Annotated in this window: 87 protein-coding genes and 1 tRNA gene (1 of these 88 only partly in view); 40 read left to right on the plus strand and 48 right to left on the minus strand. The window is 45.0% G+C overall.

Annotation, left to right across the window (positions count from 1 at the left end; genetic code table 11):
* Window positions 1–71: 71 nt before the first annotated feature.
* From DXD68_RS08050 to DXD68_RS24655, 6 genes are all read right to left on the minus strand, one after another.
* Window positions 72–1598 (minus strand): lytic transglycosylase domain-containing protein, encoded by a 1527-nt coding sequence (locus DXD68_RS08050; RefSeq protein WP_122361144.1) that lies wholly within the window; start codon window positions 1596–1598, stop codon window positions 72–74.
* A 6-nt stretch (window positions 1599–1604) separates the two neighbouring features.
* Window positions 1605–2282, minus strand: a complete 678-nt coding sequence (locus DXD68_RS08055) for a DUF5683 domain-containing protein (RefSeq protein WP_317127510.1) — start codon at window positions 2280–2282, stop codon at window positions 1605–1607.
* Between the two features lie 60 nt (window positions 2283–2342).
* Window positions 2343–3227, minus strand: a complete 885-nt coding sequence (locus DXD68_RS08060) for a ParB/RepB/Spo0J family partition protein (protein ID WP_122361445.1) — start codon at window positions 3225–3227, stop codon at window positions 2343–2345.
* Window positions 3228–3316: 89 nt separating this feature from the next.
* A complete protein-coding gene (locus DXD68_RS08065; RefSeq protein WP_122361146.1) occupies window positions 3317–4081 on the minus strand; it encodes a ParA family protein in 765 nt (254 codons plus the stop codon).
* Between the two features lie 410 nt (window positions 4082–4491).
* Window positions 4492–7659, minus strand: a complete 3168-nt coding sequence (locus DXD68_RS08070; RefSeq protein ID WP_122361147.1) for a DUF6383 domain-containing protein — start codon at window positions 7657–7659, stop codon at window positions 4492–4494.
* A gap of 41 nt (window positions 7660–7700) precedes the next feature.
* Window positions 7701–7832 (minus strand): hypothetical protein, encoded by a 132-nt coding sequence (locus tag DXD68_RS24655; RefSeq protein ID WP_255419279.1) that lies wholly within the window; start codon window positions 7830–7832, stop codon window positions 7701–7703.
* Between the two features lie 881 nt (window positions 7833–8713).
* Here DXD68_RS24655 and surE point away from each other — a divergent pair.
* The 6 genes from surE (at window position 8714) to DXD68_RS08100 (ending at window position 13745) form a co-directional block, all read left to right on the plus strand.
* Entirely contained in the window at window positions 8714–9478 is a 765-nt protein-coding gene (gene surE, locus DXD68_RS08075) for a 5'/3'-nucleotidase SurE (protein ID WP_122361446.1), read from the plus strand.
* 4 nt (window positions 9479–9482) lie between these two features.
* On the plus strand, window positions 9483–10616 hold the full coding sequence (lpxB, locus tag DXD68_RS08080; protein ID WP_122361148.1) for a lipid-A-disaccharide synthase: 1134 nt from the start codon (window positions 9483–9485) through the stop codon (window positions 10614–10616).
* 85 nt (window positions 10617–10701) lie between these two features.
* Entirely contained in the window at window positions 10702–11445 is a 744-nt protein-coding gene (locus DXD68_RS08085) for a NigD-like protein (RefSeq protein ID WP_122361149.1), read from the plus strand.
* 93 nt (window positions 11446–11538) lie between these two features.
* Window positions 11539–12108: an RNA polymerase sigma factor gene (locus DXD68_RS08090; RefSeq protein ID WP_410510713.1), complete on the plus strand. Its 570-nt coding sequence runs from the start codon at window positions 11539–11541 to the stop codon at window positions 12106–12108.
* Between the two features lies 1 nt (window position 12109).
* The gene (locus DXD68_RS08095; protein WP_122361151.1) at window positions 12110–12655 is read left to right on the plus strand and encodes a hypothetical protein; all 546 of its coding nucleotides are present in this window, start codon (window positions 12110–12112) and stop codon (window positions 12653–12655) included.
* A gap of 13 nt (window positions 12656–12668) precedes the next feature.
* Window positions 12669–13745 carry a hypothetical protein gene (locus tag DXD68_RS08100; RefSeq protein ID WP_122361152.1) on the plus strand — a complete coding sequence of 359 codons (1077 nt, stop codon included), beginning with the start codon at window positions 12669–12671 and terminating at the stop codon, window positions 13743–13745.
* A gap of 7 nt (window positions 13746–13752) precedes the next feature.
* On the opposite strand, the gene DXD68_RS08105 is transcribed toward DXD68_RS08100, so the two are convergent.
* The 5 genes from DXD68_RS08105 to DXD68_RS08125 all read right to left on the minus strand — a co-directional run bounded on the left by DXD68_RS08105 (window position 13753) and on the right by DXD68_RS08125 (window position 17590).
* A complete protein-coding gene (locus DXD68_RS08105; RefSeq protein WP_122361153.1) occupies window positions 13753–14127 on the minus strand; it encodes a hypothetical protein in 375 nt (124 codons plus the stop codon).
* Window positions 14124–14687: an RNA polymerase sigma factor gene (locus DXD68_RS08110; protein ID WP_122361154.1), complete on the minus strand. Its 564-nt coding sequence runs from the start codon at window positions 14685–14687 to the stop codon at window positions 14124–14126. Before DXD68_RS08110 ends, DXD68_RS08105 begins: the two co-directional genes overlap by 4 nt.
* A gap of 10 nt (window positions 14688–14697) precedes the next feature.
* Window positions 14698–15063, minus strand: a complete 366-nt coding sequence (locus DXD68_RS08115) for a DUF6249 domain-containing protein (RefSeq protein WP_122361155.1) — start codon at window positions 15061–15063, stop codon at window positions 14698–14700.
* Between the two features lie 163 nt (window positions 15064–15226).
* Entirely contained in the window at window positions 15227–16078 is an 852-nt protein-coding gene (locus tag DXD68_RS08120; protein ID WP_122361156.1) for a DUF1080 domain-containing protein, read from the minus strand.
* Between the two features lie 21 nt (window positions 16079–16099).
* Window positions 16100–17590, minus strand: a complete 1491-nt coding sequence (locus DXD68_RS08125; RefSeq protein ID WP_122361157.1) for a Gfo/Idh/MocA family protein — start codon at window positions 17588–17590, stop codon at window positions 16100–16102.
* A gap of 288 nt (window positions 17591–17878) precedes the next feature.
* Here DXD68_RS08125 and DXD68_RS08130 point away from each other — a divergent pair, with 288 nt between their 5' ends.
* The 5 genes from DXD68_RS08130 to DXD68_RS08150 all read left to right on the plus strand — a co-directional run bounded on the left by DXD68_RS08130 (window position 17879) and on the right by DXD68_RS08150 (window position 22525).
* On the plus strand, window positions 17879–18106 hold the full coding sequence (locus DXD68_RS08130; RefSeq protein ID WP_122352010.1) for a DUF4492 domain-containing protein: 228 nt from the start codon (window positions 17879–17881) through the stop codon (window positions 18104–18106).
* A gap of 11 nt (window positions 18107–18117) precedes the next feature.
* Window positions 18118–19707: a cytochrome ubiquinol oxidase subunit I gene (locus DXD68_RS08135; RefSeq protein WP_122361158.1), complete on the plus strand. Its 1590-nt coding sequence runs from the start codon at window positions 18118–18120 to the stop codon at window positions 19705–19707.
* A 74-nt stretch (window positions 19708–19781) separates the two neighbouring features.
* Entirely contained in the window at window positions 19782–20936 is a 1155-nt protein-coding gene (locus DXD68_RS08140; RefSeq protein WP_122361159.1) for a cytochrome d ubiquinol oxidase subunit II, read from the plus strand.
* A 259-nt stretch (window positions 20937–21195) separates the two neighbouring features.
* Window positions 21196–22110 (plus strand): ribonuclease Z, encoded by a 915-nt coding sequence (locus DXD68_RS08145; protein ID WP_122361160.1) that lies wholly within the window; start codon window positions 21196–21198, stop codon window positions 22108–22110.
* Window positions 22111–22195: 85 nt separating this feature from the next.
* Entirely contained in the window at window positions 22196–22525 is a 330-nt protein-coding gene (locus tag DXD68_RS08150; RefSeq protein WP_122361161.1) for a T9SS type A sorting domain-containing protein, read from the plus strand.
* 272 nt (window positions 22526–22797) lie between these two features.
* Here DXD68_RS08150 and DXD68_RS08155 read toward each other — a convergent pair whose 3' ends face one another.
* Window positions 22798–24174 carry an OmpP1/FadL family transporter gene (locus DXD68_RS08155; RefSeq protein WP_122361162.1) on the minus strand — a complete coding sequence of 459 codons (1377 nt, stop codon included), beginning with the start codon at window positions 24172–24174 and terminating at the stop codon, window positions 22798–22800.
* A 235-nt stretch (window positions 24175–24409) separates the two neighbouring features.
* Between DXD68_RS08155 and queC the strand changes: the two genes are divergently transcribed.
* From queC to DXD68_RS08200, 9 genes are all read left to right on the plus strand, one after another.
* A complete protein-coding gene (gene queC, locus DXD68_RS08160) occupies window positions 24410–25072 on the plus strand; it encodes a 7-cyano-7-deazaguanine synthase QueC (RefSeq protein ID WP_122361163.1) in 663 nt (220 codons plus the stop codon).
* 4 nt (window positions 25073–25076) lie between these two features.
* Window positions 25077–25541, plus strand: coding sequence for a preQ(1) synthase (gene queF / locus DXD68_RS08165; protein ID WP_122361164.1), 465 nt, complete (start codon window positions 25077–25079; stop codon window positions 25539–25541).
* Window positions 25542–25630: 89 nt separating this feature from the next.
* Complete coding sequence (locus DXD68_RS08170) at window positions 25631–26416, plus strand: DUF1080 domain-containing protein (protein ID WP_122361165.1); 786 nt, start codon at window positions 25631–25633, stop codon at window positions 26414–26416.
* Between the two features lie 221 nt (window positions 26417–26637).
* Window positions 26638–27993 carry a TolC family protein gene (locus DXD68_RS08175; protein WP_122361166.1) on the plus strand — a complete coding sequence of 452 codons (1356 nt, stop codon included), beginning with the start codon at window positions 26638–26640 and terminating at the stop codon, window positions 27991–27993.
* Window positions 27994–28018: 25 nt separating this feature from the next.
* Window positions 28019–29239: an efflux RND transporter periplasmic adaptor subunit gene (locus DXD68_RS08180; RefSeq protein ID WP_122361167.1), complete on the plus strand. Its 1221-nt coding sequence runs from the start codon at window positions 28019–28021 to the stop codon at window positions 29237–29239.
* A 49-nt stretch (window positions 29240–29288) separates the two neighbouring features.
* Entirely contained in the window at window positions 29289–30029 is a 741-nt protein-coding gene (locus tag DXD68_RS08185) for an ABC transporter ATP-binding protein (protein WP_122351807.1), read from the plus strand.
* Between the two features lie 158 nt (window positions 30030–30187).
* Window positions 30188–31408, plus strand: coding sequence for an ABC transporter permease (locus DXD68_RS08190; protein ID WP_122361168.1), 1221 nt, complete (start codon window positions 30188–30190; stop codon window positions 31406–31408).
* A gap of 26 nt (window positions 31409–31434) precedes the next feature.
* Window positions 31435–32508: a sensor histidine kinase gene (locus DXD68_RS08195; RefSeq protein WP_122361169.1), complete on the plus strand. Its 1074-nt coding sequence runs from the start codon at window positions 31435–31437 to the stop codon at window positions 32506–32508.
* A 113-nt stretch (window positions 32509–32621) separates the two neighbouring features.
* Entirely contained in the window at window positions 32622–33392 is a 771-nt protein-coding gene (locus DXD68_RS08200; RefSeq protein WP_122361170.1) for a LytR/AlgR family response regulator transcription factor, read from the plus strand.
* On the opposite strand, the gene dacB is transcribed toward DXD68_RS08200, so the two are convergent.
* A complete protein-coding gene (dacB, locus tag DXD68_RS08205; RefSeq protein WP_122361171.1) occupies window positions 33389–34858 on the minus strand; it encodes a D-alanyl-D-alanine carboxypeptidase/D-alanyl-D-alanine-endopeptidase in 1470 nt (489 codons plus the stop codon). The two genes, DXD68_RS08200 and dacB, sit on opposite strands and share 4 nt — an antisense overlap.
* Before the next feature lie 59 nt (window positions 34859–34917).
* On the opposite strand from dacB, the gene DXD68_RS08210 reads away from it, so the two are divergent.
* A complete protein-coding gene (locus DXD68_RS08210) occupies window positions 34918–36054 on the plus strand; it encodes an AI-2E family transporter (RefSeq protein WP_122361172.1) in 1137 nt (378 codons plus the stop codon).
* A gap of 109 nt (window positions 36055–36163) precedes the next feature.
* Window positions 36164–36236: transfer RNA gene (locus DXD68_RS08215), tRNA-Lys, on the plus strand.
* 188 nt (window positions 36237–36424) lie between these two features.
* On the opposite strand, the gene rhuM is transcribed toward DXD68_RS08215, so the two are convergent.
* The 3 genes from rhuM to DXD68_RS24660 all read right to left on the minus strand — a co-directional run bounded on the left by rhuM (window position 36425) and on the right by DXD68_RS24660 (window position 37929).
* Window positions 36425–37366 carry a RhuM family protein gene (rhuM, locus tag DXD68_RS08220; protein ID WP_122361173.1) on the minus strand — a complete coding sequence of 314 codons (942 nt, stop codon included), beginning with the start codon at window positions 37364–37366 and terminating at the stop codon, window positions 36425–36427.
* A 117-nt stretch (window positions 37367–37483) separates the two neighbouring features.
* Window positions 37484–37804, minus strand: a complete 321-nt coding sequence (locus DXD68_RS08225) for a hypothetical protein (protein ID WP_288200714.1) — start codon at window positions 37802–37804, stop codon at window positions 37484–37486.
* Window positions 37801–37929 (minus strand): hypothetical protein, encoded by a 129-nt coding sequence (locus DXD68_RS24660; RefSeq protein ID WP_255419280.1) that lies wholly within the window; start codon window positions 37927–37929, stop codon window positions 37801–37803. The genes DXD68_RS08225 and DXD68_RS24660 overlap by 4 nt, the downstream gene beginning before the upstream one ends.
* Window positions 37930–38127: 198 nt before the next feature.
* On the opposite strand from DXD68_RS24660, the gene DXD68_RS08230 reads away from it, so the two are divergent.
* A complete protein-coding gene (locus tag DXD68_RS08230) occupies window positions 38128–38352 on the plus strand; it encodes a DUF4248 domain-containing protein (RefSeq protein WP_122361174.1) in 225 nt (74 codons plus the stop codon).
* Window positions 38353–38503: 151 nt separating this feature from the next.
* Window positions 38504–38800, plus strand: coding sequence for a helix-turn-helix domain-containing protein (locus DXD68_RS08235; RefSeq protein ID WP_122361175.1), 297 nt, complete (start codon window positions 38504–38506; stop codon window positions 38798–38800).
* A 245-nt stretch (window positions 38801–39045) separates the two neighbouring features.
* Here the strand turns inward: DXD68_RS08235 and DXD68_RS08240 are convergent, their stop codons facing one another.
* The 4 genes from DXD68_RS08240 to DXD68_RS08260 all read right to left on the minus strand — a co-directional run bounded on the left by DXD68_RS08240 (window position 39046) and on the right by DXD68_RS08260 (window position 47473).
* On the minus strand, window positions 39046–41196 hold the full coding sequence (locus DXD68_RS08240; protein ID WP_122361176.1) for a VapE domain-containing protein: 2151 nt from the start codon (window positions 41194–41196) through the stop codon (window positions 39046–39048).
* An 89-nt stretch (window positions 41197–41285) separates the two neighbouring features.
* Window positions 41286–41657 (minus strand): hypothetical protein, encoded by a 372-nt coding sequence (locus DXD68_RS08245; protein WP_122361177.1) that lies wholly within the window; start codon window positions 41655–41657, stop codon window positions 41286–41288.
* Window positions 41658–41921: 264 nt separating this feature from the next.
* Window positions 41922–45662: a DUF6383 domain-containing protein gene (locus tag DXD68_RS24735; protein WP_122361178.1), complete on the minus strand. Its 3741-nt coding sequence runs from the start codon at window positions 45660–45662 to the stop codon at window positions 41922–41924.
* A 458-nt stretch (window positions 45663–46120) separates the two neighbouring features.
* The gene (locus tag DXD68_RS08260; protein WP_122361447.1) at window positions 46121–47473 is read right to left on the minus strand and encodes an MATE family efflux transporter; all 1353 of its coding nucleotides are present in this window, start codon (window positions 47471–47473) and stop codon (window positions 46121–46123) included.
* 147 nt (window positions 47474–47620) lie between these two features.
* Between DXD68_RS08260 and DXD68_RS08265 the strand changes: the two genes are divergently transcribed.
* The 7 genes from DXD68_RS08265 to sprA all read left to right on the plus strand — a co-directional run bounded on the left by DXD68_RS08265 (window position 47621) and on the right by sprA (window position 62649).
* A complete protein-coding gene (locus DXD68_RS08265; RefSeq protein ID WP_122361180.1) occupies window positions 47621–48550 on the plus strand; it encodes a DMT family transporter in 930 nt (309 codons plus the stop codon).
* Between the two features lie 76 nt (window positions 48551–48626).
* The gene (gene dxs / locus DXD68_RS08270) at window positions 48627–50531 is read left to right on the plus strand and encodes a 1-deoxy-D-xylulose-5-phosphate synthase (protein WP_122361181.1); all 1905 of its coding nucleotides are present in this window, start codon (window positions 48627–48629) and stop codon (window positions 50529–50531) included.
* Between the two features lie 57 nt (window positions 50532–50588).
* Window positions 50589–51926 (plus strand): Trk system potassium transporter TrkA, encoded by a 1338-nt coding sequence (gene trkA, locus DXD68_RS08275; protein ID WP_122361182.1) that lies wholly within the window; start codon window positions 50589–50591, stop codon window positions 51924–51926.
* A 1-nt stretch (window position 51927) separates the two neighbouring features.
* Window positions 51928–53385 carry a TrkH family potassium uptake protein gene (locus DXD68_RS08280; protein ID WP_199715594.1) on the plus strand — a complete coding sequence of 486 codons (1458 nt, stop codon included), beginning with the start codon at window positions 51928–51930 and terminating at the stop codon, window positions 53383–53385.
* A 14-nt stretch (window positions 53386–53399) separates the two neighbouring features.
* Entirely contained in the window at window positions 53400–54287 is an 888-nt protein-coding gene (locus DXD68_RS08285) for an SMP-30/gluconolactonase/LRE family protein (RefSeq protein WP_122361183.1), read from the plus strand.
* A 228-nt stretch (window positions 54288–54515) separates the two neighbouring features.
* Window positions 54516–55106, plus strand: coding sequence for a Holliday junction branch migration protein RuvA (ruvA, locus tag DXD68_RS08290; protein WP_122361184.1), 591 nt, complete (start codon window positions 54516–54518; stop codon window positions 55104–55106).
* Between the two features lie 40 nt (window positions 55107–55146).
* Window positions 55147–62649: a cell surface protein SprA gene (sprA, locus tag DXD68_RS08295; protein ID WP_122361185.1), complete on the plus strand. Its 7503-nt coding sequence runs from the start codon at window positions 55147–55149 to the stop codon at window positions 62647–62649.
* Window positions 62650–62861: 212 nt separating this feature from the next.
* Here sprA and DXD68_RS08305 read toward each other — a convergent pair whose 3' ends face one another.
* The gene (locus DXD68_RS08305) at window positions 62862–63560 is read right to left on the minus strand and encodes a M48 family metallopeptidase (RefSeq protein WP_122361187.1); all 699 of its coding nucleotides are present in this window, start codon (window positions 63558–63560) and stop codon (window positions 62862–62864) included.
* Window positions 63561–63671: 111 nt separating this feature from the next.
* Here DXD68_RS08305 and gpmI point away from each other — a divergent pair, with 111 nt between their 5' ends.
* Both gpmI and DXD68_RS08315 read left to right on the plus strand, forming a co-directional pair.
* Window positions 63672–65195, plus strand: a complete 1524-nt coding sequence (gpmI, locus tag DXD68_RS08310) for a 2,3-bisphosphoglycerate-independent phosphoglycerate mutase (RefSeq protein ID WP_122361188.1) — start codon at window positions 63672–63674, stop codon at window positions 65193–65195.
* A 147-nt stretch (window positions 65196–65342) separates the two neighbouring features.
* Complete coding sequence (locus DXD68_RS08315; protein ID WP_122361189.1) at window positions 65343–65936, plus strand: DUF3109 family protein; 594 nt, start codon at window positions 65343–65345, stop codon at window positions 65934–65936.
* A gap of 274 nt (window positions 65937–66210) precedes the next feature.
* Here the strand turns inward: DXD68_RS08315 and DXD68_RS08320 are convergent, their stop codons facing one another.
* Together DXD68_RS08320 and DXD68_RS08325 are read right to left on the minus strand one after the other, a co-directional pair.
* The gene (locus tag DXD68_RS08320; RefSeq protein ID WP_122361190.1) at window positions 66211–67176 is read right to left on the minus strand and encodes a GNAT family N-acetyltransferase; all 966 of its coding nucleotides are present in this window, start codon (window positions 67174–67176) and stop codon (window positions 66211–66213) included.
* A gap of 11 nt (window positions 67177–67187) precedes the next feature.
* Window positions 67188–68015, minus strand: coding sequence for a 1-acyl-sn-glycerol-3-phosphate acyltransferase (locus DXD68_RS08325; RefSeq protein WP_122361191.1), 828 nt, complete (start codon window positions 68013–68015; stop codon window positions 67188–67190).
* Window positions 68016–68457: 442 nt separating this feature from the next.
* Here DXD68_RS08325 and DXD68_RS08330 point away from each other — a divergent pair, with 442 nt between their 5' ends.
* Window positions 68458–70011: a sensor histidine kinase gene (locus DXD68_RS08330; protein WP_122361192.1), complete on the plus strand. Its 1554-nt coding sequence runs from the start codon at window positions 68458–68460 to the stop codon at window positions 70009–70011.
* Window positions 70012–70013: 2 nt separating this feature from the next.
* A complete protein-coding gene (locus tag DXD68_RS08335) occupies window positions 70014–70745 on the plus strand; it encodes a response regulator transcription factor (protein WP_005861388.1) in 732 nt (243 codons plus the stop codon).
* Between the two features lie 59 nt (window positions 70746–70804).
* On the opposite strand, the gene DXD68_RS08340 is transcribed toward DXD68_RS08335, so the two are convergent.
* The 22 genes from DXD68_RS08340 to DXD68_RS24740 all read right to left on the minus strand — a co-directional run bounded on the left by DXD68_RS08340 (window position 70805) and on the right by DXD68_RS24740 (window position 103448).
* Entirely contained in the window at window positions 70805–72217 is a 1413-nt protein-coding gene (locus tag DXD68_RS08340) for a carbon starvation protein A (RefSeq protein ID WP_122361193.1), read from the minus strand.
* Window positions 72218–72333: 116 nt separating this feature from the next.
* A complete protein-coding gene (locus DXD68_RS08345) occupies window positions 72334–72786 on the minus strand; it encodes a GatB/YqeY domain-containing protein (protein WP_122361194.1) in 453 nt (150 codons plus the stop codon).
* 21 nt (window positions 72787–72807) lie between these two features.
* The gene (gene ftsZ, locus DXD68_RS08350) at window positions 72808–74175 is read right to left on the minus strand and encodes a cell division protein FtsZ (protein ID WP_122361195.1); all 1368 of its coding nucleotides are present in this window, start codon (window positions 74173–74175) and stop codon (window positions 72808–72810) included.
* A gap of 29 nt (window positions 74176–74204) precedes the next feature.
* A complete protein-coding gene (gene ftsA / locus DXD68_RS08355; RefSeq protein ID WP_122361196.1) occupies window positions 74205–75551 on the minus strand; it encodes a cell division protein FtsA in 1347 nt (448 codons plus the stop codon).
* Window positions 75552–75556: 5 nt separating this feature from the next.
* On the minus strand, window positions 75557–76285 hold the full coding sequence (locus tag DXD68_RS08360) for a cell division protein FtsQ/DivIB (protein ID WP_122361197.1): 729 nt from the start codon (window positions 76283–76285) through the stop codon (window positions 75557–75559).
* Window positions 76282–77703, minus strand: a complete 1422-nt coding sequence (gene murC, locus DXD68_RS08365; RefSeq protein WP_122361198.1) for a UDP-N-acetylmuramate--L-alanine ligase — start codon at window positions 77701–77703, stop codon at window positions 76282–76284. The genes DXD68_RS08360 and murC overlap by 4 nt, the downstream gene beginning before the upstream one ends.
* Before the next feature lie 6 nt (window positions 77704–77709).
* On the minus strand, window positions 77710–78810 hold the full coding sequence (gene murG, locus DXD68_RS08370; RefSeq protein WP_122361199.1) for an undecaprenyldiphospho-muramoylpentapeptide beta-N-acetylglucosaminyltransferase: 1101 nt from the start codon (window positions 78808–78810) through the stop codon (window positions 77710–77712).
* A gap of 3 nt (window positions 78811–78813) precedes the next feature.
* Window positions 78814–80106, minus strand: a complete 1293-nt coding sequence (locus DXD68_RS08375; RefSeq protein ID WP_122361200.1) for an FtsW/RodA/SpoVE family cell cycle protein — start codon at window positions 80104–80106, stop codon at window positions 78814–78816.
* A gap of 11 nt (window positions 80107–80117) precedes the next feature.
* Complete coding sequence (gene murD, locus DXD68_RS08380) at window positions 80118–81452, minus strand: UDP-N-acetylmuramoyl-L-alanine--D-glutamate ligase (protein ID WP_122361201.1); 1335 nt, start codon at window positions 81450–81452, stop codon at window positions 80118–80120.
* A 15-nt stretch (window positions 81453–81467) separates the two neighbouring features.
* Window positions 81468–82727, minus strand: a complete 1260-nt coding sequence (gene mraY / locus DXD68_RS08385) for a phospho-N-acetylmuramoyl-pentapeptide-transferase (RefSeq protein ID WP_075559219.1) — start codon at window positions 82725–82727, stop codon at window positions 81468–81470.
* A 6-nt stretch (window positions 82728–82733) separates the two neighbouring features.
* Entirely contained in the window at window positions 82734–84215 is a 1482-nt protein-coding gene (locus tag DXD68_RS08390; protein ID WP_122361202.1) for a UDP-N-acetylmuramoyl-L-alanyl-D-glutamate--2,6-diaminopimelate ligase, read from the minus strand.
* 43 nt (window positions 84216–84258) lie between these two features.
* Complete coding sequence (locus DXD68_RS08395; RefSeq protein WP_122361203.1) at window positions 84259–86427, minus strand: penicillin-binding protein; 2169 nt, start codon at window positions 86425–86427, stop codon at window positions 84259–84261.
* Between the two features lie 2 nt (window positions 86428–86429).
* Entirely contained in the window at window positions 86430–86783 is a 354-nt protein-coding gene (locus DXD68_RS08400; RefSeq protein ID WP_009859918.1) for an FtsL-like putative cell division protein, read from the minus strand.
* A 67-nt stretch (window positions 86784–86850) separates the two neighbouring features.
* Entirely contained in the window at window positions 86851–87780 is a 930-nt protein-coding gene (gene rsmH, locus DXD68_RS08405) for a 16S rRNA (cytosine(1402)-N(4))-methyltransferase RsmH (RefSeq protein WP_122361204.1), read from the minus strand.
* Between the two features lie 432 nt (window positions 87781–88212).
* Window positions 88213–90216 carry a hypothetical protein gene (locus tag DXD68_RS08410; RefSeq protein ID WP_122361205.1) on the minus strand — a complete coding sequence of 668 codons (2004 nt, stop codon included), beginning with the start codon at window positions 90214–90216 and terminating at the stop codon, window positions 88213–88215.
* A 61-nt stretch (window positions 90217–90277) separates the two neighbouring features.
* Window positions 90278–91966: a right-handed parallel beta-helix repeat-containing protein gene (locus tag DXD68_RS08415; RefSeq protein ID WP_122361206.1), complete on the minus strand. Its 1689-nt coding sequence runs from the start codon at window positions 91964–91966 to the stop codon at window positions 90278–90280.
* Window positions 91967–92075: 109 nt separating this feature from the next.
* Window positions 92076–92552 carry a DUF5018-related domain-containing protein gene (locus DXD68_RS08420; RefSeq protein WP_122361207.1) on the minus strand — a complete coding sequence of 159 codons (477 nt, stop codon included), beginning with the start codon at window positions 92550–92552 and terminating at the stop codon, window positions 92076–92078.
* Between the two features lie 33 nt (window positions 92553–92585).
* Complete coding sequence (locus DXD68_RS08425) at window positions 92586–94298, minus strand: RagB/SusD family nutrient uptake outer membrane protein (RefSeq protein WP_122361208.1); 1713 nt, start codon at window positions 94296–94298, stop codon at window positions 92586–92588.
* Between the two features lie 12 nt (window positions 94299–94310).
* Window positions 94311–97535, minus strand: coding sequence for a TonB-dependent receptor (locus DXD68_RS08430; RefSeq protein WP_233577050.1), 3225 nt, complete (start codon window positions 97533–97535; stop codon window positions 94311–94313).
* A 448-nt stretch (window positions 97536–97983) separates the two neighbouring features.
* Window positions 97984–99018 (minus strand): FecR domain-containing protein, encoded by a 1035-nt coding sequence (locus DXD68_RS08435; RefSeq protein ID WP_122361210.1) that lies wholly within the window; start codon window positions 99016–99018, stop codon window positions 97984–97986.
* Between the two features lie 63 nt (window positions 99019–99081).
* Entirely contained in the window at window positions 99082–99660 is a 579-nt protein-coding gene (locus tag DXD68_RS08440; RefSeq protein ID WP_122361211.1) for an RNA polymerase sigma-70 factor, read from the minus strand.
* Window positions 99661–99971: 311 nt separating this feature from the next.
* Complete coding sequence (locus DXD68_RS24740) at window positions 99972–103448, minus strand: DUF6383 domain-containing protein (RefSeq protein WP_122361212.1); 3477 nt, start codon at window positions 103446–103448, stop codon at window positions 99972–99974.
* A gap of 652 nt (window positions 103449–104100) precedes the next feature.
* Here DXD68_RS24740 and DXD68_RS08450 point away from each other — a divergent pair.
* From DXD68_RS08450 to DXD68_RS08470, 5 genes are all read left to right on the plus strand, one after another.
* Window positions 104101–104742 carry an HU family DNA-binding protein gene (locus DXD68_RS08450; protein ID WP_122361213.1) on the plus strand — a complete coding sequence of 214 codons (642 nt, stop codon included), beginning with the start codon at window positions 104101–104103 and terminating at the stop codon, window positions 104740–104742.
* 1 nt (window position 104743) lies between these two features.
* Window positions 104744–105730 (plus strand): GSCFA domain-containing protein, encoded by a 987-nt coding sequence (locus tag DXD68_RS08455; protein ID WP_122361214.1) that lies wholly within the window; start codon window positions 104744–104746, stop codon window positions 105728–105730.
* A gap of 3 nt (window positions 105731–105733) precedes the next feature.
* Window positions 105734–108199: a bifunctional UDP-N-acetylmuramoyl-tripeptide:D-alanyl-D-alanine ligase/alanine racemase gene (locus tag DXD68_RS08460; protein WP_122361215.1), complete on the plus strand. Its 2466-nt coding sequence runs from the start codon at window positions 105734–105736 to the stop codon at window positions 108197–108199.
* 57 nt (window positions 108200–108256) lie between these two features.
* A complete protein-coding gene (locus DXD68_RS08465; protein ID WP_122361449.1) occupies window positions 108257–109114 on the plus strand; it encodes an enoyl-ACP reductase in 858 nt (285 codons plus the stop codon).
* 100 nt (window positions 109115–109214) lie between these two features.
* Complete coding sequence (locus tag DXD68_RS08470; protein WP_122361216.1) at window positions 109215–109820, plus strand: L-threonylcarbamoyladenylate synthase; 606 nt, start codon at window positions 109215–109217, stop codon at window positions 109818–109820.
* Window positions 109821–110013: 193 nt separating this feature from the next.
* Here the strand turns inward: DXD68_RS08470 and DXD68_RS08475 are convergent, their stop codons facing one another.
* The 3 genes from DXD68_RS08475 to DXD68_RS08485 form a co-directional block, all read right to left on the minus strand.
* Window positions 110014–112218: a DUF4838 domain-containing protein gene (locus tag DXD68_RS08475; protein ID WP_122361217.1), complete on the minus strand. Its 2205-nt coding sequence runs from the start codon at window positions 112216–112218 to the stop codon at window positions 110014–110016.
* Window positions 112219–112364: 146 nt separating this feature from the next.
* Window positions 112365–114044: a SusD/RagB family nutrient-binding outer membrane lipoprotein gene (locus DXD68_RS08480; protein ID WP_122361218.1), complete on the minus strand. Its 1680-nt coding sequence runs from the start codon at window positions 114042–114044 to the stop codon at window positions 112365–112367.
* A gap of 12 nt (window positions 114045–114056) precedes the next feature.
* Window positions 114057–115343 carry the 3' end of a SusC/RagA family TonB-linked outer membrane protein gene (locus DXD68_RS08485; protein ID WP_122361219.1) on the minus strand. Its footprint extends 1719 nt past the window's final position, so 1287 of the gene's 3006 nt are visible here — the last part of the coding sequence; its start codon lies off the right edge, out of view; the stop codon is at window positions 114057–114059.

The following is a 115343-nucleotide window of genomic DNA, read 5'->3' on the forward strand; positions in this document are numbered from 1 at the left end:
ATAACGTCTGTACCCACAAATATACAAATATTCATGAAACATCAGCACGGAAGCCAAGAAAATAGCACGTTTTATCCCACAGGAATTTTCAGAACCTGTCCCGGACGAATATTAGCATTCGACAAACCGTTCGCCTTTTGTATCAAAGCAGCCGATACACCGGGATACTTTTTAGAGATCGTATACAACGAATCTCCCGATTTGACCTTATAAGAGACAAAGCCATTACTTTGTTTCTCAACAATTTCAGACGGTGAAGTTCTTTTCGGTACAGTTTTCGATTTCGTAGCGGAAGCGAAAGCCACTCCCCCGTTATCCACGTATAAGGTCAAGCGACGACCGCTAGCCAGTCGATTCGACTTCAAACCGTTCCACTGGCGAACTTCTTTCGGAGTAACCCCGTAGCGATCGGATATCGTATAGATGTTTTCACCGGAAGCCACGCGATGGGTAATCTTTTCACGGTTGGACGATTTACCTTCGTCCGCACCGTTCGGATTATAGGCGAGACAATTTTCCAGCAAATCTTCCGCACGATGCGTATAGATCGTATCTTCTTTATCGATAAAGGCATAGGTCTGATTCACAGGCAGTTTCAATACGCAAGGTGCTGCATTTCCGGGAATAATATCGCGTTTATATTGCGGATTCAAGGCACGCACCTGTTCCAAGTCCATCTGCAAAACCTCTGCCACCTGCTCCAGGTGCAGGGGCTTTGTAACCACAACCGTATCGGTAGCCAACGGCATACTGGTCTGCATCGGACAAATATTGTGATCACAATAAAAGTTCATGATATAATTAGCCGCGATGAACAACGGAACGTACGACCGGGTTTCTTTAGGCAGATAAGGGAATATCTCCCAAAAATCCGTCTTCCCTCCCGAACGGCGGATCGCTTTATTTACATTCCCCGGACCGCAGTTATAAGAAGCCAGCACAAGATTCCAGTCCCCATAGATGGCATACATATCTTTAAAATAACGGCAGGCTGCATGCGTAGCCTTTACCGGATCACGACGTTCGTCGACAAGGCTGTTGATCTCCAAACCGTAAATCTTTCCTGTCGGAAGCATGAACTGCCACAAGCCGCAGGCTCCTACACGGGACAGCGCAACAGGGTTCAACGCACTTTCCACCACAGCCAGATATTTCAGTTCGATAGGCAGGTCGTGTTCGTCGAGCACCTGCTCGATAATCGGGAAATAAAAATCCGCCATACCCAGCATATAGCGTACGAGGTTACGGCGGCGGTCGGCATATAAATCGATACAATCGCGTACTACCTTATTATAAGGTAAAGAAATAACACGCGGCAAGCTTTCCAGACGTTCCCGGTAGACGGAGTCAGGAAACCACACATTCGCTGCGTCATCATGACAATATTCATCCCGCTTGGAGAAGTATTGCACATGCCAGGAACGAAGCAGACTGTCCACATCTGCATCCAGACTTTCGGGTATCAGCCCCACATCGACAGACAGAGAGTCGGCAGAGAGGTCCGAATACCGAGGTTCTTCATTTTCAGTTATTGTTTCCTGTGCACCGGCAACAGTAACGAAACAGCAGAAACAGAGTAATGATAATAAATATTTCATGTGTTATTAGAATTTTATACTGCAATTCAGGCCATATATACGCTCACTGAAACTGGTCTTAGGCATCACCATCGGCTCCAGCCGCATACTCAGGTCGGGCGATATATCAAAGTCGAACAACTGAGCATCCACATAAGCATCGATCATGCAGATCGCATAAACGCCCGCCGTGATAATGATACTCAAATCCCTGTAACGACGGAAATAATCCTTACGGCGCTTGATGTTATCCTGCCACCGTGTGTCTGTAATGAACTTTTCGGGTTCATATCCATTCTTCTTGGCAATATCCTGCCAGGAATTACTCCATTTATCAGGATTATCCGGGTTATTCTTCACATCATACATCAAATCAAAATAAGCCGTCGAATAATCCTTATAGTTCTTATTGTTCCAGGTTATCGCATAGATACATCCCATAAAACCGCCGTAAACAATAGGCAGTTTCCAGTATGCCCTGTTATAGATCTGTCCCAGACCCGGCAAAATAGCCGAAAAGATAACCGCCTTTGTCGGATTAGGTTTGAACGGCTTCATATCGACAGCCTTCACCTTGACCTGGCTGGCAGAGTCGGCGGACTGAAGTACAGCCTGTACCGTAGAATCCGGCGATTCGACAATAACCGTATCGGCATCCAGTATAACACCTTGTGCTTTCGTATACAAGGAGATACCTGCCAGCATCACCAGTAAGCACAGTATCCTGCTTATTTTTAATTTCATCCTCACGAATCTACCGTCCACTTATTTCAATTTATCCAACAGACCGATCAGTCTTTCCAATTCTTCTTCCGAGGTAAAAGGGATTGTGATGCGTCCTTTTCCCTTCTCGTTGCATGCCAGTTGTACCTTCGTATTAAAGAACCGTGACAAATGGTCTTTCAGCAGATTGAACTCTTCGGGAAGCATCTGCTTGCGTCCGGCTGTTTTCTCCTTCTTCTCTGGAGTAACCGCCTCGGCTCCGTTGCGTACGATCTCTTCCACATTACGTACGGAAAGACCGTCTGATAATATCTGTTCATACAATGCCAGCTGCACTTCCGGATCTTCCACCGGCAGCAAGGCACGTGCATGTCCCATATCTATTTTCTTATCTTTCAACCCCATCTGTATCTCAGCCGGCAACTTCAGCAGACGCAGGTAATTGGCGATAGTCGCCCGTTTCTTTCCTACCCGTTCGCTGAGTTTCTCCTGGGTCAGACCGTAACTATCTATCAGCTTCTGATAAGCCAGTGCAATTTCTATCGAGTTAAGGTCTTCGCGCTGTATATTCTCGATCAGCGCCATTTCGACTACATTCTCGTCGGCGGCTGTCTTGATGTAGGCAGGGATTTGTTCCAGTCCAGCCATCAGGGAGGCGCGGTAACGACGTTCACCGGAGATGATCATGTACTTTTCCGTACCGATCTCTTTCAGGGTTATCGGTTGAATAACACCCAGTGAACGGATAGAAGTCGCCAGTTCCTCCAAAGCCTCTTCCTCAAATATAGAACGGGGTTGATCCGGATTGGGTTGGATCTTACTCAGTTCTATCTCGCTGATAGAAGACGAACCACCCGTCTTCAGGTCGTCCATCGTGATTAAAGCATCCAGTCCGCGGCCAAGTGCCGATCTTTTCATTACTGCCATAATATTAATTGACAATTGATAATTAACAATTGACAATTGATAAGGAGCATTGAATTGTCCATTGTCAATTGTCAATTGTCAATTTATTATTATTTGTTTTTATCTATCAATTCTTGTGCTAACTGCATATGATTAAGCGCTCCTTTCGATTCGGCATCGTAAAGAATTACGGGTTTGCCATAACTGGAGGCTTCGCTCAGCTTCACATTACGCTGAATAACGGTTGTAAAAACGAGATCGCGGAACGGACGTTTCACCTCTTCATATATCTGGTTAGCCAGGCGAAGACGCGAATCGTACATCGTCAGCAGGAATCCCTCAATTTCCAAAGCCGGATTCAGCTTCGACTTAATAATCTTTATCGTATTCAACAGTTTACTGATACCTTCCAGCGCAAAATACTCGCATTGAACGGGGATGATGACTGAATCGGCTGCAGTAAGGGCATTCACAGTGATCAGCCCCAGAGAGGGAGAACAGTCAATCAGGATAAAATCGTACATATCCTTCAGGGGGACGAGAATCTGTTTCAGGATTTGTTCCCTGTTCTCCATGTTCAGCATTTCAATCTCCGCGCCCACCAGGTCGATGTGCGACGGGATAATATTCAGCCCTTCCACCTCGGTAGGGATAATGGCTCCTTTCGAATCGTCTCCATTCACCAGGCATTCATAGATGGACAGTTCGACATTGCGAATATCCACGCCCAGTCCTGAAGAGGCATTTGCCTGCGGATCCGCATCAACAACAAGCACTTTCTTTTCGAGTGCAGCGAGGGATGCAGCCAGATTAATCGTGGTCGTCGTCTTACCAACCCCACCTTTCTGATTTGCTAAAGCGATAATCTTTCCCATACTTCGTCTATTAATTCAGCGGCAAAACTAAACATTAAAAACCTAACGAAATCAGGTTTAAGCAAAACAATGCTCGTTTTGTTGAAAAGTCGCCCTAACTGTTGATAACTTGCAAATATAAACAGAATATTTAATAACTTGTTCCAAATGAGGAATATGCATATACTTTTTTGGAAATGATAACTAAGTTTTAAAAAAACGAAGCCCGTCCGGTATATTCCGGACGGGCTTGTTTTTTATCTGTTTTCTTCCTTCGCAGGAATACTTGACAGAAGAACTTTATTTTATTACTTAATATGTATCACTCCACTTGTTCCGCCATCACGGCTTACTGAATGGCTCTCCCGAAGGAGAACCATTGCGCGGGTGATAAATTTTTGATTATAAATTTCTTTTATAAATAGTCGTTATTACTTAACGATTGCTTTTACTGCAGCTTCACCTTCAACAGCTACTACTACGATACCTGCCGGAACAGCGATTGTAGCTTCGCTAGAAGTGATTACAGTGTTAGCAACTGTCTGACCAAGTACATTGCTGATAGCAACTGTCTTACCTTCAGCTCCCTTGATAACAACAGCACCGTTAGTAGCGACTACAGAGATAGAAGATACTTCAGGAGCTTCTTCGTTAGCTGTCGGGTTACCTTCGAAACCTTCTTCGATTCTAAACAAGTCACCCTTATTATAACCATCTTCTACAACTACAGTACCATTGATCCATTTCAAGTAACCTTCGTTATTAGAAGCGACCTTAGAATCATCTTTTACAGCTTGTTCAGGATTATAAGCTTTCCACATATTCTGAATTTTGAATGTACCTTCAGCAGCATCTTCATAACGGAATGCAAACTTAGCTACATTGAAATCAGGAGTACCCAGTTCTACTTTTACAGTATCATCATTTGTGAACAAGAACAATGTATCCTTGATGTGCATACCCGGTACGAATGACAACTTAGCACGTTGTTCACCAGCTTCATTTGTATTTACATACGGATTTGTATGTAAGTGAGTTGCGCCATAGATATTAGCAGTATCAATCAAGTTCACCAAGAAACGACCTTTTACAACCGGAGTCTTTTCTGCATGAGGACATACACCATGTTCTTTAATCCATTCAGGATCGTTGTGTTTTGGATCATCCGGACAATAAGTCTTAACGCTGTTATCTACATTTACAGCCAACAGATACTGCCAGCAAGTATTATTTTCACGATTTACATAAGCAGTATCTACAAAGATAGCCGGATTCAATTTGAACTGAGGATCATAAACATTATCAATGTTCAAGAAACTCAAAGTGTCGTTTTCAACAATAGACTTGCTATCTCCCTTTTCGTAAAGAGCTTGATTTGCATTTTCATCACGATACAATTTAATAGTATCACCCCAAGCCAAAACATCACCATTTACCAAGTGATATTCAGGATCATCAGAAGGCTGTACCAACATCAAAGAGTTGTTATCCTTTGCGTACATAGCCATTTCTTCCCAAGAACCATTTTCCAAGCTATTGCCTAAGAACAGCTTGTCTCCAGCAAGAGTGAAAACAGATTTGCCTGTTGATACATTCACATAACCATTATCAGTTACATATGTATTTGCTCCACCTAACGTTACATAGTTGTAAGTATTACCCGGTTTCTTCTTCAAAGCAAACTTCTGAGCAGCACCGTTATCGGCAGCTTCATTATTATCCTTGTCACAGATATAATATTCCAGATTTGTGTATTTGTAGTTCTTAACAAACTCATTGTTTTCACGATTTTGGAATGTATACGGAAGGATAGCCAATGTACTCTTTACTTCTTCTACATCTTTAGCTGCTGCATTCCATTTGTGCAATGTGCTAACGATCAATACAGAGTCAATCTGGTTCTTGTAAGCTTTATCACCGCCTTTTACCTTGAATGCCAAATTCCACTTAGTTGCAGCATCTTTATTTACAGTAGCACCGATCTGGTGAGACATGCTATGGTTTTCAGCCCAATAAGCAGGAATATCCTGATCTGCATTCTGACGAGACTGAGCCAAATAGTAAGAAGTGTTACGCAACACGTTTTCATTTTCTACCATATAACCGTCAGTCATAGTAACCGTTGTCACCGGAGTGATGGTGATCAATTCTTCCGCTTTCAAATTAGTGGCTGAAGTTACAGCAACTTCATAAACACCTGTTTTATTAGTACCACGCAATTCAGAAAGAGTAACTTCTACGCTCGGATTTTCACGGTTAGTCAACTTAATAGTTGCACCTCTGTTTTCAGTAGTCACAGCCCAATGAGTTGCAGGGTCTTCTGCTACGAAGCTTTTAGCTTTAGCAAAGTCTTCTTTTGTTCCGTCTTCTGAAATTGTCAGAACACCGTCAATTTTGTATGTATTAGAAGCACCTTCTTCACCGTTGGCTACATAGTTTACTTTTACAAACTGACCAGTCAAGAACTGAGTCAAATCAACAGTATTTGAACTACCTAAAGAGGTAACAGCCCAGTTAGCACTAGCTACTGTACCATTCACATCAAAAGCAGTCAGACGACCTTCATTATTTGTATTATTGATATACAATCTTTTAGGAGCAGTTGCATCAATATTTACCTGAACAGCTTTAGAACCGTTATCAGCAGCGTAAATCGTAAAACGATAAGGATCATAATTCGCAGCTACTCCACTTTCAACAGCTTTTATAACATCAGCTTCTGATGCTAATTTGAAAGCTCCTGGCTTATCAGAATCCTTATTTGTTTCAGCATCCCAATAGATGTATTTACCATCTTTATTCTTCAACATATAAGGATTAGCATCACCTGCATTCATTACGTGCATAGCACCTGCATCATACTTCATTGCTGTCAATTTACCAGCAAATGCGTCCGCTCCAGTAACAGTCACACCATCTTTTGCAGAAGAAATAGTCAGTTCAAAACCATTTTTCAACTCTTTATTCAAAACACCACCATCTGTTGCAGTTGTTGCAAATGCAGTTTCTGCCGATGCAAATAACGCAGCCTTTGTAACATCATCCACAACAGTAATACTAGTACCAGAACTAAAGCCTCCAGTCATGTTAATATATACTGGTGTTGTTGCATCATACCAAGCTCTCAACACGAAAAAGCTAGAAGATTTTCCCTTAAAAGTAACAGGTACAATATCAAATTTTGAATAACCTGCCAAATTCAAAACTAAACCAGCTTTCGTTTCAAGTTGCTTGTTAGTGTAATTAAAGTAAAAAGCGTTAGAAGGTACTGAACTTACTGCCCCACCCTTGTAGTCAGCCAAATGAATACCATTGCCATCAAACATAAGAAAAGAGCTTGCCGAAGCTGGAGTCCAAGTATTTGCCCCTGTACTAGAAAACACAAGTAAACGGGAATTGTCTTTAAATCCTGACAACACTAAATCTTTTACAGCATCATCTGCAACAGGAGCCTCTGTATTAATGTCTAATACAGTTGCTGTAGCTCTGGTTTCGATTGCAGTAGGCACTGCTAATGTTGAAGCCGCCGTTCCTGCATAAGCACTAAAAGCTGAAGCAAATAACAAGCTGGCTACCAAAGTAGAAAACTTTTTGTTCATAATTCTAAAATTTAATATTAATACTAAAGTGTAATAAGTTCTTATTCAATACGATCGCTATCAAAAATACCTTCTAATCCTATGACTAATTTTATCGATCGTTTTTTCTCGTCAACAAAAGTAAGCATTTGTTTCATTTCGGCAATTCTTTTTCCATTATTTTTTTCAATCATATGTGCTTTCTTATCAACTGAATAGCATAGCTTGTATGAATTTATAGCTTTAAGGGACGAACCTTCAAAATCATGACGAGAAAAAACGATCCTTTTAGCTAGTCATTCACTTTCTCTTCTTTTAATCATTTTGCGCATTTTATCCGATAGTATATTTACATATATTAATGTACATACACGCGTACATTAATATAATATTACCTATATACCCTTTGATTTTCCAAACGAACATAGAACCTCCCTATGATGCTTCCATCCAAACAACCCCAAGAAAATATAGCCTTACCACAATATTTTTATAAAAAACAGCGTCATCACCCCAAAAACAGTCCTATAACCATTGTCTATCAAGTTCCACACTGGTGACGCCACGCTTAAAAACGGTGTCACCCATCCACCTCCTATAAAGCAAGAATCCACCTAAGGACACCTAATATCTTAATACCCTATAATTATACCCCAAACACCGCTGATTTATTTATGAAAGGTATACCTTACATTTATGTATACTATACATTACAAATACAAAATCTATGCCTTACATATTCGTAAATAAAATATCACATATATAATATTGCAGTGTTTATTGCTTAAAGTAAAGGTGTTATTCCTTTAGATATCCAAGAGTAAAAACTTAATCCATTCAAGACTACAGTTTGTCGGGAATCATACGCTCGATCTCCACAATACTAAAAAAACACACAGACATAATAAAAGCAGAGGTGACGCCGGAACTGAGCACGGCATCACCACAACAGCCATTGACTATCAATACACAAATCATCTTTTCCCTTTGATGACGCCAAATCTTAAAGAAAAAAAGCATCCTTCGTCAAAAGATTATAGTTACATTTGTAGGAGGAATTATAAAAATGTATGCGATGAACGATAGACCGCTTATTCTGATTACAAATGATGATGGCGTAGAAGCCAAAGGTATCAAAGAGTTGACAGAATGCCTGAGAGACTTGGGCGACTTGGTTGTATTTGCTCCCGACGGACCCCGTTCGGGCATGAGTAGTGCGATTACAGCTGAAAATCCGATCAGATACAGCCTGGTGAAGAAAGAAAACGGACTGACTGTATATAAATGTACAGGAACACCAGTCGACTGCGTAAAACTGTCCATCAACGAAGTACTCGACCGCAAGCCGGACCTGCTTGTCTCCGGTATCAATCACGGAGGAAATATGGCGATAGCCGTACTCTATTCAGGAACGCTGGGAGCTGCTGCAGAAGGTTGCGTATTCGGTGTACCTTCGATAGGCGTTTCATTGCTTGACCATGAACCGGATGCAGACTTTTCGGAATGCTGCCGCCTGGCACGTATGATGGCACGCCGCATACTGAAAGAAGGATTGCCTGCCGGAACATATCTGAATCTGAATGTGCCGAAAGTGGAGACAGTAAAAGGCATAAAAGTATGCCGCCAGGCTGCCGGAAAATGGGTGAAAGAATACAAACGGTCGGAAAACGGAGCCGGTAAACCTGTATTTTGGCTGACAGGCTCTTTTGAGAATGCCAAACCGATCCATCCGGACAATGACACGCTGGCACTCGACAGCGGATACGCTTCACTCGTGCCCTGCAAACTGGATGTTACAGACTATGAGTGGATAAAAAATCATTACAATATGCCAATGTGATAATATGAAATACTTTCTGATAGCAGGCGAAGCTTCGGGCGACTTACATGCGTCGAACCTGATGGCGGCATTAAAAGAGAAAGACCCCGAAGCGGATTTCCGTTTCTTCGGGGGAGACCTGATGCAGGCTGTGGGCGGCACATTGGTGAAACATTACAGGGAAATGGCATTTATGGGCTTTATCCCCGTACTGCTTAACCTGCGTACGATCCTGAATAACATGAAAACCTGCCAGGAAGATATTCGCCGATATCAGCCGGACGTAGTGATCCTGATCGATTACCCCGGATTCAATCTGAAGATAGCCAAATTCGTAAAGACCGTGCTGCACCTGCCTGTCTACTATTATATCTCGCCGAAGATATGGGCATGGAAGCAATACCGTATCAAAGACTTCCGCCGCTATGTGGACCGAATGTTCTGTATCCTGCCTTTCGAAACGGAGTTTTTCCGCAAACTTAATTATTCGGTCGACTATGTAGGCAATCCTTCCGTCGATTCGGTTGCCCAATACAAGGAAAAGCAGGTCTCCGGAGCCGATACTTTCATCGCGGACGAAGGACTGGCGGACAAACCGATCCTCGCCCTTCTTGCCGGAAGCCGTCGCCAGGAGATTAAAGACAATCTCCCGACGATGCTGGAGGTTGCCGCCGCTTATCCCGACTATCAGCCGGTCATAGCCGGAGCTCCCGGGCTGGAACCGGACTATTACAAACAATACATAGGCAACCATCCTGCCCGGATCGTTTTCGGCAAAACTTACGACCTGTTGCAACACAGCCGTGTCGCATTGGTCACATCCGGTACGGCAACCCTGGAGACTTCGCTCTTCCGCGTTCCCCAAGTAGTCTGCTATTACGTGGCTGCCGGTCGTTTGGCAAGTTTCATCTTCCGTAACTTCTTTCATACCAAATACATTTCGCTGGTCAACCTGATTGCCGGACGCGAAGTCGTACAGGAACTTTTCGGCGCGCGTTTCTCCTATCAGCAGATACGCGACGAACTGGGTAAAATACTACACGATACCGCCTATCGCCAACAGATGCTCGACGGGTACGACGAGATCATCTGCCTGCTCGGAAAACCGGGCGCTTCACAACGTACTGCCGAACTTATTTACCGGTCATTAGGACATTAACATCTTTTATCATCTTCTGTTGCAGCGTTTTCCGCATTTTCCACATCTACCCTAGTAGAATGGGAAATAGACAATTTTTAGTGATATGAATGTGATGAAGACGTTGAAAACTTTTATACTGGTTTTGGGAACTATTCTGCTCTCCACCTCCTTGTATTCTTGTTTGGATGATGACGATTATTCTCTTGACAAATACAGTGTTGGAGTAGCGACAATAAAGCCGTTGGGAGGTAATACATATTACCTGCAGTGGGATGACTCCACGACTTTCTGGCCGGCAGCCGGCGCAACTCCATATTTTGGAGTAGATAAGGAAAGACGTGTTTTTATAAACTTTACGCTACTGGGTGATTCTACCAGCGGCGGTATTAAGGGATACGATTACGCTATCCGTGTAAACAGAATCGACAGTGTGTTGACAAAATCGATCGTTGCCGACCTGGGTGAGAAGAATGATGAATATTACGGCAATGATCCGGTGTGGATGAAGTCTGTCTGGATTGAGGACGGTTATATTAATTTCCAGTTCGAATCATATTTCGACGGATATACCAAACACTTCCTCAACCTGGTAAAGATGGATAATACGGACACATACGAACTGGAGTTCCGTCATAATGCATACGATAATCTGTCAGGCGGAAAGGGATGGGGACTTGCCTCATTCAGACTGAACAACCTGCCGGAAACGAACGGTGAGACAGTGACAATGAAGATCAAGTACAAATCGTATGAAGGTGACAAGACGATTGAGCTCAAGTACAAATCCGGTTCTCCCGCAGGTAAGGCACCTATGATGGGAGAAGAGAATTTTCATTCGACAAATTAAACCTTCCCACATAACTTTTATTTTTATCATTTAGTTCAGGGAGAGAGGCATCGTGATGATGCCTTTCTTTTTTTGCATAAATTCGTAGCGTAGATGCAACGGTCGGCCGCTTGCTCTCGTTTATATAAACAAATGAACGAAACAACAGTACAACTGATAGAGGGTTGCCGCAAAGGAAAACGAGATGCGCAACTGGCCTTGTACAAACAATTCGCCCAGCGATTGTACATAGCTTGCCTGCGTATTGTCGGAAACAGCGGCGAAGCGGAAGAAGCCATGCAGGATGCCTTCCTGAAAATCTTCACCCGCATCGACCAATATAAGGACGACCAATGTTTCGAAGCATGGATCCACCGGATAGCCGTCCATACGGCGATCGATTACGTACGCCGTCAGAACCCTGAATGGGAAGAGTTGTCGGACAACTATGCCGCACCGGAATCGGACGGACCGGACGAGGAGGAAATACAATATTCGGTGAAGCTGGTCAAAGAGGCAACCCAAAAACTGCCCGCCGGTTATCGTGTGATCCTCTCGCTTTACCTCTTTGAGGGATATGATATGGAAGAGATTGCCTCTATCCTGCACATTCAGCCGCCAAGCGTACGCAGCCAGTATCTGCGGGCGAAGCGCAAATTGTTAGACATTATAGCAGTTAATTGACATGGACAAATTAAAGAATTTCATAGACACCAATAAAGAAGCTTTTGAAGATGACCTTCTGCCGGAAGGTCACTTCGATCGCTTCGAAAAGAAACTGCCGAACGCACCGCGCAAAGGGCATTTCAAGCTCTACAGCTTATGTGCTTTTGCTGCTGCAGCTTCTATCGCCCTGCTTTTCCTGTTCCGGATGCCGGGCGGGACACCGGTTCCGTCGAACGACCAAAAGGCCTCCGTACAAAAGCAGTGCAGCGAGCAAAAGGAGTTCAACGAACTGCAGATGTATTACAAGATGCAGATAAACGATATCATGGCACAAATGGAGACGTTATACAAACAGGATAAAACGACGGGAGCAGCCGACCTGCTGCAGGAGAGCAAAAGGATCCTGAAAGACAACTACATGTTCGAGGAGACGATCCTCCCGACCCTGCCCTGCTCCAGCGACGGTCTGTTTGCCATGAACCAGCATTACAGCGCGAGTGTGGAAAGTCTGAACATCATGTTGAAACAGATGGAACGAGTGACAAACGAGAATGATAACAAATAAATAGAAACAAATCATGAATACAAAACAAACAAAAAGCCGTTCTTTATTGCTTCTGGCCGTGTTGCTAATCGCAAGTACAGCCATCGGCTGGGCTGCCAAACCCGAGAGTATAAAAAAGAAAGAGATCAACCGTTCATATGACGTGAGCCTCAGCGATTTACTGACAACGGACAACCGTTACGGCAATACGACGATCACTCACTGGAACAAGAACGAGGTCTCTATCCGTGTCGAAATCGAAGCGAAAGCAGAAAGTGACGATGCCGCACAGGCTACGCTCGACCGTGTACAGGTAGAAATAAAGAAAAGCGGAAACACTGTTTCAGCCGTGACCTCTCTCAAAGAGCAGAAATGGAACGGGAACAGGAATGAACGTTTTACGATCAACTATTTTATCAGCATGCCGTCCAAGCTGGCTATCAATCTGGCTCAGAAATACGGGAACATCAATCTTCCGGAGAAGAACGAAGGGAACAGCACTATACAAGTGAAATACGGTAATCTGAATGCAGGTAGTTTTACAAAGTCGCTCGATCTGGAAGTTAAGTACGGGAATGTAGATATCAACGATATAACAAAGGCATACTTGTATTTGGGTTATTGCGGCAATGCATCTATAGGCAATGCCAGTCAGCTGGAAGTTGATAACAAGTATTCAAATCTGAGTATCAAAAAATGTACGCAGATCACTTTGGAAAACAAATATGGCAATGTGAAGATTGAAAGTCTTGACAAAGGAGATATGGGGATAAAATACAGCGAGGCAACAATCGGCTCGGTAAAAGACGAACTGGTAGTCGGCGAACTGGCTTACAGCACACTAACGATAAAAGAGCTTTCCTCTAATTTCAAAAAGCTGGATGTCGATGCCCGTTACGGCAATCTGAATGTGAACATTTCGTCGGGTGCCTCTTTCAAGGTGAGTGCTGAAAGCATGAAATATGGCAACCACAATGTCAGCGGTTTCAATGTCACCAATAAATCGACAGAAGATAAAGTAAACCATTATTACGAAATCAATGGCGGAAACAAGGGACGCATCTATTTCGATGGAAATAGCTACAGTAATATTCGGGTGAAGGCGTTATAAAACGCCTTCAATACCTCAACGTCAAGACCTTATCCAAAGTCGAATAAAATATTAACGATCCGGCAATCACTGCCATCGTCAGGATAAACGGCAGCTTCTCTTTCAGACCGCCCAGCATATGGCTAGCGTTTCCTGCGGGAAGCTGTCCGACAAACATCAATAATCCGGCGAATACCACGAGATAGGCAATAATTATGCCAACTATCATAAAAGGCGGCATCCCGGAATGTAACTTTACCTTTTTCACTTCAGGGACTTTCAACGGTTCCTCCTGCATGATCAGATCCATGATCTTCAGGCTCAAATCCGGAGACGGCTCGACCATACCCTCTTTCAGTATCTTTTTGGTCAGGCGGTTTATATCTTTATCCGATGTATTCATAACACATTCGCTGTTTCGTTCTGCATCATTAACTGCAATGTTTCGTAGAAGTGCTTACGTCCCCGAAACAATTTTACTTTAATATTGGAAGGAGTCATTTCTGTGATCTGAGCAATGTCAGCAATCGAACACTCTTCCAGATAAAAGAGATTAAGCACCAGGCTTTCATCGGCCGGCAGCTTTTTCAGTACGCGGGCAATTATTTCTTTCCGGTCTTCCCGCTCCAGGATAGCAGTCGCACTATCCACTTCGCTGGTAGTAAGATCGGTAGCAATAGCATCATCATAGCTCTCAAAAACCGATTGCTTCCTTTGCGTCGTTATCGCGGTATTGTAAACAATCTTATAAAACCAGGTAGAGAACTTACTGCCAAACTGGAAAGACGGAAGCGCACGATACATCTTCACAAAAGCATCCTGCACGACTTCTTCTGCCTCCTCGCGATTCTCCAGTATGCGGAAGGCAATCGTAAATGCCATCTGCTGGTACTTCGCAACGAGGCAGGAGAAACTCTTGGTATCCCCTGCCAAAATGCTTTTTATCCACTTTTGTTCGTCCATCAATCCGGTTTTATTGTTCTTTCTCTTTTTCCATCATTTTAAGAACAATAAAGAAGTATACCAAATAAGCTACTCCACCGCCGAGCACTGTATAAATAACGACAGAGAAACCTTCCCACTCGCTCGACATTGTTCCATCCATATAGACACCGAGTATAGCCCCAAAGGCAAGACCGACCATCAATAAGCCATTACGAAGTGCACCATACTTATTCGCTCTTCTTTCCGGTTCTTCAAGAACAATGCCTTTTTCAATCATAGCCATACGCTCTTCATGTCTTTGCCGGGTAGTTCTGACAACCACAACCATAAGCAATATAATAGGCAGACCAGCCCCACAAAGAATTGCAACCAAAGGAATTAACCAATCTTCCATAATTTCAATATTTAAAATGTTTCTAATTGTTTCGTTTACAGATAAGACTAACACTTCGGAGGAAAGGTTACAGGATAAAGAAACTTTTTTGAAAAAAATACCCGGAGTCGGGCATATTACCGATTCCGGGTATTAATAAGTTAGTTATCCGTAAATTACGAAATTAGTCTAATACTTTGATCTTGATGTTACGGAACCAAACGTCGTCGCCATGATCCTGCAAACCGATGAAACCTTCTTTGTTAGGTCCGCCACAGTTCAACAGCAGTTCGTAAGCCAACGGCCACTTGTCTTTGCTGAACTTACTTGCATCCAGCATTTCTTTCCACTGTTGAGTCCACAAGTGATATTCAACAACCGGTTCGTCATTCTGATAATGAACAACCGTACCTTTGTAACACATGATCTTAGACTTGTTCCATTCGCCGAACGGTTTAGAGTTCTGCGGTTTAGCCGGGATCATATCATACAGGGAAGCAGACTGGCGGTTACCGTCCTTACCCAATTTAGCATCCGGGTGGTTAGCATTGTCCAGAATCTGAAATTCAGGAGAAGAGATGTAAGAAGGCTGTCCTTCTACTTCCTGGATCAGGATAAACACACCAGAGTTAGCAGCTTTAGCCACTTTCCATTCCCATTCCAATTCGAAGTTTTTGAATTTATGAGCGAAAACCAGGTCGCCGCCGTCCTTAGCACCGGCTTCACCGGCTCCGGAACCTTTGATATGGATTGCACCGTCATTTACTTCCCAGGCATTAGGTACGTCCGTACGATCATACCCTCTCCAGCCATTCAGTGTCTTACCATCGAAGATAGTAATCCAACCGTCGGCATCTTTCGGGAATTTAGACAAGTCTACTGTCGGCAAATCCAATAATTTGTATTCGGGCACGGCAGCCTCAGTCTTTGTTTCAGCTGCATCGGCGGCAGCATCTTCTGTTTTCTTTCCGCCACCGCAGGAAGTGAAATAACACATCATCAATGCGGCACTGGCAAATAATACTGACTTCTTCATTTTTTATGTAGTTTAAAACTGTTATCTAGGCATATCAGGCAAGTTCCAACCATTACGGTAGTTATGCTTGATCAGTTCGTTAGCAAACTGTTTTGCATTGATAGGATCAGTCCAAATCTTATTGAATTTCGGGTCACCGTCAACGATCTTAAAGTCGTCCTTGATCAATATCTTGATCATTTCGTCATCCTTGATGTTTGTGAACTGCATGCTAGGACCATCCCACAGCAACTCTTTGTTCAGCGTCTGCAAACGGATAGCCAAAACCCCCATTACAACCATTTCGTTGAACGGACCTGCTTCAGAGAAATCAGATTTAGTCTTCACGCGGCTGGAAGCATTTTCCTTACAAGCGCGAACCCAATCCATTTCGTGACCACCGCTCATGGCATTCGGTACACGACGGCAAACTTTCGGAGCCGAAGCTGGTACACGACCGGACAATAACCAAGGCTGCTGTCCGTAGCAACCGCAGATCAACGTATCTTTTGTTCCGTGGAAAATACACAAACCGCCACCAGGACCCATCAGTTGTTTGCCTTCCGGGAAACCTTTCGGTCTATCCGGCATCATACCGCCGTCATACCAATGGATCTCAACTTCCGGCAAAGCTAATTTAGGCATATTGTCGCGAGCCGGGAATGTCAGTTTTACGTGTTGTGCCGTAGGAGCACAATCCTGCAGCAACAGTGTAGAAGAACCCTGAACTTTTGTAGGATAACCCAGTTTCAGGGCTTTGAACGGCTGATGCAGAATATGGCAAGCCATATCACCTAACGCACCTGTACCATATGCCCACCATCCGCGCCAGTTCCATGGATGATAAATTTTATTGTATGGACGAACTTCTGCGGGACCGGAGAACAGGTCCCAATTCAACGTAGAAGGAATCTTATCTACTTTTTCAGGAGCATTCAAACCCTGCGGCCAGATAGGACGGTCGGTAGCACATTCCACCTTTGTCACTTCGCCGATCTCACCATTCCAAATCCATTCGCAAACCAGGTCGGTTCCTTCATCCGAAGAACCCTGGTTACCCATCTGTGTAGCTACATTATATTCTTTAGCCAAATTGGTAAGCAAACGAGATTCATAAACAGAGTGAGTCAACGGTTTCTGGCAATATACGTGTTTACCCAACGTAATGGCATCAGCAGAAACAATCGCATGAGTATGGTCGGCTGTAGCACAAATAACAGCATCGATCGACTTACCCATTTCATCGTACATCTTACGGAAATCCCAATATTTCTTCGCATTCGGATGACGGTCGAAAACCGGTTTTGCATACTTCCAGTCAACGTCGCACAGAGCCACGATGTTCTCTGTCTTTTCAACGTTTTTCAGGTTAGCATTACCCATACCGCCAATACCAACACCGGCGATGTTCAATTTATCTGTGGGTGCAATATGTCCATGACTTTTTCCTAGAACGGAGCCCGGTACAATGGTCAATGCAGCTGCTGCAGCTGCTCCTCTTTGAAGAAATGATCTTCTTGTGATGTTTGACATAGTAATAACTTTTTATAGATTAGCACTTAATAATAATATTCTGATTCAAATTTCACAGCTTAAAAACACAAACTGACGCAAATATAGCCAATGCGAAAAGAACAACAAGCCTGTATATCCGGCTTTCTTTTTTAAAATAGTCTTTTTTAACAGACCTTATAGACATTGTCTATTTTTTCATAAATATTATCTATGAGACTAGGCGTTTGAAAAGTCGCCTTTTCTTTTATATTTGTCTAATACAAAACATATTTATCCGATTTCTGTTATATTAATGAAGAGAAGAACATGAAAAAGAAACCAATACTTGTTCGAATATACCAATTTTACCTGGAAGGATTCCGCGAGATGAAGCTGGGTAAAACGCTATGGCTGATTATATTGGTCAAGCTTTTTATCATGTTTTTTATATTAAAACTGTTTTTCTTTCCTAATTACCTGGGACAGTTTGACAGCAATTCCGAAAAAGAAGAACACGTATCGGGTGAATTGATCAATCGAGCAATTACTCCTTAATTAATATAGTTATGATCGAAAGCATTGACACTTCTTTGATTGACTGGTCGAGGGCGCAGTTCGCTCTTACGGCTATGTATCACTGGCTTTTTGTACCCCTGACTTTAGGGCTTGGCGTGATCCAGGCAATACTGGAAACCATCTATTACAAAACAGGTGACGAATTCTGGAAAAAAACAGCTCAGTTCTGGATGAAGCTGTTTGGTATTAACTTCGCGATCGGTGTCGCCACTGGTCTGATCCTCGAATTTGAATTCGGGACGAACTGGTCGAACTACAGCTGGTTTGTCGGAGATATTTTCGGAGCGCCACTTGCCATCGAAGGTATCCTTGCTTTCTTCATGGAAGCCACATTCATTGCCGTGATGTTCTTTGGCTGGGACAAGGTGAGCAAGCGTTTCCACCTGGCTTCTACCTGGCTGACTATTATCGGCGCTACCCTATCCGCTTTATGGATCCTGATCGCCAACGCATGGATGCAGCATCCGGCAGGTATGCATTTCAACCCGGACACGGTGCGAAACGAAATGTTCGACTTTTGGGCGGTTGCCTTGTCGCCGGTTGCCATCAATAAATTCTTCCATACCGTATTATCCGGCTGGATCGTGGGTGCCCTGTTCGTTATCGGCATCAGCAGCTGGTATCTGTTGAAGAAACGGAATACACGTTTTGCACTGGAAAGTATTAAGATCGGAGCTATCTTCGGACTGGTCGCTTCTATTCTGATCGTCTGGACAGGTGACGGTTCCGCTTATCAGGTGGCACAGAAACAGCCGATGAAACTGGCTGCGATGGAAGGTCTTTATGAAGGAGGAAATGGTGTCGGCCTGGTTGGGATCGGCGTGTTGAATCCGGATAAGACCAGTTATAAAGACAACATCGAACCTTTTATATTCAACATACAAATCCCGAAAATGCTGTCTCTGCTGGCCGAACGCAAAATGGACGGTTATGTTCCAGGCATTGTCAACCTGATCGAAGGCGGTTACACGACTAAAGAAGGCACTCCTGCCCTCTCCGCAGCCGAAAAGATTACAAAAGGACAGCTGGCTATCCAGGCATTAGCCAATTACCGGCAGGCTAAAAAAGACAAAGACGAAACGGCTGCCCAGCAATACCGGGCTACGCTGGAAGAGAACTTCCCTTATTTCGGTTACGGGTATATCAAGGATCCGGGCGACCTGGTCCCGCATGTCGGCATGACATTCTATTCATTCCGTATCATGGTTATCCTGGGCGGTTACTTCATTCTGCTCTTTATCATCGCCCTGGTATGGAATAAGAAAGATAAATTCCAGGATGCCCGCTGGCTGCAAAAAGTATGCCTGTGGTCTATCCCGCTGGGATATATTGCAGGACAGGCCGGATGGATCGTTGCCGAAGTGGGACGTCAGCCCTGGGCGATACAGGATATCCTTCCGACAAGTGCTTCTATCTCCAAACTGGCAACCTCGTCTGTGCAGACTACTTTCTTCCTCTTCCTGATCCTCTTCACGATCCTGCTGATCGCCGAAATAGGTATTATGGTGAAAGCCATCAAGAAAGGGCCGGAGGAAATTGAGAATGGAAAATTGAAAATTGAAAATGAAGGAGACAATTAACCTTCGCCTGCAGCTTTCCATTTTCCGCGAATAATTAATTTTCAATTTTCAACTTTCAATTTTCAATTAACACTATGGATAGTACATATATATTATTACAACATTACTGGTGGTTCCTTGTATCCCTGCTGGGAGCACTGTTAGTATTCCTGCTTTTTGTACAGGGAGGTCAGTCGTTACTCTTCTCGATCGGAAAGACGGAACTGGAACAAAAGATGTTAATCAACTCCACCGGACGTAAATGGGAATTTACCTTTACGACGCTGGTTACTTTCGGAGGGGCGTTCTTCGCTTCTTTCCCCCTGTTCTACTCGACCAGCTTCGGCGGGGCTTACTGGGTGTGGATGCTGATCCTGCTCTGCTTCGTTATCCAGGCTGTATCTTACGAATACCAGGCAAAGAAAGGAAACTTATTAGGCAAGAAAACATATCAGGCATTCCTGATCATCAACGGCGTACTCGGCCCGATCCTATTGGGTACAGCAGTCGCCACCTTCTTCAACGGAGCCGAATTTTCTGTCAACAAAGGACAGATGACCGATATAGCCATGCCGGTTATTTCTACCTGGAACAATTCACTGCACGGACTGGAAGCTGCTTTCGTTTTCTGGAACGTATGTCTCGGACTGGCGGTATTCTTCCTGGCACGCGTACAGGCTCTGCTCTATTTCATCAACAACATCGACAATAAAGACATCGTCAGTCGTTGCCGGAAACGGTTGATACCGGAAACAGCCTTGTTCCTGGTGTTCTTCCTGATCTTCCTCGTACGCCTGATGCTGGTGAGCGGATTTGCCGTAAATCCGGAAACGCAGGAAATATTTATGCAACCCTATAAATATTTCATCAATCTGATAGAGATGCCTGCCGTATTGGCTGTATTGCTTATCGGTGTGGTGCTTGTCCTGTACGGTATCATCCGGACGATCGCATCGCAGACATGGCGAAAAGGAATCTGGTTTGCCGGAACAGGAACCGTTCTGACCGTATTGGCCTTATTGCTCTGCGCCGGATGGAACAACACGGCTTATTATCCGTCGTTGACCGACCTGCAAAGCTCATTAACCCTGCAGAACAGTTGTTCGAGCCAGTTCACCTTGAAAGTGATGAGCTACGTATCCATCCTTGTGCCTTTTGTCCTCGCCTATATATTCTATGCATGGCGGGCTCTGGATCTTCACAAGATAGATGCGGAAGAAATGGAAGAGAAAGACAGTCATACCTATTAAAACAAAGGAAACGGCGAAGCTCACGCTTGGCCGTTTCTACATTTAACCGTTTTAAACAAAAAGAAAAAGTTAGTTAAGGCTTAGAATAAAATATCTTAAGTCTTTTTTACTTACTAAACATTGCCTTCCTAAGGACAGCAAACAAATATATGTAATCCGAGCCATCTTCGGAACAATCGGACCGCTTTTTTTGTTATTTTTCACAGAACACAGATGCTTTTGTATTATCTTTGCAAACAATTATCCAAGGGATTCCTTTATGGCAGATTTCAATTTAAACATTCTGGGATGCGGTTCGGCCTTACCTACGACACGGCATCTGGCAACTTCTCAGGTAGTAGATTTACGTGATAAATTATATATGATAGACTGTGGTGAAGGTACGCAGGTGCAGATGCGTCATATGCGTATCAAATTCAGCCGGTTAAATCATATCTTCATTTCTCATCTGCACGGTGACCATTGCTTCGGACTGCCGGGGCTTATTTCCACGCTGGGTATGCTGGGACGTACCGGAGAACTGGTGATACATGCCCCCAAAGAGATCGAGAACTACATGCGTCCTGTATTGGATACATTCTGCAAAGGAATGCCTTACAAAGTCCGTTTCAACCATATAGATACTTACAGCCATTCGTTGATCATGGAAGACCGTTCTCTGTCTGTTTACTCCATTCCCCTGAAGCACCGGATTCCGACTTGTGGTTTCTTGTTTGCCGAAAAGCCCAAAGAAGCGCATATCATCCGCGAAATGACTGATTTCTATCAGGTACCCATACGCTGCATGAAAGATATCAAACAGGGAAAAGATTATATCACCCCGGAAGGAGAAGTGATCCCCTGTTCCCGGCTGACGCGCCCGGCAGCACCGCCCAAACGCTATGCCTATTGCTCAGACACCGCCTACAATCCGTCTGTCATTCCGATTATTGAAGGCGTAGACCTCCTTTACCATGAAGCTACTTTTGCCGAATGTGACAAAGCACGTGCCAAAGAGACGTTTCATTCAACCGCCCGCCAAGCAGCAGATATTGCATTAAAGGCAGGAGTAAAACGGCTTGTCATCGGTCATTATTCTGCCCGTTACGAAGAACTCGCAGAATTGCATAAAGAAGCAAAGGAGATATTTCCCGGAACCATTTTAGGAAGCGAAGGAATGGTCTTACCTATATAATAGACCCTTTTCTCAAATAATAACCGACAAATATCCGCCATATTCAAAATTATTCATACATTTGTACGAATTTAGGGTTTTGAATATGAGAACATTATTTACCATAATCCTGTTGATCAGCACCTATGCTGGTAACCCGCTCACTGTCAATGCACAGCAGGCGGTCGCTACTACGCATGCCGTAAAACAGGCAGAGGTAACAGAACCCGACTCTATCGAAATCAGTGCCTACGACAACAAGATCGTTGTTAAAAATGCTCCAGTCGGCAGCAAGCTTGAAATATACAGCGTAGTAGGTATCCGCGTCAAAGAAATAAAACTGAAACAACCGGACGGCGAATATACTGTCGACATCGCCAAAGGTTACTACATCGTCCGCATCGGCGAAACTGTTCGCAAAATAGCAATCCGCTAAGTATCTTTTCCTGTTATCTCCCTTGTAATAAGAATTGCATATATTATGCAACAGTAGTTCTATATATTATGAAACTAGAGTTTCATATATTATGGAAATAGTTTTCCATATATTATAAAACAAAAGTTCCATATATTATGTAACTTTTGTTTTATAATAGAGAAATCTTATGAAACTGGAATCAACAGGTTATTAAGCTTTTATAAAAAAAGAAAAGAGGACCTGTCACCAAGACAAGCCCTCCTCTTCTGATTATTATATATATGTATAGGTTAAAAAGCGTAATCCAGGCTTAAGCCGAATACTTTATTGGTACGGCTATATACGTTAGTTCCGGGAAGGCCCGTGCCACAGTAATCATCCGATTTCTTTGTATAATCACGGTAGCTTGTCCACATATACCCCACATTCAATGCCATCTTTTCGCTCAACATCAACTTAGCTCCGAAGCCCAGTGAGTAAGAGTCGCAGGAGAAACTGGTATCGCTCTGATATTTGTCTGACAAACCATAATCTGTAATCTGAGCACCACCGCTAATAGTCAATCTCTTGATAACATCCCACTCGATGCCCAGCAAATACTCATTGGTACCTCTTTCGAGCTCTTTCTGCTTTCCACCGGCCATTCCAGCTTTCTTGTCATCGAAGAAGTGATACTCGACAGATGCTTTTAACATGGGTAAAAACCGATAAGAGGCAGCTACAGAAAGCATTGAGGGAATATCGTTCGGCGTATTCACACCATGTTTATAAGCACCAACCAAAGATTCCGCACTATCAGGATAATCCAACTTCTTTGTATTGTTTTCGATGTTCAGGTTCGTCATGAACTCATATTTGGCACCGAAATTGAATTTACCATATTTGACATCGACTCCAAGAACCGGAGTGAGTCCCCAACCCGTCTGGTCGCAATCCAAAGCTAACGCCATCAATTCCGATCCGCCTAAATTCTGTTTTAGTTTCGCATTCAGATAACCCTCGTAGTTTCCTGAAAAATAATTCATCCGTCCACCGGCAAAGACAGAAATCCAATCCGTGATTTTGTATCCCAAACCAAGTTGTAGAGAATAAATATACTGTCTACCGTCCATCGCACTGTTAATAGTATACATATCCGGAGTCACGATGGGACTTTTACCGCCTGACGCCACATAATTCGTCAAACTTTCCTTGAATATACCAGCCATAGCAGCCGATTCGAACATGGGCAGACCATCGTTAAACGAAGCCTTACCGCCTCCTCCCGTGATGGCAAAGAATCCGGAAATAGTCCAGTCACCTTTTTTATAAGCCGCAAAAACACTCGGAATCACAGGAGCAGCCGCTTTTCCTTTGTAATACTTTTTGTAGTTTCCCACTGTCGGCTTCTGATTGGCCGGATCGAAACCATTGTATGTGCCAAAAGAGGCATCGATATTTCTAGTTTGGAAAGCACTCTGAATACTCACGCCTACACGAAAACCATCTGTCGGCAAGAAAGAAAGGCCCGCTGGGTTAGACAAAGCACCATCTATATCGATTGCAGCACCTCGCGAAAGTGATCTTAAAAAGGCTGCATGCTGATTGGTATTCGTCAATAATCCACCAGCGAAAGAAAGCAGAGGCATCATCATCAATGCCGCACCTAATAATACTTTTTTCTTCATGTTTTACTTTTCATTATTACAAAACGGCGGTAAAGATAAATACTTTTCTTCAATATTGCACACTTTTAACAAGAATGTGCGGCACAATTACATCATTTCTGTGCAATAGTTCTAGTTATACCCCTCTATTTTCAATTTTCAATTCTCAATTTTCAATTAAAAAAGTATCTTTGCGGCGAAAAGGAACGTCTCCTTTTCCGTGTGCTTGCTGAACCACGTATAAAACAAGAAAAATATGAAACAACAAGAAGCCGCTTTGGTATGCTTCTCCGGTGGACAAGACTCCACGACCTGCCTGTTCTGGGCAAAGAAGCATTTTACACGTGTAGAAGCCGTTTGTTTTACTTACGGCCAGAAACATTCCCTGGAGATTGAAATTGCAAGAAAGATCGCAGCCGATGCCCATGTTCCGTTCCAGCTGCTGGACGTATCGTTGATCAGCCAGCTGGCTCCGAACTCGCTGACAGACACCTCGATCGTCATGGACGAGGATAAGCCGGCAGACAGTTATCCCAACACATTCGTTCCCGGAAGAAACATGGTTTTCCTGACTTTCGCTGCCATCATGGCACGGAGCAAAGGGATTTTCCACCTGGTAACCGGTGTCTCGGAAGCTGACTTCAGCGGATATCCCGACTGTCGCGACACCTTTGTCCGCTCACTGAACGTCACGCTGAATCTAGCTATGGACGAACAGTTCGTCATCCACACCCCGCTGATGGACCGTGACAAGAGTGAAGTATGGGAGTTGTCCGACGAACTGGGCGTATTCGACCTGGTCCGCACACAGACACTGACCTGCTACAACGGTGTTCCTGCCGACGGTTGCGGTCATTGCCCCGCCTGTAAATTGCGTAGAGAAGGATTGGAGAAATACCTAAACAGGAAGAAGAAATAAGATTATGGATACAAGAAAAGAAGAAAACGAACTGCACCTGTTAGGCGGTTCTACCGAATATAAACAGGATTATGCCCCCGAAGTACTGGAAGCATTCACCAACAAACATCCAGGCAACGACTACTGGGTACGTTTCAACTGCCCGGAATTCACCAGCCTTTGCCCGATCACCGGACAGCCGGATTTTGCAACCATCCATATCGACTATATCCCCGATGTGAAAATGGTGGAAAGCAAGAGTTTGAAGTTATACCTTTTCAGTTTTCGCAGCCACGGTGCTTTTCATGAAGACTGTGTCAACATCATCATGAAAGACCTCATCAAACTGATGGATCCGAAGTATATCGAGGTGACAGGAATTTTCACCCCACGCGGCGGAATCAGCATTTATCCTTATTGTAACTATGGCCGTCCCGCAACCAAATACGAAAAGCTGGCGGAACAACGCCTTTTCAATCACAACAGTTAAACGTATTTTCCGGTAAAAGCAGTTACAACATGGCAAATTATTATGTAGATTTGCATCATAAAATATGTAAACCTAAAATAATTTAGACCATGAAGAAAAGAGACTTCACCAGCAAAGCCGTACTGGCAGCCATAGCTTGTACGGCTTGTGTAAGCATGAGTGCGCAACAGAAAGAGTATCCACAACCTGAAAAAATGACTCCGGGCATGTCGGAATACTGGACACCGCAACCCAAGATCGTCACTCCGGGAGATATCAAAACAAACTCGGCTCCGTCCGACGCGATCGTCCTGTTCGACGGCAAAGACCTTTCCGCCTGGGAAAACACCAAAGGAGAACCGGCTCAATGGATTGTACACGATGGCGTATTCACCGTGAATAAGAAAGCCGGAGATATCCAAACCAAACAGAAATTCGACAGCTACCAGCTGCATATCGAATGGTGCGTTCCGGAAAACATCACAGGAACAAGCCAGGCACGCGGTAATAGCGGTATTTTTATGCAAGGAATGTATGAAGTCCAGGTGCTCGATTGCTACAACAACGAAACATACGTGAACGGACAGACCGGAAGTATCTACAAACAGACACCGCCGTTGGCAAACGCCATGCGCAAACCGGGTGAATGGAATGTATACGATATCATTTATTCCGCTCCTGTTTTCAAAGAAGACGGAACCTATCGCGTGCCGCCCCGCATCACCGTTATCCAAAACGGCATCGTTTTGCAGAACAACACGACGATCCTCGGAACAACCGAATACATCGGCTTCCCGAAAGTGATCCCTCACGGAGCCGGCCCGATCATCCTGCAGAGCCACGGTGATCCCAGCGAACCGATCAGCTTCCGCAATATCTGGTTAAGAGAAATGTAATCATAGAAAGGGGACGCAGATCTGCGTCCCCTTTCTATGATTACATTTCTAATTACCAAACCTTATCGTTCCCCTCTATTCCGTTTATCGGCAAAATCCCCGTTTTCGTCTATGAACCAACCTCCTATTTCTATTCTAATTGTATAGGAATTTAATGCAAAGTAGTTTTGCTTCAGAAAATAAAGGTAAAAAGATTGTTTAGGTCGCAAAACGAAAGCATTATGAAACAGATCTCTCTAATAATCCTATCCTGCCTGCTTCTTCTGCCTGCCGGAATGAAAGCAGAGGACGACATGCCGAAGCAGTGGACGCTTCGTGATTGCATTGATTATGCCCTGGAGCATAACATCACCATCCGCCGTAACCGCATCAGCGTCGAGAGCACGCAAGAAGATGTAAAGTCGGCAAAGGCGGATTTCCTTCCTTCCCTGAGTGGAAATATCAGCCAGCGCATCGTGAACCGCCCGAACAGTGCCAGCGGTACGATCATCAGTGGCGACAACATCACCACCAGCGAAAGTAAAACCTCTTATAACGGCAGTTACGGCATCGATGCCAACTGGACGGTTTACAACGGCAGCAAACGGGTAAACACTGTCAAACAGCAACAACTGAACAGCCGCATCGCCGAACTCTCCGTCGATGAAAGCGAAAACACCATCGAGGAAAACATCACCCAGCTGTACGTACAGATACTCTATTCCGCCGAAGCAGTCAAAGTGAACGAATCGACCCTGGAAGTCAGTCAGAAAGAATACGAACGTGCACAGGAACTGTTCAATGCCGGCAGCATCGCCTCCAGCGACCTCGCCCAACTCGAAGCACAGGTGAGCAGCAATAACTACCAACTGGTCACCTCGCAAACGACTTTGCAGGATTACAAGCTGCAACTGAAACAGCTGCTCGAACTGGACGGCGATTTCGAAATGGATCTTTACATGCCACAACTCGACGACAGCAGCGTATTGATACCGCTGCCCGGCAAAGACGATGTCTACCAGACCGCCCTCAACCTGCGCCCTGAAATAGAATCCGGGAAATTGAATATCCAGTCTTCCGACCTGAGTATCAAGATGGCACGTGCCGGATATATCCCGACACTGAGCCTCAGCGCCGGGATCGGAACGACCAATGCCAACGGCAACGATTTCAGCTTCAGCGAACAGGTCAAACAGAACTGGAACAACTCCCTGGGCCTGACCCTGAGTATCCCCATCTTCGACAAACGACAGGCAAAGACAGCTGTCAACAAAGCGAAGCTACAAAAGCAAACCAGCGAGCTCGACCTGATGGACAACCAGAAGACACTCTACAAAACGATTGAAAGCCTCTGGCTGACAGCCAACAGCGCCCAACAGCAATATGTAGCTGCAGCACAGAAGCTGAAAAGCACAGAAGCCAGCTACGCCCTTGTCAGCGAACAGTTCAACGTCGGCATGAAAAATACGGTAGAACTGCTCACCGAGAAAAACAATCTCCTGAGTGCCCAGCAGGAAACGCTACAGGCCAAATATACGGCCATCCTCAACGCAGGTTTGCTGCGCTTCTACCAAGGTGAAGAAATCGTGATGTTCTAAGTAAAAAATAAAAACAGAAAAAGATATGAACAAGAAACTTATTATCGGTATAGCAGGCGTGCTGGTCGTAGCCGGAGGAATCTGGTTCTTTACAGGTAAATCGTCGAAAGGCGGCATCAGCCTCGAAACCGCCAAAGTGAACCGCAGCTCCATCTCAAACACAGTGACAGCTACCGGAACAGTAGAACCGGTGACGGAAGTGGAAGTCGGTACGCAGGTATCCGGCATCATCGACAAACTGTACGCAGACTACAACGACGTAGTGAAAGCCGGACAATTGATCGCAGAAATGGATAAAGTAAACCTGAAGGCCGAACTGGCATCCGCCCAGGCCCAGCTGGCAAGCAGCAAGAGCGAATACGAATACCAGCAGAAGAATTACGCACGTAACAAGGTGCTTTACGAAAAGAAACTGATCAGCGACTCCGATTATGAGACAGCGACTTACAATTACGAAAAGTCGAAAGCCTCTTACGAACAGAATCAGGCTGCGATGGTCAAAGTGAACCGTAACCTCGAATACGCCACGATCACCAGCCCGATCGACGGTGTCGTTATCAACCGTGCCGTTGAAGAAGGGCAGACCGTTGCCGCCGGATTCGAAACGCCGACCCTGTTCACCATCGCCGCCGACCTGACCAAGATGCAGGTGATCGCCGATGTCGATGAAGCCGATATAGGCAACGTACACGACGGACAGCGCGTCAGCTTTACCGTCGATGCCTATCCGAACGATGTATTCGAAGGAACCGTCTGGCAGATCCGCCTGGGCGACAGCAGTAGCAGCAGTTCGAGCAGTTCCACCAGCTCATCCTCTACGGTCGTAACCTATGAAGTAGTGATTACCGCCGACAATCCGGACCTGAAACTGAAACCCCGTCTGACAGCCAACGTGACGATCTACACGCTCGAACGCGATAACGTCCTGACCATTCCGACCAAGTCGTTACGTTTCGTTCCGGAAGAAGAACTACTCGTCGGCACCGGCCTGATCGCCGAAAACAGTGCCCAGGAAGCACCGGCCGGCAAACGTCTGGTTTGGGTTAAAGAAGGACAGCAGTTGCACCCGAAAGCCGTTACTGTCGGATCGACAAGCGGCAATATGATCGAAGTGATCGACGGACTGAACGAAGGCGAAGAAATCGCTGTCGACCTTACTTCGGACACACCGGCACAGGCCGCTGCCCCAACGGAAAAGAGTCCGTTCATGCCTGGCCCTCCGGGAAGCGATAAGAAGAAGAAATAAAAATAGTTGACAGTTGACAAGTGATAGTTGACAGTTAAAAACAACAGCAATGAAAGAGATAATCAAATTAGATAACATCAGGCGTGACTTCAAAGTCGGAGACGAGATCGTCCATGCCCTGCGTGGCGTCTCCTTCACGATACACGAAGGAGAGTTCGTCACCATCATGGGAACCTCCGGCTCGGGAAAAAGTACGCTGCTGAACACGTTGGGATGTCTCGACACACCGACCAAGGGCGAATATTATCTCGACGGCGTCTCCGTCCGCACGATGGGAAAGAATGCCCGTGCCACCCTGCGCAACCGGAAGATCGGATTTGTCTTTCAGAGTTACAACCTGTTGCCCAAAACGACAGCCGTAGAAAATGTAGAACTACCTCTGATGTACAACCCCAACTTCAGTGCCTCCGCCCGCCATGAGAAAGCCGTGCAGGCATTGGTTGCCGTCGGCCTGGGCGACCGCCTGATGCACAAGAGCAACCAGATGTCCGGCGGACAGATGCAGCGTGTAGCCATCGCCCGCGCCCTGGTGAACGACCCGGCAGTGATCCTTGCCGACGAAGCAACGGGAAACCTGGATACACGTACGTCATTCGAGATCCTGGTACTCTTCCAGAAACTGCATGCCGAAGGACGTACCATCATCTTCGTAACGCACAACCCGGAAATTGCCCAGTACAGCAGCCGCAACATCACCCTGCGTGACGGACATGTAACGGCCGACACGGTCAATACAAACATCCTGGATGCAGCAGAGGCTTTATCCAAATTACCAAAGAATGAAGACTGAGACAAATAAACTATTAGGGGACGCAGATGACGCAGAGAACACAGATGAACGCAGATTTGTGTTAAATAAGAAAATAAAAAGTCTGCGTCAATCTGCGTATTCTGCGTCATCTGCGTCCCCTAATATTATCTTTACTGTACGATAAATTATACAAAACAATGAACGGAACAAACCTCATAAAAATAGCCCTCCGTGCCCTTGCCAACAACAAGCTACGAGGATTCCTGACGATGCTCGGTATCATCATCGGCGTTGCCTCCGTGATCACGATGCTTGCCATCGGACAAGGATCGAAGCGGAGCATACAGGAACAGATCAGCGAGATGGGCTCGAATATGATCATGATACATCCCGGTGCCGATGTCCGGGGAGGTGTCCGTCAGGATGCTTCCGCTATGGAGACACTGAAGCTGGAAGACTATCAGAACATCGTCGACGAAACCCGTTACGTCTCTGCCGTCTCCCCTTCGGTCAACAGCAGCGGACAAGCCATCTTCGGAGCCAACAACGCCCCGACCACCGTCTACGGTATCAGTCCCGACTATCTCGAAATCCGCCGTTACAAGGTGGAAGACGGCGATATGTTCACCGAACAGGACATCCAGACAGCAGCGAAGGTCTGTGTAGTCGGTAAAACCGTAGTCGACAACCTCTTTTCCAACGGCGAAAGCCCCGTCGGCAAAGTCATACGCTTTCAGAAATTACCTTTCCGCATCGTAGGCGTGCTGGAAAGCAAAGGATACAACAGCATGGGAATGGACCAGGACGACCTAATCTTAGCTCCATACACAACTATTCAGAAAAAAGTTCTGGCCATCACCCATCTGCAAGGCATCACCTGTTCGGCCCTCAAAGAGGAATACACCGACCAGGCCATTGACGAGATAACGGAAATACTGCGCCGCAACCATAAGTTGAAGGAAAGTGACGATGATGATTTTACCATCCGTAGTCAGCAGGAGTTGAGCACGATGTTGACAAGTACTACGGACATGATGACCGTGCTGTTGGCGGCTGTGGCGGGTATTTCGTTGCTCGTTGGTGGTATCGGGATTATGAACATCATGTATGTCAGCGTCACGGAGCGTACCCGCGAGATCGGCTTGCGTATGAGTATCGGGGCAAAAGGGATCGACATCCTCGCCCAGTTCCTGATCGAATCCATCCTGATCAGTGTGACCGGCGGACTGATCGGTGTCGTATTGGGTGTAGGAGCCGCCCTGGTGGTGAACGGCGTCGCCCACTTCCCGATCTATATCCAACCGTGGAGCGTTATGCTTTCATTCGCCGTCTGTACCGTCACCGGTGTCTTCTTCGGATGGTATCCGGCCAAGAAAGCCGCCCAGCTCGATCCGATCGAAGCAATCCGTTACGAATAAGAAATTATTTAATATCTTTGTAAAAGATGAAAACAGAAACGACAACACATACGCATATATCTCCCCCTTTCAAGGGAATGGGCAGCATTATCCATATTGCTGCCTGGGGGATTTTGTTCGGCCTGCCGTTCTTCTTTACGGGCAGGGAATCACAGGAACTGACGGTGATCAGCTATCTGCGCTCCGTCATCGTTCCGCTTTCGTTCATGATGGTTTTCTATGTGAACTATTTCCTGTTGGTAAACCGTTATCTGTTTTCACGCCACGGATGGAAGTTCTTCCTCAGCAACGTCCTGCTGATCGCCTTTGCGATGCTGGCGGTACATCTGTTGATGCAACTGCTTCCGCCGCCGGAGATACACCGCCCGCACCGTCCGGAAAGGGAGTTGCAGGAGATCATCGGCTTCTTCCTCGTCAATGCCATGCTGTATGCGCTGGTGGCAGGTCTGAGTGTCGCCATCAAGATGACGAGCGGCTGGTATCAGGTAGAATCCATGCGCCGCGAACTGGAGAAGAGCCGGGCGGAAGCCGAACTTCAGAACCTGAAAAGCCAGCTGAACCCACATTTCCTGTTCAACACGCTCAACAATATCTACAGCCTGATCGCTTTCAGTCCCGAACGAGCACAAGAAGCCGTCCACGACCTGAGTCGCCTGCTGCGTTACGTCCTTTACGACAGTAGCCAGCCGCACGTCTTGCTGGAAAGCGAACTGGATTTTATCCGCAACTATGTGGAACTGATGCGCATCCGCCTGCCGGAGCATGTGGAACTGAAAACGGAGATATCCGCCGTCCAGCCGGATGCCATGATCGCCCCCTTGTTGTTCATCTCCCTGATCGAGAATGCCTTCAAACATGGCGTCAGCAACAGCCAGCCCTCGTTCATCCATCTGGATATACACCAGAACGGCGACCTGGTTGTCTGCATCCTGAAAAACAGTTATTTCCCCAAAGATGCGGAACAGGACAAGAGCGGTTCGGGAATCGGCATCAAGAACCTGCGCAAACGGCTTGAATTAATTTATCCGAACAAACATATTTTCTCATGCGGTGTAGACGGTGACAGTTATCATAGCATGCTGGAAATACAAATCAATTGACAGTTGACAAGTGACAGTTGACAGTTAGGCTTCGCATCCGGTAAACAAATCGGTAAAAGCCGAAATAACTGTCAACCGTCAACTGTCAACTGTCAACTAAATAAGTATTATTTATGAAACTGACTTGTGCAATCATCGACGACGAGCCTTTGGCAATCAGCCTGCTGGAAAGTTATGTCAACAAGACCCCGTTCCTGGAACTTGCCGGGAAATACAACAGTGCGGTCAATGCCCTGCCCATACTCACCAAAGAGCCTGTCGACCTCCTGTTCCTGGACATCCAGATGCCCGAACTCAACGGCATGGAATTTTCCCGCATACTGGAAGCCGAGACACGGATCATCTTCACAACGGCTTTCAGCCAATATGCACTCGACAGTTACAAGGTAAACGCTCTCGATTACCTGCTGAAACCGATCAGTTATGCCGACTTCCTGAAATCGGCCAACAAGGCACTGCAATGGTACGAACTGTTGCGGGAAGGGAAAGAGGGGAAAGCAGATCCCGGAAAAGACGGCCAGCCGACCGCCCCGGCAGCACAACCCCAGTCATCGATCGAAAGCATTTTTATCAAGACAGAATACAAACTGGTGCAGGTCGAACTCCGCAAGATATTATACATCGAAGGACTGAAAGATTATGTCAAAATATTCATCGAAGGCGAACCGCATCCGATCCTCTCGCTGATGAGCATGAAAAGCCTGGAAGACATGCTGCCGACCAACCGTTTCATCCGCGTACACCGTTCCTTCATCGTCCAGCCGGAAAAGATCAAAGTGATCGAACGCAACCGCATCGTCTTCGGCAAAGAATATATCCCCATCTCCGACAACTACAAACAGAAGTTCATGGAGTTTCTGGCACAGAGGTCGCTACTGCCTTAGAAAAGTTGCAACAGCAACTTTTCCAGCCCCTTCGTCATCTGCCCCATGCTACAGGAATAATTATTGGAGAAAACGGCAACAGCATAGCGTTTGCCGTCTTTGTCTATATACCCGGCATAACTACGTACTCCCGTTATCCCGCCACTCTTCAAACGAGCTTTCCCTTGCAGCTTGCTTCCTTTCAACAGGTTGCGGACCGAGCCTTCCACACCCACCTGCGGCAATGACTCGAAGAATGCCTCGGAAACCTCCGATTTTGTCGCCATATACACCAGCAGATCAGCAATAAACTCAGCCGATACCTTATCGGCTGGAGCCAGTCCGCTGCCGTCATGCATCCGCAACGGATATACATCCAGCCCCTTCTTCCTCCAATGATCGAGTACCACCTGCACACCCCGTCCGAAAGAAGAGATCACCTCGTTTTTCCGGGGAACATATTGCAGACCGACCGTTTTCACCAGTGCATCCGCAAACAAATTATGACTGACATGATTCGTCACGCTCGCAATCTCTTTCAATGTTGGCGAATAAGTCGTTACAACCGGCTTCCTCTCGACTGTTTTCCACCGGCCGGCTTCCGATTCGATCCGGTAACAAGTCGGCTCCTTTCCTACCACAATACCTTCGCGCTCAAGGCAACCGGTCAGATATTCCGCCAGAAACAAAGCCGGATCGGGAATATCGCCTTTCAACACATAATTCTCACGGTTAGCAGGAACGACACCCTGTAAATAACGCTCGCCGGACAACGGGGCACCGATTATATAAGCACTGTCCGACGCCGCCGCTTTCAGATAATTGATAAACCGCAGGGAAGGAATTGCCGGATCAGTCCCAACGACCTCCGGACGAGTTCCGGCAGCCCCCGTCTTCAGGGACAACTTATACATATTGTCGAACACCGAAAGCCCATAGCTTCCCGGCGCATAATAATTCCCCATATCTTCCCGCAGCCATTTGATAGAAGCACCCTCCGTATCGAAAATACGTTCGTCGGCCACCACCGCCCCGGTGATCTTCCGGATACCCGCCTTCTTCAGCGCCGCTATCCATTCGGGAATAAAGGTATTCTGTGCGGGCGTATAACGATTCCTGTCGGGAGCGAAATGCGACGACCCCAGCGACGGGTCACCGCCTCCCCTGATATACAGATTTCCGTTCAGGACACCCTCTTTGATACTCCCGTCATGCTCCAGCGACGTAGCGTACCGATAATCGTCTCCCAATATTTCGAGAGCCGTAGCCGTCGCGACCGTTTTCAGGACAGAAGCCGGAGAAACCTCACGATCCTCGTCATAGCTGTAAACCGTTTTTCCATCCTGCACATCTTTCACCACAATGGAGAAGGTCGCCCCCTTCATATAAGGGGCATTCAGCAATTGTTTTACAGGTTGGAGAGTCTGTGCCTTCGGCTGTGAAAGGCAGCCTAACAGCAAAGCTACACATAATATTTTCTTTATCATCTTATTATCCTATTCCAGTTTATTTTATCTTTGTCACAGGCAAAGATAAAAATTAAAATATGAACTCATTATTTGAAAGGCCATTTACATTCGACCGTGTCACACGTATCGTATTCAGTATCGTCATCATCGGCGCATTGCTCTATCTGATCACCATACTGCGGACCGCGTTGCTTCCCTTCCTGATCGCATGGTTGCTGGCTTATATGATGCAACCTTTCGTGAAGTTTTTCCAATACAAGCTGAAGCTGAAAAGCCGTATCCTGGCTATCATAGCCGTGATCATCTGCGCTTCGCTCGTTATCGGTACGGCAGCTGCACTGGTTGTTCCCTCCATCGCCCAGGAAGCCGAGAGAACTCTCAGCCTGATGCGTACGCACAATCCGGGTGAAGGATATATCCCGTTGATCCCCGAGTCCTGGATCACGTATCTGGAAACCAATGTGGACATCAACCAGCTGATGGAGCTTCTCAGCCGCGAGAACATACAGAATGCCATCAAGCAGCTGGCTCCCAAAGTATGGAATATCCTGTCGAACACTTTCTCCATCCTTTTCAGCATAACGATTATCTTTGTGATCCTGTTATATTTCATTTTCATCCTGCTGGATTACGAGAAGATAGCCAACGGATGGATCAACCTGATCCCGGCGCATATCCGTCCTTTCGCCAAAGGGCTTGCCGACGACGTGGAGCAGAGCATGAACCGCTATTTCCGCGGCCAGTCGCTGATCGCATTGTGTGTCGGTGTCCTGCTGGCTATCGGATTCAAGATTGTAGGTTTCCCGTTGGGGGTTACACTCGGGCTGTTTATCGGAGTACTTAACCTGATCCCTTACCTGCAAACGATCGGACTGATCCCGATGATTATCCTCAGCTTACTGAAGTCGGCAGAGACAGGACAAAATTTCTGGATCATTTTCGGATCGGGATTGCTGATACTCGGAATTGTCCAGTGCATCCAGGATTTATACCTCACGCCCCGTATCATGGGAAAAGCGATGGGCCTGAATCCTGCCATCATTCTTCTTTCTTTATCCATTTGGGGAACTTTACTCGGATTTATCGGATTGATCATCGCATTACCGCTTACGACACTCTGTCTCTCTTATTATAAGCGTTTTATCTTGCTGGAAGGGGATATTATTCCTCCTCCGCCAGCCGATATTCAACCGGAGAAGAAAGAAAAAAAGTAACTTTTTTCAAAAAAATATCCATCAGCTATTGCAAATTAAAAAATAAACCCTACCTTTGCACCCGCAATACAGAAGTAAAGCACACCGCAATACAAAGTATGCACAGGATGATTCGCTAGCTCAGCAGGTAGAGCACATCCCTTTTAAGGATGGGGTCCTGGGTTCGAACCCCAGGCGGATCACTCAAAAAAAAACAGCTTCAGATTTATTCTGAGGCTGTTTTCTTTTTATAACCCGCCTAAGTTATTCACAACCGTGTTACAAGCTTTTGTTCATATCCTATCAACAAAACAGTTAAAGCAACTAATATCAATAAATTAACCTGTTGATAACTATGTTAAAAAGCCTGTTGAAACAGGGTTACTACTTTTTATATGCAATTCATAATAATACTAACCATCATTTCCTTTTCTTCCGTTCTCGACTCAGCAATCATAATAGTCAGTGCCACCAACGTATGATCAGCAATGCGCTTCTGTCCGTCTTCATCGTAAAGAATACCGTTCTTATCCAAGAAATAGAGAAAGACAGTAGCCGCAATACGTTTGTTGCCATCGCTAAAGCTATGATTTTTGGTGACAAAATAGAGCAAATTGGCAGCTTTCTCTTGTAGCGTTGGATAGACATCCTCTCCAGCAAAACTTTGATAAACATTACCGATACTGCCTTTAAAAGAATCGTCCTTCTCATGCCCGAACAAGTCCGAATCGGCATTGAAACGCATTTGGTCAATAATATTCCGGCATTCTTCATAAGTCAGTACATAGGTTGCTTCGCTTCCCTTAGGACGTTGCATGCATTGATGGTCGTAATCATCAAGCAGGGTCAGTGCCGTATTATAATTCTCAATCACGTTCAGCACTTGTTTGGCATCAAGAGCGTTCTGAGTGCGTTTCATGATACGGATAACTTCACCAAGCTGTTGCAAACGTTGGTCGTTAATGGCATAACCTTTGATGACGTAGTCTGTTAAGACAGAATTAGCCCACTTACGAAAAACCACACCTCGTTTTGACTTAACTCTATACCCTACCGAAATAATCACATCAAGATTATAAAATTCCGTCTGTCGAACCTGAGTTTTTCCCTCAATAGCACCATGACGTGTGGTGGTCGCAAATTTTGCGACTACCACTTCACCTTCTAATTCTTCGCGCAGAGCATTGGTAATGTGCTTACCAATCGTTTTCACATCTCTATCAAAAAGTTCAGCCATCTGCTGACGGTTTAACCATACGGTTTTTTCATTGATTGACACCGGCACTTCCAGTGTCATTTCATTATCTCTGAATATTACAATCTTATTTTCCATATCGCTAAAATTTTGATTACACACTTCCACAAAGATAACGAATTCTTTGATAACAAATTACAAATCAAAAGAAAACAGCTTCAGATTTATTCTGAGGCTGTTTTCTTTTTAGGATTACTATTCAATTACCGGGCGATCGTCCTCACCGTCGTCTTTGGACGGTGTGATATTGATAGTTGTTCGCTCTCCTTTTGCTGTTTGCGTCGTGTTCCGCAAAAGGGTACCGGGACGGAAACATAAACGTGCTTTCTTCAGCAAGGTTGAAGAGAAAGTTTCCACAGTCTCACTACCCTTACTCCCCATAATCAGCTGCAAACTACCGAGTTCCCCAAGCTGTATCACTTCACCACGTTCGAGTGCCTTCGTTGCAAATTTAACCATGCGGTCGAGAACCACTTTGACATCACCGCTCGATGCCGTTGAACTCTCCGCAATCAGATCGCATAATTCTTCAAAGCCACAGGTGCGCGTTGCACGCGTCTGGGCATATAAAGCTTTTCCTTACCTGCTTCTACTTCTTTACTCATGTTTTTTCTGAGAACCAAATGATACTGTACTGCCATAATCTGTATTGTTTTTAATAGTTGATAAATCGCGTTGTAATTAATTACAATGTAAAGATACGGCAGCCGAATACCCCTACTGAAACCTGGGATGACGGGACGTGACGATGCGACACTTTATTTCGTTTATTAATCGATTAAAGCCTTGTTTATCTTACTCTTAATAGCTATATTTACAGTAGAAAAAACACAGAAACCATGGAACAAAAAACATTTATCATCCGGGCATACGGTGTCGGCGAACTAGCCCTACTATACAATCCCCACCTCTCCCATCGCGGAGCCATCATGCAACTTTGGCGCTGGATCAACCATCACGGCATCCTCAAAGAAAAACTAACCGCCCTGGGTTACCATCCGGGAACACGCTGCTTCACCCCTAAACAGGTAGAATGTATTGTGGAACATTTAGGAGAACCTTAAAAAATAATCAAAAAATATTTCATTTTTATTTGCCTTATCGTAACTTATAAGTTACCTTTGTAACAAAATAAAAAGCCAGCTATGAAAAAAGTAAGAACAATTATTGCCTATAAAGATTATTTTGAACAGTTTTTGCTGTCACAACCAGAATATGGAAAATAATATAAAATCATGGAGCGATATTAAGGATAGTGTTTATGGTGAAATCGGAACACAACGCAGAGACGAACTTGAAAGAGAGTTTGAATCCTTAAAAATCGGATTGCTACTTCGCCAGGCTCGCGAAAAGAAAGCAATAACGCAGGAAGAATTAGGTGCACTTGTGAATAAAAAGCGTTCATATATTTCAAGAGTTGAAAATGATGCGAGTAATATCACCCTGAAAACACTTTTCGATATTGTAGAGAAAGGTTTAGGAGCTAAACTTCATCTTGAAATAGTCTTTTGATTATAATAAAAATAGCTCCCGACCGAAAAGAAACGGGTCGGGAGCTATTTTTTTTCGGTCAAGAGCTGTTTCGGAAAAGGGTACGGGACGATTTCGGGTGGAGAAGGTGGAGATAAAAAGGTGTTTTGGGTAACTTTTATAAATAGTTGGAGGCATTTGGAGGGGTACCGATGCTAAATGGGAATATACAATATATTAAAAGTAGGGAAATACGTTTTCATCTCCACCTTCTCCACCCGGAAACATTAGAAAGGCAAGGATATTTGCGGATTTTCATTCTCTTTCCCAGGTTCATCATCAGCATGTTCATATTGTTTATCAACCGGTTCATCAGCACCTATTTCATAGGAAGAGATTCCCTGCTGGATAGATTTCACTTCGTCGAACGTGAGCTCTATGACAGTAAAAAGACGTTTGCCATTACGAACAAAATGTTCGAAACCTGCCCTTTTCAGCATTTTTCCGAGGTTAACCACGTTGATTTTTGTAATGGGCATACGTGTCTTTTCGGCTATTTTAGCCAGGATTTCACTGCTGGATAACTGCAAAAAAGCCTCAAAACGACGGGGTTTACGAAAATAAGTATAGAACAGCTCTTCTTCCGGACTACTCTGCTGGAAAGGTTCGTTGTTTGCATTGATCTCCGTAATATCGGTATCAGAGAACCAACATTTGAAACCATCCTTATACAAAGCCAATGCCTGAGCATACACGTTCTTATAATCGACAGGAGACAGATAGTCTATCCGCGCCGCTTCGAAACAAAGGAAACGACGCGAACCGGTACGGTCGCTCAACACCTGACTGTCATTCACCGTGGCGGCAAACGACGCACGCCGCTCGTAGGTCTCCGAATTATGTGCATAGGCACGCCGCTCGTGCACATAGTTTTTTGTGATCATCGCCTTCAGCCGGTTCAGTTCCATGCTGCTCTGTCCCGAAAGCTCGTCCAGGAGGATCAGGAAGCAGTCACTCAGAAGCAGGGAAGCATCCTTCGAAGAGGGATCGAGATTACCGGAATAGGTGTACTCGCGCAGTTCGGGCGGTACCAGGTTACGGCACCAGGTTGTTTTTCCCAATCCCTGTCCCCCACTCAGCAGCAATACAGTATGATTCTCCATATTAGTGTCTATGGCGCACGCTACGGCGGCAACAAGCCATTTGCGGAGACAGGTCAACCAGTATTCAGGGCGGGTGGTGCTGACGGTCGAAGCTAGCCAGGCAATATGGTCGGTCTCCCCGTCCCAGGCGGGCAGCTTGCTGAAATAGGATTTGAAAGGATCGAACTCTTTGCTGAAACCGGAATGGATCACCGAACGCAACTCCGAGATTTTACAGAAGATACCGTTCAGCTGAAGGTTACACCAGACCGTGTTTTCCCAGTAATCGGTGACCGGATGGTATTTCTGGCTTTTGGCTCTTTTATCACGATATTCCACCAGGTTACGGACGACATTCTTCCGCAGGTAGAAATGCTTTGACAGATATTCCTGGATACACTCTACTTTCTTCCCGTTCGCCTTCTTCGAATTGGTATTGTGTTCCTCTTTGTGGCTATAGGCACTTGTTATCGCGCTGAGTACTTCTTCGGCGGAAAGATCGGTGAAGTTTTCCCCGCAATAGTCTGCCAGCCGTTGCTCGGGTACTCCCAGGCGGTTACAGAGACAAGCGTAATGATAGACGTAGTTGTTGCGGTTGCCTTCCTCATACCGTTCCTGTTTGTCGAGTTGCTTACGTGCCTTTTCAAACAAACCGATGGCAGTACGTGCAGGCTTCGGAAGTTTCGCTTCCTGCCCTCGGGGAGGCAGCAGCGGCAGGTCGTCGGGTAACGCTTCGCCGGCATCCTGCCAGTCGTCGAAACGGGGAGAGATATAAAGCGACGGATCACTGGATACGAAGCAAAGGCGGCCCACGTCGCTTCCCGAAGCATCGATCTCCACACCTAGCAGCTGTTCGTACCAAACTTTGATCGTATTGTAAATGATCCGGTGGTTCTTCGGGAGCAGTTCGATATTCACGGCTGACCAGGTGATAATTTTCAGCCCTTGTCCGCCGGGACTCAGAAAGCTGGCAACTGTATAGACAGACTCATTGATCGTCGCGCGCAGGCGAGCGATGGTCTCCACCGGCTGATGGTCGATATCAAGGATCAAAAGCGGATTGTAGCGGGTGATGTCAGTTTCCTTACGTACATTCCGGTAGGTAGCAGAGACGGTAAAAGCGTTGAGCGAACGTTTGATCCGGTCGGCGGTAGCCCGGTCGCCTGCTTTCAACGCAGCTTGGTGCAGGCTGACAGTTGTTTCATACTTTCCGTCACGGATGTCGTAGAGAATCTCGATAAGCGGCTTGTTACCCTGACAATACCTGAAACTAGTGAAAAGAGTTGCTTCTATCATATCATTTAGATTTAGGAGGTTTACCGGTTATCCGGTATATTTCAAAGGTACAGGAAGCTATTGGATAGCTTCCTGCTTTTTTCCTTTTTTTACGAAAAAGGATCGTCGGGGAAGTAGCTGTCGAAATATTCTTTCACAGCAGAATAGAGACTGTCGAATTTGAGAAAGCCCTGAATCTTCTTATTTTGAATCTTAAAAACTTCATCGATGGCACGCAGAAACTTTTTCGCCTTCGATGTCCCGTTCACCCGCCATTTGTTACTACGGAGCAAGGGAGCAATGAGTTCGACAAACTCGCTGGTATCACCCTGAAAAACGATCTTCTCCACTTCCACCAGATTTTCTTCAAAATCAACATGGTCGAGTAACCGATTGATGATTCTTGCATTTTTGTTTATTTCGTGCAAATTGGCTTCCATCCGTTCGCACTGTTCTCTCAGTTCTCTGACTGCTTCGTTCAACTGAAGGATATCTACTTTTTTTTCATGTTTATTTATTTTATATGATTGGTTTCACAGATAATCTGTAGCACATAAAAAACGAAGCCCCGGCGGAGTGAACCGTCGGGGCTTGTTTTTGTCTGTCTTCGCTCTTCACAGAGATCGAACAGAAGAACTTTATTTCATTACTTTAGTATTAATACTCGCCGCTTGTTCACCCTCACGGGATACTTGGTTCGATATCCCCACGCAGTCAATTTAAATTTATTGATTATAAATAGTTTCTTATTTTACGATTGCCTTAACAGCGGCTTCACCTTCTACGGCTACTACGACTACACCTGCAGGAGCAGAGATAGTTGCTTCAGAAGAAGTGATTACTGTGTTGGCAATTGTCTGACCAAGTACGTTGCTGATAGATACTTTCTTGCCTTCAGCACCCTTAACGATTACGGCACCTTCAGTAGCAACAACCTTAACACCTGTTGCTTCGATACCTTCGTTAGATGTAGCAGCTTCTTCAGTTGCTTCAACGTTGAATGTAGCAGCCTGATCACGAGAATAAACCAATACAGGAACACTGTTGTGGACACGTACATAACGAGTATTACCGTGTTTATCTACTGCTTCCATATAGAATGCACCGTCTTCAGCAGCCGGGTCAACCAGGCGGAATGCAAAGGTTGCTTCGTTCATCTGCTGTTCGCCCTTTTCATTTACGAAGCTCAATGTATCGTTAACAGCTTTTTTTGTTCCTTTATATACAGAGCTTGCGATAATCATTGTATCGTTTTCGAAGTGAGTTGCAGGAACAAATGCTAGACGAACATTTTTCTGATACAATGCTTGCTTGTTTTCTGCTACGTAAGCAGTATCATCCAAAGCTACCAAGTAATCAGCTGTACGAGAATGGATCTTCTTCGTTGTAGCATGTATACACTTGCTTGCATCTTCAGTCTTTTCACCGTCAGCTGTTATATGCTGGTGGTTAGTAGCATCACAAGGAGCAACTACGATTTCATCTTCCACCCAGTCACCGTTACGTACAGCCAGCATATACAACGGTTTAGTTGTAGGTTCGCCAGTTGCTACATCTTCGCGAACGAATGCTGTATCTACGAACAAAGGCAGAGCAGCATTAGCAGGTTTGTCTGACAAGTTCACTTCACCCAAGAAGTTCAAGCTATCTTTAGCGATACTGTTGCCATTGTTTGCATTGCGGTTCATTGTATTTTCATACAAGAATGTATTCGGAACATTTGTACGGAAGAATTTAGCCAAGTTAACATTCATGTCTTCGAAACCATCGTTAGCTACAGTTGCACCCAAGCGACGATATTCAGGACGGTTCAGATTTTCAACAATGAACAAGCTATTGTTGATGTCGTACATTCCACATTTGCTCAAGAAGTTGGTAGATGTACCTGCATAGATCTTTTGGCAAGTATTAGATAGACGTAAGATAAATTTGTCACCATCTTTACGGACTGTTAACTTATCAGAACCACCGAGTCCAAATACAAACCGATCAGACACCTTTCCTCCTTCAGGTAAATAACCGAATCCTTCACCGGCTACATTATAGAAGTAATAAGCAGGCACTTTCAGCATGTGTTTAGCTTCTTTCAGCGTTGTACCTTCATAATAATTGATTACACTTTCAACATAGATTGTATCAGCTTTACCATTATTTTCAGCAACCATTTCTACAGCATCTTCTTTATCAAGATCCAAGATTGCATTACCATCCTTGTCTGCAGAAATCCAAGCATTATTTTCATATACAGAAGAGAAGTGAGCAATAGCATAACGTTGGTTCTTCACATCACCCAGCCAGTTGTAACCGTCAGATTCTTTTGCATCTTTAACAGCTTCAATCTTGTACAGGTCTTCACCGTCTGTATAGATATCGTCTGTCTTATCTTCGTTTTCACGCAATTGTCTCTTGTTAAATGTAAGTGCAACATGTTGAGCTTCACGGTTTGTTACTGTATAAACTTCAGATTTCTCATCATAAGTGATTGCCCACTGAGTATCCAGTACATTACCAGCTTCTTTAACAAAACCATAATTTCCACAACCATCTACAGCCAATATCTTATTGCCGTTCTTTTCATCCAACTTCGTGATAGTGAAGAAAGCATTCTTCAAGAAAGCGACCGGATCAACAACGTTATTACCCATGCTGATCTTGATTTGGAACAACTTGTAATCAATAGAAGCACCCAAAGTCTTAGTTCCGTCAGTTGTCAGCTTGAAGTAACCAACAGGAGCAGCTTGCAACTGGTTATCCTCATTCAAAACCTGAACAGTCATGCTGTCGATGCTTGTCAAAGTTTCTAAGTTATCATCTGCACTAACCGGTTTGTGGTATGTTGTGAACACGTCGAACATAGTGCGTTTCTTAGCTTCCAGTTTACGTTCAGCGATCAAATCCTTTTCAGAAACAGTCGTGAAGGCATATACATACTGGTTAACAGCCGTACCACCTGCATTTGTTTTCTTGGCTACGATATATTCATATTCATCGTCTGTGTTCTTGAATCGGAGAGACACATTTGTTTCGCTATCAGCAGCTTTTACAAACTCAGTACCATTCCAAGTCATCGGAGCCAGACGGTTGCCTGTGAACGGATCGCCAGCCAACTTTCCATCAACAGTGATTGTAAAGCCTGTCTTTTCAAAGAAATACAAGTCTTTAGCAGTCAATGTATACAAGCCTGATTTGTACAGACCGAAGTAACGGTTATTTTTAGCTGTCAGGTTTTCACCATCCATTTCAAATACAACACCGTTATCATACGGAGCATTAGCTACAGAATGGAAGAAATCTTTACCATCAACTGTCATTTTCTTACCAGCTTTGTTAGTAAAGATAAATGTATAGTCACCATCCTTATCTAACGCTTGTTCCATCTTCCATAGATTAGCCTCTGTTGCCAAAGATGTCAGATTTTTAGCACTTACCACTTTTGCTTTGCCGTTTTCATCAGCAGTAACGACGAAGTTTGTAACGCCATCCCATTCCTGTCCTTTTACAATCAAGAGATAATATTGATCTGCAGCCGGAGTTTTTACTAGTTCAAAACCATCCACTTCTGCATCAGGCAAGGTAACACCTGTAACAACAATACCGTCATTAGATTTAACCGGAATATTTACAGCTACATCACCCAACACGTCTGCTAATTGTTCTGCAGTTCCGTTAAATACGATAGAAGCTCCTTCTACAGCTTTCTCTACAGCACCTTTAATAGCACCAGCATTAGTAATATTTCCAGTTGTTTCATCAACAATAGGAGTAACCTGAGAAGCAATAACTACCCCTTGTTTAGCTGCTTCAGTTTCACTCCAACCCGTTGTGTAACTCAAATCAGTTGTACACATTTCATACTTATTACCAGAAACGGTCAACTGTAATGTAGACAAATCAGCTACAGTTTTATTTGTAGCAGTAACGGATTCACAACCTGTGTCTGATAAAGTGTAATCGCCTGCAATTTGGAAACCTGTAGAAAAAGTGTCACCTACAACACCATCGGCTTTCTTGATTGTATTGTTCTTAACAACGATTTTACCTTTATTTCCTGTTGGAAAAACAGTGATACCATTTACCAAAAAATGGTTTGTAGAACCATTAATAGTATTACCTTCCAATGTTACTCCATCAGCAATTACAGTAATAGCAGTTTTATTAACTGCAACTGTTCCGTCTTCGCCTTCTGCAAAAGTATTTTTAAAATTGATCGTCAAATTCTTAACGGTCACATTCTTACCAGTGATAACGACATGACCGGTTAATTCTTTGCCGTTGCCATCTAAAACGAAATTGTCCTTATCAATCAGTAAGTAATCTTTCTGATTTTCTAAAACAACGTTATCCGTCAACTTCAAACTGTTTCCGTCTGCAGCAAGTTCAACACCTGCCAAAGCATCAAAATCAGTCAAAGAAGTCGCAGCATTCAAAGTAAACAACGCACCGCTAAGCAGTAACGTTGCTACAAGCGTAGAAAACTTTTTGTTCATAAATCTTTAATTTAATATTAATAATAGTGTTACTTAAAAAGCCTTTTCACAAGTCCCGTTGAATCGTCGAAATGTTAAATGACGAGTTTAAACGTTCCTTTTTTCTAGTCATTTTTTGGGGATTCGTGAGTTGAAGCGGCTATTTTGTACAAACTTTGCTATTCGGTTGATAAGAAAGGATATAGGAAAAGGAAAATTATTTGGTAAAGTATTGGCGGTTCGGAAAAATGCAGTAACTTTGCTGACGAATTTAAAGGAACGATTTTTCTCGTCATTACGGCCAATTAGTAATACATTCTACCTCAGAAAAATAACTATCATTTCACCTCTTTTCCGGATAAGTAATAAATCGATAAAGCAAATTTATAACTCATTGATTTTCAATATAGCATTTTTCGGTTTTGGAGCAGTCACTCAAAAAAGGGAGATTTTTGCCATTATCGTTGCCTGATTTTGCCCTATTTTATCTTCTTCAGAATCTTCGGAAATTGCCAAAAGAATAACAGCGTACAACAAATGGCTGCGGTAGCATCAGAGATGGCTTCAGCGGCATACACACCTGTCACACCCATAAAGTGCGGCAATATCAGTGCTAACGGGATCAGTAGGATTACCTTTCGAAGCAGAGCGATGAAGATGGATATCCGCGCCTGCCCCAAGGCAACAAACATATTCTGACAAGCACGCTGCAATCCGAAAATGGTCATACCACCCAGGAAGACAGGCATCGTCCATCGTACAGTCTCTATCAAATTCGCGTCGCTCGTAAAAGCAGATGCTATTGTGGAAGGGAATAAGATCATGAACAGCATCAGGATCAGATTGAAAGAAAACATTGTGACCAGTGCGATACGGAAACACTCCTTCACTCGCTGCTTGTCGCCATGGCCATAATTATAACTAACTATCGGGACAAAACCCTGCGCAAATCCTGTCAGCGGCACACTCGCAAACTGCATCGAAGTCTGCAACACCGTCAAGGCACTGACGTAAATATCCCCGAACTCTTTCAGACTACTGTTCAGCACAAAGCCGACCAGGCTTTCGGTACTCGCCATGATAAACGGAGAAACACCCAAAGCCAGCATCGAAAGCACAATCCCTTTATCCAGCTTCATATAACGCCATTCCAAAGGCAAAGACGCGCGTCGGGAAAAGAGAAAAAACAACACCCACATGGCACTGCAAGCCTGTGAGATCACCGTTGCCAACGCAGCGCCTTTCACTCCCATGTCGAACCCAAAAATAAAGATCGGATCAAGAACGATATTCAGAAAAGCACCGATCAGCACCGAACACATAGCGACGGCAGGCCGCCCCTGCGCATTGATAAAAGAGTTCAATCCGGTGGAAATCTCCACAAAGATAGTACCCAGCAAATAAATGGAAAGATAATCGACCGCATACCCCAGCGTATGCTCGGAAGCACCGGTAAAAAGCAGGATGGGCTCCATAAAGGTATAGGCGATGGAAGAAGTCAGTACGGTAAACAGGATCAGCAGAATGAAACCATTCCCCAATATTTTTCCCGCACGCTTGCGGTCACCCTGCCCCAGGGCAATGGCGGCCAGCGGCGCACCACCTCCTCCGACAATCGCCGAGAAAGAAGAGATCAGCACAACGAGGGAGATGGTTACTCCCACGCCTGCCAATGCATCCGTTCCAATGCCCGGTATATGTCCGATATAAATACGGTCGACAATGCTGTAAAGCAAGTTGACGAATTGGGCTGCTACAGCCGGGAGTGCCATTCTAAAGACCCAAGGCAACATACGCTCGGTTCCCAAACGTTCTTCATATTTATTTACCATCTTGAATCTGATCGCCTGAAATGCTGCAAAGGTACGAGAAATAGTATTAGATAAAACAAAAAAGACAGAAGAGTATTGTATATGTAAAAAGGACAATATACTTTTGCCCGCCATTATCGATATATAAATTAGCTAATATCTACCTATATGAATGCAAAGGTTAAAGGGTACATGCTGGGGGCGATCGCAGCAGCCACTTACGGTATGAATCCCCTTTTTGCTCTTCCGTTGTACAAGGCGGGAATGGATCCTGACTCGGTACTTTTCTTCAGATACCTGTTTGCCATCCCCGTGCTGGGAATCATGCTGAAAGCAAGAGGCAGGAATTTTAAGCTATGCCGGAAAGATATACCGCCATTGATCGTCCTGGGATTCCTGGTCGCTTTTTCTTCATTGGCGTTGTTCCTGAGTTACAATTATATGGAAGCCGGCATTGCGTCGACCTTGCTGTTCGTCTATCCGATCATGGTAGCCCTCATTATGTCGTTGCTCTTTAAAGAGAAGCTGACCCTGCAGACGGTCTTATGTATTATGCTGGCTTTGGGTGGTATCAGTTTACTCTACAAAACGGGAAGCGGCGCAACGCTTAGTACGACAGGGGTACTTCTGGTCATGGGGTCCGCACTGTCCTACGCCATTTACATTGTCGGCGTGAACCGTCCGAGACTGAAGGATATAGCGACACTTAAACTGACTTTCTACATCTTGCTTTTCGGAATGCTGCTCTTTCTGATCCGCATAGATTTCGGAAAAAGCCTGCGCATTGTCGAGGACTGGTACCTGTGGGGTAATTTACTGGCCCTGGCAATCTTTCCCACCGCCATATCCTTCCTGTGCACCACGCAGGCGATCCAGTATATCGGCTCTACACCGACTGCCATCCTGGGAGCGCTGGAACCTCTGACTGCCGTATTCTTCGGAGTAACCATCTTCGGTGAAGTGCTGACCCCCCGGCTGGGTTGCGGAATTATAATGATCATCCTGGCAGTAACGCTGATCATTGCCGGAAGCAATGTCACAGCTTATCTGATCCGTTTCAGAAAGCTATTTCCCCGGCTTCCGTTCCCCCGAAAATAAGAAAACTAAGAAATGCCCAGCCAAAACTATTTTATATGCCGTTAATTCTTTACATTTGCCACAAAAATTAGCGGACATGATAGATTGCAAGGATGAACATATATTGAACGTCATAAATTATCCGGAGGATTTGCGCAAGTTGCCTCCTGAAAAATTGGGCCAGGTATGTGCAGAGTTGCGTCAATACATTATAGATATACTTTCTGAAAATCCCGGACACCTGGGAGCCAGCCTGGGGACAGTCGAACTGACCGTTGCTCTGCATTATGTATTCAATACCCCATACGACCGGATTGTCTGGGACGTCGGCCATCAGGCTTACGGGCACAAGATACTGACCGGACGCCGGGAAGCTTTCCATACGCTTCGGAAATTCAAAGGCATCAGTGGCTTTCCTAACCCGGGAGAAAGTGAGTATGACGCTTTCATTGCCGGACATGCCTCCAACTCCATATCGGCTGCGATGGGTATGTCGGTTGCCTCGGAACTCAAAGAAGAGCACAACCGTCACGTCATTGCCGTCATCGGCGACGGTGCCATGACAGGCGGACTGGCATTCGAGGGATTGAACAATGCTTCTGCCAACCCCAACAACCTGCTGATTATCCTCAACGACAACGATATGGCTATCGACAATTGCGTGGGAGGATTGAGCCAGTACCTGGTAGACATCACGACCAGCCAGGCTTACAACAAAATGCGTTACGATGTGTACAAGGGGTTGCGGAAGATGAAGCTGATCAACAACGACCGCCGGGGAAACATCCTGCGCTTCAACAACAGCCTCAAAGCGCTGCTCACACAACAACATAACCTTTTCGAAGGATTCAGCATCCGTTATTTCGGCCCCATCGACGGGCATGATATCAATTATATGACCAAGGTGCTGAATGATATAAAAGACCTGCAAGGTCCGAAACTATTGCATATCAAAACAAAGAAAGGCAAAGGATTCAAGCCTGCCGAGGAGTCGGCCACCGAATGGCATGCTCCGGGCAAGTTCAACAAAGAGACGGGAGAGCGGATCATTGTCCACAAGCTGGACGAGCCGCAACTGTATCAGGATGTCTTCGGACATACCCTGGTTGAACTGGCAGAAAAGGATGAACGGATCGTGGGTATTACTCCCGCCATGCCTACCGGAAGTTCCATGATCTATATGATGAAGGCATTTCCGCAGCGGGCATTCGACGTAGGGATCGCCGAAGGACATTCGGTGACGTTCTCCGCCGGACTTGCCAAGGAAGGGATGATCCCGTTCTGCAATGTCTATTCGTCGTTTATGCAACGGGCGTACGATAACCTGATACACGATGTGGCGTTACAAAAGTTACATATGGTAATCTGCCTGGACCGTGCCGGACTGGTCGGTGAAGACGGAGCTACGCATCACGGGGTATTCGACCTGGCTTACCTGCGTCCGATCCCTAACCTGACAATCTCTTCGCCGCTCAACGAACTGGATCTGCGGAATCTGATGTACACCGGCTATAAAGAGGCTGCAGGTACTTTCGTGATCCGCTATCCACGCGGAAAAGGAGAGAAAAAAGACTGGCGCAACGAAATGCAGGTGCTCCCCATAGGAAAAGGTAAAAAACTGAACGAAGGAAATGACCTGGCTGTTTTATCTATCGGACCGATCGGAAACGAAGTGATAAAGGCAATAGAGGAAGTGGCAGGCGAAGGACTGTCGGTTGCCCATTACGACATGATTTATCTGAAACCGATCGATGAAGAATTATTACATGAGGTCGGAAAGAAGTTTAAGCGTGTCATCACCGTGGAGAACGGTGTAGTAAAGGGCGGACTGGGAACAGCCGTTCTTGAATTTATGGCAGACAACGGATATACTCCGCGGGTGAAGCGCATCGGTATATCCGACACATTCATTGAACACGGATCTATCCCCGAACTTTATAAATTATGCGGCCTGGATGCCGGAAGTATAGCCGGGGAGATACGAAAGATGATGAACGATTAAATATTAATGCCGTTTTGCCGGGCGACACGGCAAACGGAATGAGTAACAATTAACAAAATGAAGATTATTATTGCCGGGGCAGGCGAAGTGGGTACGCATCTCGCGAAGATGTTATCTCAGGAAAAGCAGGATATCATCCTGATGGACCCGAGTGAGGAACGATTGAATATCACCAATTCCAACATGGAGATACTTCCGATGGTTGGAAATCCGACTTCGATCCGCGACCTGGAAGAAGCCGGTATAAAAAAGACAGACCTGTTCGTCAGCGTTACTCCCGAAGAAACGACGAATATCGCTGCCAGCATCCTGGCTTCCAAGCTCGGTGCACGCAAGACTCTGGCACGTATCAATAACTACGAATATCTGTTACCCAAAAACAAGGAACTGTTCGAAAAACTGGGTATCCACTCGATGATCTACCCGGAGATGCTGGCTGCCAGAGAGATTGTCAGCGCAATACGCCGACCATGGACCCGTCAATATTGGGAACTGTTCGGAGGTGCCCTGATCCTGCTGGGCGTAAAGGTCCGCGAGAACTCCCGGCTGGTAAACAAACAGCTGGTCGAACTGCTGAACGAACAGAAACTATACCATATCGTTGCCATCAAACGGCAATATGAAACGATTATCCCACGCGGTACCGATTTTATCCTGCCCGGCGATATCGTTTTTTTCACGACTACCAAAGAACATATCAAGGACGTGCAGATGCATGCCGGTAAAAAGGACCCCGAAGTGAAAAAGGTCTTTATCATGGGAGGCAGCCGCATTGCCATCCGTACCAGCCAGTATCTGCCGAATAATATCCGTGTAAAGATACTGGAGACAAACAAAGAGAAAAGTCACCGCATAGCCGAGGTTGTTCCGAGCAACGTCCTGATCATTAACGGCGACGGACGTGATACGGAGCTGCTGATGCAGGAGGGTATCAAGGATGCGCAGGCATTCGTCGCCCTGACGGACAATTCGAGTACGAATATCCTGGCTTGTCTGGCTGCCAAACGTTTCGGCGTATTCAAGACGGTTGCCAAGATCGAGAACATCGACTATATTCCGCTGGCGGAGAATATGGATATCGGTTCGGTGATCAACAAGAAGCTGATCGCTGCCAGCCATATCTATCAGTTCCTGCTGGATGCCGATGTGTCGAACGTGAAGTTCCTGACTTTCGCCAACGCCGATGTGGCGGAGTTGGTAGCCCGCCCCGATTCAAAGATTACCCGCAAACAGGTGAAAGATTTACATCTTCCGAAGGATCTGACGCTGGGAGGATTGATACGGGACGGAGAACCGATGATGATCAAAGGAGACACTCAGATTCAGGCATACGACCACGTGGTTGTATTCTGCCTGGAAACAGCCATGCGTAAACTGGAGGATTATTTTAATTAGTATGTTACTGAATATACGTTTCATAATAAAGATGCTGGGGATGATGTGCATCCTCGAAACGCTGTTTATGCTGATGGCGGTAGTGGTTGCTTTCCTGTATAAAGGGGGCGATTTCTATCCGTTACTCCTGTCCAGCGGAATCTTGTTCGGGGTCGGCGTATCGCTTTACGCTATCGGCTTCCGTGCCAACGAATACACGGCAGGCCGCAGGGAAGGGATGCTGACGGTTACTTTCACCTGGATATTGCTCTCGTTACTGGGAATGCTGCCTTTCTATCTGGGCGGTTATATCGACAATGTGACGGATGCCTTTTTCGAAACGATGTCCGGCTTTACAACCACCGGATCGACCATACTTACCGATATCGAAGCATTGCCGAAAGGTATCCTGTTCTGGCGCAGCCTGACTCAATGGCAGGGAGGTATCGGCATGATCGTGTTTACCGTCGCCTTGATGCCTATCCTGGGAGGCGGCGCGACACAGATGTTCAACGCCGAGACTCCGGGTATCACGCATGAACGGTTCCGCCCGCGTGTGACACAGGTGGCCAAGCGCCTTTGGGGTGTTTATATGTTCCTGACGATACTGTTGGTTGGCTTATTATGGGCAGGGCCGATGAATTTATACGACGCTGTGAACCATGCACTGACAGCCATATCTACCGGAGGTTATTCCACCAAAAATGCCAGTATAGCTTACTGGAACTCAGCGTATATAGAATATATTATAACCATATTCATGTTTATCGGGGCAACCAATATCACCCTGATTTATTTCTGTCTGAACGGAAATGTGAAGAAGCTGCTGTTCGATGAAGAGTTCCGCTGGTTCTTTTGGTTTGTCCTGATCATGACGGGAGTAACGACCGGCTGGATTATGTACCAGGGATTCTTTTCCGACTTCCCCACAGCATTCCGGCAGGCGGCATTCCAGGTGGTGACGCTGGTTTCGACCTGCGGATTTGCCACTGAGAACTATATCCCCTGGGGACCGTTCTTTTGGATGATCGCCTTGATACTGATGTTCATCTGCGGTTGTGCCGGCTCGACCTGCGGAGGGTTGAAGATGGGACGCTTTGTGATCCTTTCCAAAAACCTGTTCAATGAATTTAAGAAACAGACTCACCCGCATGCGATCATTCCCGTGCGGATGGATTCGCATATCGTATCCGGAGATATTGTTCACCGCGTACTGGCTTTCGCTTTTGCCTACATGTCACTGATCGTGATCAGCTGCATCGTGCTGATGCTCGACGGGCTGGGATTCGAGGAATCGGTCGGGGCGGCCGTTTCCGCTATCAGTAACGTGGGGCCGGCATTGGGTAAGTTGGGACCGGTCGATAACTTCTCGGAAGTTCCGGTCGTATCCAAATGGTTCCTTTCTTTCCTGATGATGACAGGACGTTTGGAAATATTCACCGTATTGACATTACTTGTTCCGGGGTTTTGGAAACAATAAAACAAATAGCAGATATGAAAACACGTACGATGCTTCTTACAATCATGAGTTGCCTGTTTATCGGAATAACGGCACAGGCACAGACTCCCGCCGCGCGGGAAACGACCGACTTGTTGCCGGAAGGTACTTTCACCAACGGGATAGAAGGTCCTGCCACCGACAAAGCCGGCAACCTGTATGCCGTCAACTACGGAAAAGAGGGCACCATAGGCATTGTACGTCCGGACGGATCGCACGAATGCTTCGTGACACTTCCCGAAGGCTCTACGGGCAACGGCATCCGGTTCAACAAAGCCGGTGACATGCTGGTGGCTGATTATACCGGCCACAACATCCTGAAGGTCGACATGAAAACCAAGAAGATTAGCGTTTATGCCCACGAACCGAAGATGAACCAGCCCAACGACATCGCCCTGGCTCCCAACGGTAACCTGTATGCCAGCGATCCGGACTGGCCGAACAAGAAAGGACAGCTCTGGCTGATCACTCCCGACGGCAAAGTCACCTTGTTGGAAAGTAATATGGGAACGACCAACGGCATCGATGTCAGTCCCGATGGTCAAAAACTTTATGTGAACGAGTCTGCACAGCTCAAAGTATGGGTGTATGACATCAAGCCGGACGGAACGCTCAGTAACAAGACACTTTTCCATACGTTCGAGGGTTTCGGTATGGATGGAATCCGTTGCGACGTAAAAGGCAACCTGTATCTCTGCCGTTACGAAAAAGGAACGGTAGCCTTTATAAATCCGAAAGGGGAGCTGATCCGCGAAATACAACTGAAAGGAAAAAAACCGTCGAACATCACATTCGGAGGTCCTGACAACCGCCGTTGCTTCGTCACACTGCAAGACCGCGGATGCTTCGAGACTTTCACGGCGGAGTTCCCGGGCAGGGAGTAGTTTTAGCCGACGGAACTTTTGTTTTCTGCCGGGTAAACTATGTTTTCCTGCTGAAGAAACTATGTTTTTCTGCCAAAGAAACTACAGTTTCCTGCCGGAGAAACGATTCTCGTCCCGGCAAAAGGCGGTCAGAACTCCCGCATAAAGTCGAAATTTATTTCCCTTCGGATATACGCTTTTAAGTATATTTACGTTATAATAGATACGAATAACTAGAAGAGACGCAAAATGATAGAATATATTAAGGGGGATATCGTAGAGCTTACTCCCACACAGATGATCATCGAATGTGCAGGGATTGGCTACGGACTTAACATATCTCTGACTACATACAGCGCTTTCAGCGGGAAACCTACCGGGAAAATTTACGTATATGAAGTGATACGTGAAGATGCCCATCTTTTGTTTGGTTTCGCCCAAAAGGCTGAACGCGAGTTGTTTTTATTGCTGACATCGGTATCCGGTGTCGGTCCTAATACGGCACGTATGATCTTGTCTTCTCTTCCTCCCGCCGAATTGATCCAGGTAATTGCCAACAAGAATGAAACAGCATTGACCTCGGTAAAAGGAATCGGGCAGAAAACGGCACAACGCATTCTCGTCGACTTGAAAAACAAGGTGAAGGCTGGAGATACGATTGCAGGTGCAGGAGCTCCTGTCGCGGGTGGAAACGGTGCGGTTGCCGAAGAAGCGGTTGCCGCTCTTGTGATGTTGGGATTCCAGAAGGCTGCTTCGCAAAAGGTAGTCAGTTCAATACTGAAAAGCTCGCCGATGCTGGCTGTAGAACAAGTGATAAAAAGTGCACTCAGAATGCTTTGATAGTTGACAATTGACAGTTGACAGTTGACAATTAGTAAGAATGAAGACAAGGAAAACATTTACATATATTATTGGATGTGTTATACTGCTATTCGGGGCAAGTATGTTCTCTCTGAATGCCGATTACCTGACTTATACGGCTGAGTTGCCGGATATTCAGTTACTCGAAGGGCAGGATATGCCCGATGGGAAAGATACAGTCCCGGCAACCCGCTATCCGGTATCCAAAACCGTACCGGAAAACTTTGAGGACCTGTCCAAACGGTCACCGATGGATTTACGTGATCCGGAGAACGTTAAGACTGCTGTCGAATATGACATCAATACCGGACGATATGTAGTCCGTACCCGCTTGGGTGAAAAGGACCTGACTACGCCGATCAACCTGAGCCCGGAAGAGTATCAGGAATACAGCATGCTGCAGTCGCTCCGTTCTTACTATCGGCAGAAAAACGAAGAAGAGTTCCAGAAAGAAGCGGACAAGAAATTCAACCTGGCGGATATGCAGTTCGGTATCGGTGCGGCAGAACGGATATTCGGTCCCGGCGGCGTACGCGTACGGACACAGGGATCGGCTGAAGTTACGCTAGGGCTAAAGCGTAACAGTACCAAAGACCCTTCACTGCCTGAACGTGCCCGAAGCAACACCATCTTCAACTTCGACGAAAGCGTGCAGTTGAATGTGCAGGCTTCCGTCGGTTCGAAAGTAAACTTCGATATGAATTACAATACGGAGACTTCTTTCGACTTCGACTCCAAGAAGCTGAAACTGGCTTATACGGGTGAAGAGGATGAAATCATCAAGTCACTGGAAGCCGGTAACGTATCGATGACGACCAGCAATTCACTGATCAACGGCGGAGCGGCACTGTTCGGTATGAAAGCAGACCTTCAGTTCGGTAAACTGAGGGTTAACGCGTTGTTTGCACAACAGAACTCCGAATCCAAGACGGTAAATTCCAAAGGGGGCGTACAGACAAAAGACTTCGAATTGAAGATCGACGAATATGATGAGAACCGCCACTTCTTCCTGGCGCACTATTTCCGTAACAACTACGACGCTTCCGTTGCCAATCTGCCGCAGATTTCATCCAAGGTGAACATCACACGTCTGGAAGTATGGGTTACCAACAACAGAGGTAACTATGACCAGGCACGTAATATCGTTGCGTTCACGGATATAGGTGAAAATAAAAGGGAATATATCTATAACAACAATGAATTTCCGGCAACAATACCTAACAGCGAACTACCTGCCAATGGTGCCAACTCTTTATACAACCGGATGATCACAGAGTTTGCCGGTGCCCGTCAGATCAGCCAGGTGGACAACGTATTGAAGGCTTTCACCGGAGGTTCCGAATACGAAGAAGTGGAAAGTGCCCGTTTGCTGGACCCGAACTCCGAATATACCTACGACAAACAACTGGGATATCTGTCTTTGAATATGAGCCTACAGGAAAGCCAGGTACTGGCTGTTGCCTACGAATATGAATACACGGACAATACCGGAACCAAACGTACGGGAAGAGTCGGCGAGTTCTCTGACAGCGACCCGACCAATCCCAGCAACTGTCTTTACGTGAAGTTGCTGAAGGGTGTCAACATGTCTCCTCCCATGAAATACTGGGACTTGATGATGAAAAACATCTATTCGCTGGGAGCTTATTCCGTTCAAAAGGACAAATTCCGCCTCGACGTTCTTTATCAAAGCGATACGACCGGTACTTACATCAACTATCTGCCGGAAAGTGCAAACAACAAACAGGTCTGGATACGTCTGATGGGAGCAGACCGCCTGAATAAACAGAACGAAAAGCATCCGGACGGCTATTTCGACTTTGTGGAAGGATACACCGTACAACCGGCTACCGGTAGGGTTATCTTCCCCTCTATCGAGCCTTTCGGTTCCAGCCTGAAAGAAAAGCTGGTGAAATATGTCAGTCCGGCTGTCGCAGACAAGTACGTATTCCAGGAACTGTACGATACAACGCAGACTGCCGCCCGCCAGATCGCTGAAAAGAATAAATTCATCATGCGTGGTGAATATAAGGCTTCTTCCGCCTCTGAGATACAATTGGGAGCCAGCAATGTGGCACGTGGTTCGGTTCGCGTTACGGCTGCTGGTGCCACTCTGACGGAAAATGTGGATTATACGGTCAATTATACTTCGGGAACTGTAACGATCCTGAACGAAAGTATCATTGCCGCCGGAACCCCTGTAAGCGTTTCGCTGGAAAACCAGACGGCTTATAATATGCAGCGAAAGACGATGATGGGGCTCGACCTCAACTACCAGTTCAATCCCGACTTCTCGTTGGGGGCCACCATTATGCATATGTCGGAAATGCCGCTGACGACAAAGACGACGTTCGGCGACGAGTCCATCAACAATACACTGTGGGGATTCAATATTGCCTACAAGACAGAAAGCCAGTGGCTGACAAACGCATTCGACAAACTGCCGCTGCTGAATCTGACCAAGCCCAGCCAAATCGCATTCACCGGTGAATTTGCCCACCTGATAGCCGGACATTATGAAAACAAATATACCGGAGGTTATTCTTATCTGGACGATTTCGAGTCTACGCAGAGCGGTTTCGACCTGTTGAACCCGTATCCGTGGAAGCTCGCCAGTGTGCCCTGGGACAACAGTCCCGAAGCTCTCTTCCCGGAAGCCGACCGGACAAACGATATCACTTATGGTAAAAACCGTGCTTTGCTGGCGTGGTATTATGTCGACGGATTATTCACACGCAGGAACTCCAGTCAGGCACCTCAGCATATCCGTAATGATAAAGAGCAACTATCCAACCATTACGTCCGTGCCGTATATGTAGATGAATTGTTCCCCGACAGAGACCAGGGTTACAATGAAACGAGTACGATACAGGCTCTTAACCTCGCTTATTATCCGAACGAACGTGGTCCGTATAACCTCGATGCCGATCTGGTCAATTCAGACGGTACATTGCAGAACCCGGAACAACGTTGGGGTGGTATCATGCGGAAGATCGATCAAAGCGATTTCGAGACTGCCAACATAGAATACATTGAATTTTGGATGCTCGACCCTTATATCTACGAAGAACGGGAAGGTGAAATAATCAAAGGCGGTGACTTGTATTTCAACCTGGGTGAAATATCGGAAGATGTGTTGAAAGATGGTAAGAAGTTCTATGAAAACGGTTTGCCTATCGACGGGGACAGAAGCCGGATCGACTCTACGGTCTGGGGACTTGTTCCGAAGCAGCAAAGTACAGTCTATGCATTCGATAATACCGCCGGTGCACGTGCCCGGCAGGATGTCGGACTCAACGGCTTGTCGGCTGAGGAAGAACGGGACTATCCTGCTTACCGGGAGTTTATGGATAAGCTCAGAGGCAAGCTGACACCTGAAGTCATTGGAGAAATGGAAAAAGACCCCTATTCTCCGTTAATGAACCCGGGGACAGATAAATACCGCTATTTCCGTGGTCGTGAGTTAGATGATAACAGTGTCAGTATTCTGGAACGTTACAAGCGTTACAACGGAACCGAAGGCAACTCTGCAGAGAATGGAACTACCGGTGAACGCTACGACACCTCCGCTTCCAAGAATCCGGATGTGGAAGACCTGAACCAGGACAACACGATGAACAAGAACGAGAAGTATTTTGAATACAAAGTATCTATTCATCCGGATGATCTGGAAGTAGGAAAGAACTTCATCGTGGATAAGAAAATAACTTACCCTAAAATACCCAACGGGGATAACGACGGAGGACAGAAGAAAGATCCGGCAACCTGGTATCTTTTCAAGATTCCAGTAAAGAAATATAATCGCTCCGTCGGAGCCATCAGTGATTTCAAGAGCATCCGCTTCATGCGTATGTATATGACTAATTTCAGCAAACCGACCATCCTGCGTTTCGGAACGTTTGAACTCGTACGCGGTGAATGGCGTTCTTACGAACAGGATCTATCCGATCCGAAAGTGCCGCCAAGAGTCAACGGTTCGCTCGAAGTCTCTTCTGTGAATATAGAGGAAAACAGCCGTCGTACACCGATTCCTTATGTAACCCCTCCGGGAGTCAGCCGTCAGACAGACCCGAGCCAGCCTCAGCTGCGTCGGGAAAATGAGCAGGCGCTCTCTTTGAAGGTAACGGAATTGGCCCCTCGGGATGCACGTGCCGTTTATAAAACGACCTCTTACGACCTGCGCCAGTACAAACGGTTGCAGTTGTTTGCCCATGCTGAAGCTTTGCCTGACAGCGCCGATAAATACACACCGCTGGCGGATGGTGATCTGTCTGTATTCATTCGTTTGGGTTCTGATTATAAGAATAACTATTACGAATATGAGGTTCCGCAGAAAGTAACCCAACCGAACCAAGCTGCGTATACAGCTGAAGATGTATGGAATCCTACTTATAACACATTGGACTTCCCTCTTGAACTATTGACCAATCTCAAACTGAACCGTAACAAAAAGAAACGGGCAGGCGAGCAGGGAATTACGTTCAATACGGTGTATTCAGAAACCGGTGAAGGCTATAAAGTCAGTATCATCGGTAACCCGAGCTTGTCGGAGGTAAAAACGATCATGATCGGTGTCCGCAACTACGGTTCCAACGATGTCAGAAGTGGTGAAATCTGGGTGAACGAATTACGTCTGAGTGAGTTTAACGAAGAAGGCGGCTGGGCTGCCAATGCCAACCTCAACGTAGCCGTATCCGACCTGGCAACCGTGAATGTCGGCGGTCGTATCGAAACAGCCGGCTTCGGTGCCCTCGACCAGTCACTCGCCGAACGCCGCATCGACGACTTTACACAGTATAACGTGGCAGCCAACATCGAATGGGGTAAGTTCTTCCCGGAAAAGGCGAAGGTCAGCATACCGATGTACTATGCATACTCGAAAGATCAGACGAAAGCCAAATACAATCCGCTCGACCAGGATATCAAACTGAACGATGCCCTGGATGCTGTCGATACAAAGGCCGAAAAAGACTCCATCAAGAGTTTCGCTATCGACCAGACCGTTGTCAAGAGCATCTCGTTCAACAACGTAAGGGCAGACATCCGTAGCAAAACTCCGATGCCTTACGACCCGGCAAACTTCTCGGTAGGCTATTCTTTCAGCCAGACGAAAAGACAAAATTCGGAAACGGAGTATGAAACGACAAAGGATTACCGTGGTAACTTCGCTTACAACTATACACCGTATGCGAAGCCGTTCCGTCCGTTCCAAAAGATAAAGAAGAACAACGGATACACCCGTTATATCAAGCAGTTCAGCTTGAACTATCTGCCGTCGAATATTAGTTTCCAGACTGCCATGATGCGCAATTATAACGAGATGCAGCTGCGCGACCTGGAGAACACCGGATACAAACCGGAAGTAACTTTCAGCTCCGAGTTCTACTGGGACCGCGCTTTCAGCTTGCGCTGGGACTTCACGAATAACCTGAACATGACCTTCACCTCCGGAACGAACGCCCGGATCGAGGAGCCGTATGTACAGGTCAACAAGGAACTGGCTCCCGACCGATATCAGGTTTGGAAGGATTCCGTAAAGCAGAGCATTGCCGACCTGGGTACGCCGCTGAAATATGACCAGACATTCAATGTTACCTGGAATATGCCTTTGCAATATATCCCGGTGATGGATTGGGTAAACAGTTCCATCACTTACAACGCACAGTACAACTGGGATCGTGGAGCCGTCACCGATACGGAATATGAACTCGGTAACACGATTACCAACCAACGCCAGATAGACTGGCAGGGAAGCCTCAACTTCCAGTCACTTTACAACAAGAACAAATTCCTGAAGAAAGTGAATCAGAAGTTCTCCGCCACCCGTACTGCTGCCAAGAAGAAAGAAAAGAAAGAGATCAAGCTGGAGAAAGATATCCAGTTGAATATGGATAGCGGAACAGTCGTCCAGCACGGTATGTTTACCAAGAAGGTACGCATCACTGCCCGCGGAGCCGACGGCAAGGTCTATGCCATCAAATACAAGCCGATCAACTATGCACAGGTGATGATCCTGAACCAGGATACGGCACATCTGAAACTGACGATCAAGCCGGGTCCGAAAGCGACGGAGGACTTCCTCTACAAAGCTGCCGAACATGCCAGCCGCTTCCTGATGATGGTGCGCCGCGTCAACATCCAGTATGCGACTACTGCCGGTATGTCGGTGCCGGGCTTCTCCCCGATGATCGGCGATATCTTCGGACAGGGACGTTCACCGTTCGGTCTGACTCCGGGTCTTGGTTTTGCCTTCGGAGCCGTCAACCGCGACTTCCTTTACGATGCCAAAGACCGTGGCTGGCTGATCGAAAACACCAATAACATCAATCCGGCAGTCATGACCAGTGCCAAGAACCTGAACATACGGGCGAACCTGGAACCGATCACCGGACTGAAGATCGACCTGAATGCCAACCGTGTCGACACCCGCAGCACCGATATACAATATATGTATTCCGGCATGCCGGAACTGACCGGAGGTAACTTCACGATGACGACTATCGCATTGGGCAGTTTCTTCAAGGGTATCGGTAATGCTGAAAACAACTATTCTTCCAAATCGTTCGACAAGTTCATCGAGAACCGTGAGATCATAGCCCAACGACTGGAAAACCGGTATGCCGGAACAAACTATCCGTCCGGAGGATTCCTGGGGCAGAACGGATACGGAGGACAACCTTACAATCCGGGAAGCAACAACGAACAGGGCGTCAGCCGCAACTCCGGCGACGTATTGATCCCGGCTTTCCTGGCTGCTTATACAGGGAAAGACCCGAACAAGATTTCGCATTCACCGTTCCCGGCTCTGCGCAGCATGTTGCCGAACTGGCGTATCACATACGACGGTCTGATCCGTATTCCTGCCATCAAGAAATACTTCAAGACGGTTATGCTGAGCCATCAATATCGTTGTACATATAACGTAGGTGCTTACGAAACCTATTCTACCTGGGTCGATGCCGGTTTGGGCGACAATCTCGGATTCATACAGAATGCTTCCGAAAAGCCGATCCCTTCTTCACCCTATTCCATCTCTTCTGTCAGCCTGACCGAAAGTTTCAGCCCGCTGCTGGGAGTGGATGCAACGATGTTGAACAATATAACGATCCGTGCGGACTATACGACTACACGCAATCTGAACCTGAACATATCGTCTTATCAGATCGTAGAGGCATTGTCCAATAAGTACACGATCGGATTGGGTTACAAGTTTGCCGAGTTCAACAAGATTCTGAAGATGAAGAAGACACGTGACTTTAGCAATGACCTGACCGTGCGCCTGGACTTCTCGTACAACAAGATGCAGTCATTGATCCGTAAGATCGAAGACAGCTTCACACAGGCCACCAGCGGTAACGTTGCCAAAACAATCCAGTTCTCTGCCGATTACGGACTGAGCCGTGCGTTGACACTTCGTGCATTCTACGATCTGCAGATCAATGAGCCGCTGATCTCCAACGCTGCTTATCCGACAAGCAACTCCAACTACGGTGTTGCCCTCCGCTTCTCCCTGGCGCAGTAAACCGACAAAGCTTTGTCACCGTTATGACAGTCTTGCCATGACGATGACAGAGTATTGCCACAGTGATGACACAACTCTGCCACAGTGATGGCACAACTCTGCCACAGTGATGGCAGAAGATTGCCACTTGCATGGCAAGGCTCTGCCATCACTGTGGCAAAACATATAGTTCGGTACAAAGGATTAGTCACATAGTAGACTGATACGACAGATCACAGCATGTGGTATTCTTTCAACTCCTTCCGTAAGGCGAGCGCCTTATTGTCGGTTATGCCGTCCAGTAGTTTCCAGAAGCGGTCGCTATGGTTCATCTCTACCGTATGGCAGAGTTCGTGAAGGAGGACATAATCGATCAGATGCCAGGGGAGCAACATCAGGGATAAGGAGAGATTGATTGTTTTGCGCGTGCTACAACTTCCCCACCGGGTCTTACTGTTCATGATCCGTACACCCGCACAAGTAAATTTATATCGGGCAGCGAGTACCATCAAGCGGTCGGGAAGTAATCGTTTAGCCTCGTGGCGAAGCGCTTTCTCCAACAAATCCTTCAAAATCTCCTGAACTTTATCGGACTCGAAACGGGTTGCCGCCGGACAAGCAATCCGAAGTATCCCATCCCTCAAGGTCATATAATAGTTATTACGGTCTGTACGGAATATTTCTACGCGGAAAGTAGTTGCCTGCAACTGCGTCGCCTCGTCCAGCAACGGGCGTGCCGGATGCTTTTTCAAAGCCGTGAGAAGCTTCTGCCTGTTCTCTTCGATAAAAGACAGCATCCGTCCTTCATCGCCGCCTTCCGGCATGGTGGCGGTGATCATTCCCTTTGATATTTTCAGCGTATAACGGGTTGCTCGCGGGGTAGTACGGAGAAGGATGGTTCCCAGATCGTTGTAGTATATCTTCTTTTCCATATTTACCACAAAAGTAATACTTTAAAGGGAAATAATATTACGGTAGAAATGCTTATCTTTGCGCCCGGTATTAGATATTTAATAAGTATAAACTATATAAATAAGGCAATCATGAGCAAGAAAGCACTTTTATTGATCTGCGATGGCTGGGGAATCGGCGACCGTGGTAAAGATGATGTAATCTACAACACTCCCACTCCGTACTGGGATTATCTGTTGAAAACATACCCTAACTCTCAGTTGCAGGCTTCCGGCGAAAACGTAGGTTTACCCGACGGACAGATGGGAAACTCGGAAGTAGGTCACCTGAACATCGGTGCAGGCCGTATCGTTTACCAGGACCTGGTGAAGATCAATATCGCCTGTCGTCAGAATACAATCCTCGACAATCCGGAAATCAAACGTGCTTACAGCTACGCCAAAGAAAACGGCAAACAGATCCATTTCATGGGACTGGTTTCCGACGGTGGTGTACACAGCTCACTGGAACACCTGTTCAAACTGGCTGATATCGCGAAAGAATACGGAGTGGACAAAGCATACGTTCATTGCTTCATGGACGGTCGTGACACTGACCCGAAAAGCGGTAAAGGTTTCATCGAACAACTGGAAAACCATCTGAAAACAACAGGCGGTAAGATCGCTTCCATCATCGGCCGTTACTATGCAATGGACCGTGACAAACGTTGGGAACGTGTGAAAGAAGCGTACGACCTGATCGTGAACGGAACTGGTAAACCTGCCGAAGACATGGTAAAAGCCATGGAAGAATCATACGCAGAAGGCGTAACGGACGAATTCATCAAACCGATCGTACACGTAGAAAACGGTAAGCCGGTAGCTACTATCGAAGAAGGCGACGTCGTTATCTTCTTCAACTACCGTAACGACCGTGCCAAAGAACTGACTGTCGTTCTGACTCAGCAGGATATGCCGGAAGCAGGAATGAAGACTATTCCTAACCTGCAATATTTCTGTATGACTCCGTACGATGCGAGCTTCAAGGGTGTCCATATCCTGTTCGACAAAGACAACGTAGAAAATACACTTGGCGAATTTCTGGCATCCGTTGGCAAAACACAGTTGCACATTGCCGAAACAGAGAAATATGCTCACGTTACCTTCTTCTTCAACGGCGGACGCGAAACTCCGTTCGATGGTGAAGACCGTATCCTGGTTCCGTCTCCGAAAGTAGCGACTTACGACCTGAAACCGGAAATGAGTGCATTCGAAGTGAAAGACAAACTGGTAGAAGCTATCAATACAAAGAAATACGACTACATCGTTTGTAACTATGCAAACGGCGACATGGTAGGCCACACCGGTATCTATTCAGCCATCGAGAAAGCAGTCGTAACCATCGACGCTTGTCTGAACGACACCGTTGAAGCAGCCAAGGCTAACGACTACGAAGTGATCATCATCGCCGACCACGGTAATGCCGACCACGCTCTGAACGAAGACGGTACACCGAACACGGCTCACTCGCTGAACCCTGTTCCTTTCGTTTACGTAACAGAAAACAAAGAAGCCAAAGTAGAAGACGGTATCCTGGCAGACGTTGCTCCTTCTATCCTTCACATCATGGGATTGAAGCAGCCGAAAGAAATGACTGGCAAATCTTTGATTAAATAACAACTTTTATTAGTTGACAGTTGACAAGTGACAGTTGACAGTTATTACTCCACAAAGAGGAGGGGATAATTGTTAACTGTCATTTCTTATCTGTCACTTGTCAACTATCAACTGTCAACTAAATTGTCAACTGTCAACTAAACCGAAATGATTCAAATAGACGACACGCTGGTCAGCTTAGACCTGATTGAAGCCAATTTCATTTGCGACCTTGCCCAATGTAAAGGTATCTGTTGCGTAGAAGGCGACTCCGGTGCTCCGCTGGATAAAAGCGAGATAGCCGAACTGGAAAAGGCACTTCCGGTCATCTGGGACGACCTTTCTCCCGAAGCACAGGCCATCATTAAGAAGCAAGGCGTTGCCTATATCGACTGCGAAGGCGACATCGTCACTTCCATCGTCAACGGAAAGGACTGTGTATTTACCTGCTACGATACTGACGGGACCTGCAAATGTGCCATCGAGAAAGCATATCGCGAAGGCAAACTGTCTTTCTACAAGCCAGTATCCTGCCACCTGTATCCGGTGCGCGTCACCCAATACAAGGACTTCCGCGCCGTAAACTACGACCGTTGGAAAATATGTAAAGCAGCAGAGATATTAGGACAAAAGGAAAAACTCCCTTTATATAAGTTTCTGAAAGAACCGCTCACCCGCAAGTTCGGTGCCGAATGGTATGAATCGCTGGTGGAGGTTGCTGAAGAATGGAGGAAACAAAAAGAACAAGAGAGGGAGGAATAATTCAACTCTTGTCAGTTTTGAACTATCCCATAGTTAAAGAGATTTCGCTATTACAGGTTTATTTGCCGTCTGCTTTAGCTGACGGTTTACAAGTTGTTTTTCCTTTTTGGCTTTAGCCACATTTCTCTTAACATAAAGAGATTGTTTAAAATGGGACTAAAGTCAAAGAAATAGGCATTTAATAATCCGTCAGCTAAAGCAGACGGCAAATAAACCTGCAATAATCAAACCCTCCTATTTTATTGGACAGTTCAATTATTTCTAAATTGGCACATTATTCCGTTTTCCGTATCAGGTCAGCCGTTTGGGCTTCCTCTTTCAGATACGTTTCAATGTGGCGTTTTTTCTTATCTTCCAAAATTTCATTGATGGCAATCAGGATACCTGTCTCTTCCACATCACCGAACTCATGGTTTATGGCCGTTCCAAATACGCGCATCTTCGGTGAAAGGCTCATGTAAGCATTAACCAACGGTGGAACATTGATACCGAATTTGCGAACCTCCTGGTTCAATACCTTATAATTGTCCTTGAAGTTATCATAACGGAACAACTCTTTCATCTTCTCGATATCCGTATCTGTTTCCAGCGGGTACATCGGAGTGACCAGCTTGTCCGTATCCGGAAAATGCATTCCCAGAAAATAAAGGATCATGTTGCGTGCTTCCGTATTATAAGTATTATACATCGTCACTTTCCCGAAGTAATACTGCAGGCTCGGATCGACCACCGACAAAGCCCCCAGTCCGTCCCATAGGTTATCCAGTACAAACAATCCTTTGGCACCTGCACGTGTAGACTGATATTCCAGTGTTACGAAAGAACGTCCCAGCTCGACCGTATAAGGAAGAAATTCTTTATTAAACTTCTCGGAGAAATTAAACAGGTGAGATGTAGCCAGCATCGGCTTCCCGTTCTCATCGAACTTGACATCCGAACCGCACAGAAAGCGGTAACCGCCCAAAATCTGTTCATCTTCCGGACTCCAGACGATCAATTGCCGATAAGCATCCTCCATCGTATCGAACTCGTCAATATCTACCGGACAGCCTGTTCCCCCGCCGTAGTAACGAAAGGCAATCTCCCGCAAACGTCCGATCTCCTGCATCACATTAGGAGCATCATGGGCTGTAATAATGTATATCTCATTGTTTGACTTGTTCGTGCTGCGGAGTTTCTTTTCTTTTGTCAACTCCGACTTCAAAAGGGCACGGTCAATCGGCTTAATAATGTCTTGCATATAAATAGAGTCTATGTTTTCTTGAGATTATAAGCTAGTTCTTTCACCCATTCGGCCCACTCAGCCGGCTTCTTGCTATTGTCGAAAGTCTGCCACGGAACAGGCTTGCCGAAATGGATACGGAACTTTTTATGTTTTGACCGGAACATCTCGTCCGGCAGATAAATCATTTCATAGTTCATCTTTATACCTAATTTCTTACGCAGATTCGCCAGCCGGTAGAAGAAATTGGAGTTTCTTCCCTCGAAATACACCGGAACAATATCCCGTTTATATTCGACAGCTTTCTGGATAAAGGACTTCTTCCATTCAGTGTCCTGTATTTTTCCATTCATCTTACGCGAACAAAGTCCGGCGGGGAATGTCACGATCTGATTGTCGGAAGCATATGCCTCGTCAATCAGCCGGGCATTGTTCTTGCCCTGCGAACCATGTTTATTGATAGGTACAAAGATAGATCTCAGATTTGACAAATAGAGAAGCAGGTCGTTCACAAGGTAACGTATTTTGCCGTCATAATGCTGACCGATCACTGCCGAGAGACAGATACCGTCCAGACCTCCCAACGGATGATTGGAAGCAAAGATATAGCGGCCTTCCGCCGGAATGTTCTCCTCGTTTTCCAAATCCAGGGTCAGGTCAAAATAACCGATCAGCTCCTGCATAAAATCAACCCCATCCTTATCATGATAACGGGTTAAAATATCATTCAGTTCATCCTGATGAATGGTACGGATCAGATAATTGACAATAAAACCCGGTATCTTTCCCGCCACTGAGGGCGCTTTCTGTTGCAGTACCTGTTTTACATCAATTTGTGTAATACCTTCTTGTGCCATCTTGCATAACTCTTGTCAGCAGCAAAGATATAGCTAATAATTAAATTTGAATACATTCGGCATAAGTTTTTAAGAAGTTTCAAGTACTTAACCAGCATGTTGTTTGCCCTTATATAAAATAATCGGACATCAGCATTCGTTATACATATATATTATTCTACACCTGCGTGCAAATCGGTCTCCTGCAAAATTCATATTTTTTGCATAAGTTGAAACAAAATAATCAATAATTATGTTTTTATACACAGGAGCGAATTAACAAACGCATGTAAGAAGTGGTAATTATCAATATAAACCGTTGTTTTCAAAGGGAATAAAGATAGCACCGAATTAGCAACTAAACTATTTTTAAGGAAAATAGCGTGCGATTTTTACCTTTTTTGTGTGAATATTAAACTAAAATGAGCGTTATTTGTTCTGTTAAAAAGAGAAAGTATTTGGAATGAGGAAATCTACGATTTGGTTACTTGCTGTTGTAATGGCTTTTGCGTTTGCCGGTTTACTTTTCCTACAGGTTAAGTACGTGAGCATCATACTCAAAAAGAGCAGCGAGCAATTCAATGAAACAGTCAAAAGAAGCCTGCACCAAGTCTCAAAAAACCTGGAGCTAGATGAAACGCGTGAATATCTGGAGGAAGATCTCAGGCGGGAAGATAACAATTATCTGCGTAACAGCCAGAATCCGGAAGAGATCACGCAGGCAATCAGCCAACAAAAGCTGAATATAAAAGATGCTGACGGTAATATTATGCAAATAGAACATCTGCATAGTTTTAGCCAAAAGTTTCGGCCGCTCTCATCGCTCGACAAAAAACAGGCAGCCAATAATATCGTCGGTACTTCCCACGACCTGCAGCAATCGCTGAAGTATCGTCTGAAATACCAGGGTGACCTGATGCAGCTGGTTCTTCTGAACCTGTTGAACACTCCCAACCAGAAACCGATCCAGGAGCGTGTCGACTTTAAGAAGCTGAATAATTACTTAAAAACTGAATTTGTTAACAATGGTTTGAACCTGCCGTTCATCTTTTTTGTTATTAACAAAGATGGCAAAAAAGTGTACCAAAGTGGAGAAATAAAGAAGGAACCTATTGCGTCTGATATAATTACGTACGTATTGTTCCCGAACGATCCTCCTTCAAAGCAGAATTATGTGAAAGTATATTTCCCGACAAAGGGTGACTATATTTCAAGTTCTGTAACATTTATTGTACCGTCAGTACTCTTCTCGCTGATACTTTTGATAACGTTTATCTTTACCATCTATATCGTATTCCGCCAGAAGAGACTGTCAGAAATGAAGAATGACTTTATCAACAACATGACGCACGAGCTGAAAACTCCGGTTTCCACCATCTCTCTGGCGGCACAGATGTTGAAAGACTCAGATATAACAAAAAGCCCTGATGTATTCAGACATATATCAGGCGTGATCAATGATGAAACGAAGCGATTGGGCTTCCTGGTTGAGAAAGTGCTCCAAATGTCGCTGTTTGAACGGCAGAAAGCAGCCCTCAAACTGAAGGAAGTGGATGCAAACGACCTGGTGATCAGCGTAGCGAACACCTTCGCCCTGAAAGTCGAAAAGTACGATGGTACGCTCGACGTAGACTTGCAGGCAGTCGATTCGGCCATCTATGTGGATGAAATGCACATCACCAATGTACTGTTCAACCTGATGGACAACGCTGTGAAATACCGTCGTCCGGAAGTGCCCCTTACATTGATGGTAAGAACCTGGAACGACAACAACGGCAAACTGCTGATCGCTGTTGAAGACAATGGTATCGGAATCAAGAAAGAATACCTCAAAAAAGTATTCGACCGCTTCTTCCGCGTGCCGACAGGGAATGTACACGACGTAAAAGGTTTCGGCCTGGGACTTGCTTACGTCCGTAAAATTATCGAGGACCATAAAGGTACGATCCGTGCCGAGTTGGGTCCGGGAAATGTAGGAACAAAATTTATTATTACTTTACCTCTTATAAAAAGTTAGTTATGGAAGAAAAACTGAAAATCTTCTTTTGTGAAGACGACGAAAACCTGGGTATGCTATTAAGAGAATACTTACAGGCAAAAGGTTATGTAACTGATCTCTTCTCTGACGGAGAAGCTGGTTACAAAGGTTTCACCAAAGGCAAATATGATCTTTGCGTATTAGACGTAATGATGCCGAAAAAAGACGGTTTCACTCTTGCGCAGGAAATCCGTTCTATAAATCCTGACATTCCAATCATCTTCCTTACTGCCAAGACAATGAAGGAAGATATCCTGGAAGGCTTCAAGATCGGTGCCGACGATTATCTGACAAAACCGTTCAGCATGGAAGAGCTGTTGCTTCGTATCGAAGCGATCCTGCGCCGTGTGAAAGGTAAGAAGATGAAAGACATTCCTTTCTACAAGTTGGGTAATTTCTTGTTCGATACTCAGAAACAAACATTGGCTATCGGTGACAAGGTAACAAAGCTGACAACGAAAGAATGCGAACTGCTGAGCCTGTTGTGTGCTCATGCCAACGAAATTTTGGAACGTAACTATGCACTGAAAACTATCTGGGTAGACGATAACTACTTCAATGCCCGTAGTATGGACGTGTATATCACCAAACTTCGTAAACTGTTGAAAGATGATCCGGGTATCGAAATCATCAACATCCACGGTAAGGGTTACAAACTGATCACTCCTTCCGGAGAAGAACAGGCCCGCGAAGAAGGTATCCAGGTTCTCTAAGGGATAGATCCCCTCTAATAAAAACAAGCCCCGACGGTTTTTCCGCCGGGGTTTCGTTTTTAAACAGATTGTTTCTTCTTCCACCAAAGAAAAGCAACCAATGTAATCACCGTAATCACGATGCCAATCGCCTGCGAAACAGCAACACCCATGCCCAATCCTTCCGGAGCGACAAAGATATAAGTGGAGCAAACGGCAGTCATAAACAATGCCGGGATCAGTGTAACGATATAAAGCTTTTTAGAGCGCGCCAAAAAGACTGTCAATGCCCAAAGGGTAAACACTGCCAACGTCTGATTTGTCCAGGCAAAATAGCGCCAAATCATATCGAAACCGTCTTTATCTTTCAGGCTGTAAAGCAATATACCGATTGCCACGATAAACAGGGGAATACAGATCATCAGACGGCTCGACATGCTTTTCTGCTCTTTATGCAGGAAATCTGCCACAATCAAACGGGCAGAGCGGAATGCCGTATCACCGGAAGTGATCGGTGCAGCAATAACTCCCAGGACAGCCAGTACACCACCGACCGTTCCCAGCCACTCTTTTGTTATACTGTCTACAATAACAGCCGCATTGCTCTCTCCCATCCCATTCTCATGATAGAAATAAGTTGCAGCGGCAGCCCAGATCAGGGCAACGATACCTTCGGTTATCATGGCACCAAAGAAAACCGGACGTCCCATATTTTCATTCTTGATACAACGGGCCATCAGCGGACTTTGTGTGGCATGGAATCCGGAAATCGCACCACAGGCAATACTGACGAACATAATCGGGAAAATAGGCAGATTTGCCGGATGTTTGTTAGTCAGTCCGTCGGTCAATTCCGGCAACGGCGGATGATTCACAAACAACATCACCAGGATACCGACAGCCATAAACAACAGGGCAGCGGCAAACAACGGATAAATCTTTCCGATAATTTTATCGACCGGCAACAACGTTGCCAGGATATAATAGATAAAGACCACAAATATCCAGAAGGTAGCATCGAGATATTCAGGTGTAAGTTTTGCCAGCAAACCAGCCGGCCCTGCCACAAAGACGGCTCCAACCAGGATCATCAGAATCACGGTAAAGCCACGCATGAACTGTTTGAAATTATGACCGAGATAACGACCGATGATCTCCGGCAGGCTCTCCCCGTTGTTACGCAGTGAAAGCATTCCCGCCAGATAGTCGTGGACGGCTCCGGCAAAAATAGTACCCAACACGATCCACAGAAAAGAGGCTGTACCGAACTTCGCCCCCATAATGGCACCGAAGATCGGACCCAGTCCGGCAATATTCAGAAACTGGATCATAAAGACTTTCCAGGAGGACATCGGGATATAATCGACTCCGTCCTGATGCGTGTAAGCCGGAGTTTTACGGGATGGGTCAATCCCGAAGATGCGTTCTATAAAAGAACCGTAGATGAAATAGCCTGCAATAAGAGCTGCAAGGCAACAGATAAAGGTTATCATGGTGGTAAGTTCTATCAGGGTGAGTTATCTCCTGTTATCAAAAAGGATTTACAAATACAGATTCATTTGCCGTCAACTTCAACTGACGGCAAATGAACCTGTAATAGCCGAGTTATTTAGCTATTCAGTAACCGTTTTACCGTTTCTGAAATAGCACGTCCTTCCGCCTTACCGGCAAGAGCTTTGGAAGCAACGCCCATTACTTTACCCATGTCTTTCGGACCAGCGGCACCTACCTGGGCGATGATCGCTTTTATTTCTGTTTCCAGTTCTTCGGCAGTCATCTGTTTCGGAAGATAAGCTTCAAGCACCTTTACCTGCGCCAGTTCAGCTTCCGCCAGGTCTGCACGGTTTTGCTGGGTGTAGATTTCTGCTGAATCCTTGCCCTGCTTTACCAGCTTCTGGATCATCTTCGTAGCATCGGCATCTGTCAGGGTATCGTTGGCTCCCGGAGCTGTCTTAGCTTCCAGAAAGACTTTCTTTACATTTCTCAATGTTTCGAGGGCAACCTTATCTTTTGCCTTCATTGCGTTTTTAATGTCTTCGCTGACTCTTTCAAACAAATCCATATATTAATTGCTTATTAAAAATTATCGGAAACTTATCACCTGCTTACCTCCGGTATCCGGTTTCTTTCCTTCCAGACGCGAAGCCGACGGAGCCGTTGCAGTGGCCGATGATACCGGAATATCACTGCCCTGTACTTTCGAACGGGCACGGGCGATCACTTTCGGGTCACGGTTATAAGTAGGATTATCTTCAATCAAGGCGATTAAAGCATCATCGTCCAGTTCATCCTGCGTCAGTACGACCGCTTTGGCACGAGCAGCCACACGACGCATACGCTGGCCGGAAGCACCGTAATATTTGTCGATCAGGTCTTTTTCGGCACGTTCCTTGTTCAGGCGTTCCTCTTCCAGGCGAAGCTCTTCCTCGGTCATGCGACCCTGTTCGATCTGACGTTTCTCGGCGATCTGCGGAATGTCTTCCATTCCGAAACCGGTAGCCAGGATCGTCATCTTCACTTTCGATCCCAATGTCGTATCGACAGCCGTACCCCAAATCACTTCGATATCGCGTCCGAAGCGCGACATGAAATCGTGCACATCGTTCATTTCTTCCATACGCAGTTCCGCTTCTTCGCCGAACGAAACGTTGAACAATATCTTCTTAGCGTTGAAAACGTCATTATTGTTCAGCAACGGAGAGTTCAACGCATCTTCGATCGCCTGGCGCACACGGCCTTCACCTTCACCGAAACCGTTACTCATCAAGGCAACGCCACCGTCTTTCATAGTGGTATTGACATCGGCAAAGTCGAGGTTGATAATACCTGGAAGGGTGATAATCTCGGCAATACTCTTGGCGGCAATCGTCAGCGTATCATCCGCTTTCCCGAAGGCATTCGTCATGGTCAAGTCGGAATAGATGGCACGCAAGCGTTCGTTGTTGATCACCAGCAGGGCATCCACATTCTTGCTGATCTCTTCCACCCCGTTCAGGGCCTGAATGATCTTGCGTTCGCCTTCAAAGACGAAAGGTATGGTGACGATACCGACGGTCAGGATTCCCATATCCTTGGCGATGCGGGCAATGACCGGAGCAGCTCCCGTTCCCGTACCGCCACCCATTCCGGCAGTGATAAAGACCATCTTGGTTCCGTCGCTCAGCATCTTGCGGATATCTTCCATACTTTCTTCGGCAGCCATCATGGCCCGCTCGGGCTTGTTTCCGGCTCCCAGTCCCTGGGTGATATTACGGCCCAGCGGCACTTTGACCGGCACGTCCGAACGGTTCAGCGCCTGGTTGTCTGTGTTACACAGAACGAATGTAACATCATGTATACCTTCTTTGTACATGTGGGTAACCGCGTTACCACCACCGCCTCCTACACCAATTACTTTGATGATCTTAGGAGTATCTGTCGGATAATTGAAACTTAATATTGTGTCGTCCATTGTCTTCCGGTTTTAATCCATTCGCTGATTTACTTTATATCGTCTTCGTCGTCAAACAGGCTCTTGCCAAACGTATCTATTCCCTTGGTCAGCCGTCCGAACAGACCGGGACCTTTTTTCTTCTCCGGTTTCTTCTTGGGTGGTTCGGGAACTCTCTTAGGTTCTTCCACGACAGGCTCTTCTTCCTTCTTCTCCGGTATCGGTTCTACTTTAGGCGGGATATAAAGAGCACAGTTTTCCGTTCCTCTTGCCAGCAAACCGACAGCTACGGCGTATTCGGGATTGTTGGCGATCATCTCACCGCTTTCCACGATGCCTTTGCGTACGGCAGAATAGCGAACATCCATTTTCAGGCGTTCACGGATCACTTCAGGCAGGTTCTTCAAGGCAGCACCGCCACCAGTGATAATGATACCGGCACCCAGCGAATTCATCAGGCCGGTCGCTTCGAGACGGGCATATACGTTTTCGAGGATTTCTTTCATACGGGCTTCGATCACATTATTGAGATCCGCCAGTTTAACCTCACGCAGTCCCATGCCGTCGGCTGAACTTACCTGGATGCTCAGATCGTTGTCTTTCTCCATCAGGGCACTGCCGTAAGTCAGTTTCACGCGTTCAGCCTCAGCTTCCACCAGATGGAGGCTGGTGATATCGCGGGTGATCAGGTTACCGCCGAAAGGAATGACGGAAAGGTTGACCAGCTGTCCGCCTTTATAGACCGTCAGTGTAGTCACCCCGGCACCGAAACCGATCAGGGCACAGCCCAGGTCCTTCTCGTTGTCGGTCAGCACCACATCGGCCAGAGCCAGCGGGGAGACAACGATATCGGCAATTTCTATTTTGGCACGGTCGGCAATACTGTTGACCACATAACGTTTCAACGAAGGCCGTCCGACAATCAGCTTATAGCGTGCCTCAATCCGGGTACAGGGAATACCTACCGGATTGGGTTCAGGTTTGTCGTCTAAAACATAGGTGGGAGAAACTGCCGCCAGCACATCCAGCATGTCCGGACGGTAATTGCAGCATTCTTCATACAGACCTTTGATAATTTCTTCCGTCACTACGCCGTCGGTCCCCAAAATACGTGGAACCGTATGGTCGATAGAACGCAGCGACTGCCCCCCGATGCCGACATACACTTTAGCGACCTTCGCGCCGTTCAGTTTATTTTCGAGCTTCAGGATAAGCCGTTTGATCTTATTCGCCGTTTCTTCCACATTATATACACATCCTCTTCGTATACAGGTAGCGGAGTTCTCAACTTCGTAGGCAATAATCGAGAGTGCCCCCGTCGGGCCCTTCGTTCCTACCATACCGACCATGTGAGAAGAGCCAAGGTCGATGGCTGCTATAAAGTCTGTGTATGCCATATCATCTATCTTTTAGTACAAACAATCTGATCTTTGTATTTTAAATTAATTATACTGTATTTCTCCCAGCCGGTTTTAGGTATGACCTTATCGTAGAAGAGGCGGAGGTTATCCAGCTTTTCCTCGAAATCGGCGAAAGAGCCCAGTACAATACGGTGGTTTCCCACCCGGGGAATCAGTTCCACTTCGTTATCAGGATGAACATAAATCTGTTCGATCTGATTATTCCAGAACTCATTCTCCTGCAAAAATAATGCAAATTTGTATAAGTCGGTTACCGCCAGCTCTTTTTCGACATATCCGCTTACTAAAGGAACGTCGGCAACATAACGGAAACTGACCGGCATCGTGGTGCCGAGGTTATCCACGTAGAAGTTCCCTCTGGAGCTAATCACACGCAAGATAGGAATTTTCTGCTCAACTTCAAGCTTAATAATGCCCGAAGGTGTCTTATAGGCTTCAATACGGGCGATCATTTCGTTCTTTTTCAGTTCCGTTTCTATCTTATCGGTGTTGATCGCATCCATAGGCTTTTTGATCGGGTTCAGATCCGCCTTTTTGAGAATCGACACCAGGTCGCTCTCACTCACGAAATGCTTGTCAAGACTGTCCTTTACCACGACCTGGAGGTCCTGGCATACCTTGTCCTGCTTCATATCCTGAAAGAAGAAGGCGACAAACACGATGTAACAAGACAACAGTGTAGCTACTACTATGGAAACTATACGAATCACAATTTCTTATCCAATATTTGTTTTACAGGTTCGATCAACCGGTCGATATCACCGGCACCGACCATCAATACCACTTCAAACGTATCCGCCTCTTTCTCCACCAGATCGAGCAGTTCGCTTTTGCGGATCAGCTTTTTGGCGGGAATAGTGACAGCATCGAATATGATTTCCGAAGTAACCCCCGGAATAGGTTCTTCCCGCGCAGGATAAATATCCAGCAGGATCAGTTCGTCCAGCAGCGACAGGCTGGCGGCAAAGTCAGGCGCAAAGTCGCGTGTGCGGGTGTATAGGTGCGGCTGGAAGATTCCCGTCACTTTGCGTCCGGCATAGAGTTCCTTTACGGACTGAATGCTGGCTGCCAGTTCGGCAGGATGGTGGGCATAATCGTCGATCAGGACGATATTGTCTTTCTTCAGGTGGAAATCGAAACGGCGTTTCGGACCTCCGAAAGAAGCCATACCTTTCTTTATTTCTTCGGGCGTTGCGCCGTTCATCCATGCCAAAGCGATGGCGGCAACACCATTCTCTATGTTTACTTTCACAGGAACACCCAACTGGATATCGGCAATGCGGATATCAGGACCTACAAAATCGAACCAGATCTCACCGTTGCCGATACGGACGTTTTCAGCATAAAAGTCGGGCTTGTCAGTTGACAGTTGACAGTTGACAGTTGACAGATCTTCAGCTCCAGTGTAGGTATAGAGCTTCACGCCCTCTTTCAAGCGGGGTGCCACATCAATGCCTTTCTTCATGACCAGGCAGCCATCGGGACGGATCAGCGATGTGAAATGCTCGAAACTTTCGCGGTAGGCTTCTGCCGTACCATAAATATCCAGATGATCCGGATCGGCGGCGGTGATCACAGCCATATAGGGAGTCAGCCAGTGAAAAGAACGGTCGAACTCGTCGGCTTCGATAACGGTCAGGTCGCTTTTATCGGAAAGCATCAGGTTGCTGCCGTAGTTCTTCAGGATACCGCCCAGGAAAGCATTGCAATCGACATGCGATTGTTTCAGCAGGTGGGCAAGCATGGAAGAAGTCGTTGTCTTTCCGTGTGTCCCGGCGATACAAAGCCCGCGCGAACAGTTAGTTATTTCACCTAATACACGGGCACGCTTCATAACCTCGAAACCGTTCTGACGGAAATAGGTCAGTTCCGTATGCGATTCGGGAACCGCCGGCGTATAGACAACCAAGGTTTGTGCCGGATCCTTGAAAGCATCCGGTATCAGGGAGGTGTTATCTTCGTAATGAATAACGGCACCTTCGCGGTTCAGCTGGGCGGTCAGGTCGGAGGGTGTTTTATCATATCCGGCTACCTGCTTTCCCCTGGAAAGAAAGTAACGGATCAGGGCACTCATCCCGATTCCTCCGGCTCCGACAAAGTAAACGGCCGTTATCGTATTTATATTCATATCGTTTTATTTTATTATCTTCATTATTTCGTCGACAATTTGGTCTGCACTGTGATGATGTGCCAGTTTTTCGATGTTACGACTCATCTGTGCCAGCCGTTCGTCGTCATGAACGACTTCGAGTGCTTTCGTGACCAGTTCCTGCTCCGCATCTTTATCTGCAACCATGATCGCCGCGTCTTTGTTTACCAAAGCGAGCGCATTTTTTGTCTGATGATCTTCCGCCACGTTGGGGGAAGGGACCAGGATGACCGGTTTCTTCAACAGACAGAGTTCGGAGATCGAACTTGCACCGGCACGGGATATGATCAGATCGGCTGCTGAATAGGCATAATCCATACGGGTGATAAAGTCGGAACACCAGATCGGCATGCCGCGATAGGCTTTCAGATGCTTGGTGGCTTCGTTGTAATAATAACGTCCGGTCTGCCAGATCACCTGTACATCAGAGCCGAACAACTTGTCGAGGTCACCTTGAATACTTCGGTTGATCGTTCGTGCCCCCAGGCTGCCTCCTACCACCAGGATCGTTTTCTTCTCAGGCGACAGACCGAAGAAAGCCAATGCTTCTTCTTTCTTACCGAGGGCTTCCTCCAGATCCTGACGGACAGGGTTTCCGGTTACCACAATCTTGTCTGCAGGGAAGAACTTCTCCATTCCATCGTAAGCGACACATATTTTCGATGCTTTCTTTGCAAGTAACTTATTGGTCACTCCGGCATAAGAGTTCTGCTCCTGAATCAGTGTCGGGATGCCTTGCGAAGCAGCCATCCACAGGGTCGGACCACTGGCATAGCCTCCCACGCCTACTGCGATATCGGGACGGAACTCGCGGATCGTCTTCTTCGCCAGTCCGAGACTTTTACGTAGTCGGTTAAGCACCTTTATATTATTGAACAGGTGAGCACGGTCGAAACCACTCACCGGTAAGCCTACTATCTGATAGCCGGCGGCCGGAACCTTCTCCATCTCCATCCGGTCTTCCGCACCTACAAATAAGATTTCCGCATCAGGAAAACGTTTCCTGATGGTATTGGCGATGGAGATGGCCGGGAAGATATGCCCGCCGGTTCCGCCGCCGCTTATTATTATACGGTACTGTTTCATTTTCTATTTTGTTTCTGTTACTTCTTCTTCCGTTTCGGGTAGCGTATCAGGCACCCAGTTGGATATTTCTTCTTCCGTAATAGCCGGAGCTGCACCGGCACCTTCGGTTTCCTCTTTCGGAAGCTCATCTTCTTCGTTACCCATATTGGCTCCGAAACGGCTCACACTCAGGATGATCCCGAAATAGATACAGGATATCACCGTAGAGGTACCACCACGGCTGACCAACGGCATCGGCTGACCGGTCACCGGTATCAGGTTGACTGCCACTGCCATATTGGCCAGTGCCTGCACCACGACCAGCAGGCCGCACCCCAGCACAAGGTATTTCGGAAAGGCTTTATCGCATTTCCGGGCAATCATCCCGACTCGCACCAGCAGCATGATATACAGCATCAGCACGAATACGCCCCCGACGACGCCCAACTCTTCTATAATGATCGCATAAATAAAGTCGGAATAAGCCTGCGGAAGGAAATCCCTCTGCTGACCATGACCAGGCAACTGCCCGAACAAACCTCCGTGTGCAATCGCGATCTTTGCATGGGAGACCTGGTAATTATCATCGGTTATCTTATATACACCATTTTCATCGGTATCCGATTCGTGCCCGTCGAAGAAACGCTCCAAACGTCCCTGCCACGTAGCAAAACGATCCGGCAGATACTGGGCGACTCCTGCCGGCGTAAACCGCAACAGCACGATAAACAGGATAAGTGCCAATATCAGGACACCCGCCAGTTTACCCAGTTTCATCAGCGGCAACTGCCCGATAAACATCATCAGGAAGCAAACGCCAAACAACATAAAAGCAGTCGAGAAGTTCTCGGGAAGGATCAGGACACATGTCGTACCCACCCCGATCAATATATACTTGAATATCTGGTCGTCCGTAAATTTACTCCGCTTACTGAGCAGGAAAGCGATGAACACAATGGATGCGAGCTTCGCAAACTCGGAGGGCTGGAACTGTATCCCGAATATCTCCAGCCAGCGGTGCGCATCATTGGCATTGATTCCCACAAAAGGCGTGACGATCAACATCAGCACCGACACAGGAAGCAACAGAATAAACGCCGGAAAGAACCGGCACGGGACATTGTGCAGCAACAAGACAAGCACAAATCCCCCCAGCAGGAAAGTGGCATGCCGGACGATCGGTGCCCAATGATTCGCGTTCTTATAGGCAATCGTGCTCGTGGCACTGAACACCTCAATCACCGAAATCAAGCACAGGAACATAAAGATGATCCATATCACCCGGTCGCCCTTAAATAATTTACTTGCCAAATCCATTCTAATTCATTTTACAAGTTACGTACGCATGCCTTGAACTGGTCGCCGCGGTCTTCGTAACTCTTGAAGAGATCGAAGCTGGCGCAGCAGGGTGATAACAAAACGGTGTCTCCCTTTTCTGCCAGTTTATAAGCCTTGCTTACCGCTTCTTCCATCGAGCGGGCATCTTCAATCTGCGACACCTTTCCGTCGAAGAAAGTATGCAGTTTGTTATTGTCGACACCCAGGAAAATCAAGGCACGTACTTTTTGTTTTACAAGTTCTTCAATCTCGGAATAGTCGTTACCCTTGTCTGTTCCGCCCAGTATCAGTACCAGTTTGGTCGTCATACTTTGCAAGGCATACCAGCAAGAGTTTACATTCGTCGCTTTCGAGTCGTTGATATAGTCTACTCCGCGTACACGGGCCACTTTCTCCAGGCGGTGTTCCACCCCGGTAAAGTCACTCAGTGAAGCCCGTATATTTTCATCGTGGATATCGACCACCTTGGATGCGATGCCCGATGCCAGCGAATTGTACAGGTTATGTGTACCCGTTAATGCTAATAAGTCCTGATCCATTGTAAATGTTCCGTTTGAGGTTTCAATTACTATTTGCTTATTATCCGTATATCCCTTCACGCCGTCTTCATGCGTTTCGGCGAATGGGTAAAGAGTTGCCGCAGGATGGCGTTTAGCGATCTCACGGGCAATGATCGGGTCGTCGTTCCAGAAGATGAACGCATCTTCCGACGTTTGGTTCTGGATTATGCGGAACTTGGCGTTCACATAATTCTGCATCTCGTAGTTATAACGGTCCAGATGATCGGGTGTTATATTCAACAAGATAGCTATATCCGCTTTGAAGTCGTACATGTTGTCCAACTGAAAACTGCTCAGTTCGATCACGTAGACCGCGTGCGGGTCTTCGGCAACCTGCAATGCCAGGCTGTTTCCTACGTTTCCTGCCAGGCCGACATCCACTCCGGCTTCTTTCAGGATATGGTATGTAAGCATGGTAGTCGTTGTCTTACCATTACTTCCGGTGATACAGATCATTTTCGAGTCGGTGTATCGTCCGGCAAATTCTATTTCGGAGATGATATGCGTCCCCTGCGCTTTCAGTTTCTGGATCATCGGAGCCTTGTCGGGTATTCCGGGGCTTTTGATGATCTCGTCGGCATTCAGAATGTCGGCTTCGGTATGCTGTCCTTCTTCCCAACGGATTCCGTGGGCGTCGAGCATATCCTTATACTTGGGTTTGATAGACGAAAAGTCGGAAACGAACACGTCAAATCCTTTTGCCTTCGCCAACACGGCTGCACCTGCACCGCTTTCTCCTCCCCCTAATACAACAATTCTTTCCACGTTTATATATATTTATTATCTCATCTTCAATGTGACGATCGTTATAACCGCCAAAATAATACCGATCAACCAAAAACGTACCACTATCTTCGATTCGGGTACCACATTGAACGGTTTTTGCAGCAATGCTTGTATTCCTGCATTCCCCGCTTTCTGGAAATGATGGTGCAATGGCGTCATCTTAAATATACGACGACCTTCGCCATACTTCTTTTTTGTATATTTGAAGTAGGCAACCTGCGCCATAACCGAAATACTTTCAGCGAGAAAAATACCACAAAGAATTGGTATTAGCAACTCTTTACGTATAATTATAGCAAATACCGCGATTATACCACCCAGTGTCAGACTTCCCGTATCACCCATAAATACCTGCGCAGGGTATGAGTTATACCAAAGGAAACCGACTGTCGCCCCGATAAAGGCGGCGGCAAACACCACCAACTCTTCCGCTCCGGGGATAAACATGATATTCAGGAAGGAAGCGAACTCGAAGTGGGCGGACATATACGCCAAAATACCTAACGCAACGCCTATGATTGCAGAGGTTCCGGCAGCCAGACCGTCTAGTCCGTCCGTCAGGTTTGCCCCGTTCGATACGGCTGTCACCACAAATATGGTCATTAAAACAAAGACCAGCCATGCCGCTTCTTCTTTATAATCGCCTGCCCAGCTAACCAGTTGGGCATAATCGAAATTGTTATTCTTCATGAAAGGGATGGTCGTTTTGGTTGACTTCGTTTCTACCGTATGATAGTGGACTTCTTCAATCACATTATCATGGCGCACCTCCATATTCTCCTTAATCACGACATCCGGGCTCATAAACAACACCAAACCTACAATCAGCCCCAGGCCGACCTGTCCGATGATCTTGAATTTACCGTGCATCCCTTCTTTATTCTTACGGAACACCTTGATATAGTCGTCGGCAAAACCAAGAGCGCCCAGCCAAACGGTGGTGACCATCATCAGGATCACATAAATATTATTCAGCTTGGCACAAAGTAAAGTCGGGATCAGGATAGCAATGATGATAATGACACCTCCCATTGTCGGTGTACCTTTCTTACTCATCTGCCCTTCCAGTCCGAGGTTACGTACCGTCTCACCGATCTGCAACATCTGCAAACGGTCAATAATACGGCGACCGATAGCTGTCGAGATAAACAAGGAAAGGATCAGTGCCAATCCGGAACGGAATGATACGTATTTAAACATCCCCGCTCCAGGTAAATCCAATTGATCCAGATAATTAAAAAGATAATAAAGCATGTCGTTTTATTGTTGTTGTGTTGCAAATATTTCCCGTAACTTCTCACGGTCGTCAAAATGATGTTTTACGCCTTTCACATCCTGGTAATCTTCATGGCCTTTACCGGCCACAAGGATCACATCGCCTTTCTTAGCCAGCATAGTGGCCGTTTTGATAGCCTGTGTACGGTCGGTGATGCAAAGTGTACGTTCCATATCCGCCTTGCTCAGCCCGGCTACCATATCCTGAATGATTTCGTCCGGTTCTTCAAAACGGGGATTGTCGGAAGTCAGAATTACCTGGTCACTCAACTTCGCTGCCTCTTTCGCCATCAACGGGCGTTTCCCCTTATCGCGGTTTCCGCCGGCACCCACAACGGTGATGATTCGGCCTCTTCCATCGAGCACTTCCTGGATACCGTTCAGTACGTTTGTCAAAGCATCCGGCGTATGGGCATAATCGACAATCGCCGTATAACCGAGCGGAGATTGTATCGTTTCGAAACGGCCGGATACCGAATGCAGCGTGCTCAATACGATCAGCGTCTCTTCCGGATCTTTTCCCAGTGAAACAGCCGCACCGTAAACAGCCAGCAGGTTGTAAGCATTGAAACGTCCCACAAAATGAACGACTACTTCACGACCGTTAATGATCATTTCTGTTCCCTCAAAATGTGACTCCAATATCTTTCCTTTGAAATCTGCTAAGGTACGGAGTGAATAGGTCAGCTTCTTTGCCGCTGTATTCTGGAGCATGACCAGACCTGATTTATCATCGGCATTGGTCAGCGCAAAAGCATCTGCAGGCAGGTCGTCAAAGAATTTCTTCTTTGCTTTCAGGTAGTTCTCTACCGTTTTATGATAATCCAGATGGTCGCGCGTCAAGTTGGTAAAGATACCACCGTTGAACGACAAACCACTGATACGTTTCTGATCGATTGAATGGGAACTGACTTCCATAAAGGCATATTCGCATCCGGCTTCCACCATCCGGGCCATCAGACTGTGGAGGGTGATCGGATCGGGAGTTGTATGTTCTGTCGGGATCGCTTCACCGTCGATATAATTGCATACGGTGGAGATCAAGCCTACCTTATGTCCCATCTTACGGAACATTTCATACAATAAGGTAGCGATGGTGGTCTTGCCGTTCGTCCCGGTAACGCCCACCAGCGTCAGCTTGTCCGAAGGATTGTCATACCAGGTCGAAACAACCTTACCCAATGCGTCCGCCGAATCTTTCACCCGGATGAAACATAGTTTTCTTTCGAAAGAAGCTATCTTTTCTTCCGAAAGAAGCGGCAGTTCCTCGCAGATGATCGCTACGGCTCCTTGGGCAATAGCTCCGTCGATATAAGCATGTCCGTCAACTGCCGTACCTCTTACCGCCACGAACAAAAAGCCATCTTCCACCTTACGGGAGTCAGACTGGATACCTGCGATTTTTACATCATCAGCACCCACTGTTTCCAGTACATCCAACGTATGAATCAATTTCTTCAGTTCCATATTTTATCTGTTTGCAGACAGGTCAGAAAACCTGCCCTTCTATTTATTTTAATGTTAAGCGGATGGATTGTCCTTTGGCAATCCGCGTTCCCGGCCCCATCGACTGAGCAGAAACCCGCCCCATTCCATCCAATACAACTCGTAAACCTGCACTTTCAAGCAAGTAAACAGCATCTTTCGCCCCCATGCCGATCACACTCGGAACCAGTCCTTCACGGATTGTCAGATCGTGCAAACGGAGCACCTCACTACTGTCTCTCCGAGCTGCAGCAACCCACTTTGTTTCCAAACTGTCCGTATCGACATCAATATCGAATTTGCCCAATACATTTTCCAATGCATCCAGATTACCGTTCTTTGCCGCCGGCAGCATAACAGCCAACGAATCGCGTTCCATATCACGTACGTCGAACGACATATGACTGGCATAAACTTTCTCGGCAATGGCTTTCACTACGCCTCCGGACATCGTGCCCCCTGAAGGATAACCGATACGCGGACGACGGATCACAACGATACAGGAATACTTCGGTTCGTCGGCAGGGAAATATCCGCAAAAAGCGACCTGGTGACCGCTCGTACGGTAAACACCGCCTGTTGCTATCTGTGCCGTACCTGTCTTTCCTGCAATACGGATAATATCCGAATGTACGGCTTTACCTGTTCCTTTCTCAACCACACCCAACAACATATCCTTGATAATAGCCAGTGTATTGTCGGAACAAATCGACGATTTCAGAACCTCCGTCGAGAAACTCTGCACCGTCTTACCGTTGTGCATAATCTCCTTGGTAAACATCGGGCGGACCATCTTACCACCGTTCGCTATGGCATTGAAGAATGTCAACGTATAGATCGGAGGTATCTGCGTTTCATATCCGAAGGACATCCAGGGCAACGTAGTCTTCGACCAGTATAAAGTGGTATCATTCGGCATACGTATCTTAGCACGTCCGGCTCCCGGTATTTCCAGATTCAACGGGATAGTCAGACCTAATTTATACAGCCCTTCCACATATTTGGTCGGGTTCTTTTCGTATCCTTTCAGAATAATCTTGGCAACGCCGATATTCGACGAATACCAAATCGCCTGTTCTGCCGAGATACGACCGTAACCGCCTTTGTTCATATTATGGTCGGTCATACGGGCTCCTTTATACATATAAATACCTTTACCGACATCCACCGTATCACCCGGCTGACAAATGCCGTCTTCCAACGCCACCATCATAGAAGCAACCTTGAAGGTAGAGCCCGGTTCTATTTCATCCGCCACAGCATGGTTCTTCGTTTCGGCATAAGCGCCTTCACGGATACGCCCCATGTTCGTTATTGCTTTTATCTCACCCGTAGCAACTTCCATCACAACGGCTGTTCCCGATTCGGCATCGATCTTCTTCAGCATATCGACCAACGACTTCTCGGTAATATCCTGGATATTGATATCTATCGTCGTACGGATATCCATACCGTCCACAGGTTCCACCTCGACGACATTCGTCCAGCCGCCGCCTACGCGACGTACAGAACTCAACCCGGCTTCTCCCCGAAGCAACGAATCGTACTGCAACTCCAGACCGTTCTTTCCTTTGGTCATACCTCCGGCTTCGATTTCACCGTAGATATCTCCGATCGTACGGGAAGCCAGTGTACCGAACGGTTTCTGGCGCTGTACCATTTCCTTTGTATAGAATCCGCTCTTGTATCGGCTCAGACGAAGGAACGGATATTTCTTCATCTCTTTCAAGTCGGTATAAGAAGCACGACCCTCATAGACGGGATACTGACGACTTTTACTTTTCAGTCCCCGAAGCAGATGAGCCTTATATCCGGCAGGAGTCCGGTTCTTGAATTTCCGAGATAAATAGACCGACAAAGAATCGACTCCGTTCACCTTTGAACTCAGGAACGTATCGACAGAAAAACCATCGGCACGGAAGTCTATATAGGTGTAGTAACGGGGCACACTGGTAGCCATCAGCTTTCCATCGGAAGAATAGATGTTACCACGTCCGGGTAATATCAGACGATTCGGGCGTTTCTGGCTTTCTGCCACTTTTTCCCATTTTTCCTTTTCCACGAAAGCTGTATCAAACGTGCGTAGCAATATACCAACCGCTATAAGCCCCAACAGCAGCACGACAATAAAGTAACAGAATAATATCCGGTTACTTTTCGGGGCGGTTTCTATTGGTTCGATCTCTTCAGCCATATTTATTTGTATAATTCATACGGCGGAGTTTTGGCTCCTTCCAGTTCTATACCTTGTTCTTCAATCAATAATTCTACTTGCGACTGGCGGCTGTTCCCCGTCAGTTCCGATGAGATGGACAATGCCTCAAAACGTATGTCTCGCAGACGTTGTTGCAGGCGGTCAATCTCACGTAGTTTTTGCATGCAGGTGTAGCGGTTTCCGATAAAGAAGAATATCATTATCACAACAAGCACGATCATCCGTGTGTGTTTAACGATAAAATCCTCATTCAGGATACCACCGCCCAGCACATACAAAAGAGAAAGACGTTTCTCTTTTTTCTTCGACTTTTTACGTTGTTGTTTTTCCTCCATACTTTTTTAGTTGACAGTTGACAAGTGACAGTTGACAGTTTTCTTTAAGACAAATATCTGTCCACTGTCACTTGTCAACTGTCAACTTTTCTGCTATTCTCAATTTGGCACTTCTCGAACGGGGGTTTCTTTCGATCTCCTCGTCGGAAGGCACAATCACTTTATTGTTTACCATACGAAATGGCGTCTGTACATTTCCGAAAAAGTCTTGCTCGCTTTTTCCTTCAAAGTTTCCTGTTTTCAGGAAGTTTTTCACCAACCTGTCTTCCAGCGAATGGTAAGTGATTACAACCAAACGTCCGCCGGGCTTTAAGACCTGCAGGGTTTGTTGCAGCATTTCTTTCAGGGCACGCATTTCGTCGTTCACTTCGATGCGAAGTGCCTGGAATGCCTGTGCCAAAAACTTTTTCTCTTTGTCTTTTCCTGTGAAAGGCTTAACCAGCTCCAGGAAGTCACCGATCGTTTCTATTTTCTTATTTTCACGTGTCCGAACGATCAACGATGCCAGTCTACGAGCCACTTTCAGTTCGCCGTACAGGTAAAAGACATCTGCCAGCGCCTCTTCCGTATAGGTGTTGACGATATCGGCAGCCGTCTGACCGGCACGGGTGTTCATGCGCATATCCAATGCTCCGTCGAAACGGAAAGAGAAACCGCGGTCTTTATCATCGAAATGATGGGAAGAAACTCCCAGATCCGCCAACAGTCCGTCGACTTCACCGTCCACACCATGATAGCGCATAAAATTATACAAATAACGGAAATTACTGCGGACAAACACAAAACGGGGATCGTCGGGGATATTATGTTCGGCATCGGCATCCTGGTCAAATCCGTAAAGTTCACTATCGCTATCCATCCGTTTCAGGATTTCGCGCGAATGTCCTCCTCCTCCAAAAGTCACATCCACGTAGATGCCCCCTTCTTGAATATTCAGACCTTTCACGCTTTCATCAAGCATCACCGGCACATGATAACTCTGCTTTTTCTCTTCCATTTTATGTCTTACACGTTAAACTTTCCCTTAAACAAAAGCACCTTACTTCGCTGTAAACAGGCACGTTACTTTATTAGAGGGTAAAATTAAGCATTTATCAAATTACCTTCCAAGAAATATAAGAGAAAAGTACAAAAAAGTTATCAACAGGTAGAGAGTCTTACTTTTCTCTTGATAGAAAAGTAAACAAAAGATCAAGGTTACACCGGCTTCGCTACTTCGGCGAAAGACTACGCTGAAAGGATAGTTGTATAACTGATGTGTAAATCCGTAATGGGTCGAACGGGGTATAAAATACAATTTCCTCCTAAGGAAACCGGAGTTCCCTCGGGAGGAAATTACAATTCCCCAGGCAGGAAACTATAGTTTCCCTAGGAGGGAACTACAGTTTCCTAAGCATGGAACTACGAGGAAACTGTAATAAACTAATAATCAGCCAAGCTTCATAGAGATTACCTCTCCTTCTTTTATTGCTTTATGAAGTAGCGTTTTCCCTTCTGATTTGACAGTAACAATCAGTTTTCCGTTTTCACGGATCACTTCAATGTCGAAGGAGGAATCGAATGCCTTTATTTTACGCAAACTCATTTTATCCCACTCAGCCGGTAAACGCGGAGTAAACGTGAAAGACTTCAAACCGGTAGGGCGAAGACCGAACATTCCTTCTGTGATGATACGGCAGTATAATCCGCTCTCGGCAGAAAGATGGCGCTGGCTTCCTTCCGGCCATGCCTCAATGGCATAAGGGACATGGTCACCCAACAGGCGATGATTGGAATAGAATTTTAAGTATTCGGTTGCTTTTTCTGTTGCTCCGCAGGCATATACGCCTCTCAAAGCATACAGGGTGGAGCGATCCCAGAAAGTCTCGCTTCCGGCCTGGGTCAACAAACCGTTTTCTGTCCACAAACGGGGAGAGAACAAGGCATTGATCGTTCCTTCTTTACGATCATAGATGCCGACTGTCAGCGGAATACAAATCCAGGAACGAAGGATGTCGTTTCCTTCATAATATTGATAAGTATCGAACCCTTCTACTTTAGCTCCGAAATAGTCTTCCATACTTTTACGAAGGTCTTTAGCCTGTCTCTCATAATCCGACAACTCCGAAAAAGGTTTCTTCAAATCTTTTCCTAAATACACGGCTGAACGTAAAGCATCGTAATATAATGAAGAGGTACAAAGGTTGGCTTTCCCTGCCGGAAAACGTCCTTCCAGTTCGTCGGAGTCGGAGGCTACAACGCCTTTGTCGTTCAGGTTTCGACGACAGTATTCCAGGCACCATTCGATAAGCGGCCATAACTCTTCAGCTTCACCTTTGTCTCCTCTTGCCAAAGCATAACGGGCTGCTCCGTAAGCGACCATTGCGGCATCACCACGGTCACCGGCTCCTCCCCAAACGTCCAGTCCTTCTGCAATGATGGAACTGGGTATCTTTTCGTATTCAGGGTTCATGAAACGGGCAAAATGTTTGAATGAGTTAAGAGCAGAACCATTTCCGACTTCGTATCCCAGATAAGGGAAGAAGGGATTGATATATTCTGCCTGGTCGTTAGCCCAAATTGCGGCATAATAAGACTCACCGCCGGGACCATGCATTAATCCTCCTTTCGTGTCATAGATACTTTCTGCTCCACGTATCTTGGCAAAGGCAAACATCGTATTTACAACGGGATCGGGGGTTTCCAGTATCAGGTTATTCCAAAAGCCTGCGATCAGGTCTTTCCGGACCTGCAGTTCTTTTTCGATATCCATCTTTAGTTCTGTCTCGCCTTGCTTATAACCGCTGATTGAGGCATAAAAGACAAGTTCGTCTTTCGGTTTCAGTTGCTTACTTGTCGATCCTATAATCTCGGAAACCAGCTTATAACTACCATCCACTCCAATAGCCGGATCGGTGTCTATAACTGAACGGGAAACAGGTATTTCCACATTCACAGCCGACTCTCCCGTATTTCGGAGAATATATTTCTCACATACGGCAGGATTGGACACAGAAGGGAAAACGACACGGGTCATGGTTATTTGCGCCTTACGCGGCAGAGCGACCGTACTTTCTACCGTCATTGTTCCATCCAATGTGATTTTAGTTACCTTCTCGCCGGAAAGCGATTGCCCGTTAACCGATACCATATCCGATGCGTTCCAAGCAAAGCGGCGCATCAAACTGGCATGTGTATTATTGGGTATCGTCCGAAGCATCGGCCAAATCATACTCTTATTCAACTCAAAAGAACCGTCGGCATTCACCCCGTAACGCAAAACAGTAGACACTTTCAAACCGCTCATTTCGATATGATCGTAATGAGGAATGCGCCCCTTCACCTCCCATGAGATACTGCCGTTGGGGTTGATGGACCAGCGGTTCTGAGCAGAAAGGTAGCCACTACAAACAAAGGTCCAAAATAAAAACACAAATAAAAATAACTTTTTCATGATATTCTATTATATAAAATGGTTACTCACATATTGTTACTACTCACTTATAATACCACAATCACTCCAAATAACGAATATTCTTTACAACTACAGATTGAGTATTATTCATATAAACAGGCTGTAGACATCCCGATATATCATTATTTACAATTTGAACATCTTCCGCATCTTCTATTGCTATGGCATGTTCATTCACAGCTTCAATGACGTTGTTCCGAATAAGAATATTCTTATTCAATAATCCGGTTTTCTCCTTTACGCCAGAAACAGCAACACTAATGCCGGATGAAGCCCCCTGAGTACCTTGCGCATAGCCACAACCAGAAATCCAATTATTTTCAATCAACACATTTTCTACTGGACCACTTTCCCGCCAACCAGCTTCTGCCCCTAACTGAATAGCTGTCCCGGTACTATTCTGTATCACATTTTTATTTATAAGAACATTCTTGCTCTTTATCAGAAATGCTCTGGCCAAGTGACTCTTCACCGTATTATTCGTGATCCGGACAGATGGCCGACGTGTAATATTAGTCATATAAAAAAGATCGGGAGAACCTATAAGCCAATCTTTATCCAATGTTACACAAACCTTCCAATCTGCAACAGAAGTATCAACCTGTTGAACAACAAAACGTTCTCTCTCTATCAAATTGTTCTTATTTACAACCAGCAAAGTATCACCCACATCCGGATAATCCAAAGATAAAGCATGAAGATCTGCATTTTGTATTTTAATTTCAACAGACCGTTTTGTTTGAGGGACAATCGTATAATAATAATTATGAATATTCGTACAATCGTCTCCCTGACCTCCAAATTTACAATTTTCTATCGTAATTCGCCCTTTACAACTGGTAAAATGAGTTGCATCTGTATTTGTAGAAATAACAGCACCTGCCTCCGGGATTACCTGAAGATTATTCATGGTTATATTTTCCGACAAATGTCCGACAATTCCCATACCTGGCTGACTATGTATCTTAACGTCTTCAATAAAAACATCAGACGACTCTTTTATCATAATTGCCGGACGATAATGCCCGGAATGACGCAATACACAATAATCACCTATAGAAGGTTTAAAATCCGTGTAAATGCGGATCATATCTTTTGACAACAATTCTTTACCGAAACATCTTCCTCCCGTATACAATCTTTTTTTCACTGCATCAACATAATGTACCCTTCCCGTCACTACCTCATCCAAATAATAATAACGTTCAGGATCAATCTGCATATCGAAGCTTTTTTCATTGAACTTCATTATCTTTCCTACCGTATTGGGGGGACGTCGGTAAGTAATACTCAATCCTTTAACCGTTACATTTCGTGCCCCTACTATTGATATAACTTCATACCAACCATCCAACAACAACGTTGCACCGCCTGCGTCAATAACAAGATCCTCTGCACCAGCTAAATCCAAAGCCTTTACATAAGGAGCATCCGGCTTAAACAAAGTACCCTGAACATTTTCTCCATACGCACCGCTAATTGCGTCTCTCTCAATCTTTAGAGCTAAAGAATCCCTATAATTATATAAGCCGGGAGGGAAAAATAAAACAGCTCCTTTACGGTGCCTGCAATAATTGCAAGCCTTACGAATAGCCTCCGAATCGTCCAGGCCGTCATTTGGAACAGCCCCAAAGGATGACACATCCACCCACTCTCCTGTCTCCGCATAACAATGAAGAAACACTACAGAATGAAGCAGTAATATCAAAACACATATTAATCTTTTCATTTTCAAATCAATTTATATTACTTTTCACACGGAATGATATACAAAAAAGCACCCTCTGAGAAAAACCTAAAGATTATTCTTTGAGAGTGCTTTTTACATATAGTAACTATTACTTACTCAATCCTGTAATAACCAATCTCCATTGCTTTTTATTCTTATTATCTGCTGCCGTCACTTCATAAACCAGATCTGATTGGGAAAAATCACCAACCTTTCCCAATACCGGAGTGGAACCTATCGGAGCGATGGAAGCAGCAGTCGAAATTGTAGCATAGCCAACAATGTTGGATAGAGAAACCTGATTCCGAACCTCGTCCGTAAATGTTCCGGAAGCTTTAGGCACTGTAATGGTGCATTCGATGAGCCCCTCTTCATTATTGATCAGAGTTTTCGTAGTCAATGTTTTTACCTGCATCTTTTCACTGATACCTTCCTGTATAGCCCAGCGATATTCAAAATTAAATGCAGTTACTTCTGCTTCAGTATAAACCGGCAGGTCATCATCTAACCCGGCAGTTAAACACGATGACAAACAGGTACACAGTAAAGACATCAACAAGTACTTAATAAATATCAATCGTTTCATATTCTATAAAATTCAATTATTACATATTATTATTTATTCCCAGCCCGGATTCTGATCATTTGACAGCTTCTCATTCAGAATAGTCTCATTTTTCGGAATCGGCATAAAATATCTTCTGGACGTAAACTTCCTGTCGTTGGACGGTCCGACAACCGGAACCGGAATAATCTCAAAACTCTTTCCGTCTTCAGCAATCTCAATAGCTGTCGGCGGTGTGTTCAACTCATCAATTTCATCAACACCATCTTCTTTTCCCCAACGCAACAAAGACCAGTATCTGTCTTCTTCCTGAACTAACTCCACACGACGCTCCTGCTTATAACATTTCCAGGCTTCCTCTTTAGAAAGGGACGTTGACAAAGCAGGCAACTGCCCATGAGCCATTCTGGTTTTGTTGATGTATTCAATTGCTGTAGCTGTTTCCCCTAATCTCAATAAGGCTTCCGCATAATCCAAATAGGTTCTTCCTAAACGCAAATGTATCAAATGCCAGTCTGTCGGAACACCTGCAATAACAGACTTATCCTGATACAGATTCTTAATATACAGATAGCCGGTTTTCGTCATATGACGATCCTTCTCCTTATTATTCAAATAATAAAGATTACCTCCGACACGCATTGTTATGATCGAATTAAAATACTTGGTAGAATCATAGGCAATCGTTGAATAAAAACGGGCATCACGATTTTTATAAATCGCATTACTTACATAATCAACATTCGGCTTAAAGTTTTTATAATAGGAAGTCTCATTCCACATTTTAGCATTTCCATCCGTATCAACCACCTCATAAGCACTTACCAAATCCTGAGACGGAGACTTATCATGCCAACCCTCAAAATTTTCTACCGGCCATACAGCAGCCACTTCATCCGGAATTTTACCAGCACCTTGATTAGGAACAATCGACTGCATCCAGGTTCCGGACATCCTTGTTGTTTCCGACAAATAATAAGTAGCCAGAATCACTTCCTTCGAATTTAAACCAGTAGTATAGTCGTTAAACAGCTTTCCATAATCTCCCTCCAAGGAATAAACACCCAAAGAGAACAGGTCCTCGCAAGCTTTCCTGGCTTGCTGATAATAATCCTTTTTATCGTTCGTATCAGTCAAATAGGCAGCACCTTGCAGGCAAACAGCAGCTTTTAAAGCGTAAGCGGCACCTTTTGTCAGAGCTCCGGCAGAAGCTGTCACCGGCAACCCTTCAGCAGCATCAGTCAAATCATTGATGATAAAATCATAAGTATCTTTTATGGTTGCAGAGCGTGCAAACATCAGATCGTCATCAGGAGTGAGCACACGATCGACAATCATCAACCGACCGAATAACCTGGCACGGGTGTAATAAATAATGCCACGAAGCATTTTGGCCTGGGCTATCAAAGGAACTTTGTCCGCCTCCTTAATATCTTCGGAAGCAGTAACCTTTTCAATAATCAGATTGCATCGGCGAATTTCCCCGAATTTATTCCATCCATAGTCATTTGCATTCGTCATCAATTCACGAACCGTTCTTACTGCAGCACTCATTTCCGTATTGACAACTGAATTATCGCTCCAGTCATCAGCATTTTCCGTCAATAATTTAGCCACATACAGAGTCCCGTTCACAAAAGTCTGTGCACCTTCTGCAGACTTCCAGACTTTATCTTCTGAGAACTTATCCAGCGGAGATTTATCCAGATCGTCTGCACATGAGACAAACAAAAGAATAAAAGTCGATAAAATTGCTATATATTTCATATCTGTTTCTTTTTAAAATCCAACATTTAATGCAACTGAGAATGTCTGCTGAACCGGATAGCCCTGTCCGCTACCATCCACAACTTCCGGATCGAAATAATCTTTCACTCCAGATATAGTAAAGAGGTTAGTTCCCATCACTGACAGTTTCAATTTACTAATCGCACTTACATTTTTAAGTAAGATATTCTTGAAGTCATAGCCAAACTGTAAACTCTTCATACGGAAATAACTGGCATTTTTAATCCAGAAATCCGATGATTGTGTATTATTGGAGCTATTGATATTCTGATAAGAAGAGGCACGCGGATAGGCTGCATCCGTATTATCCGGAGCCCAGAAATCCAACTGATACTTATAGTTCATTTCCATTGTATTTCCACCTTTCATCAGACCTCCCAACTCTACATAACGTGGTCCCGTTCCCTGGAACAAGCCATACAGGAAGAAGCCTTTATATTCCAGATTGAAATCAAAACCATAGTTGAAAGAAGGGAAGAAAGGTTTTCCTATTCTCACCTGATCTTCCGAATCGATTTTACCATCTCCATTCACATCGATATAAGACAGGTCACCCGGCTTCAATTCCGTAGCACTCAGGAAACGAGGATTATCCAATACATCCCCTACATTCTGATAAATGCCGCCAGAATGATATGCATTTCCAAAATAATTCTTCTGATGAGTCGAACGTTTCTTCGGATTCTTCAAAGTGGCTTCCGATTCACTCTCATTCACTTCCCATAATTCATCATAAGTGGTAAAGTTAAAGCCCAGATCATAATTCAAATCACCCACTTTGTTCTTGTATCTCACCATAGCTTCATAGCCGGCCCGACGATGAACACTCTTTGATTTCACCTGTGGCAAATCTTTACCCAACGTAGTCGTATAACGGTTCTGTGGAGAAATCAAATAACCCTTTGTCTTATAATAATAGTAATCGAAAGTAAAATTCAAATGATTGTTCAGGAAAGCCATATCAAAACCGATATCAAAAACATCTTTTGTATACCAACTCAACGCATTTGAAACCAAATTACCTTCTGTAAATCCGGCAACGAACTGACCACCGACAACTGCCGACTGAGAATTATAAGAATATGTAGGAATATAACCGAAACGAGTAACACCGGTTTCCAAACCGACCTGTCCGTAAGAAGCCCTGATCTTGAAGAAATCGATAATCTGTTTGTCTTTCAAACTACGCATAAAGCCTTCTTCTGAAACAACCCATGCCAAAGCACCTGAAGGGAAAAATCCCCAACGCTGGTCTCTTGCAAAATTATCAGACCCATCATAGCGGAAGTTTCCTTCTACCAAATATTTATCGGCATAATTGTATCGCAAACGTCCGACATAACCGATACGCGCACCTTCCTGTGCAGTTCCTGTATTTTGCTGTGTAGTTGCATCTCCTGCGAACAGCTGATCGAAATCATTTGAAATAAAACCATTTCTCGACGCACTGAACTCTTCATTCGTTGTATTATAATAGCTATACACTCCTTGTACTTCAAAGAAATGACGATCAATCGCCCTACTATATTCCACGCTCGCTTCCAATGTATTATTACGCCACCAGCTGTTTGTCAATGACATTTCTGAAGGTGAAGCCTCTTTCAATTCCCCTGCAGGAGAATATTGAGGAGCACTGGATTGGAAATACTTTCTATTATAGTTTGAGTAACGGGAGTTTGCTAAAATTTTAAATTTCAAACCTTTATCCCACGGCAATGCCCAGGTAGCATATAATTGCGCATTCAATATATTATCCGACACCCGATCATAACCCGATTCCTTATCTAACCAAGCCAGAGGATGAACAGAAAGAGCACTATAGGTTCCATCCGGATTATAAGCGACATCAATTGGTTTATTATAGGCCAGCAAGTTTCTCCAAATCAATGATTGTCCGTACGGATTCGGATTTCTTTTTTCCAAAATTGCATCCAGATTCAGACCGACTTCCAAGCCAATATTATCAAAACTCGAAGAAACATTACTCCTGATATTATAACGTTTAAACGTATTATTATGAGACTGTTTAAACAAAGACTCCTGATTCAGATAGCCCAAAGACGTATAATACTTCACACCGTTTTTTGATTTACCCGACATAGATAGATTATGCCTCATTTGAGGTGCAAAATTATTAATCGCCATTTTCAGCCAGTCATTATCCGGGTAGTTAGCCGGATCAGAATGATTCAATACTTTATTTACCACATCTTCCGAATACATAGCATAAGCACCACGTCCGTCATATTCGGCTGCTTTATTAGCAGAAGTAACATATTCAATTGCATTTACCCGATCTGGAATAACAGTCGGTCTGCTCCAATCAAAACCTGCCGTATAATCAATATTGATCTTTTCACTATTACCTCTTTTGGTTGTTACAAGTACAATACCATTACCTGCCTGAGCACCATATACAGCCGTTGCACTTGCATCCTTCAAAACGGATATAGACTCTATATCCGAAGAAGTCAAGGCATTAAAATCAAGAGGTTCGCGTATAATACCATCAATAATATAAAGCGGAGTACCTCCACCACGGATAGAGATCGTAGGAACTGTACCTCCCGGTTCACCTCCGGTCTGTTGAACAATCACACCGGCAGCACGTCCCTGCAAGGCGGCAGATGTGCTGGTATACGGCAACTCATCGATTTTATCGGTCTTCACACTGGTAACAGAACTTACTGTTTTCCGAGTAGATGTTGAACCATAACCAACTACAATCACTTCATCCAACTGGCTGTGGCTTTCCCTCAAAACAACTTTCAATACTGTTTGATTCGTTACGGTCATCTCTTCAGAATCATATCCAATATAAGAAACAACCAAAGTAGCTTTGGAAGGTATCGTAATACTAAATTTACCGTCTACATCGGTAATTCCACCCAGTGTCGGGTTATTCTTGACAATCACGTTGGCACCAATGATAGGTTCTCCATTTTCGTCTGTCACGACTCCCGTTATAATTCGTTCATCTGCATTTAAAGACTGAGATAACAAACCACTTTTACTTAATACGATCTGACGATCACTAATGGTATAATGTATATCAGTATTTTTCAATATACTATTCAATAAATCTGATATATCACTCTCATTGGCAGAGACATTCACTTTTTGCCCGACATTGACAACATCTTTATTATACAAAAAGCGATACTCTGTCTTTTGTTCTATTGCGTTCAATACCTCTTCTATCGATACATTTCTCATTTGGAGGCTCACAGACACTGACTGTGAATAAGATATCGAAGCAAATACTTGTGTTAGACTTAAAGCTACAAATAACAAGCACAATCTCATAACTCGAAAAATTTTAATGGCAAAACATTGCCTTTCGATTTTTTTATCCGAAATGGAATTCATACATTTGTTTGTTTAGTTAGAAAAATAAGGTTGACTAAAAACTTTTAAACAGCTAAACGATCCAAAGGAAAGGTCTCGCACACCTTTCCTTTTTATTTCAAGCCGTTTCATTGATCTTAATTGATAATATTACTTCATAGGCATAGATTTTATGGTGAACAACTAATTCTAATTTCTCCCATATATTACTAAGACGGCTCAGTTATTTTTTACCACAATCGAAAAGTCACTTTTTTTCATAAAAACAGGATTTTCTTTTTTACGTCAAAACAAAGAGAAAAAAAGGTGATCTATGTCACCTTTTTCTTTTATAAACTTCTATTGTTTGTTTCTCATAAGTATTGTTCTTATCCTTCACCCTCTTATTTTGTTTGAAGTGCAGAGGGGCACTCATTTCCAGCAATCGTAATATTTCATCCAATGATTCATATTCAAACGTTGCACGATACGGAGCATTTGCCAAAGAAGGATCTTTCAAATCTATATTGACATTAAAGGTAAGTCCGAGGCGTTTAAATACATATGACAACGGATCATCCCGGAATATCATTAATCCATCTTTCCAGGCATACCATTTATACGGATCGGTCTTTGCGATAAGGCATTGCTTGGTCTGATTATTAAAGGAAGCACGTTCTCCCGGAATCATAGCGACCGGAGAAGAGTTTCCGAAAGCAACGTCGATCTTGCCATTGACCATCGTAACAGCCGTAATCGAATCGGTGTTATAGGCTTCTATATTAAAAGCCGTACCCGTAGCTCGCAGGGTTATCTGATCGGTTTTTACGATAAAAGGATTTTCTTTATCGGAATGTACTTCAAAATATCCTTCACCATTTAAGAAAACATCCCGTTCACCTTTCCGGAAAACCAAAGGATATTTCAGGGAGCTTCCGCCATTCAACCAGACGTTGGTTCCATCAGGCAAACGCACCTCTGAAAAAGTTCCGTGAGGCGATTTCACCTCTTGATATTCTATCGTATCATACAAGTCACTCTCTTTATTCAGATATAAATAAGTACAAAGAATCAACAAAGGCAGAAGAAGGATAGCGGCCACACGCTGCCAATAAACCAATATAGTACGGACTATATTCCTCTTCGTGGCTGCGATATTTGCCAGAATATTTTTTTCAGCTTCAGATACGTCAATCTCAGAGGGGTTAAAAGCAGGATGCATCACCTGCCAGATATTACGCATTTCCTGGAAATAGCGATTATTATCAGGTGATTCCTTCACCCATTCTTCCAGTTCACGGCATTCCTTCACGGTTGCTTTTCCGGATAGATAAGCTGATATAATAAGTTGTATTTGATCTTTGTCTGTCATTTCTTCTCTTTTATGGTGTTAAGACGTCTGGGAAATCATTTCCCACATAGTTTATAACTTTTTTTAGGGAATACCGATTGATATAAGAAATAGAAAGAAATCCTTCAAATATTTTCGCAATAGATCCAGCGTCTTACTGACGCGGACTTCCACAGTACGTTCAGAAACATTCAGCTGCTCTGCAATCTCTCTGTATTTCAATCCTTCAAAACGATTCAACATAAAAGCTTCCCGATATAGTTCGGGAACTTTCTCAAGTGCACGATGCAAATGATCGGACAGATCCGAATGCAATATATAATTATCCGTATCGTATGAATCCAATGTGGTACTCTCATATTCAGCTTCGTGCTGACGTATAATTTCCAAATGACGAAATTCATCCAAACAACTGTTACGGACAGCTTTCAGCAAATAAGATTTTAAAGAGGTTTCAATCTGTATGTTTTTCCGGTCACTCCAAAGCTTCAGAAAGATCGATTGGACAATATCCTCACACGAATCCTTGTCTCTTATAAAGTTGCCACAAAACAACACGAGGTCGGCATAATAGGTCTGGAACAGGATGGAGAAAGCATCTTTGCTGTCTTGCTTCAAAGCAGACAGGATAAAGATTTCTTGTTGTTTTTCCAGTTTTCCCATATTGATTTTAAGTATTAACACCTTTTCCCGGCAGCTAAATTAGTTACATTTTTTTATTTCCGATCTATTTTACTTATACAAAATGCTACAACCAACAAAGCCCCTACGATACGAGACCGCAGAGGCTGTTTTTTTCTGTATTCCTTCCTCACGGAAGTAATTACAGTAAGAACTTTATTTTATTACTTAATATTAATAACCACTTTTTCGCCTGTCGCAGGGTAATTGATGGATAGTAGAGACGTTAGTTATAACGTCTCTACACCACCACGTGGAAATTTTAGAATTTTATTTTTGATTATAAATTACTCTTATTTTACGATTGCTTTAACAGCAGCTTCACCTTCAACAGCTACTACAACTACACCAGCAGGAGCAGAGATTGTAGCTTCAGAAGAAGTAACAACTGTGTTAGCGATTGTCTGACCAAGAACGTTGCTGATAGAAACTTTCTTACCTTCAGCACCCTTGATGATAACAGCACCGTTAGTAGCGATTACTGATACTTCAGAAGCAGCATCAATAGATTCGTTAGCAACCGGATCACGATCAACTCTTTCAGTGATAACAAATTCATCACCATCTTCGAAATTGTTTGTAACAACTACTGTACCGTTCACCCATCTCAAGTAACCTTCGTTAGAGATCAGTTCAGGATTTTCTGCATAATAATCAGCAGCTTCTTCAGCAGTATCAAAACCACCTACGAATTGTTTATACTGAGTCTGGATCTTAAATGTCTTAGCATCGCTATCTGTGTAACGGAAAGCAAACTTAGCAACATTGAAGTCAGGAGTATCCATATCAATCTTGATAGTGTCACCATCTTCTTTTACGATATTCAATACATTATCTGTCAATGTGTGGAAACCTGTTACGAAAGCCAGCTTAGTTTCAAACTTATTACCTGCTTCATCTTCGTTGATATACCAGTTGTTGTGGATATCGTTATACAGGTTGGCAGTGTCTACCAAGTTGATCAGGAAGTCACCATAAACTGTATCGATAGCACCTACTGTCTGTTCGTGTCCCGGAATACCACAACCATCAATGTGACGTCCATAAGAATGTCTTACAGCCAACAGATACTGATAGCAAGTGTTAGGATCTTCTTCTGTTCCACGTTTTACATAAGCTGTGTCAACAAACAGAGCCGGGTTGATGTTAAACTGTTTTACGTTGTCGATATTCAAGAAGCTCAAAGTATCGTCTTTTACGATAGATTTAGCATCGAATTTTTCATACAGAACCTGAGCTGCATTTTCTTTACGAGCCAAAGAGATTGTGTCACCCCACATACCTTCGCTTACCAAATGATATTCAGGAGCTTCTGCCGGAACTACAACCATCAATGAGTTGTTGTCTTCAGCGTAAACATCCATACGCTTCAAAGAACCTTTATCTGCACTGTTGGCTACGTATACTTTATTGCCACTCAATACATCATCGTTATGATCTTCGCTAGAAGCAAAATCTTCACATACAATTTCAACGAAGTTATATACATCATCGTTAATCTTCTTTTTCAAAGCGAAACGAGCAGTTGTAGCTTTCACCTTTTTATCTTCGTCACAAGCATAGAATTTCTTACCAGTTTCATTATCAAACTCTACATACTCTCTGTTTGAAACTTTCTGGAAATAGTAAGGAATGATAGCCAAAGAAGATTTTTTGATCTTGTTAGCATCAGTTTCTTTGCTACCGTCAGCTTTCAATGTATAGAACTTAGTTTCAACATATACTGTATCAACTACTGTTACCTCTTCGTCATCATCGTTTGTGAATGTCTTTGTTGCAAAGCGCAGGTTCCACTTGTCAGCCTTACCTTCTTCGGCAGTCATACCAATCTGATGGCTTGCTTTGTCAGTATGGTTTTCCACAAAGTAAGCGTGATTGTTACCAGCTACTGCATGATATTGACCTAAATAGAACTTGTTGTTCCTGATTTCACTTTCTTTGTAAGCCTTGAAACCATCGAATTTGTCGAAATCAGTAATTTTAGCAACTTTTACCAAGTCATTTCCATCGATAACAGCATCAGAAGAATACATCTTCCATACATTATCTCTATCTGTATAGCGGAATGTTACCCCTGTGATCTGAGTTTTAGTTTCACGGTTCTGCAATGTAACCTTACCTGCAGCATCTACATCAACAACAGCCCACTGAGTTTCCGGAGAAGACAGGCTTACAGTATTAGCTAATACATAATTTGCAGTTTTAGCAGAAATACCGTTGTTATCCTCATCTTCAATAGCCAGTACACGACCATATTTATATTCTTCGCCATCTTCTTTTGCATTTGCTTTTGTATCAGCATAAGAGATATTCCAGAATACGTGTACCAAATCTTCCAGTTCAACGAAATTATTATCGTTCAAAGAGATATACGGATAATTTTCTTCTGCTTCTGCACCATCTTTAATAGATGTCAAATAAGCCTTTGTTGTAGCAGAAGGAGTTACGATATAAGCGAAATATTCAGTACCGTCTGTAGCTATAGCCTTAAAACGATTAACAATTGTCTGATCTTCACCATAGTAGCTTTCTACGCTAAAATCAGTAATGTAACCATCTTCATCCAGATCCTTTTCTGCGATCAAAACGAATTCACCTTCAACACCATTGATATTATTGTCAGCTTCTTTCAAAGCCAAGAACTTCTTGCCTGATTTGATTTTGAATTCAGTATCCGTTGTTGTAGCATCCCAAATAGTATTACCTTTAGAATCTGTACCATTTGCTACTACTGCAGTCAAAGTACCAGCGAAAGCATCAGTTAATTCAACTTCTTTTTTGCTGTCTTTATTTACCTTAAATGTCAGAGTAAAACCTTCACCTAAAATGTCGTTAAGAACTTTACCGGATTGAGAAGTCAGTGGAGAACGATAAATACCAAAAAGATCACCATCAGCAACACCTGTAGGAACATTATTCAAATTAAAACCTTTTGAATATTCCTTATCTGTTGTATATGTGAATTTTTTAGAGCCATCAACTTTGCTTTCAAATGTGTATGAAATCACATTGCTAGCCGTTGTCTTCGTTACTTTCCACATATATGCATCTTCTGCAGGTGCAGAAGATCCTGTTACAGGAACAAAGTCTGCTTTTCCATTTTCGTATTTAAGGACCTTTGCAACTTCTCCCGTTGCTATATTCTCCTGAGCCAGATAATAATAATCACCACCTATCGTATTCATCAAATTATTACCCCAACCTGTAATAGTTTTTGGTGCTGAAAATTCTGCAAATTTTACACGAGGATAAGTAAGCTCGGCATCACCAGCAGCTACTAAATCTACTGAGCTTGCATTAATCGCCAACTCAAGAGTTGTCGTTATATTCACACCATTTAACGTACAATCAATAGCAGGAGATATAACATCTTTTGTCTCATTAAAAACAAAAGCTACAGCTTCCTCAGCTTTCTCTACAAGAAGACCTTTAAAACCAGAGGTTATAGACAAATATTTTTCATCTGCATTTTTCAGATAAAAAGCTCCTTTTACTTCTTTTTCATTTACATCTTTTACAGAAGCTGCAACCAAAACCCATTCATGTCCAAATTCTTTGACAGTTTGGGTCGTTGAAACAGCAAGAGTACCGGTTGCAGAAATTAAATTTCCAACTGTCCCATTAAGATCATTAAATCCAGTTCCTATTACATAAGGAGTTGCTACAGAAGGCACTGCATTAGATGGCAATACAGTTAACTTTGCATCTGCCGCTGTCCAAGCTCCGGCCAGCAGGAGACTGGCCACAAGAGTAGAAAACTTTTTGTTCATAATTTAAAATTTAATATTAATACTAAAGTGTAATAAGTTCAAATCATATCCGGGACATCTCGACTTACAAACCATGGCGAGTTTAATCGTCCCTTTAATTTCGTCATTTTATTCGTTTTCGTTTGTGAAAACCGCTATTTCGTACAGGATTTACTATTCAACTGATAAGAAAGCAGATAGACGAATAAAAAATATCTTAAAAAGGCTGGTTTGTATCGAACAAATGCTTACTTTTGTTGACGAGAAAAAAGGGACGATTAAATTCGTCACAATCTTTTTCAAACTATCTTCCTATCCCGCAACACATTACACCTCATTTTTATACCTTATCCGTATTATATATTATCAATGTACGCGCGTACCTATTTATATATAGTCATACTTACTTTCTATCAACACTTTACAGCACCTCACAAGCAGCCCTGCAAAATCAAGAAAAAAGTCCCGGAGAAGCTCTTTTTTATATCAGGAGAATTATTACCTTTATTGCGGACTTTTATATACGAAAAGTATACATTACAAAAAAGAAAAGTATACTTTACTTTTTTGTATTCATAGCCTTCTTTTTATGTAATAAATTTATTTCATAAAAAGAATAAAGCAGGAAATTTCTTAATTATCATGACGTTGAACCTTAAATAAAGGGAAGTGTATGAGTATTGAATATGATCTATTTACCAACCCCCTCCGGGAAGGGGAAGAGAAACCGACATTACATGCCCGGGCAATCAATATCCAGACCGTCAACACCGATAAGCTGGCGGAGACGATCGAGGGCATGAGTACGTTTACGGTTGCCGACATCAAAGGTGCCATCAAGGCTATCGGCGAACGACTGTGCTTTTTCCTCAGCAACAGCCAAAGCGTACATCTGGAAGGCATCGGCACGTTTTCCGTCACGCTGAAATGCAAACAGCAGGTGGTAAACAAAAAAGATATCCGTTCGGCATCCATCGAGTTTAAGAACGTGGAATTCAGGGCCGATCCGGAGTTGAAGAAACGTTTACGCAACGCACGCATCGAACGGCGGGAAGGAACAAGCAACAAGAAATCCTACAATTCCGACATCCGTCAGAAGCGTATCCTGTGGTACATCAAAAACTACGGGTCGATCAACCAAAGTGTTGCCGCCAGCCTGAACCAATGTACCCGTCAAAAGGCAAAGGCGGACCTCGAACAACTGCTGGAAGACAACCAGATACAAAAAAACTGGTGCGGAAAACGCGCATTCTACGTCCGGCATACGATCGTGCCGCCCGCACAAGATACGTTGACAGAGAGTCCGGAGGAATAGTATGGAGCTATACACCTCAATCCAAATCCCCAAGCCGCCTTTCCGCTTTTCCTGGCAGGAACAAATACTCCTGCTCGGCTCCTGCTTTGCGGAAAATATCGGGGCGAAGCTGGCCGATAACCGGTTCAATGTCGATATAAACCCGTTCGGGACACTGTATAATCCAGCCTCCATCGCGGCAGCCTTACGTATGTTACTGCATCCGGAACGGTTCACGGCAGACGATCTGTTCCGTAACGAAGGCGTATATCACAGCTTTACGCATCACAGCCGCTTCTCTTCCACTTCGGAAACAGAATGCTTAGATAATATAAACAACCGGCTATTTGCTTCGGCTGAAGGAATCCGGAAAACAAAGTATATGGTGATCACGTTGGGGACAGCCTACGTTTATCGGCTGAAAAGTACCGGAAAAGTGGTGGCAAACTGCCACAAACTGCCCGAAAAGATGTTCGACCGTTCGATGCTGTCCGTAGCAGAGATCGTATCGGAATGGAAAGAGCTGTTGCTTTCTCTTTGGGAACAATGCCCGGAGCTGAAACTGCTTTTCACCGTCAGCCCGATCCGTCACTGGAAAGACGGTGCACACGGGAACCAACTCAGCAAAGCGACGCTGTTGCTGGCCGTCGAAGCGCTTCAGACAAGTTACCCCGAACGCATCGCCTACTTCCCGGCTTACGAGATCATGATGGACGAGCTGCGCGATTACCGTTTCTATGCCAATGACATGCTGCACCCGTCGGAACTGGCCGTTGACTATATTTGGCAACGTTTTACAGAAAATTTCTTATCCGATGAAACGAAAGGCTTTCTTAAAGAATGGGCAGAGATACAAAAGGCTATTAATCACCGCCCGTTTCAACCCGAAAGTGAAGCCTATAAACGCTTCTTGTCGCAAACTTTGTTAAAGATGGAACGAATTAACGAGAAATTCCCTTTCTTTGATAGTACAAAAGAGATGGAAATAATAAAGTCTAAAGGAATGTAAAAAATGGAATACTCAATAAAAGAAATAGTAGGAGTTATTGGTGCCAAAGCAAGAAACCTACAGGACGGAACCATTAGTATCTTGCTGACAGACAGTCGCCGGCTTTCTTTTCCGGAACAGAGTCTCTTCTTTGCCCTCAAGACAAAGACCAACGACGGACACAGATATATAAAAGAACTCTATAAACTGCGGGTACGCAATTTTGTAGTGAGCGAGCTGCTTCCGGAGTTCGAGTCTCTTCCGGATGCGAATTTCCTGGTGGTCAAGGACACATTGAAGGCGCTTCAGAAGCTGGCGATCCATCACCGGAAACGGTTTAACATTCCGGTTATCGGTATTACCGGCAGTAACGGGAAAACGATCGTGAAAGAGTTCCTTTATCAACTGTTACACAAGGAATTCAATATTGTCCGTTCGCCGCGAAGCTATAACTCACAGCTGGGCGTTCCGTTGTCTGTCTGGCAGATGAGCGAAAAGAATACGCTGGGCATCTTTGAAGCCGGTATTTCACAGCCGGACGAGATGGAAAACCTACGTCCGATCATTGCTCCGACTATCGGTGTCATTACGAACATCGGTGAGGCGCATCAGGAGAATTTCATCTCTACCACCCAGAAATGCCTGGAAAAGCTGACCTTGTTCAATGACTGCGAAGCTATCATATACGACGGTGACGATGCCTTCATCTCCAACTGCATCGAATCAGCCTGTCTTTCACACAAGGCGATTGCCTGGAGCCGGACGGATTCAGACGCACCGCTTTACATTGAAACGATCGAGAAGAAAGAGTCGGAAACAATCATCCGCTGTACACTGCTCGGACTGACCCAGAAATATGTCATTCCTTTCACCGACGATGCGTCTATCGAGAATGTCATCCACTGCCTGGCAGTCATGCTTTACCTGAAGCCTACCAGTGTGAACGACGCTGAAAAGTTCACCCAACTGGAGCCCGTCGCCATGCGCCTGGACGTAAAGCAAGGCATCAACAACTGCATACTGATCAACGACACATACAATTCGGATATCAACTCGCTGGATATCGCCCTCGACTTCCAGCAGAGCCGCCATGTGGACAAGAATCTGAAATGTACTTTGATCCTTTCCGACATACTGCAATCAGGCACATTGCCTAAATCGCTTTACAAGAAAGTTGCCGACCTGGTTCGCCGTAAAAAGATAGACCGCATCATCGGTATCGGACGCGACCTGAAAGAGTACGGCGCTGCCTTCGACATGGAAAAGGAGTTCTATAACACAACGGACGAGTTCCTTAAATCGCCGACATTCAAACAGTTTAAAGACGAACTGATCCTGCTTAAAGGTTCACGCCATTTCCATTTCGAACGGATCTCCGAATTACTGGAAAAGAAAGTACACGAAACAATCCTGGAAGTAAATCTCGATGCAGTGGTGCATAACTTCAACTATTACCGTTCGAAGTTAAAACCCGAAACGAAAATGGTCTGCATGGTGAAAGCATTCGGATACGGTGCCGGTTCATATGAGCTTGCCAAGACGCTGCAGGAACATCGCTGCGATTACCTTGCCGTTGCGGTTGCCGATGAAGGGGCAGAGCTTCGTAAAGAAGGTATCTCGATTCCTATCATCGTGATGAATCCGGAGTTCAGCAGTTTCAACGTCTTGTTCGAGAATAACCTGGAACCGGAGATATACAGTTTCCGTCTGCTGGATGCGATGATCAAGGAAACGGAACGTCGGGGAATTACCTCCTATCCGATTCATATCAAGATAGATACCGGAATGCACCGTCTGGGATTCCAACCCAGTGACGTTCCCGCCATCTGCGAACGGCTGAAAGAACAAAGCGGTGTTACGGCACGCTCCATCTTCTCCCATCTGGTGGGCAGCGATTCTTCCATCTTCGACGACTTCACGAAGAAGCAACTGGATACATTTACCCAAGCAGCAACCGAACTGGAGAACGGACTGGAATATAAGGTGATCAAACATATCCTCAACTCTGCCGGAATCGAGCGTTTCACTGACTATCAAATGGATATGGTCCGCCTGGGAATCGGTTTGTACGGTGTCAGTGCTTCGGGCATGAAAGGTTTACGCAACGTCAGCACGCTGCGCACGACCATCCTGCAGATACAACAAGTGCCGGCAGGTGATTCGATCGGTTACAGCCGCCGGACGTATGTAGACCGTGATTCGCGCATCGCCATCATCCCGATCGGTTATGCCGATGGGTTGGATCGTCATTTCAGTAATCGCGGAGGTGAAGTTTCCGTTGCCGGCAAACGTTGTCCGATCGTCGGCAATATCTGTATGGATGCCTGCATGATCGATGTCACCGATACCAATGCACAGGAGGGCGATCCGGTGATCGTCTTCGGTGAAGAGTTGCCGGTAAGCGAACTTTCCGATAAACTAAAAACAATCCCTTACGAGATCCTAACATCAGTATCTCCGCGGGTGAAGAGAGTGTATTACAGGGAATAAATTGTTTATCTTGCACATTTTATGTACTTTTGTGCCGTAAATAAATTAAATAAAGGTATGAGTCATAATTTATTGAAAGGTAAAAGAGGCATTATCTTCGGTGCGCTGAATGAGATGTCTATTGCCTGGAAAGTGGCAGAAAAGGCTGTAGAAGAAGGTGCAACCATTACATTGAGTAATACACCGGTTGCCGTACGTATGGGCGAAGTCGATGCCCTGGCTAAAAAGCTGAATGCTGAAGTTCTGCCGGCAGACGCTACAAACGTACAGGATTTGGAAACGGTATTCTCCAGATCAGTGGAGATACTTGGAGGTAAAATAGATTTTGTGTTGCACTCTATCGGCATGAGCCCGAACGTGCGCAAAAAACGTACATATGATGACCTGGATTACGATATGCTGGATAAGACACTGGATATTTCCGCTATCTCTTTCCACAAGATGCTTCAGGTTGCCAAAAAGCAGGATGCTATCGCTGATTACGGTTCGGTTCTTGCTTTATCGTATGTGGCGGCACAGCGTACATTCTTCGGTTACAACGATATGGCGGATGCTAAGAGCCTGCTGGAATCGATCGCACGCAGCTTCGGTTATATCTACGGACGTGAAAAGGGAGTGCGTATCAACACAATCTCTCAGTCTCCGACCATGACAACCGCCGGTAGCGGTGTAAAAGGTATGGATCACTTAATGGACTTCTCCAACAAGATGAGTCCGCTAGGAAATGCAACCGCAGAAGAATGTGCAGACTATTGCATCGTGATGTTCTCCGACCTTACCCGTAAGGTTACTATGCAGAACCTTTACCACGATGGTGGCTTCTCAAGCATGGGCATGAGCCTTCGCGCCATGAACCAGTACAGCAAAGGATTAGAAGAATTTACCGACGAGAACGGCAACATAATTTACGGCTAAGCCGTAAATTAAATTGAAAGTTGAAAATTGAGAATTGAAAATTATCCGATAGGATAGTTTCAACCTAATTTTCAACTTTCAATCTTCAATTTTCAATTTTATGCTAATAAAGATCTACCCTGAAAACCCCAACCCCAGGGAAATAGACAAAGTGATCGATGTCCTCCGTGACGGAGGTCTGGTCATTTATCCAACCGATACAGTATACGCGATCGGCTGTGACGCTTTGAATGTCCGTGCCGTAGAAAAGATATGCCAAATGAAAGGAATCAATCCTCAAAAGAGTAATCTTTCTATCATCTGTTATGATCTTTCGAATCTGAGTGAATATGCCAAGGTAAGTAATTCAGCTTTCAAGCTGATGAAAAAACATTTGCCCGGTCCTTTCACTTTCATTCTTCCGACAAGCAGCGAGTTACCGAAAATTTATAAGAACAGGAAAGAAGTCGGTATCCGCGTACCGGACAACAACATCATCCGTACGTTGGTCAAAGAGCTGGGGAATCCGATCCTGACCATGTCCGTACACGACGATGACGATATGATCGAGTATTCGACCGATCCCGAACTGATTCACGAGAAGTATGAAGATACGGTAGATATCGTAATCGACGGCGGCTATGGTGGTTTTGAGGCTTCAACGGTAGTGGATTGTACAACTGACTATTTCGAAATTATACGACAAGGGAAAGGTATATTAGAATAGTTTTCTGCATTCCAGTAATATCGAACGAAAGAATAACAATTATCAAACGATAGGAACACATATATGCTTTATTCGTTTGATATATATCAAACGCAAAAGAGTATCAAACAAGCCCACAGAATAAAACATATCTTATATACAAAAGCAAGGGAGGTAATTGACTGATACCTCCCTTATTTTTATGTTCATGTATTTACAAAACTCTGATCTCATCCATAAAGAACCATCCCGGATGGCCTACTCCACAATGCCAGGACGGACAGGTATTCACCCCTTCAATCTCAACCTTGATATAACGAGCTTTTACCGGCTGAGACGATTCATTACGAGCCTGGAAGAATTTCACCTCGATCGACTGGTCCTCTGCTATATCTGTTTTTCCGAAGAACTGATAATCCTGATTATTCAAAGAAGTGGAATAAGAGACTTTCTTAGGCAAAAATACCCACTGCCCCAACTGGTGCAAAAAGTCACTTTCTATCACGCTCACCTCTTCTTCTTTGCCTAAGTCGAGTATAAATGCAGCATTTTTACCTTCCCAGCCAACCCAGCTTTCAACAAATGCTGTTCCTCCATACAATTCGTCAATCAGCATCTCCGCTCCTTTTTCGGCATATTTACCGGATGGTGCCTCTATCCATGTTATCTTGGCATTTTTAGCGAAATTCTTTTCAGACTTGGGCAGAAAACGTTTCTCATACAAATCGCAATACTCCAATGGTGAATTATGACGCTCATTCAAGGTCGGCAACTGATAATAAGCGGCCCGCTCCCTGAATAAAGCCAGCTTTGCCTTAATCTCATCTACATCGTGGCCACGTTCAGCTCTGGCTACTTCCAATTCCGAATATTGTAAGGTCAAGCGTTCGATTCTTACACGATCGAGTAACTGTTTATTATCTGCCACTGCCTTTTCTGCCTTATCAAACAATTCATTATACCGTTTAAGACAGTTAGCATTCAGCATTCCGTTTTTATGTGAAACCGGAGAGTCGAAAATCCATAAATCCACTTTACTTCCGAGCAATGCTCCTTCCAGCAGCTTTTCATAATCATACAAATAAGGAGCCGCCGCACCGTAATATCCTTTCATAAACGACTTCATCAAAGAATCCGTGTCCAGTGAAGGATTCCACATCAGTTTACTGACGATGTAAGATCTCATTTCTGTAAATGTTCCGCATTTAGAACCTGCTATCTGAGAGAAATGCATCGTTACATGATGATCTTTGAACAGCTGAATATTCTTTTTCAGGATCGGGAAATTAGGGAACGGAGCCAGATAACAATCGAAATTGATGCCGTAATCCCATACAAATATATTATTACTGATTTTTGACCATCCTTCCATCGCTTTCATAAAGTCACGTCCCGATTCATTATCCGTCAGCGGAACTTCACGCCTGCAATCGATATCACACAGCATGATGTTTACATTAGGCAAAGGTTTTATCTGTTTAGGCGGATGCATGGAAAACAAATAGGCCAATGTTGAAAACTCCTTGTCCGGGAAACGGGCTGCCAGCTTATTCAGGAAGTGAATCAGACTACCACTGGGGGAACCTCCTTCCAACTCATCCAGGGCTTTACAATCAGGACAGGCACAGTTCGTAAAATTACCATCATTCTGACTGATAGAAATCATATTCTTACCCGGATTAGCCTTAAAAATAGAATCGACCCGTTGGGATACGATTTCGAATACTTCCGGATTCGTCAAACACCATTGGCTTGCAGCCCCTGGCCGACGTTCACCATTAATAAAAGAATAATACTCCGGATGCTTTTCTCCAAATTCTGACGAAGGCAGAATTTTATCGAAAGTATGCACCCACAAATTACCGGCAAAGACTTCACTTGGTTCCTCCAGACGGAACCACATCTTATAGACCGGATCTTCTCTGACCGCATAACTTTGAGTCTGACGATAACGGAAAGCGGGATTTTCTGCCCGGTCGAGTTCCGGTATCTCTATTGTTTTACGCTGATCGAGCGTATATGTATGAGCTGTATAATAAGAGACTCCCAAATAATCTTCCAACAAGGTAACAACCCCGTAAATAGCCCCTTTATCACCTCCACTACTGATTCTTAAAATACCATCGGAAGTAGACAGACGAAATCCGTCTTCAAGCAGTCCGGTTGTATTTCCCTGACCGATTACTATATCTCCTTTTTTAGCTTTTTTACCTTCGATGACAGGAAGAGACGATCCGCTGATCCGCTGGACAAAGTCCTGCAGAAATGTCGCAGCTTGTTGATTCACCTGATTAGTTTCCGGAACAACGATTCGGGAAACAGGTTTTCCGTCTTTTACCAAAGTCATTTGGGAATAAGCGCCATCCACACAAAGCCATGCAGCCAAAGCGATCCCCCACAGTTTACATTTGTATTTCATAAAATAATATCAATGAGTTTATTAATTACGATACTTTATCCAAACTTATCTATCCGACAACTTATCTATTCCACCGGATAAATATAATAAAACCCCGAAAGCTGTGAACCAACATTCGGGGTTTAATATCAGGAATCTAACATTTATTAGAAGTTACGTCCGGTATCCCACCACAAACGAGTTGCCTCATTGTCCGGTCCGCTCAACAGGCTGACAGCTTTTTCAACTTCTGCCGTATTTGCATTTTTATCATTACGCGGGAAACGCAAACGTTTCACAAACTCGCCATTTTCGATACCACCATTTACCGTGCTGCTATAGTTATTAGCCACCGGGAACAACTTCGGATAACCCGTACGACGGAATTCACTCCATGCTTCCTGACCTTCCGGAAACATAGCAATCCATTTCTGATTGATGATCTTATGCAACTTTTCTTCATTGGAAGCTGATGGATCCCATTTTACCGTACATTTGTCAATACCTGCAATATTATTTGCCGGATTATGAGGATCTTCAAAGTTCACAGCTACACCTGTTCCATTTTCAATGTATTTATTGTATGCATCAGCAGAAATTCCATGTTCGTCAAATGAAACTTTAATACCCTGTTCATACAGTTCCTGGGCACTACCTCCCATATTCCAACCTCTCAGAGCACCTTCTGCACGTAAGAAATAAGCTTCGGCCACCTTCATCCACGGAAGAGCATTGGTTATTTGTCCCGGATTAGTCAAATCGGTATTTTTGCTCGATTTGATCATATTGATCGTTGAATACATCTGATAATTAGCCTTATCATCAATCCAGGTTCCCTGACGGATACCTACATATTCACCGATCTTATTGGTTGGCTTCCCGCTCGCATCTTTGATGTCTTCATCATTGAACCAACCGACAGGAGTAACGTAAACCGCCAAACGAGGGTCATCGTATCCTTTCAGAATAGAGAGCAAAGAAGCACCTACGCGAATATCATTATATCCGTAGTTAATCTCATTCAACGGATTCTGTACACTGGCACTTTTTACTTCTACATTATTGTTGCCGGCTACCAGCACACCATATTTATGGCTGACAGCAGCTTCTGCCGTAGTTTTAGCCAACTCCGGAGCAACCATAGAAATACGCATAGCCAAACGCAAACGTAAGGTATTGGCAAAACGTATCCACTGTTTATGGTCAGCTCCGCAAACAATATCGAAATCAGAAATACGAGACGCATCTGCACTGCCGGCATCTACGAATTCAGTCAAAGCATCCACACTTTCATTCAATTCCTGAATAAAAGTCTTATACAATGTCTCTACATCATCATAAGGAACAGAAGCTCCCCCCTGCATGGCTTGCGTATAAGGTACAGGACCATAAGTATCGACAACACGGTGCATGGCCTCTACACGAATAATTTTAGCGATAGAGACATAATCCGGTTCTTCTGTAGATTTCAGAATATCACTGATCGGTTTCATTACATATGATTCACCTGCAATAAAAGCCGTTTCATTCCAGCCTTCATTCATGGCATATGTAGAGTTACAATAGTTACCGCCAAAAGCCGTAGGCACAGCCATATAACCAGAATACAAATCCGCATTCAAGTTCTGCATCAACTGATATTCATAATGTCTGTTCTGATAATTCAGATAAACGGAAGTTATCGGCTGATTAAAACGGGCGGCAACACCGATTTGATCCGGCCTTAAACCGTTCGGATTCGTATTGATTTTCTCAAAATCCCCTGTACAAGACACATTTCCCATCAACACGGCAACGGCACACAGAGGTAACATTTTCTTTATTTTCTGGAATATATTTCTTTTCATAATAACTAGCTATTAAAATGTTACTTTTACATTGATACCATAACTACGAGAAGTCGGAAGACCGAAAGTATCGAATCCACCCCAGGCATTATCTGTAGAAACAGAAGCATCCGGATCGTGCGGAGAATTTTTCTTGAAGAAGAACAAATTACGTCCGACCAATGACAAATTCAAGTTCTTTGATACACCTAATAAATTACGGAATGTATACCCCAAAGAAACTTCACGCAAACGGAAATTTGTTGCTGAGTAAGTATATTCGCTGTTACACTTATCCTTTCCGGCTACAGCTGAATAATAAGTCTGAGCATCGATCTTCTGTCCGTTACCCACGTCTACACCACCGTTATCACGAGCATCGGCAGTAGTTTCTGTTACACCATAGCTGTCCAGATAACTCTGTGTCATACCGATCGTATTGCCACCAATCTTTCCGTCGATCAGGAAATAAAAAGAAAAATCTTTATAAGTAATCGTGTTACCCCAACCTAATTGCCAGTCAGGATTTACATTTCCAAGATATTCCTGTGTATCGCTCTTAACAGGTACACCGCTTTCGTTCAATTTTACAGAACCGTCTTCGTTACGCAATAACTTATAACCGTAAATATCACCGAAAGAACCTCCTTCTTTCAACATAAAACGGAAACCGGAACCACTACCGATCTGTACACCGTCAGCAAGACGAGAGTCTAATTCTTTGATTTTATTATGGTTGTACGACATATTCAGCTCAGTCTTCCAGCTCCAGTCTTTTGCAAAATCCCAACGATAACTTGCAGAAGCTTCAAAACCCTGGTTTTCAATATTACCGGCATTGATATAATAACTTGAATATCCGGAAGCCAACGGAGCAGCTATTGAGAAATACTGATTCTTGTTGTTGGTCTTATAATAAGTAACATCAAAATTGAAGCGATTATCAAACATAGCCAAATCAACACCAAATTCCATAGAATGCATCTTTTCCGGTTTCATTTCCGTAAACGGTTCGCTGGTATTCGGTTCCAATGCACCTAAGTTGATACCATCCAACGGATAGGTAATGTATGCAGGTACATCATTACCTACTACTGAATAAGAAGCACGGAATTTTAACAAATTAATCTTCTCACCCATCGGGATCATTTCATTTAACAAGGCTGTTACACCCACAGACGGATAAAAATAAGAGAAGTTGTTCGTATAAGCCAACGTAGAAGACCAGTCGTTACGGCCGGTAACATCCAAATAAATCATTCCGTTAAAACCGAACTGAACTGTACCGAAAACAGAGTTCAGACGTTTACGAGGATTGCT

Origin of the sequence: Parabacteroides sp. TM07-1AC (assembly GCF_003480915.1) — a bacterium.
In the GTDB taxonomy this organism is placed as follows: domain Bacteria; phylum Bacteroidota; class Bacteroidia; order Bacteroidales; family Tannerellaceae; genus Parabacteroides; species Parabacteroides chongii.

Coding starts and splice junctions, on each gene's coding strand:
- DXD68_RS08050 (WP_122361144.1), bottom strand. CDS start 1,598: ATGAAATATTTATTATCATTACTCTGTTTCTGCTGTTTCGTTACTGTT.
- DXD68_RS08055 (WP_317127510.1), bottom strand. CDS start 2,282: ATGCTGGCAGGTATCTCCTTGTATACGAAAGCACAAGGTGTTATACTG.
- DXD68_RS08060 (WP_122361445.1), bottom strand. CDS start 3,227: ATGGCAGTAATGAAAAGATCGGCACTTGGCCGCGGACTGGATGCTTTA.
- DXD68_RS08065 (WP_122361146.1), bottom strand. CDS start 4,081: ATGGGAAAGATTATCGCTTTAGCAAATCAGAAAGGTGGGGTTGGTAAG.
- DXD68_RS08070 (WP_122361147.1), bottom strand. CDS start 7,659: ATGAACAAAAAGTTTTCTACTTTGGTAGCCAGCTTGTTATTTGCTTCA.
- DXD68_RS24655 (WP_255419279.1), bottom strand. CDS start 7,832: ATGATTGAAAAAAATAATGGAAAAAGAATTGCCGAAATGAAACAAATG.
- surE (WP_122361446.1), top strand. CDS start 8,714: ATGAACGATAGACCGCTTATTCTGATTACAAATGATGATGGCGTAGAA.
- lpxB (WP_122361148.1), top strand. CDS start 9,483: ATGAAATACTTTCTGATAGCAGGCGAAGCTTCGGGCGACTTACATGCG.
- DXD68_RS08085 (WP_122361149.1), top strand. CDS start 10,702: ATGAATGTGATGAAGACGTTGAAAACTTTTATACTGGTTTTGGGAACT.
- DXD68_RS08090 (WP_410510713.1), top strand. CDS start 11,539: ATGCAACGGTCGGCCGCTTGCTCTCGTTTATATAAACAAATGAACGAA.
- DXD68_RS08095 (WP_122361151.1), top strand. CDS start 12,110: ATGGACAAATTAAAGAATTTCATAGACACCAATAAAGAAGCTTTTGAA.
- DXD68_RS08100 (WP_122361152.1), top strand. CDS start 12,669: ATGAATACAAAACAAACAAAAAGCCGTTCTTTATTGCTTCTGGCCGTG.
- DXD68_RS08105 (WP_122361153.1), bottom strand. CDS start 14,127: ATGAATACATCGGATAAAGATATAAACCGCCTGACCAAAAAGATACTG.
- DXD68_RS08110 (WP_122361154.1), bottom strand. CDS start 14,687: ATGGACGAACAAAAGTGGATAAAAAGCATTTTGGCAGGGGATACCAAG.
- DXD68_RS08115 (WP_122361155.1), bottom strand. CDS start 15,063: ATGGAAGATTGGTTAATTCCTTTGGTTGCAATTCTTTGTGGGGCTGGT.
- DXD68_RS08120 (WP_122361156.1), bottom strand. CDS start 16,078: ATGAAGAAGTCAGTATTATTTGCCAGTGCCGCATTGATGATGTGTTAT.
- DXD68_RS08125 (WP_122361157.1), bottom strand. CDS start 17,590: ATGTCAAACATCACAAGAAGATCATTTCTTCAAAGAGGAGCAGCTGCA.
- DXD68_RS08130 (WP_122352010.1), top strand. CDS start 17,879: ATGAAAAAGAAACCAATACTTGTTCGAATATACCAATTTTACCTGGAA.
- DXD68_RS08135 (WP_122361158.1), top strand. CDS start 18,118: ATGATCGAAAGCATTGACACTTCTTTGATTGACTGGTCGAGGGCGCAG.
- DXD68_RS08140 (WP_122361159.1), top strand. CDS start 19,782: ATGGATAGTACATATATATTATTACAACATTACTGGTGGTTCCTTGTA.
- DXD68_RS08145 (WP_122361160.1), top strand. CDS start 21,196: ATGGCAGATTTCAATTTAAACATTCTGGGATGCGGTTCGGCCTTACCT.
- DXD68_RS08150 (WP_122361161.1), top strand. CDS start 22,196: ATGAGAACATTATTTACCATAATCCTGTTGATCAGCACCTATGCTGGT.
- DXD68_RS08155 (WP_122361162.1), bottom strand. CDS start 24,174: ATGAAGAAAAAAGTATTATTAGGTGCGGCATTGATGATGATGCCTCTG.
- queC (WP_122361163.1), top strand. CDS start 24,410: ATGAAACAACAAGAAGCCGCTTTGGTATGCTTCTCCGGTGGACAAGAC.
- queF (WP_122361164.1), top strand. CDS start 25,077: ATGGATACAAGAAAAGAAGAAAACGAACTGCACCTGTTAGGCGGTTCT.
- DXD68_RS08170 (WP_122361165.1), top strand. CDS start 25,631: ATGAAGAAAAGAGACTTCACCAGCAAAGCCGTACTGGCAGCCATAGCT.
- DXD68_RS08175 (WP_122361166.1), top strand. CDS start 26,638: ATGAAACAGATCTCTCTAATAATCCTATCCTGCCTGCTTCTTCTGCCT.
- DXD68_RS08180 (WP_122361167.1), top strand. CDS start 28,019: ATGAACAAGAAACTTATTATCGGTATAGCAGGCGTGCTGGTCGTAGCC.
- DXD68_RS08185 (WP_122351807.1), top strand. CDS start 29,289: ATGAAAGAGATAATCAAATTAGATAACATCAGGCGTGACTTCAAAGTC.
- DXD68_RS08190 (WP_122361168.1), top strand. CDS start 30,188: ATGAACGGAACAAACCTCATAAAAATAGCCCTCCGTGCCCTTGCCAAC.
- DXD68_RS08195 (WP_122361169.1), top strand. CDS start 31,435: ATGAAAACAGAAACGACAACACATACGCATATATCTCCCCCTTTCAAG.
- DXD68_RS08200 (WP_122361170.1), top strand. CDS start 32,622: ATGAAACTGACTTGTGCAATCATCGACGACGAGCCTTTGGCAATCAGC.
- dacB (WP_122361171.1), bottom strand. CDS start 34,858: ATGATAAAGAAAATATTATGTGTAGCTTTGCTGTTAGGCTGCCTTTCA.
- DXD68_RS08210 (WP_122361172.1), top strand. CDS start 34,918: ATGAACTCATTATTTGAAAGGCCATTTACATTCGACCGTGTCACACGT.
- rhuM (WP_122361173.1), bottom strand. CDS start 37,366: ATGGAAAATAAGATTGTAATATTCAGAGATAATGAAATGACACTGGAA.
- DXD68_RS24660 (WP_255419280.1), bottom strand. CDS start 37,929: ATGGCAGTACAGTATCATTTGGTTCTCAGAAAAAACATGAGTAAAGAA.
- DXD68_RS08230 (WP_122361174.1), top strand. CDS start 38,128: ATGGAACAAAAAACATTTATCATCCGGGCATACGGTGTCGGCGAACTA.
- DXD68_RS08235 (WP_122361175.1), top strand. CDS start 38,504: ATGGAAAATAATATAAAATCATGGAGCGATATTAAGGATAGTGTTTAT.
- DXD68_RS08240 (WP_122361176.1), bottom strand. CDS start 41,196: ATGATAGAAGCAACTCTTTTCACTAGTTTCAGGTATTGTCAGGGTAAC.
- DXD68_RS24735 (WP_122361178.1), bottom strand. CDS start 45,662: ATGAACAAAAAGTTTTCTACGCTTGTAGCAACGTTACTGCTTAGCGGT.
- DXD68_RS08260 (WP_122361447.1), bottom strand. CDS start 47,473: ATGGTAAATAAATATGAAGAACGTTTGGGAACCGAGCGTATGTTGCCT.
- DXD68_RS08265 (WP_122361180.1), top strand. CDS start 47,621: ATGAATGCAAAGGTTAAAGGGTACATGCTGGGGGCGATCGCAGCAGCC.
- dxs (WP_122361181.1), top strand. CDS start 48,627: ATGATAGATTGCAAGGATGAACATATATTGAACGTCATAAATTATCCG.
- trkA (WP_122361182.1), top strand. CDS start 50,589: ATGAAGATTATTATTGCCGGGGCAGGCGAAGTGGGTACGCATCTCGCG.
- DXD68_RS08280 (WP_199715594.1), top strand. CDS start 51,928: ATGTTACTGAATATACGTTTCATAATAAAGATGCTGGGGATGATGTGC.
- DXD68_RS08285 (WP_122361183.1), top strand. CDS start 53,400: ATGAAAACACGTACGATGCTTCTTACAATCATGAGTTGCCTGTTTATC.
- ruvA (WP_122361184.1), top strand. CDS start 54,516: ATGATAGAATATATTAAGGGGGATATCGTAGAGCTTACTCCCACACAG.
- sprA (WP_122361185.1), top strand. CDS start 55,147: ATGAAGACAAGGAAAACATTTACATATATTATTGGATGTGTTATACTG.
- DXD68_RS08305 (WP_122361187.1), bottom strand. CDS start 63,560: ATGGAAAAGAAGATATACTACAACGATCTGGGAACCATCCTTCTCCGT.
- gpmI (WP_122361188.1), top strand. CDS start 63,672: ATGAGCAAGAAAGCACTTTTATTGATCTGCGATGGCTGGGGAATCGGC.
- DXD68_RS08315 (WP_122361189.1), top strand. CDS start 65,343: ATGATTCAAATAGACGACACGCTGGTCAGCTTAGACCTGATTGAAGCC.
- DXD68_RS08320 (WP_122361190.1), bottom strand. CDS start 67,176: ATGCAAGACATTATTAAGCCGATTGACCGTGCCCTTTTGAAGTCGGAG.
- DXD68_RS08325 (WP_122361191.1), bottom strand. CDS start 68,015: ATGGCACAAGAAGGTATTACACAAATTGATGTAAAACAGGTACTGCAA.
- DXD68_RS08330 (WP_122361192.1), top strand. CDS start 68,458: ATGAGGAAATCTACGATTTGGTTACTTGCTGTTGTAATGGCTTTTGCG.
- DXD68_RS08335 (WP_005861388.1), top strand. CDS start 70,014: ATGGAAGAAAAACTGAAAATCTTCTTTTGTGAAGACGACGAAAACCTG.
- DXD68_RS08340 (WP_122361193.1), bottom strand. CDS start 72,217: ATGATAACCTTTATCTGTTGCCTTGCAGCTCTTATTGCAGGCTATTTC.
- DXD68_RS08345 (WP_122361194.1), bottom strand. CDS start 72,786: ATGGATTTGTTTGAAAGAGTCAGCGAAGACATTAAAAACGCAATGAAG.
- ftsZ (WP_122361195.1), bottom strand. CDS start 74,175: ATGGACGACACAATATTAAGTTTCAATTATCCGACAGATACTCCTAAG.
- ftsA (WP_122361196.1), bottom strand. CDS start 75,551: ATGGCATACACAGACTTTATAGCAGCCATCGACCTTGGCTCTTCTCAC.
- murC (WP_122361198.1), bottom strand. CDS start 77,703: ATGAATATAAATACGATAACGGCCGTTTACTTTGTCGGAGCCGGAGGA.
- murG (WP_122361199.1), bottom strand. CDS start 78,810: ATGAAACAGTACCGTATAATAATAAGCGGCGGCGGAACCGGCGGGCAT.
- DXD68_RS08375 (WP_122361200.1), bottom strand. CDS start 80,106: ATGGATTTGGCAAGTAAATTATTTAAGGGCGACCGGGTGATATGGATC.
- mraY (WP_075559219.1), bottom strand. CDS start 82,727: ATGCTTTATTATCTTTTTAATTATCTGGATCAATTGGATTTACCTGGA.
- DXD68_RS08390 (WP_122361202.1), bottom strand. CDS start 84,215: ATGGAACTGAAGAAATTGATTCATACGTTGGATGTACTGGAAACAGTG.
- DXD68_RS08395 (WP_122361203.1), bottom strand. CDS start 86,427: ATGGCTGAAGAGATCGAACCAATAGAAACCGCCCCGAAAAGTAACCGG.
- DXD68_RS08400 (WP_009859918.1), bottom strand. CDS start 86,783: ATGGAGGAAAAACAACAACGTAAAAAGTCGAAGAAAAAAGAGAAACGT.
- rsmH (WP_122361204.1), bottom strand. CDS start 87,780: ATGGAAGAGAAAAAGCAGAGTTATCATGTGCCGGTGATGCTTGATGAA.
- DXD68_RS08410 (WP_122361205.1), bottom strand. CDS start 90,216: ATGAAAAAGTTATTTTTATTTGTGTTTTTATTTTGGACCTTTGTTTGT.
- DXD68_RS08415 (WP_122361206.1), bottom strand. CDS start 91,966: ATGAAAAGATTAATATGTGTTTTGATATTACTGCTTCATTCTGTAGTG.
- DXD68_RS08420 (WP_122361207.1), bottom strand. CDS start 92,552: ATGAAACGATTGATATTTATTAAGTACTTGTTGATGTCTTTACTGTGT.
- DXD68_RS08425 (WP_122361208.1), bottom strand. CDS start 94,298: ATGAAATATATAGCAATTTTATCGACTTTTATTCTTTTGTTTGTCTCA.
- DXD68_RS08430 (WP_233577050.1), bottom strand. CDS start 97,535: ATGAGAAATGTATCGATAGAAGAGGTATTGAACGCAATAGAACAAAAG.
- DXD68_RS08435 (WP_122361210.1), bottom strand. CDS start 99,018: ATGACAGACAAAGATCAAATACAACTTATTATATCAGCTTATCTATCC.
- DXD68_RS08440 (WP_122361211.1), bottom strand. CDS start 99,660: ATGGGAAAACTGGAAAAACAACAAGAAATCTTTATCCTGTCTGCTTTG.
- DXD68_RS24740 (WP_122361212.1), bottom strand. CDS start 103,448: ATGAACAAAAAGTTTTCTACTCTTGTGGCCAGTCTCCTGCTGGCCGGA.
- DXD68_RS08450 (WP_122361213.1), top strand. CDS start 104,101: ATGAGTATTGAATATGATCTATTTACCAACCCCCTCCGGGAAGGGGAA.
- DXD68_RS08455 (WP_122361214.1), top strand. CDS start 104,744: ATGGAGCTATACACCTCAATCCAAATCCCCAAGCCGCCTTTCCGCTTT.
- DXD68_RS08460 (WP_122361215.1), top strand. CDS start 105,734: ATGGAATACTCAATAAAAGAAATAGTAGGAGTTATTGGTGCCAAAGCA.
- DXD68_RS08465 (WP_122361449.1), top strand. CDS start 108,257: ATGAGTCATAATTTATTGAAAGGTAAAAGAGGCATTATCTTCGGTGCG.
- DXD68_RS08470 (WP_122361216.1), top strand. CDS start 109,215: ATGCTAATAAAGATCTACCCTGAAAACCCCAACCCCAGGGAAATAGAC.
- DXD68_RS08475 (WP_122361217.1), bottom strand. CDS start 112,218: ATGAAATACAAATGTAAACTGTGGGGGATCGCTTTGGCTGCATGGCTT.
- DXD68_RS08480 (WP_122361218.1), bottom strand. CDS start 114,044: ATGAAAAGAAATATATTCCAGAAAATAAAGAAAATGTTACCTCTGTGT.